The following is a 115,343-nucleotide window of genomic DNA, read 5'->3' on the forward strand; positions in this document are numbered from 1 at the left end:
AGTATTGGTTATTCTATCATTCTAGATAAAGGCTCATTGTTTGATCTTATTTTTGATTGTTTAGCTTTTCAATTATCAATTATTTAACTACTAATATTTTAATTATCAAATTTCTTTAACACATAGGCTTTTGTTGGTGCTGTATGGTGTTGACTAAAATAGAGCCGATTTTCTTCAGTTCCATTAATAATTTTATCAATATCCATCACCAAATCATTTTGTTCATCCACTTTATAATAGAACTGGATCCCTTCAATTCGGTTAATCACGATTTCATGATTTAGCTCATCATAGATCCAAGTATTTTTTTGATAAGCACGATTCGATTTTATATCATTATTTTCGTATGTTATTTTCCCCATATAAACAAAGGTGCGATGTGCAGTGCCGTCTGGAAGTAAGTTAATAATAAACTCTGCACTGCCTTTATCACATTTGGCGAATGGATCTTCACAGCTCATTTGTACATGATAACGCCCCACAAATGCCTCAGCTTTTGTAGGAAGTTCCCCACTTTGCTGATCTTGACTCTGCATATCTACTACAGCAGGTAGAGTTGCTTGACCCGCAAGGTCTGTTAGTTTTTTTCCTTCGCTTGAATGAGCATGTTGCGGTGTTTCTTGTAACGCAAGCTCACTCGATGAATTTTGTGTGTCAGATGTACCTTGTTGTTTATCATTTGATTTTGAGGAATCACAAGCACTCAGTACTGTACAAATACTGATACCTAGAATTCGAAAAAAATTTACTTTATGAAAAGTTAAATACATAAATCCAAATAACCCAATTGCACAGCACCAGCAACATCAAATATTAACCTACGTATATATTATTGTGTTACACCAGTTCTCGAAATCTTAATGATGTATTTTTTACAAAAGTATAAAAAACGTATTTGTCTCAACCACCCACTACAGAGGTTTGGACACTTTTTACATTATTTTTAATGATTTAAGTGGCCCTGTTACACAGTCTTAACAATTTTAATCGGTGATTCACTTGAAGAATCAAACAGAAACGCCACTATTTAATAATATAAATTCATTTTTAAATTTTTAATCATGAATGATGATGAATTATTTTAAGGAGATTTAAATGGCCAATTCTGGTTTATATCGTTCAAGCCGTCACAATATGATCGCCGGTGTAATGGGCGGTATTGCTGAACGTTTTGGTTGGAATGTAACATTGCTGCGAATTATTTTCGTGATCGTTTCATGTTTGAGCGCAGCTTTTCCAGGTATTCTGGTGTATTTGGTGCTTTGGTTAATTATGCCCAAACAAAAATTGCAGCTAAATGAACCGCAAAGCTATGAGCGCCCTGTACGAACTATTTATGAAGAGAAGACCCATTAATTGAATTTGATTTAAAGGTATTACCCTTTTCAGCTACAACAGTTCCCCCAAACTGCTGTAGCTTTTTTTATATCGCATCTTTTTATAGTATCATTGTGCATTATTTAGTTGTTGCTGCAATGCTGCGATCATATCTGCGCGACTAATGATCCCGACCATTTTTTGATGATCAACTACAGGGATATAATTAAAAGAGCGTTCAACGAAATAAGGCACCAAGTCTTGAATTGGTTGCATCGGCTGTACAGTGACCACTTGTCGATTCATAATTTGTTTGACCAAATTTTCCCAAGGGGCACGAGCATCAGCAGCGCGTTTAAACCATTCTACAATTTCATACAATGCCAATGTACCAACCAACTCCCGATCAGTATTGATCACTGGCAAACTCATCAAATTCACACGTTTAAACTTATCTAAAGCTTGATGAATATCATCTTGCTCATCTAGGCTCATGACATCTTTGCTCATAATATCTTGGCAAAGGTATTGATGTACTGCCCTTGCATTGGCCTTTTCTTGTGCTTCTAAAATGATTTTTTGTAAGTCATACTCACTAATATCTAAAAGCTGTGTCTGTTGTTCTAACACATCTTGAATATCTTGCGGTTGAATGGTGACTTTCTGTGTCGGCGTTGGATCCTTAGAACGTGTATTGAGCTGTGCAACTTGTGGATATTGCTTTCCCAACATACGATTAAAAATGATCGCAATCACCAGCAGCAAGACTGAATTGAGTAATACTGGGTAAAAGATAAATTGATAACCCAACTGATGAATAGAAGCGCCACCCAACACGGCAGTAATCGCCACCGCACCACTTGGCGGATGCAATGAATCTGTACTCATCATCAAGAAGATCGACAATGCAACAGCAACACTAAATGCCTCGGTTGGATTGGAAATAAAGATGGTACAAGTCACGCCGACTAAACCTGCGATGGTATTCCCCACCACCATATTCCAGGGTTGTGATAAAGGGCTTGCGGGTACAGCAAAGAGCAATACCGAGGACGCGCCCATCGGTGCGATATACCATGCATTAAATCCACCGAGTACATACCAACTGACCAATGATGACACTGCTAATCCAAGCAGTGCACCAACACCACAGACTAAACGATCTTTTAGCGGTAAAACTTTAAAATTGGGTTTTAAGGTATTTAACCATTCAAGTTGCGTATGAAACACGACAGTCCTGCGCTTTAACACGTTTTAAAGTGTGAATTATACGATGTTGTGATTATAAGATATATTTATTATCTATCTTAAATGGATAAATTTTCCAAGGATATTTCTCATCCACTGATTTTTCACTGAGCATATTCAGTCAATTGATCAAGTCTTTTCCCATATTCTTGCATTGGACAAAACTCATACATGGGTGAACCAATATAGCTTCCAGCATTTTGGCACTCCTGATCAACATAAGCTTTCCATAAGCGTTGTGATTTCATGATATCGTTATAACGTTCTTGCTGATGGTCTATCTGGCTCTGTTTTTTGATCTGATCGAGAACTTTGACAATTTCCTTTTCATAATATGCCCTACTCTGATTACTACACGATTCAACCACAGCATTGTTGATGTTTCCTAAAGCCAGTTTTTCGATAGTTTGTTCAACACATTGGTTATATACATCGGGTGAAGCAACACTCTGTTCTGCATAAGCCGATATTGAACAAATAGTTGTAGATAAAATCATCATGATTATGCATGCTTTTATCATATTTATTCCTTTATTGTTTTGATCATGACTCAATATAGCAATAAATCGATTTTAAAGGCTTTGTTTTTAGCACCCAGTCTGAGCTTAATCCTATTGGTCGCGTTTTTCCTTTTTATGAATCATCAATATGATATACAGTCTCTACTCACAATATTTGGTATTAGCTTAATCGTTTATCTGATTTATTGCGTTATAGTCATTCCAGTTGCTTATGTCATTTCACTTTGGCTTGCACATCAGTATTGGCTTAATTTTTTCAGTATTTTCGTCGGTTCACTATTGATGTGGTTAATTGTCAACATCATTGGCTATCTTGTTTTTACTGGATCATTGCCTACACCACTATGGAAACTATTGAGCGATTGGTTTTTTTATGCAATTTCTGTATTTGCAGGGTGCTGTTATTGGGGTTTATTAAAAGTATTTTCCAGACCATCATTCACGACTCACGATAATGTAGATAGAACTGATTACTAAAAATCTCCTCTGGATCATATTTTTTCTTCAAACTAAAAAAAGCATCCGTTTGCGGATAGGCTAAACGCATCTTGTCGCGACTCACATGTAAGCGATAAGGCAAATAAAATGTGCCTTGATTTTTAAGTGTAATATCAACCAATTGCTGAGTCAGTTGTTGCATATCCTGCTCTTGTTGTGCAGTCTTCTTTTGATTAAACAGAAACACCAAGCCAAAAACATCCTCTCGGGCATAATTCATAAATGCATCATGATCATGTTCAACTTCACGAATCGTGATATTGAGTAGATCCACTTTTTTAGTTTTTAAAACGGGCTTGAGATCTTGAATAAACTGAGCCAAGTGCTGCTTTGGAATAAAATATTCATGCAATAGATCGGTTGAATGGATATCTTTATTTTCAATCAAGGCGGCATCTTCACTGAGAATTTCATTACGACTAAATGTCGCATAAGGCGATACTGAATTCAGACTACTTTCTAGATCCCAACGTAGCCGTTTGCCGTATTCACTATCAACAGAACCACGAAACACAATTCGCTTGGTTTCAGCATTTTTACTTTGTTGTTGTGATAATGCCAAAGGTTTTTTATCAATTTTTTCAAAATAGTTTAAGGTTGCCTGCTGTAAAAAATGTTTATCTGAAATACGTAAACGACCATAAGCAAATTGTACATTTGGATTATTACTGACAATCTTTTGGTACGCCTTTACATAGTCTTCAGGTAAAACTGAAATTGATTGAAATGTTAAAGCAACATTATCAACAACTTTTAATTTTACATCGAGAATAATGCCAAATAATCCATAGCCACCAATCACCAATTTAAATAGTTCAGGATGTTTTGTACGACTACATTTTACAATATCTCCCTCTGCATTCATCAAGGTAAATGATTCAACACTGGATGAAATCGGGGGTGAATTCTTTTGCCATCCATGCCCATTGACACTGATTGAACCGCCAATCGAGAAATTACTAAAAGATTGCATCACTGCGATTGATTTGCCATAGCGGTCTAGATACCGAAGGGCCTCTTCCCATGTTGCACCCGAGCCAATCGTGAGAATATTAGTTTTCTCATCAAAGCTCATATGGTTATAGGGCAACATATTCAGTGCTATACCATCAGGGTAAATCGTATGCCCGCCCATACTGTGCTTAGCCCCTGCAATCGAGACTTTTAGATGATGTTCAGCTGCATATTTAAGCAAAGTTTTAAGCTGTCGTTGAATCACTTCGGGTGTACTTTCAACATCCACAATTTTATGCACTTTTGTCAAATTAAGATGACTGGCATCATCCCGATAGCCTTTAGTAATATGCTCAATTCCTTGTTGCTCATTGATTTTTGTTTTAAAAAGGTGAATTGCAGGAATAGAAATAACTGCCAATACAATAAGGAGAAGGCTTAGCCAAAGTTTGTTTTTCTGTACTTTTTGCATAATCAATGATTTAAAAATGTTTTAAATTTATTCAATAATTTATAAGCTATAAATATTAAAAAAGCAAAATACCGATAAAGTTTGTCAGCGATTAAAATCATCATTTATAATGACTTCCAGCATAAAAACAATATCTTAAAATAAGGAAAATATATGGCTTATATTAAGGTGGACATCGAAGCAGATGGTCCAATTCCCGGTGATTACTCAATGATTGCGCTAGGTGCAGTGTTGGTCGAAGATCACTTACATCAACAATTCTACGGTTTACTTAAACCAATTTCCGAGAATTATATTCCTCAAGCTCTCGCAGTTTCAGGCTTTAGTCGTGAAGATACCCTAAGCTTTAACAATCCTGAGCATGTTATGAAAGACTTTGCCAAGTGGGTGAGCAAAGTCAGTAAAGATCGCCCTATTTTTATTAGCGATAATAATGGTTTTGACTGGATGTTTGTCTGTTGGTACTTTCATCATTTTACTGGCAGTAATCCGTTTGGATTTAGTTCACAAAATTTAGGCTGTTTGTATAAAGGACTGGTCAAAGATAGCTTTCAAAGTTTTAAGCATTTACGCAAAACAGCACATACCCATAACCCTGTTGACGATGCCAAAGGCAATGCTGAGGCTTTATTGGCATTGAAAAAGGATTATGGATTGAACATTAAGTTTTAGATATAGCTCAGATTAGTGAGCCATGACTCAAGACTAATCTTTGCTAAAGAAAGTTTTTAATACATTCGCTGCATTAATCGCAAATCTTCAGGTTTTGGAATCTCACCTGTTTGTCCTAAAGCATGATATTTTTTAGTTAAATCTTCACGAACTAACTTCGCTTTTTCAGGATTTTTACCAATGCCTTTGATTCCATTTTCCAAACGATCTAAAAAGTAGATACCCACTAATATATTGTCGTGTTCATAATATTTTTGATACAACTCCATCGCTCTTTTTGGATCTGCCTTGATCAAATTCCCTTGCTCATAATAGAGTGGTAGGTTCAACTGTGCGCGTTCATGCCCTGCTTCAGCTGCTTTTGCCAACCACTCCATTGAAAGTTGAGGATTGTAAATTTTCCACTGCTCCTGAGCATATAATTCTGACAAAGTAAAATAAGCAGATTTTGGGTCTTGATCATGCTTTGCGTTTTCAGTTTCTTCAAATAACTCTATTTCATAAGTCAGATCTTCAAACTTTTTATCCGTTTTTAATAATCTTACAATTGCCTGTTGTGCTGGAATGTTATTTTCATCTGCTCGGGTCGCAATTTTGTAATAATTCATAGCTTCACCCAAATGTGCTTTTAAATAAGGCTTTTGTTCTGCCATTTGTCCCATCATAAAACCGACAAAACCACCTGCATCAAATTGTAACGAATAGATACGCCAAGCTTTTTTCCAATATTTTAAAGCCTTTGCTTCATTCACCTCTGTGCCTATACCATACGCATAGGCATAACTTAAATATGCCCATATTGGAGTTGGATAATCATCATTATCCCCCATGTGTTTTTCGATGGTATGAAATATACGAACTGCTGTTTCTTTTCTATCTGGATCAGCACAATGCTGATTAAGTACAGGGTAGAAAATATAGGCTTCTGAATTTCTCTTTCCAACTGCATCAAGCAGCAACTCAAAAGCCTGTTGTTGATCAATAGCAACTTTATCGCCGTAATATAATTTTTGTGCTTTAACCATTAGGTTATAGGCTTCTAATTCTTCAGGCTCTACTTCAGATACATCTTTTTGGGTCGGTTTCATCTGCTTTTTCTGTTCTTCTGAGAGCCCCAATTGACCAAATAAAGTCTCTAAAGTTTGATTAATCATTTTTGCATTTGGATAACCTTCTATGGGTGATTGAACATACAACTCCCACAATACTTTTTGATCAAATCCTTTATTTATTTGATAAAACTCTTTAAAAATAGGCGCTGTTTGTGGGGCGAAACAAGGGGCTTCTTCTATATTTACTGCATAACTTGATGTTGTAGATATAAAACCTAAAGTCGCTATGCACATAAAATAATTGAATTTTTTCATATTAAGATTGCTCATTTTGATATAAAAATTAAATTTATAAATTTCTAAAAAAGTATTTTTCAAATTATATATAAAATAATTCAATTAGTTAATTTTATTTTAAAACAAATTATTCAATATTTTGACAGGAACCGCTAGCATTGAAAAACCCTGCAGTTTGAAAATTAAGTTTTAATTAGCCCTTTCTAATTTTGTTACAGCCCAATAATGATCTTGTGCATTTTATCATCCTCTAAATTCGCCCCTATGATTTCTAAATAATTCATTTACTTAACATTGAATGAAGCATTGTGACATCGTCATGATGAACTTCCGACATTCAGCTTTTGAAGCGCTCTCTACCTTTACAAAGTTCATGAATATAAATTTTTTATGTTAATATCAAATATATAATTTAACTTATTTAATTTTACCAATGAACAAAATAACCCATTTCATCATTTTAACTTCTTCGTTTTTCCTTGCTGCATGTAGTACATCAAATGAACCCGTAATTTTAGAAACAAAGCAAATTACAATGACGGGCGAACCATCAAGCACACTTGAACTTACCCTAATTAAAAAAGATAAAATCTGTATCTTAAAAGCAAAAACCACTTCTAAAAAAACACCCACAATAGAAAAAGATTGGGCTTTTTTTAGGGAAGATCTCATTTTAATATCTGAAAATTCAAGCTCGGAACCCGTAATCAATAGCGATGCTTCAGATGCAAAAATTGAAGAACACATTGAGGAAATGAAAATAAGAAAAGAGGCCAAAGAAATGAAAAGTTTTATCTCAAAAGAAAATCTGAAAAAATGCACATAAGTTGATCTGCGATAAGAATCAATATTTATAGACTAACCTTTGCCACACCTCCCCAAAATCCTTATACTTAGAACCAATTTTTTCTAATACTTATAGTGGATGCTGCATGAGTCGCGCCATATCGCATATTGATACATTCCAAGGCTTAATTCTTGCCTTACAAAACTACTGGGCTGAACAAGGTTGTGTGGTGTTACAACCTTACGATATGGAAATGGGCGCAGGGACATTCCACACTGCAACATTCTTACGTGCGCTTGGGCCAGAAACATGGAACGCAGCATACGTTCAACCCTCACGTCGTCCTAAAGACGGCCGTTATGGCGAAAACCCAAACCGTTTACAACACTACTATCAATTCCAAGTGGTGCTTAAACCGAATCCTGACAATATCCAACAACTGTATCTAGACTCTTTAGAAGCGATTGGTATTGACACGCTTACACATGACATTCGTTTTGTAGAAGACAACTGGGAATCTCCAACATTGGGCGCTTGGGGCTTAGGTTGGGAAGTGTGGTTAAACGGTATGGAAGTGACTCAGTTTACTTACTTCCAACAAGTTGGTGGGGTTGAATGCTACCCAGTCACAGGTGAAATTACTTACGGCCTTGAACGTCTAGCAATGTACTTACAAGGCGTCGATTCAGTTTATGATTTAGTTTGGACCAAAGGCCAATTTGGTACAGTCACCTACGGTGATGTATTCCATCAAAACGAAGTAGAGCAATCAACTTATAACTTTGAATATGCCAACGTTGAAAAAATGTTTGAGCTCTTCGATTTTTATGAAGCTGAAGCAACCCGTTTAATGGAAGCGGAACTTCCACTTCCAGCATATGAGCAAGTCATCAAAGCATCACACAGCTTTAACTTACTCGATGCACGTGGTGCTATTTCTGTCACTGAACGTCAACGTTATATTTTACGTGTGCGTACTTTGGCACGCTCTATTGCACAAAGCTATGTGGCTGCTCGTGCCAAACTCGGTTTCCCAATGGCTGAACCGCATTTACGTGACGAAGTGCTTGCACAGTTAAAGGCACAAGTTGAAGCAGAAGCAAAAGCTGAGGAGAATAAATAATGTCTAAACATACCGTTTTATTCGAACTTGGCTGTGAAGAATTACCACCTAAAAGCTTAAAGACCTTACGTGATGCATTACAAGCTGAAACGGTTAAAGGTTTAAAAGACGCTGGTTTGGCATTTGATTCAATTGAAGCTTATGCAGCACCACGTCGTTTGGCATTAAAAATTGTCAATGTCGATGGTGCACAAGCAGACACTCAAAAGCGTTTTGATGGTCCTGCCCTACAAGCGGCTTATGATGCAGAAGGCAAACCAACCAAAGCCTTAGAAGGCTTTATGCGTGGTCAAGGCATTACTGCGGATCAAGTATCAACTTTCCAAGCGGGTAAAGTTGAAAAAGTTTGTTATTTAAAAGATGTGAAAGGTCAAAGTCTTGACGCTTTACTTCCACAAATTTTACAAACCGCACTGGATAACTTACCCATCGCAAAACGTATGCGTTCTGCGGCAAGCCGGACTGAATTTGTTCGCCCAGTGAAATGGGTGGTCTTGTTAAAAGACAATGATGTGATTGATGCAACGATTCAGGATCATAAAGCGGGCAATCTGACCTATGGTCACCGTTTCCATGCCCCTGAAGCGATTTCATTAACCAACTCAGATGATTATTTGCCGAAATTAAAAGCAGCACATGTCGTGGCTTCTTTTGAAGAGCGTCAAGCGATCATTGACCAACAAGTTAAAGCTTTGGCTGATGAAGTTAATGCGATTGCCATCGTTCCTGCGGACCTGCGTGATGAAGTCACTGCATTGGTTGAATGGCCTGTTGCGTTACGTGCAAGCTTTGAAGAACGTTTCCTTGCCGTACCTCAAGAAGCTTTGATTACCACGATGCAAGACAACCAGAAGTATTTCTGCTTGGTCAATGCAGCGCATAAATTACAGCCTTATTTCATTACTGTTTCCAATATTGAGTCTAAAGATCCGACTCAAATCATTGAGGGTAATGAAAAAGTGGTACGCCCTCGTTTGTCTGATGCAGAGTTTTTCTTCTTACAAGACCAAAAGCAACCACTTGCTTCTCGCAAAGAAAAATTAGCCAATATGGTCTTCCAAGCACAATTGGGCACACTTTGGAACAAGTCTGAACGTATTGCAAAATTGGCTGTGGCGTTATCTGCAATCACCAGTGCAAATCCTACTGATGCTGAAAAAGCTGCACTGCTTGCAAAATGCGACTTAACTTCAGAGTTAGTCGGTGAATTCCCTGAACTTCAAGGAATCGCGGGAACTTATTACGCACGTATTGAAGGCGAAAATGATGAAGTTGCTGAAGCTTTAGGTGAGCAATATTTACCTAAGTTTGCTGGCGATGTTCTACCAAAAACGAAAACAGGTACAACCATTGCCCTTGCTGATCGTTTAGATACCCTCACAGGTATTTTCGGGATTGGTCAAGCACCGACGGGTTCGAAAGATCCATTTGCTTTACGTCGCTCTGCGATTGGTATCTTACGTTTGGTGATTGAAAATAATCTTGATGTTTCGATTGAAAAACTGATCAAGCTTGCTTTGGCTGCTTATGGTGATGTATTGAAAGATCATACGAAGACTTTAGCCGATGCTGTCGCATTCCTTGAAGGTCGTTACCGTGCTAAGTACGAAGACCAAGGTGTTGCTGTTGATGTGATTCAGGCTGTTCAAGCACTTTCGCCAAAATCTCCACTTGATTTTGACAAGCGTGTGACGGCGGTAAATCATTTCCGTGACTTGCCAGAAGCTGCTGCTTTGGCTGCTGCCAATAAGCGTGTTGCCAATATCTTGGCAAAAGAAGCTGCACCTACAGGTGAGATTGTTGAAGCTAAATTAGTTGAAGATGCTGAAAAGGCGCTTTATACCGAGATTCAAAATATCAAACCTGCAGTTCAACCACTTTTGGACGCGAAAGACTACACCACTGCGCTTTCTAAGTTGGCTGCGCTTCGTGCACCGATTGATGCATTCTTTGAGAATGTGATGGTGATGGCAGATGATGCAGAACTCAAAGCAAACCGTTTACGTTTACTTGCACAGTTACGTGACTTGTTTACAAGCGTTGCAGATATTTCGGTGTTACAGCACTAAGTAGAAATATAAATTATAACCCGCTTCCGAGCGGGTTTATTTTTAGTTTTCGCTTTCCAAAACGCATAAATAAATGAAAACATAACAATAAAAATTAACAATCTAAAACTAAATATTCCCAATACATTGTATAGACTCAATTGATCAAGTTAAGTTTAAGATCAAAAGCATATGAATTCTAAAATATTATTATCTATACCTTTAATAGTGATCACTCTCACCGCCTGCTCAACCACACTCACCAATCCAAACGCTCCAACTGTTTTAGAACAACATAAAAATATCTCTGCTGAACCAAGCACAAAACATAACCTTGCCAAACTCATCAAACAAACAGACAACTGTGTCATCGAATTTACTGGCAACTTTGAAACGGGTAAAGCCACAGAACATTGGATTTTTAAAGGTGATCAGCTCATCTCTGCATTTTCAAATGTAGATGCTGAAGTCGAAAATAAACAAACTGTTTTTGACCCAAAAGATGCTGAAAAGCAAAAAAACTTCAACTCACTTAAAAATAACTTTAAAATATCAAATCTTGAAAAATGTAATTAATCTCAGTACTTCGCTTTAATACTTCGTTGAAGCTAAAAGGGCTAAATACAAAGTTATTTCGCTCTTTTAGCCACATAATTCACAGGATATATCCAAATGAGAACGCCAATCAATCCAATCACAGCAAAAATGAAACTATTTGGAAGGTAATTAGCAAACCAATAATAAATTGGATTTAATCCCAATTTAAACGAATTCATCATTGTGTATAGCATTGCAATTATTAGCACATGGGGCAAAATCAAATGCCCAATAAATAGCTGATATTTCTTAAAATATTTTGCAAAATAAAAGCTTGGAATCAAGTAAATTAAAAATACCGCGCCCATAATGCCCCAACCCATTATTTGATGGCTGGAAGACAGTTCATCGCCACAACCACAGGCAAAACTCGGTTTTAAACTCAATATAAAGGTGAGAAATATCAGGATTATTATATTTTTCATTATGATGATTAAATCAACAATTTAACCCAAAGCTTATGTCGTTTTTGTTTTAATAACAAGCTGGAAATTATTACAGAAAATTCTTTTATCATCATTCTCACATTCTTATAAGCATCAGAATTTAAAAAATAAAAATTGCAAAGACTCCCAAACACGTTTAGTCGTAACATTCATTCACAATTCTTACACTATTGTTAAAACTCTGTAGATAAGCTGTTGCTGTTTTATCTCAAAGACTATTTTTATACATATTTCACATTATTATAGGCAACACTCAAACTTGAACTCATTCAGGTACAGGATAAAACTAATTATGAAAATGCTTAAAACAACAGTGATCGCCACAGCACTTCTTGCCAGCTCTCCTCTTTTTGCCAATACAGATGTAAGTGCAAATGCTTCTGCTGAAGTCGGAACCAATGGAGGCATTCTAAGCAACATTGGTCAAGGTATCCATAACACTGCAGATAAAGTTGGTAATGGAATTGAAAAAGGTGTTGATAAAACCCGTGATGTGTCTAAAGACGCTTGGGATGGCACTAAGAATACTGCTGCTAAAGTAGGTACAGGAATTGAAAAAGGTGTCGATAAGACCCGTGATGTTTCTAAAGAGGCATGGGATGGCACTAAAAATGTTGCTGATAAAGTCGGGACAGGTGTAGAAAAAGGTGTCGATAAGACCCGTGATGTTTCTAAAGATGCATGGGACGGCACTAAACATGCTGCTGATAAAGTTGGAACGGGTGTGGAAACAGGCATAGACAAAGGTAAAGTTGCAACGAAAGGTGCGTGGGAGAATACCAAAAAACTAAGTTCTGAAGCTGGGCATAACACCAAAGAAGCAGCGGTTAAAGTAAAAGACAAAACCAAATCAGCAACAAGTAAAACTTGGCAGAAAACCAAAGATCTAGTTAAACCTAAACCAGCAAATACAGGTGCAAAAGTAAATTCACAAACCCATGTAAAAACACCAGTAGGTAGCGCTAAAGTCGCCGTATCTACAGACGCTAAGGTTGCTACAAAATAATTTAAACTTAATGCCCATTTAGAAAAGCTCACTCAGGTGAGCTTTTCTTATACATCAGCCAGTAATATGCTATGCAATGTATACATATGTTTTCTTGCTGTAGGATTCTTCTTTCAATTTTACTTTTTATCTAAATAAAACAGTATGATAACCCCAATCTACACTGAGCGAATCGCTACAATCATCATAAAGGGATCAAAACATCATGAAGATGATCAAAAGTCTATGTGTGATCACTGCAATACTTGCAACACCATCACTCTATGCGCAAACCAATACTCAAAATCAAACCCAGCCATATGGTGATAATCCAAATATTTTTAAAGTATTGGCACATAAGACCGGTGAAGCTGTACAGAATACCGCTGAAAAAGTAGGTGATGCGACCGAAAAAGGAATTCAAAAAATTAAACCGTCTTTGGATGAAACCATTGAAAATACCAAAAAATATACCACTGAAAAAACCACCGAGGCTCGTGATAGTACCCGCCAAGGCATCGATACTGCGGTAAAAAAGGTTGAGCAAACCAAAGATCGAGTAATGGGTAAAACCAGTTTAAATGTACCGATTGAACAAGGCAGTTTAAGTCAGTCTTCGACCACACCCAATACGACGAATACTGTAACTGCTGCAACTACAGCAAACGTTCAAAATACGCCGATCACCACACAACCTGTTCAACCCGCAGTTCAAAATCAATTACCCAACAATGGGCAAGAAGAACCTGAAATTAAAAAACAGTCATTACCAATCGAGAAGCAAAAGCGTGATGTCAACACCAATACCACAGGTTTAAAAGATACCAAATCAACCAATACGCAAAGTTCAACAGATGATGAGGTTGGTGTACCAAGATAATCAGTTAAACACACTTAATTCTTAGCACGCCACACCTTGCGCTACCTATGCTCAAGGTGATAGCAGTAAAACGAATATCGCTATTTAATAATGTTTTTAACTCTACCTTTTAATCGCACCTTTTTTTAATTGTGCTTTTAAATTAGGGCCTTTATTCATTCACTTGACGAATCACTTTACCCTGCTTAAATGCTTCAACATTTTCAAGCATTTGATTCACAATACGTTGACGTGCATCTACACTGCCCCACGCACTATGCGGTGTGATAATCAGGTTTGGAATATCTTCTGCTAGTAATACATTTCCGTGTGTCGGCGGTTCGACAGAAAGTACATCAGTTGCCGCACCTGCAATTTTGCCTTGTCTTAATGCATCGGCCAAAGCCTGTTCATTAACGATACCACCGCGGGCACAATTGATTAAAAATGCAGATTTTTTCATTTTATCAAATGCTTGGCTATCAATTAAATCACGTGTTTCATCTGTTAGAGGACAATGCAGAGAAAGAAAATCGACTTGCGCAAGCAATTCGGCAAAAGGTATTCGATCCTTATGCGTTGGTCGATTGGGTAATGATGCGACCAAAATTTTCATCCCAAAAGCTTCTGCCAACTTGGCAACCGCTTGACCCAGCTCACCATAACCAATGATGCCAAGAGTTTTCCCAGATAATTCAACAATTGGAAAATCCAGTAAGCAGAAAATTGGCGATTTGTTCCATTCGCCTTGTTTAACTGCATGCTCATATTTGAGTAAAGATGTCGCTAATGCCAACATTAACGTCAGTGTATGCTGTGCAACTGCAGATGTGCCATAGCCCTGACAATTACACACGACAATACCTTTTGATCGTGCAAAATCTAAATCAATATTGTTGGTCCCCGTGGCCGAAATCAAAATTAATTTTAAATTTTTACATTGCTCCATCGCATCAGCATTCACAATCACTTTGTTGCTGATCACCACGTCTACATGTTGAATGCGTGCTAGAACTTGCTCTGCTGTGGTCGATGGATAAAGTATTAAGTCATCAAAAGCTGCTTTTAGCTGACTAAAATCCAAATCCTGTTTATCTAAAGATTCATAATCTAAAAATACAGCTTTCATTGCTTTTCCTTAATGATAGAGAGCCAGTTTTACGCTTATGAAGCAGATGCTTCTGGAAAACCAAAAGAATTATTCTTTAAAGCCAGTAAGTATGCATTGGTCATACGGTAGGCCTCTTGAATAATGGCTTCAGAAATATAGCTTTCGTTGTAATAACCATGCTTCATACAAGTAAAAACCAATTCCATTAAAATCGTCAATGTATCTGGCTCTTGAGGTACATATTCATCCACTTTAATCATTTCCAGTGCTTTTCGTACGCCATGACTGACTTTTTTTAATTCTATTTGGTATTCCAGATAAGCTTGGCGGGTAAAAGGTCCACTTAAAATCAACAAGCTTGCTGTTTCAGATTCATTAAAATATTTGGCTGTGGTACGAATCATACTTTCTGAGAGTAACTGCCCGTATACTTCTATCGGTGCATTTGGATTTTCCGTCAACACTCGAACAGCCGCCTGTCCGAGTTGTTTAACTAAATCGTTTAAATGCGTCAGTGCAATGTGACGAAAAATATCGTATTTCGTCGGAAAGAATTGATAAATACTGGTCCGTGGAACGCCAGATGCATTGGCAATCTCGGGAATCGAAATCTTTTCAATTCCAATGGATAACAGTAACTCTTGCGTGGTTGCCAGCATCTTATCCATTCTTTTTTGGGAACGTTCTTGTTTTGGTTGACTCACCTTTTTCGTCATTTTTTTTAAAACTGACGTTGACGTTATTTTAATCATCAGATAATCTCTCATAAAAACCAACAAATGTTGGTTTTAAAAACTTCCTTGTAGTACTACAAAAATATAGAGGAAACCGGAGATGAATTTACCCCTTTCCGATGTACAAATGTCCATACAAAGCAAAACTAAACTTTTTGCTGATCCAGAAGATGAACAACGTAGCCACCGAATTCGCAAAGCAATTTTGGAAGCTGGAAATCAATTACGCGAACGTCATCCTTGGCTGGTTCAGCACCAAGACCAAATTGGCCTAGCCATCCTTGCAACAGCTGTAACAGGGATTATTTTCAATATAACACAATACACTCGTGGGAAAATGCCTTGGTACGTGGCAATTCCGCTTTCTGCATTTTGGATGTCGCTCTTACATGAACTAGAGCATGATCTTATTCACCAAATGTATTACCGTAAAAACAAAAAAATCAATGATGCCATGTTGGCAGCCGTTTACGCCTTTCGCCCTAGTACCGTGAACCCGTGGATACGTCGCGAGGTACATTTACATCACCACAAATCATCGGGTACTAAAACAGATTTAGAAGAACGCGGTATTAACAATGGTGATCAATGGGGCTTAAAACGTTTGCTGATGACTGGTGACAATATGTTGGCGATCTATTTACGCCCCATCACCATGATGAAAACCACCAAGCGTTTTATTCATGCGCAAAAGCATTTATCCCAAGCCGCTAAACTCAAATTAAAAGCAAAACTTTCTGCGAGTTATGCACCCTTTGGACATATTCATTATGCCTTATGGCATGGTTTCTTATTGATCAATGCTGCCAAATTGGCAATGAAAGCCGCGGGCATAGCGCAACCTAAAAATAGCGTATGGAGACTTGCAGACAAAACCACAAAGTTTTATGCCGTTAGCATTGCAGCACCAAATTTCTTACGCACCTTAAGTCTGCATTTTACCAGTTCCAATATGCATTATTATGGCGATGTTGAAGATGGCAATATCGTTCAGCAGTGTCAGGTCTGGACAGATTGGCGGATGAAACCTTTACAGGCCTTTTGTTTTAACTTTGCTGGTACACATGCGATTCACCATTTTGTTGTACGTGATCCATTTTATATTCGTCAAGCCATTGCCCAAGACTGCTATCCAGTGATGCAAGCAAATGGGGTCCGTTTTAATGACTTTGGGACGTTTAAACGAGCGAATCGTAGGTTCTAAACTTGATAACTGATATCTTCGTCTTATTCGTTGATAAAAACCTTTGGCATGGATCTTTTATATTTTAAAACACCTGATTACGCCTTATAGTGAATTAAACAATCAAAAAAAAGATCTTACAATGAATTGGACAGCTTATCTGTCACTTATGCTCGCTCTGCTTTGTTTTGGCTTATATTCACCAGTCTATGCAAAAGCATATGTTTTACAGTCGATGAATAATGTGGACGAAGCTGGGTTTAGAAGTTCTGAGGGAAATGAATTTAAACTGATTAAATTAAATCGGGGTTGTCGTATTCAAGCTCGATATTATTTGGAAATGGAAAATCGTGTGTTTAATTATACCTTCCTTCATCAACCATCCATGAAGCAAAAACTGCTCCATGCCACGCAAAAAACCTTCCGTTATCATTATAAAAACGGTGAAGAAGGTTCTCTGGCAGCAGTGACTGATATTTATCAACATTCCAGCGAAGTCTATAAAGTCAGTGACTTAGAGGTTCAAAATGAATTTAAAAAATATAGTGCGTTATTTCCAACCACCTATTTAAGGCAATGTAACTAAAGCTGTATCTGTCTATTTAATTGGCTCAAATGTGAAATCGTTAGACACCAAATGGTGTTCCATCTCAACCGCTGACTTTAAGCAACCTTAAAGTGGCAAAACTCATTTAAGCTTTCATCATCAAAACTCACCAAACCTTGAATATCGCAACTCATATAAAAGTTTTTATAGGTCAACACATAAAAGTCAGTGGTTTTTTTAATCACAATGGGATTCATATCCAAAGACAAAGCTTCATCTTGCTTAAATAATTTGGTCACACGGCGATCATTCATACAAATCAAATAGGTCTGCTTTTTGATTTCTACCTGTGCCAAACCATTGTTTTCAACATGTAATGGAATGATATATTTCCCATTCACATCAATTACTTGTTGATCATAGCTTTCTAGCTTTTGTGTGATCACGTTAAATACTAAAATATTGCCAAAACTGTCTTGTAGCTGAGTTTTATCTTCAAAAGCAAAATTGACTTGAATACCCAGTTTCTGCAAATCTTGCTCATCCACTCGCTTATTGGTCAATAAAATACGCGTAATGGTCTGCTTTAAACTGGCATCAAAGAAAGTACTATCCAGTTGAATATCTGTACCTTTTAGAATTTTACCCAAAGCTTCGTTATGTGTCCCCAATAAGTGAGCAATCACACTTCGATAATAAAATTTGCTGTTTTTCTTTACTTCACGAATCTGCTTATAAAAATAAGTTTGATCGTATTCACGTTCAATAAAATCATGCAGTAACGCAGAGTTGGCTAAAACTGCAATCGCATCATGACCAGTATACGGTAAATGTAACGTATGCAATTGAGGGATCAATGGCTTAATTTTTAAATAATGTTCTTTATCATTTTCAAAATAAGGGTCATAAACAATGATGTATTCACAGTCGGCAACGATATCTTGTGCCTGAATACGCATATCCGCATTTAATTCAGCATCATAGAAATCTGTATAACGCTTGTCCTCAACCTCTAAAGGGTCGATAGAATATTGCGGAACCATGGCAACAACACGATTCATTTTTAAAGCTTTGGCATATTTGATTGGCGCATAGCCACCCATCGAACCGCCATAACCCACGATATTTTTAAATTGTTTTAAAATGGGATCTAGGTGCTCTAACAATGCCACCATGCTTGAAGCAGGAAACCAAGACTTCTGTTTTGGCATAATCCCGACCACAGCATAGTTATATTTCATCAAAGACTTTTCAGCATTGATGGAAAGTCCTTTGGCTCTAGAAATCAAGTCACCAAATGACAGAACTAAAGTGTCAGAATCGCCTTGTAAATAGATTGCTCTAATATGATCATCTTCAAAAATTATTTGCTTATCCATTCGCACACCGAGCATTAGCTCTATCATTGGCTGAAATTAAATAAATAGGCACTTGCCTATTGATTGCATCAAGTGTCATATTTTATAGAGTCTAGTCAGATAAAAAAGCGCAAAATATGACACATTCCTTACATCCTGCTGCTCAAAAAGGCTTCAGTACTGCTGCAGAACTTTATCAACAAGTCAGACCCAATTACCCACAAGATGTGGTCAAATGGTTAAAAGAAGATTTAGCCCTTGGCTCAGATTCAAGTGTTGTTGACTTAGGCGCAGGTACTGGAAAATTTCTCCCTTACCTCAAACAAGCAACGACCAATATTATTGCTGTCGAGCCCGTCACAGAAATGTTGGAACAATTGAAAATAGTACATCCTGATGTGCAAACGCTTCAAGCAAAGAGTGATCAAATTCCGTTAAAATCTGAAAGTATTGATGCTGTTTTGTGCGCGCAGTCATTTCACTGGTTTGCCAATATTGAAACTTTGAATGAAATTCACCATATTTTAAAACAGAATGGTCATCTTGGTTTGGTCTGGAACCAGCGTGATGAGACGATAGACTGGGTTAAAGCATTGGCAGATTTGCTCGCAACAATCGAAGATGACACGCCACGTTACCATAGTGGCCAGTGGAAATTGGTGTTTGAAAATCAATTTTTATTCCAACTTGAAACAGCCAAAGTCTTTTCACAAGTACAAACTGGAACCGTAGAAAATGTAGTGAGCAAGCGATTATTATCCACCAGTTTTATTGCTGCGATGTCTAAACAAGAACAACTCAAGCTAAAACACAAATTCGAACATATTGTCTTGGAATATACGGGTAAACATGCGCAAGATGAAATAGACTTCCCTTACGTTACCTATGTTTATAACTTTAGGAAACTGCGCTAATCGAAACGCTTTAATGAGGAATGTTTATCATGAATTTAATACTTCGCCCTTTACTCCTTTCAGGTTTACTCACATCAGTCGTTTTCATGGCAGCATGTTCTCCTAAAGATAGCCCACAGCAGAATAATTCATCTGAACCCAAAGATGCCTCTCAAGAGATCATGGATCAATTGAAAACCAAACCGATTAAAACCTTTCCAAGTACACCAGACGATGCTCACGATATTGCATTGCTTGAAGAATATGATCAAAAATTTACTGAAAATAATAATGCTTTAGAAGCTGATCTTAAAAAACGTGCTTCTGATGGAAGCCTTACTGAAGAAATAGATCGTCAGCTTAAACGTGATGGTATTGAATCTGCACTGAATATGCTCAAAGAGCTGGATCTAAAAACCGAACAAGGACGCTATATTCAAGGGTTACGCTATCAATATTGGGAAAATCAAGCCAAAGTCTATGATGAGAAAAAGCAATCTGCAGATGGGGAACTGAAAAATCCAAGTGATGCAGTCAAAGGTATGGGAGAAATGTTAAGTGCTGATGAGCAACTTGATCATTGGAAACAATTGACCGATAAAAGATAAAAAAACAAATGCTTTAATCTGCTCTTGTGCGCTAACAGATCGCACAAAAGCAGAAACGCTGATCAAGATTAAAACTCAATGCTAAGAAACTCGAATGCGACAACGCCATTGTTGATCAGGTTGTTTTGAAGACTCCCATGAACGAATATGCACCAATTCAATATAGTCTTGTCCTGGTTTTTCAGCTTTAAACCGGAAAGTTTTTGTTCCACCTACACCCACTGCCCCCTCTTCACTGTCATTTTGCAAATAGGTTTCTTCTGTTTTAAAAATTTTAAGTGGTTGTAATAACTGCCATTGATAACCTGTGCTAGGATTTTCAGGTGCATTGAAAACAAGTACCTCACCTACTTTCATATCCATCAAAGTTGGGCACTTTTGTTTCAATGTATACTCATGTGTTTTACCTTCCACTGTAGGACTTGAACTTTGACAAGCGACTAAGCCCAAACTGCAAAACAACAAAGTAAAACCCACTAAACCTTTCATTTATCACACTCTTTATGATCAAATTGGCTAAAATTATAGCAAACCTTATCATCTTCTCTGATGTGGCTCAATTTGAATTTAGATATTTTGCTTTTCCAACCACTGAATAGAATTTACACGAATCAGTTTACACGCCCCATCCCCCACACCATTCCAATCTAAAGCAGATTTCCACACCAAATCTTTATCATTCACTTGGACCAAATCGCCTGTTAAGCGAACGAGATCCCCGCGCTTTACCTGTTTGATTTGCTGAGCAATTTTAGGATTAGCCGGGATAATATGCATGTTACTGACCAATTGAGTTGCTAATTGAGCTGGAATGGGTGGTCGAGCCATTTTCCAATTTAAGAAACGGTCATATTGATTGATTGAAATCTGGCGGGCAATTTCAGGTTCAGTAAATAAACCACGAGTTACCGCATAATCAATTGGAGAAAATTTTGCTTGCTCATCATCTTTATATTCTTTTGAACCGAGAATCCGAAACTCCCCATGAAAGGGTTCTAAAACAGAAATTTTCTGATGTTGATCTATTGGCGCCAAACCATTGGCAATATTAAATGCTGGGTTACTTGTTGAAACTTTAGAGGAATCAGTAGATTGAAAAGCATATACCTGAAAAGTACTCAGTGCCATCAACGCTGCACAGATTAACTTTTTACTCATAATATGCTCCTCAAACCACAGTTAAAATTGTACAAAATCTATAATCCTAGTATTAATATAAAAACTTAAAATAAAAATCGAGTTTCGGTAACAAAATACAGAGATTTCGTCCTATTTTTGTCTTATATTCAAAGTATGCTTTGGTTAGAATTTAGCTTATCCCCATCTAATTGCATAAAATTATGATTTATAGATTTTACCAACAACGTATCTTCCCGCATTTACTCAATCAAGTGATGCAAACACCCAGCATGATGGATGGACGTGCAGAATTACTTGGAAAAGTTCGAGGTGAAGTCTTAGAAATCGGTTTTGGCACAGGTTTAAACCTGCCATTTTACCAAGAGGTTGATCAAGTTTATGCACTTGAACCAAACCGCGATGTATACCAACTTGCTCAGAAACGGGTATTTGATGCACCCTTTCATGTACAACATATTCAAGCCAGTGCCGAAAAGTTACCTTTTGCAGATAATTCAGTCGAGAATATCGTCAGTACATGGACTATGTGCAGTATTGCCAATTTAGATAAAGCCATTCAAGAAATTCATCGGGTTTTAAAACCTCAAGGTACACTACATCTAATTGAACATGTTCAATATCATGACAATAGCACCCTAAAAAAATTGCAAGATATTTTAACCCCTATACAAAAGATTATTGCCGATGGTTGCCACTTAAACCGTAATATTGAACTTGAACTTTTAAATGCCAATTTTAAGTTTTCTGAAAAATATTATTTTGATGCTGAAGATCTGCCAAAAATTGGACGGCGTATGTTTATGGCCAGAGCACACAAGCTCTAAGCTTTCGTGGTTTAATAGAATAGATAAATTTAATAGAAAATTTGAGATAGTCAAACCACCTCATTATTCAGATAAGTGATTTTCATCAAGTTATTGATCATCAATGAAGCTTATGTTTTTGTATGAACTTTTAAAGGTTTTTAGCAATGAATAAGTTTTTGTATTTTTGAATCCTAGATAGTTATCCTACCTCCCCTACTGGGACGACAGAGATGTCACCGTTGAGCGGGGTTACAGGACATACACCTCGCCCATTGAACAAAAACAAAGCACGGTTTTTTAGCGCAAGGTTTGGTATCCCTTACGAAAAGTGAGGCATCACCTACGCCAAGATACTTTAACTTTGATTGTAAAGTATGGCATTGCAAGCCTTTTTATAATCAAATAATTTATTTTTTCCATACAATTGCTTTAATCCAAAAGCTGCACACTCAATTACACTTTTATCCTCTAATCTTGAAAATCAATCCGAATCGTTTCAAAGCGTACTCGCCCATCATGAATTGCTTGAGCAATCGCTTGCTGTCCTTTAGTCAAACGTGCCCCACCACTCTTAATATCAATCAACACCACTTCAATATCCTCTGCCAAACCTTCACCATCTCGAAAATCGGTATAACCATCAAACACGACATAATCAATAGGATCACCTAAGAACTTGGCATCACTGGGTAAATAACGAAACTCAGGCATGATTGGTGCAAGTTGTTCCGCCATTTTGCCTTTCAGCACAGCACGACTGGTATTTACACTACGCTTTTGCGCGCTTGCTAAAGCCTGCTGATGCTCTAACTCCAACTCAGCAATATACTGTTCGTACTCTGCTTTTATTTTGCCATTACGCGTACTTGATAACACGATTGTGGTTAAAACGATGCCAATACACGCACCAATTAACATCGCCATCCAGATGGACATGCTTTTTCCTTTAACTCGATATCTTGCACAATGTAAACAACTACTAAAGTTTTGTCATGTATAACCTATATGCTAAAAATTAATGCTAAAGTAAGGTGAAGGTTAGCTTACAGACTTAATTGATCAATCATGAAAACAATACTTGTTGCAAATTTAAAAGGCGGTTGTGGGAAAACAATTACAGCAATAACATTAGCGACAGCGCTTGCACAAAAAGGCTATAAAGTGGCCTTGGCTGATGCAGATGGACAAAAATCTGCACTGCAATGGTTAAAGCAACGCCCTAACACTGCAGCAACAATTCAAAGTCTGGATTGGCGTCATGAAAAATCAATTGGTGATGCACCTAAAAACCTAGATTATTTAGTGATTGATGCACCAGGTGCCTTAACTGGTGAACATGCAGAACAACTGATTAGTGAGTGCCATGCTGTAGTCACTCCGCTACAACCTTCTTTTTTTGATATCGACAGTACTCGACGTTTCCTTAAACACATCCAAGACATTAAAAAAATTCGTAAAGGCAAAGTTTCTGTATATCTGGTTGCCAACCGAATGAAAGCCAACAGCTCTAGCTCGAAAGATATTCAGCAATTCTTTGATAAAATCGAACAAAAACCTGTTGCATGGATATCCGAACGTACTGCCTATAGCCAATTGGCGATGCAAGGTTTAAACGTTTTTGATAAAACCCAAAAGAACTTTTTAACCATTCAAGAACAATGGCAACCCTTACTTGATGCTTTAATAGACGATCCAAGCGATTGGTTCTAAAACCAATTCAATAAAGATCAGATAAAGTAGGGTTAAAATTTGCCACACTTTATTTTTCAGTTAATATTGAGTCAATCACTCACAATTTTTAGAGTAATTCGTGCAAGATTTCACTTCGAACTTACAACGTATCTTATTGTTTGGATTATTGTTTATCCTTATTTTTCTAGGTTACGATATTCTCAAATACTTCATTGTACCTGTGTTATGGGCCTGTATTATTGCCTATATGACTTGGCCAATGTACAAACGCATCTTAAGAATGTTTGGTTCGAATCGACCTACCCTCAGTGCATCACTCATGATTACGCTGGTGGTTTTGGTGGTTGGAATTCCACTGACTTTTGCCATTTTTATTTTACAACATGAAGGACGAAATCTTTATTTCGACCTCCAACGCCAATTATCTTCAGGTCATTTGACTGTTCCAGACTTTATCCGTGAACTCCCCATCATCGGCAAAGAAGTTAGCCGTACTGTACGTGAAATTAATGCTGATCCTACCAGCCTTTCACAAACCATTGGTCTTTGGATTCAAGGCCATATGAACTATGGTAAATTCGTCTTGAACGAAATTACCAAAAATCTGGTTAAGCTAGGTTTTGCAATCATGTCTTTATTCTTCTTCTACCGAGATGGTCAAACCATTTTGGAGCAAGTCAGTAAAGCCTTACAAATGTTAATTGGTCCACGTATTCACCATTATCTTGATACCATTTCTGAGACGACTCGGGCTGTGGTTTATGGTGTTGGTTTAACTGCCGTTGCTCAAGCATTTCTTGCTGGTGTGAGTTATTTTGTTGCAGGTGTACCCAATCCAATGGTCCTTACCATTGTGACGTTCTTGATGGCACTGATTCCATTCGGCCCTCCTGTTGCTTATGGTGCAGTTTCATTATGGCTTTTCTCACAAGGTCAAACCATGGAAGCAATTGGTGTAATGGCTTGGGGTGTTTGTATTGTCAGTACTGCTGATAATGTGATTCGACCTTTGGTTATTTCAGGTGCAACCAAGATTCCGTTCTTGTTGATCATGTTTGGTGTACTTGGTGGATTAGCAAGTTTTGGACTGGTTGGACTGTTTATTGGCCCTGTCATTCTTGCAATTCTCTTGGCAATTTGGCGTGAGTGGTTACATGAAACTACTGAATCAGAGAGCCTCATGCCTGATGCAACAATGGCTTATGACATTGATGAGGATAAACCCACCAAATCCTAAGCTGAATGCCAGCAAGTAAACGTTAAAATGCAATAGTTATAACCACTATATTCGCCAATAAGCATGAGTTGGCGAATATATCTTGTATAGCTATCTTTAATATCGCAGATATACTACGTAATGATTTTCTTCATTTATTTTAATCAACATAATCAATACCAATCAAAATCTCTGTTAAATAAATTCATACAATCAGACATTTAATTCACATTGTTTATCCTGTTGGGCTTTGCTTGAATAGTTACTAATCATAATCAAATACTTTGGATGCGTTCAATGACATCTACTTTTTTTAAAACTTCTATACTTTGTACATGTATCACCCTATTTACAGCAGCATGTAGTACAACAACGGTTAACCCTAAGCTTAAAACACCATTACAAACAGTAGATATTCATGCTGTATCTGCACAAGGCATTGGTTCAAAAATTGGTACAGTGAGCTTGCAAGACTCTCCAAATGGTTTAACAATCAACACTCAACTTAGCCACTTACCTTCGGGTTATCATGGTTTTCATATTCATGAAAAAGGTTCATGTGCACCTGCTGAAAAGGATGGAAAAATGGGCGCTGCTTTAGCTGCGGGTGGGCATTTCAATCCTCAAAAAACTGGTCATGGCACCCCGAATGATGGACATATGGGGGATTTACCTGTACTGAATGTAGATTCCAATGGAAATGCAAAAACAACCTTAATTGCGCCACGTTTAAAATTGGCAGATATTCAAGGCTTAGCCATCATGATTCATGCAGGCGGGGATAACTATTCAGATCATCCAAAACCCCTTGGTGGTGGTGGAGATCGTATAGCATGTGGTGTGATTCAATAATTTGATCATAAATTGTGGATAAGTCTGCTCTTATCCACATCTTTTTTATTTCAGATGTGAAAGCGCATAACGACGGCAATGTTCCAAATAACCAGCCTCATGTACACTCATCAATTCAACAATACTCCGCCATAGCCAAAATGGTGCCTCGATGGTTTTTGATTGATTGCGTTTTAACTCTTTTATCCAAGCATTGCGTACTGGATCATCCATCTGTCGAGCATGTGCACGACCAACCACAAAAGCCAAATAGAAAGCCAAGTCTTTGGCTTCAACTTCATTGACCCCTTCTATTTCGAGTTTTAAATCTTGTGGCAATAACTCTCGAATAAAAATCGAAGTATCTAAAAACTTACTTGCTCGCATCCGCTCCCCTAAAAATGGTGATAAGTGTCTTGCACCTTCAACAATTCTTGCTGCATTGTCTTTTGGCATCGGTGTATTTGAATAACGTGGTGCAAGTGCTGTTGTGGCTTCTTTCAGATCCATTAAACATAGGCCTTTCCCATCTCTGACAATATGATTGGATGAATCCATCAGTACTATATAGCGCAATAGGCCTAAAGAACTGCACCCTTTAACCCAATATGCTGAATCGATGACTTTCAATTGAGCGGATTGATCACGCTGGCCAATCATTGTGACCAAGTCCTGAATATCAGGCTGATTAAAAACACTGTGGATTTCGAGATGTTCTTTTTTCAATAGGGGCCAAAATCGTTTCCCCAAGATGATTTCTGGCTTTAAAGCTTCTAAACGCTCTCTTGCTAAATTTTTCCAGGTTCGCTTCAGTGCTTTCTGCATTGCACTATGCACAAGGACAGGTCGCTGTAATTTACCAATCCCCTGACCATTGTGTGCTAAGGCATAAACATAACCCGCGTAAAGCGCTTCAATCATCTGTGCGGTAACGACCCCAGGTAAATCAGAGCTACGTACAGCCGTCGCTAAGGATAGTCCTAAGCGGATAACATCATTGGCTGGATTACCAATCACGGTTTGATCTAAATCACGAATCTCAATATCAATTTTACCCTCTGCATTGGCTACAGGACCCAAATTACCGGTATGGCAGTCCCCACAAATCCAAATCGCTGGTCCTTGTGGTATCGAACTTATTTCCGCTTGCTTTAACCAATCATAATATTTGGCAGTATTGCCTCGTACATAGGCATGGATGGAACCTGCCATTTTTAAATTACGACGTTCTGTTAATTCAGCATTGCGGTAACGCGGTTGTTTTATTTCAGTGTTTTGCTTTCTTGGCATTTTTACTATTTTAAGTACTTGATCACTTATTCTGAGTTTTTTTAAGCGTTTAAGTAAGGGCTCAACTGTATATAAAATGTTGAATATTACCGTTTCTTTTTTACATTTCTACATGCAATAAATCATATCGCCTTATCAGAAACGAGTAAAATATTGAAACGTCCAAGCCACTGAATAGACACTGTGAATAGCTATCAGCAAATCTTTCAAAATATAAAATCAAATTCGACTTTGATTTATTGCATACAGATTTTGATTGTTTTAACTGGAACAACGCTTGGCCTGTATTTTCTAGGTTATGATCAACTTATTGTACCGATTACACTTGGCGCAATTGCAACAGCACTCACTGATTTTGATGACCGACTCAGTATTCGGTTAAGAAATCTAGGCTTGGTCTGTGTGCTGTTTTTTACTGTCAGCAGTATTTTAGATTTTTTACATTCCTATAAGCTTTTATTTTTAATTTACTTGCCGCTTTCCAGTGGGGCTTTTATCTTAATGGGTGCCTTAGGGCAACGCTATGCCACCATTTCATTTGGTACTGTGCTCTTGTCAATTTATACCATGTTTGGCTTAGGTGAATATTCTGAGTGGTATCAACAACCCAGTTATTTTGTCATGGGTACATTATGGTATGGCTTGACCTCTATTATTTTCTACTTGCTAAAACCGACACAGGCTGTACAAGACAACCTCTCTAATAGTTTCAATCTTCTTTCCGAGCTTTTGACATCAAAAGCAAAACTATTTGATCCTGATAATGTCGACAATATTGAACAGCTTTTATTTGACCTATCTTTGCAAAACAGCCAGTTGGTGCAAAACTTAAATTTAACCAAAGCCTCATTACTCACCCGATTAAAAGCCTCTCGTGCAAATAAAAACACCATCTACTGGCTCAACTTATATTTTTTGGCCCAAGATATTCATGAGCAAGTTACTTCCAATTATTTGCACTATGAAAAGATCCAACAGAACTTTAGCCGCACAGATTTAATTTATCGCATTCAAAAAAATGTCCGCTTACAAGCGCGCAATTGCCAACAACTTGCTGAGGCAATTTTAAAGCGTCAAATCTTTCAAACGCATCCTGACAATAGTATTGCTTTAGCACATTTAGAAAACTCAATGCTGGAATGGATTCAACAAAATCCACATAATTTAGAAGTAAAAAACTTACTGTTGGTGTTAAAAAATCTCAAAAATGTGCAAGATCAATTTATTAATCTGAGTATTGAACAAAGTAATTATCAGCAAAGTTATAGCCACCATCGAGATAATCTAAATTTATTGGATGATGATATCCATGATCTACCAGACCTTTGGCTCAAGATTAAACAACATTTAACCCCAAATTCTGCATTGTTTCGCCATGCGGTGCGAATCTCATTTGTGTTTGCTGTCGGGTACACAATTTCCTTACTACCCTTTGCAAAAAATGGCTATTGGATTCTACTCACGAGTTTATTTGTCTGCCAGATCAGTTATTTTGCCACCAAAAGTCGTTTAAAACTGCGCACTTTAGGAACTGTATTAGGCGTACTTTTAGGTATTCCCATTTTATATTTTATACCTAGTATAGAAGGACAGTTACTTCTCACTATTATTTTTGGGGTATCCTTTTTCTACTTACGTTCAAAAAAATATGCCATGGCGACTTTAATGGCAACCCTAATGGTTTTGTTGATCTTTAATTTAAAAGGTGCAGGCTATACCATTATTTTACCACGTATTATCGATACTATTTTGGGATGTGTAATCGCATGGTTTGCGGTCAGTTTTATTTGGCCAGACTGGAACTTCCGTGATATTTCCAACAATATTCGTAAAAGCAGCAAAGCAACATTAGACTATTTCGATGCGGTTGTTGAGCAATATCAACAAGGCCGAACCAATAGTATTGATTATCGTAAAGCACGCCGAGCTGCACATAATGCACAGATTGAATTATCCACGATGATTTCCAGTTTAAGTGCTGAACCCAATCCAAATCAGGATTTAATTCACAATGCATTTAGATATTTGGTCTATAGCCATAGCCAGCTCAGTTATGTTTCTGCTTTAGGCAGTCATCGTGAACATGTGCATGATCAGCAGATTTTAGATTTGATGTTGTGGTGTAAAGACACGTTAAATGATGTTTTGCTTAACCAATCCGCTGTAAATGAAGCATTAATTGAAACAAAGCTCACTGAGATTCAGAACATCAATGATCAAGAAAATTTATCAGATAATTTACTTTTGGTGCTTAAACAAATCAGTTTATTATTGGAAACCTTACCTGAGTTGTTAAAACTAAAAACAACTTTACTTCGATTAGAAATTAAATAGCAAGAATCACAAAATATTTTGAGACATCACATGAAATTTAAAATTTTCCTAACGTTTTTATTCTCTGGATTAGCTATCGGTGCTATGCCCAATGCTTTTGCAGATTCTCAATTTAATCAAGACTTACAGCAATTTTTAGAGTGTAAAAAGACACTGAAAAATTATTATGACATAGGTTTTGACTTTGAGGATGATTTGAAAAAGAATGGCTGGATCAAACAAGGTGAAGAATATAGCTATGTCAGTAAAGTCCCCATTACGGTATTCGGTCAATCTACAGATCAAATTAGCTTAGTTTCTGGTGGGATGCTGGCTGTTTTAAAAAATGCGAACACCCAAGTTCTCGCGAAAAAGTTTCAAATTTCTCAAAACCCTTTCTTTAAAGATATGCCTTATTTCTCAGGAGAGAAAATTGTAAAAACAGATCTTGAGACCAAAGAAATGGAAAAATCTTTGCGTAAACTGACTATAGCTGAATCTAATCCAGTTGTAGATGAAGGTGAACATAAGACCTATATCGGTTGTGTTTATATCACTGAATTTGAACAGCAACGGCAGGATGTAGCAATCAAAGCATTACAATAATTTATCCTGAATATCGGAGCAAACTTTAGGGTCTGGAGACTAAAATATTATTCTCCAGAATGATCATCAATTCATTTAAATGAATCAATTTTATTTACTCATTTTTTAAAATAGTTTAGATAATTCGGTTAGACTCAAGCTTCATTCTCATTTGATTAAGTGACCATGAATATCAAATCTTTACGTATTGTTGGTTTTCTCGAAGGCATCTCCTTTCTCCTTCTTCTCTTTATTGCTATGCCTTTAAAATATATTTGGGATACACCAATCTATGTAAAATATATTGGCATGGGGCATGGTGTGCTATTTCTTGCTTTTTTGGCAGTTTTATTGATGGTCTGTGGAAAACAGAAGTGGTCTATTAAGATATTTATTTTAGGTTTGATTGCTTCAATTTTACCTTTTGGACCTTTTGTTTTTGATCATAAATTAAAAGCATTACAACAGCCTTAGCCTGTTTTATTTATGAAGCAAAGCTCCCTCTCCTTTTATAGGAGAGGGAAACTCAAGTGAGCTTAAAATTCACCATTTGCTTTACGTTGCAGCATAATTTTTTTCACTATTCTACGTGGAATAGTGAACCACAAAGTAATTAAAGCAAAGCATGACAACGCATAAGCCCAGAGATGGAACTGTTCATACAGAATTCGAATCAGTTCAATTACAAAAAAGAAAGTGAACATCATCAACACTGAAACAGCAGCAGCGACAGTCCCTTTAGAAACTTCGGATGACATTAACGCAAAACGATAAAGCACTGAAAAACTAATTCCTTCACCAAAACTGACTAAGGTCATCCCTAAAATAACGCAATAAAGAAAATATTCGCGCCAAATTATTCCTGCCACAACAATTAAGGTACCTAACAGCATCAAAGGTAAGCCAATCAAAACTGTTTTACCTAGCGGCAAACGATCAATCACTTTAATCAGTGCAATATTGCCAAGAATCAATCCACCCAATACAGGAAATTGTGCCAGTCCATATTGCATACTACTGAGTCCCAGTTCTTCAACCAACATCACAGGAGATAACGCAATCCATAGCATTAAAGGCATCGCCACCATCGGCAAACCGAGGGTCAGGCCCATGAAAGTCTTGTTTTTTAGGACTTGCATATAATCATCCCAAATATAACTCAAAGGCTTTTTGGGATTACTGGTAGTACGTGATGGCATTTTGGCTTTTAGACCAAACCAACTGAGAAAAGCTAAAAAAGCAATCGCAATAAATCCCCAATGCCATGACACATGATCAATCAGGAAAGCACCAATGACTGGGCCAATCAAAGGGGCAAGCAAAGAAATATTTGCCATCAGTGCCATGACTTTAATGGCATCACGCTCTTCAAAAGTTTCTTGAATCGCAGCATAACCTACCGCTGCGATCACAGATAAACCAAAACCTTGCAAGAATCTTAAAACAAGAAAACTTTCAATATTGTGGGTAAACAGAATTAATAAACAGGTGATAACAAAAAATGCAACACCTGACAATAAAACTTTCTTACGTCCTAAACGGTCAGACAAAGGTCCGAGTATCCCTGCGACGCATGCCCCGCCGAGGAGATAAAATGACATAGATGATGGTGCCCATGCACTACTCACACCAAATTCCTTGGTAATTGCGAGCATCGCAGGTTGGACCAAATCATTACCGATATAAACTGAAAATTCAAATAACACCAACGCCAATGGAAACATAAGCGTAGCGCGACTCAAACTTGCAGTTTGTTGTTTTTGCACTAAATTTTGCATTGTTTTCTACATATCATTATCGGCTTGCATCGCTCACACTACTTTTTTTAAAGATAAGTGTACGCCCAATGACAAGCACTGAAATATAAATATTAAATTGTGGAATTTACGTTGAATAAAGGCAGTTCAACACCGTATTCACAAGGTGTCTAATTCAATAGGTAAAGTAATTGCTGAAACTATATTTGTGAGATTTTTTAACTTGACCCGATCTATAAGAAAGCTCATAGAAGTACACACAGGGTAAAGTTTGGGTAGTCTAACACAGACAAATTTTCAGGGGAAGTTGAACATTTATTATTCTTCAGCTACTCTAAATACTGGTTAAGCTGATATAAATAATTTAAATGAAAAATAAAAATCCTGTATCACTGATCATTATTGGTCTGATTTTATTGTTGATTAGTGGAGGACTTTATTTTATAAGTTCTGCACCAAATATTAGCGCTGAAGATCAGGCTCGATGTGAACAATTGGTTCAAAAGAAATATGCGGAAGATTCGAGCTCAGTGATTGAAAGCTGTAAAACAGATACAGGCTTTGTGGCCTTGATGGATGTTCAGGCCAATGGTACTGGGTCGGCTGAAGATACGGCAAAGGCAATTAGTTCAGCCAACCATAAAGAATTGGGTTTTGGTATATTTGGCAAGTTCTTGATGGGATTATGCGTAGGTGTCGGGATTGCGATGCTAATCAAAGGCTTGATTGCGCTCAAAAACAAACAACAATCGATAAATTAGCTATCAAAGCAAATTATAATTCACATAGTTTGCTTTATTCATCATGTAGCACTTTTGATTTGATAAATGTGCCACGTTTAATATCATCATATGCTTCAAGAATTTCAGCGTAGCTATTCATCACAAAAGGGCCATGACCGTTGATGGGTTCTTGAAGTGGTTTGCCTGTCAGCAGCAGCAATTTACACTGTTGCAATGCCGTAATTTCTAAGTCTTGTTCTAAGCTCGACATGACGGCAAGCCCTTGCTCTTCAAAAATCTCATCTTCAGCTTGAAACAATGCCTTGCCGGTTCGTAAATAAACCAGTGTGGTTTCCCCTGCGCCAGCAGGCAATCTCACCTTATGCCCTGCTTGGATTTCAATATCTAAAACATGAAGTGGCGAATGCGTTTTTGCTGGCCCTTGTTGTCCTTGATAATGCCCAGCAATCACCCGTACTGTTCCAGCACTATTCGGAAGTTCAATCACTGGAATATTTGCTTTTCGTAAACTCTGATAACGTGGTGGGTTCATTTTATCTTTAGCTGGTAAATTCACCCACAGTTGCACCATTTCAAAATAGCCACCCGTTTTTGAAAATACCTCACTAAAGACCTCTTTGTGTTCTACACCGGAAGCTGCGGTCATCCATTGCACATCACCCGTTGAAACAATACCACCACCACCCGATGAATCACGGTGTTCTAATTCACCAGCAAAAATCAGGGTAACCGTTTCAAAACCACGATGAGGATGCTCACTCACCCCTTTGCGTAAATTGGTCGGTTTTAAAACACCAGGTCCTAAATGATCCAGTAACAGAAAGGGAGAAACCGTATTGCCTAATTCATAGTGCGAAAATACAGAAAGTACAGGATAAAAATCTCCTATCGCAAATCGGGTGTCATTACGATGAATAAAGGCAAGGGTTTTCATAGTGTCACTATTCTCTGATTGAGTAAAAGCATTAGCCATAAAAATGTTGTTTTAAATTAAAGCTATATTCGGTGAGATATTGCTTTAATTTTTCAATATCATTAGTAGGTTCAATCGTTCTTAGATTAAGGGCTTCAATTTTATCTTCTAACAGTTTTAAGATCTGTGCTTGTTCAGCGACAGGTAATTGTGCTTTTTCTTTTTGCTGTTTTTTGATTTCTAAATAATCTTCTGCCCAATGACGTAATGGATCATGGGAGTCGATTTGATCAAACAATTGCGTAATCTGGAGTTCAGGCATAATTTGCTGTGTTGCCAACTCTGCTGACATCAGACCACGAATAGAATAAAACACTTTTTTATAGGTAAAGTTATCTGCAGTTTGCATGACATGCATACCACCTTTAGCCAGCGACAAGTAATGATAATACAGAGCTTTATAGTCTATTCGTTCAAGTAAGCCATCTCTAAAAATTTCCCATTCAGGAAATTGATTGAAATAGACAATATGTGCACGTACCCACTCTAAAACAGTCGGATTACTTTTTGCCAAAAGTCCAAACATTTTATTTAAGTCGAATGAAACGAAATCAAAGTCGCCATCCATGATCTCGATTAAATCACGGTGTTGGCGATAATCGTAATATTGTGCCTTGGAGGGTAGATGAAAACCACGCACATCGTAATCACTGTCTGGACTTGCCATGCCCCATAAACGACTACCGCTTTCGATATAAAACAGTGGATGTTCATCTCGGTTTTGGAATAAGTTTTGAATTTCTTGTTGGATGTTCATTGTGTTCACATTTTGGGTAAATCTATAGGTTTTATAACATCAATTTCAGTGCTTTTTAAATTTTCTTTGAATTCAAGATCGACTCCCCTTTATTTTTAATTTAAAAGTTTTATCAATAATCGCTTTAATTCATCATGATACTTACCAGCATAATTTGCTTTATGTTGGATATATAGCCAAGCCTCCTAATTATTCATACAAGTGATTTACATCAAGCCATTGATCATAAATAAAGCTTATTTTTTGTATGAACTTTTAGAAACTGTTGGTTATCAATTCATTTTTTGTACTTTTAAACCCTAGATGATTGTCCTACCGTGGGGCGACATGGATGTCGCCGTTGGGCGGGGGTAACTGGACGTACCCCTCGCCCAACATGAGCAAAAACAAAGCAGGGCTTTGTTTGCAGCGCAAGGTTTGGTATCACCTACGAAAAGTGAGGCATCGCCTATGCAATGGTATTTAAACTTTGAATATAGGGTGTGGCATTGCAAGCTTTTTTATAATCAAACAATTGATTTTTACATGTGATTGATTTAATTAAAAATATCAATCAAGAGAAGTTATATTCTTGTGTATGAGTTTTTTGACAGATTGACTATCATTCAACTTCTTGTATCAGTCAAAAATGCGAAGGATCAAAACCATTACCTACAATTAAAATATTCATTTATTGTGATTTGCCAAATAAAAAACGTACCAAATCTGATACGTTTTTATCCAGCATTTCTATCTATTTTCAATAAGAAATATAAAATAGCCAAAGATAATTATCCTTTAGCTACAAATTTTGAATTTCTTAATACATTTTCATGACGCTCTAATGCTAATTCTATGAGTTGAGTAATTAATTCAGAATAAGTGATTCCACTTACCTCCCAAAGCTTTGGATACATACTGTTATTAGTAAAGCCAGGTAAAGTATTTACTTCATTTAGTAAAACATCGCCATGCTCAGTCAAGAAAAAATCGACACGTGCAAGTCCCAAACAACCTAAAACTTTAAAAGCTTTAATCGAAATCTCACGAATCTTATTACTTTCCTCTTCTGAAATTGAAGCAGGAATCACCACTTCAGAAGATTGATTATCTATATATTTTGCTTCATAAGAATAAAAACTAGACTTTACAACCACTTCACCACAAACACTGGCTTTGGGATTGTAATTACCCAAAACACCGCATTCAATTTCACGACCTTTAATAAACTTTTCAATCAATACTTTGCTGTCATATTGAAATGCGATTTCTAAAGCAACAATAAACTCTTGTTCGTTTTCAACTTTACTGACACCCACTGAAGAACCTTGATTCGCAGGTTTCACAAAGACTGGAAGTCCTAAAGTATTTTGAACCTCATGGAAACTCACTGCGTCTGGCTGGTAAGCATGAACAGTTAAAAATGGTGCAACCGCAATCCCAGATCCTTGTAACAAACGCTTGGTGACATCTTTATCCATACAAATTGCAGAACTTAAAACATCTGAACCAACAAAAGGTAGATCTAAAATTTTAAGCATGCCTTGTAATGCACCATCCTCGCCTAAAGTCCCATGAATGATAGGAAAAATAACATCTATGGGTGGTAATCCTTGCGCATTTTCAATTTCAAAGATTTGAGATTGTTTTGACTGCAAATAATCTTCATGTTCACGAGGGGCTAGAGAAATTAATTTAGGATCGTGGCCATATTCTAAATAATGAGTAACATCCAAAATACGCCAAGCACCATCTTGGTCTATTCCAATCAAACTAAGATCAAACTTTTGCAGATCTATTGCATCCACGATATTTTGTGCTGATTGTAGTGACACACGATGTTCTGATGATTTTCCACCAAAAATTATTCCAACTCTAGTTTTTGCCATTTTTGTTTGTACCCTGATTTTAATCTTCCAAATCTTTAAATCCCGATAAATAATTGATCAAGGACATTTTGCCTTTTGGAAGGTCTTGGTGTTCTTACCACGATAACACTGATATTCCTTCTGCATATCTATACGTTTCCACTGACCATCAATATTTTTAAAGCTATATACGCTACGAATAGAACGTACTGAATCATCCATCAAACCCGTTTCAGTCAACTTCACTTCTGCAACAGTAGGTGATTCCACACTATTAAAATATTGGCGCAACTCAACAGTCGCGAGATCCTTACGTAAATCAGGACGTTCATTTAAAACCTGACTTAATGGGGTCTCTGAACCACCCACTTTATTCATTAAATTTTGTGTTGTTGCACAGCCAGATAAAGTCACTAAACAAAATACTGAAATTAAACTCAAACGATTCATTCTGATCACCCTAAAACTAAAAGCATAGCCTAATGATGCTATGCTTTTTAAACGTACACTATTTAAAAACTGTGTCTTTATGACTCAGCTGCAATATGGCTAACATCGAGCACTATGATTTGTTGATCATTTTCATCAAACATCAAGGCTTGATTACCTAGATCCAGCATATAAAAATGCCCTACATTGGTTAGAAAATGCCAAGCAACAATCTCTTGCCCATTATACTCATGTGATGGATCACCAATGGTAATACGATCTAGTTCCTGACCTGCTTGCTGGCATAAGGCTTGAATAATTTTAAAATAACGGGGGCTGTTTTCAGCTGCCTGCTGTTTACGTTGTTCTAAATTTGGAATTTTAGCTGTAACTTGCTCGATAATCGCCAAGATTTGATCTTCATCGACAACCTGTAGCTTTGGATGCTGTTTTAACCATCGACTATTGATTTCAATCAAATCTTCACTATCATTCAATGCATAAAATTGGTCATCAAAAGCATTGAGAATATCTCGCTGCTCATTTTCTCCAAAGTATTCACCCTCTAAGAACTGTTCTAATTGCTCATCCGTAAATTGATCAATTAAATCCGCACTTTGCTCAAAGAGAGCCGAATGCCCAGTCGCATTCATGGCTTTTAATCCTTCACGAACATGTTTCACCATGAACGCATCCCAACCTGTGTTATAAACAAATTGTGAAAAACCACCATTATTCACTTGAGCAAGATAGTAATCGACAAAATAACTATATAAAGCCTCTGCGGATACTTCATCATATTCAACATAATGTTCAAATAAGCCATTTAAGGTATCAATATTGGACATAATCACATCATAGTGATCATCACTATCTAAACTTTGTTTAGAAATTAAAATCTTATCAATGAGCATAGTTTTCAGTTTCTTATCAATATTTAAGCGCAATCAACATAACAAATTTTCGGCAACAAATGGCGACAAGCATGTAACTTTATTTTATCTTTTGTTTGGCAATAAAAAAGCGCTTCTCTCGAAGCGCTTGTACAAGCGAGCTATTTAAATCATTACAGATCAAATAACTTACCTGGGTTCATGATGCCATTTGGATCAAACACTTTCTTCAAGGCTTTCATATATTCAATTTCTTCAGCAGTCCGCGTGTAATCCAGATAAGGCTTTTTGGTCATGCCTACGCCATGCTCTGCAGAAATTGAACCGTCATATTTCTTCACAGTTTCAAATACATACTTATTTACTACCTGACATTTGGCAAAGAATTCATCTTTAGATAAATTCACAGGTTTTAGAATATTTAAGTGCAGATTTCCATCCCCAATATGGCCGAACCAGCAGATTTCGAAATCAGGATAATTTTCAGCGACAATCGTATCAATTTCCTTAATAAAAGCAGGAACATGTGTAATCAATACTGAAATATCATTTTTATATGGGGTAAATGGTGCAATCGTTTCAGAAATATCTTCACGTAAACGCCATAAGCTTTGAACTTGTTCAAGATTTTGGCTCATCACCCCATCAAGCACCCAACCTTGTTCCATACAATGCTCGAAAATTTCCATCGCAGCATCCATAATCGGCTCATATGGTGCTTCGAATTCAAGTAAAACGTAGAATGGACATTCTGTTTCAAATGGACGTTGCACATGACCACGATCCAAAACTTTTTTCATCGCAAGTTCACCAAAGAACTCAAAAGCAGTTAAATCAATTTTGCTTTGAAATGCGTGCAATACTGGCATGATTGCATCAAAATCAGGAACTCCCAATACCATCACTTGTAGATCATGTGGTTGACGTTCAAGTTTAATTTCAGCTTCGGTCACTAAACCTAAAGTCCCTTCACTACCAATAAATAAATGTTGCATTGCATAACCTGTAGCATTTTTAATCATGCCTTTGTTTAAACGCAATACATCACCTTTACCCGTCACCACAGTCAGACCAAGTATCCAATTACGAGTCATGCCATATTTGATGACTTTAATCCCGCCGGCATTGGTTCCAATGTTACCACCCAATTGTGATGAGCCCGCAGAAGCGAAATCAACGGGATAATACATCCCTTGTTCTTCTGCATAGTTCTGCAACTGTTCCGTCACCACACCCGCCTGAATACGCACCATACGATCAGCTGGATAAAATTCTAAAATTTGGTTCATTTTGTCGAAACTCACGACAATTTCACCATTGGCAGCAACAGCACCTGCCGATAAACCTGTACGTCCACCCGATGGAGTAATCGCAACATTAAATTGATTAGCCAATTGAACAATAGCTTGCACTTGTTCTGTGCTCGATGGAAAAACGATGACCGATGGCTGAGGATCAAAATGCTTAGTATGGTCTTTGCCCCAATTTTCTAAGCTGTCAGCATCGGTTTTAATCCGGTTTTCACCGACGATTTGCGTCAATTGGGTCAATAATTCAGGTGCTATCGTTACTGGAGCATTCATCGTTTTGCGGACCTAGCAAGAAGTAAATAAGTGGTTGTCGTACTATAACATTCGAGATTTTAAATCAGTCTGTGAAAATTTTTCAGCATTTTTTTACAGCTGAAATCGTCAATTTTACTGATTTTAGCAGTATTTTACCTAGATGACTGCTGAGGATAAAGCACAGATTTGATTCACATTATCCACACTTTGTGTATAAAGTGGCTGCAAGCACTATAAAAATCAATGCATTAGCATTTCATTTAATTTTTGAATAATGCTTATCAGAAATCGTAGATAAAATATCCACTGTCCTGTCACAATCAAAATATCTATAGAACAAGGTCTATGGTATCATATTGCGACTAAATTTGGCCTTTGTAGCGGAGCCGTAATGAGCCAACATCTTTCACTACCTAAAGATAAAATTCGTTTCTTGTTGTTAGAAGGCGTTCATCAAAACGCAATCGACACGTTAAATGCTGCCGGATATACCAATATCGATTCCCGTAAAACTGCGCTTGAGGGTGAAGCGTTGCAAGAAGCGGTTAAAGATGCACACTTCATTGGTATTCGTTCCCGTACACAATTAACTGAAGAAGTCTTTGCAGCTGCGAATAAATTGATCGCAGTGGGTTGTTTCTGTATTGGAACAAACCAAGTGAATTTAAATGCAGCCATGATTCGTGGTATTCCTGTATTTAACGCACCATACTCAAACACTCGTTCAGTTGCTGAATTGGTTCTTGCAGAATCTATTCTTTTACTTCGTGGTGTGCCTGCTAAATCTGCTTCAACTCACCGTGGTGGTTGGAACAAGTCTGCTGTAGGTTCATTTGAAACGCGTGGTAAAACTTTAGGTATCGTGGGTTATGGCTCTATTGGCTCTCAACTTTCAGTTTTAGCTGAAAGCATGGGTATGCACGTCATTTATTATGATGCAGTGACTAAGCTTCCTATGGGTAATGCACGTCAAGTCGGTTCTTTAGATGAACTCCTTGCAAATGCAGATGTTGTTACACTGCATGTACCCGATGTTCCTTCAACACGTAACTTCTTTGCAAAAGCTCAATTTGCGAAAATGAAAGAAGGTTCAATCTTCATCAATGCTGCACGTGGTACATGTGTAGTTATTGAAGATTTAGCAGATGCAATTAAATCTGGCCATATTGCTGGTGCGGCTGTTGATGTGTTCCCGAAAGAGCCTAAAGCCAATGGTGAAGAGTTTGTTTCTCCACTTCGTGGTCTAGACAATGTGATTTTAACACCTCACGTTGGTGGTTCAACCATGGAAGCGCAAGCTAACATCGGTCTAGAAGTTGCTGAAAAATTTGTTGCTTATTCAGATAAAGGTATGACTTTATCTGCAGTAAACTTCCCTGAAATCGCACTTCCATTAACTGAAGGTAAACACCGTTTACTGCACATTCATAAAAACGTGCCAGGCGTGTTATCTAAAATTAACAACCTGTTTGCTGAACACGGCATCAACATTTCTGGTCAGTCATTAATGACTAAAGGTGATGTGGGTTACTTGGTGATGGATGTAGACGCAACTGCATCTCAAGAAGCGCTTGATACACTTCAGGAAGTTGAAGGCACAATCCGCGTTCGCGTATTGTTCTAAGACGACGAAAGCTAGAAAACCACAGGTATTTGCCTGTGGTTTTTTTATTGGGCTTATAAATCTGGTTGAGGTCGTTCTCTTTCAAATGACTTCTTTCGTTAGTTAAATGATTTGATCAATAAACTATTTAGCATCTTCTCTCCCTCTACTCTACAAAGACAGTGTACTATCTAGAACTCAATAGGCTTTCAAATTACATTACTTTTTCATATAAATTGTTTTAAATAAGAAGTCTATTGCAGATATTTTCCGCCAAGTCCTGAGTCTAAATTCTAGAAAGAATGCCAAATTTTAAAAATGCACCACACCTTCAAGCTATAGTTTTATTGTTCATTGCCATGATCAGTATGCAAAGTAGTGGTGCATTAGCAAAAACATTATTTGATCAATTTCCAGTAATAACCATTTCCGCTATGCGTTTATTACTCGGCTCATTGATTTTAGCCGTGATTTTTAAAATTTGGCAGGTCAATTTTAAACAGGTGAAATGGTCATCCATCATCAGTTATGGTATTGCCCTTGCAGGAATGAATGCTTTATTTTACTTATCGATTCATCGTATTCCGCTCGGAATCGCCGTAGCGTTTGAATTTATTGGCCCGCTCAGTGTGGCTCTATTTCATGCACGGCAAAAATTCGATTTTATTTGGGTCGGACTTGCGATACTTGGACTAGTTTTACTGTTTCCATTTGATCAGGCAAAGCAAACTCTCGATCCTATTGGCATTGCCTTTGCCTTAGCTGCTGGCGCTTGCTGGGCGCTGTATATTATTGCAGGTCAACGACCTTCAGGAGTTTCTGGAAACCATACCGTATGCTTGGGGATGTTTGTAGGTATGTTGTGTTTAATGCCAATTGCCTTATTTTCAGGGATGCCTTTAAAAGTTTTTGAACCTTCAAATTTAATTTATTTTATTGCGTTGGCGATCTTAGCAAGTGCATTGCCGTTTTCATTGGAAATGATTGCATTAAGAAATTTATCTGCTTTAAGCTTTGGCACGTTAATGAGCCTAGAACCTGCAATTGCAGCATTTTCAGGATTTATTTTCTTAAATGAACAATTATTATGGACACAATGGTTAGCCTTAGCCACTATCATTAGTGCATCGATTGGTTGCACCGTAACCGCACAAAAAGCACGGGGTATAGAATAAACTATGCCGAAAATTGAAATAAATGATGGATGAGTGTTAACTCATGATTTGAGCACAAAGACTTGGTTTTCTATTGGCACATTTTGATCTATTTCAACAAGCGTTAATTCACTTCCAAAACAAGCACCTGTATCTAAAAAATAGCAATTATGCTTCTTGGTGACAAAATCAACTACTGTATGCCCTAGAAAAACCTGTTCCACACCAACAACAGTTGAATAACGCATAAAGCGTTTATTTTTAATTCGCCCTCTGCCCCATAAAGCCAACTCTCTACTTTTAGACCGTGTTGCAACTTTAAATGCATCCCAATCATTTACATCAATATCCGCATGCACAAAACCATATTTCTTATTTTGATAAATGACTTCTAACAGTATGGGTAAAGTGTTTAATTGATCTATGACTTGTTGTTGCTGTTCTGAACTTAATGCATAAAACCATTTTCCACCATGATGCGTATGCATATCTTTCATCATTGGATCGATCTGCGACAGTAAGCACATTTCTTCATGATTACCTAAAATGGCTTTAAACCAAGGCTCAGTAATCAGTTGCAGACATTGCAAACTGTCAGGACCTCGATCAACAAGATCCCCCACAGCAATCAATAGATCTTTTTGAAAATCAAATTGAATTCGTTCAAGCTGTTGCATCAACATATCATAACAACCATGTAGGTCTCCCACCACAAACAAGCGCCCTGTGTGATGGGTATAGGTTTCAACATGAGATAGGTTGTGTTGCGATAACTCAGACATAGATTGATCTTTGATTAAAACTCAATTGAAGCTGCTTCAATATGCTGGTTTTTTTTGGCTAAATCCAAATATTTGCTGGCAGTTTTTTTATCTTTACGCACCCCGATCCCATCTTTATAAATTTTAAATAATTCAAAATAAGAGTCGATATCGCCATGATCAGCCGCTTGTTTAAACAAATCTGCACTTTGGCTTAGATCCACCTCGACACACTTGCCTTCCTGATACATTTGCGCCAGCAGAAAGAATGCACGTGGAACTTTTAGTTCTTTGGCTTTATTTAACCAAAGTAGTGCACCATCCGCATTGTTTTGACGTTGTTCAAAAATCGCCATACACAGCATAGCCTGCACATGCCCTTTCTCTGCAGCTGAATTTAATAATGGGAGATGATGTTCATGTTCTAACGGTAATAACATCGACAATTCAAACTGTGCGTCTGGATGGTTTTGCATTGCAGCACGTTCTAACCAAGAAATACCTTGATCAAGATTTTTCTCAGTTCCCATCCCATAACGTAAACACTGCGCTAAAGAGTATTGAGCTGGAACATTGCCTGAAACCGCAGCATGTAATAATAAATCAAAAGCCAGCGTTGCATATTCTTTTTGCTTTTGCTCAGTTTTGGCATTTTCCGAGTTTTTTAACAGCGTCACGGCGGCTAAATAGGCGGATTCAATATGTCCATTTTTTGCCGCTTTAAGTAAATGTTCTTGTACAACTGTGGCATCCACTTTAGCACTTTGCTGTTCGATAAGTGCACAAACATAGCAACCAAATGGATCATTGTTTTCTTGTGCGAAATTGGCATATTTAAAAGCGACATCAGGGTTGTTTTGTTTTAAATAACTAAATGCCAATAAAGCACAGGCAAAATAATCTTTTTCTGCAATTTTCAATAATTCATTTTGAACTTTGATTGGATCAAAGCCTGAAAATTCGACCAAAAACTTCAAACTATTTTGATGCTGATTTTTTAAATAATTATCTAAAAGTAGTTGATAAGCTAACTGTAAATCTTGTGACAATTGCTGTTGGGCATAAACAAAAATCGCTTCTGGGTGATTCAGTTGAACCGCCCGTTGTAAATGAATTAATGCTTGTGCTTTTGTCAGATGATCGGTGGCATTATTCAACCCTAGATAAGCAAGTTCTAAATGGGCAAGTGCATGATTAAGCTTTGCTGCATGTTGAAAAAAAAGAATGGCAGACTGAACACTTTGATTCAGATAACGGCCTAAAACATGCCACTGCCCTAACAAGGTACTTGCAGGTGCAAAATTCTGATTGGATGCATTGACCAACAAATCAACACGTGCTTGGGCATCTTGCTCATTTTGAGCAACCCCTTGTTGTTCTAGTTTAAGTACGTCGATATACCAAGCTTCTGCTTGTGAATGTTCTGTTCCATTTAAGTCTAAATTTTCAGTTTTATTCGTATTTCCTGACATCTTTTATTCCTAACACATGTGCCATTGCAAGTATAATCATCCCCATCTTACAGATGAGTTAGCTGAATCTCAAAGGGAAATGTTGAATCAACATTCATCTATTCTCGAAATACTTAAATAAAACCTAGAAAGTGTTAAAATCTGCGCAATATTTTTCTTCACCTTAGATATGCCAAACTCTCAACTCACTGCTGTGCTTTTCATGGTCTTATCTATGGTGGCTTATCAGATCAGTGCCTCATTTGCAAAACAGTTATTTGAGGTTTTAGATCCGATTACTGTGGTTACCTTAAGATTATGTTTTGCTTCTATTTTAATTATTCTAATGTTCCGTTCTTGGAAAATTATAAAACGTTTACCTTATCTCAGATGGAATGAACTGCTCTACTATAGTGGTTCAGTCTGTTTGATGAATGTGCTGTTCTATGCCTCTTTAGGGAAATTACCTCAAGGCATTGCAGTTGGTTTAGAGTTTTTAGGTCCATTAACTTTGGCACTACTTTCGATTAAGCGAAAAGGTGACTATATTTGGGTGTTTCTTGCCATCATCGGTATTACACTGATGGTGCCTTGGCAAGATGCGACACAACATAATTTTTCCTATCTTGGTGCTGCTTTTGCTTTGGGTGCGGGCATATGCTGGGCGAGTTATATCTATTTCGGGCAAAAAGTTGTACGACAAAATATTGGTATGCATGCGCTTAGTATTGCAATCGTCTTGTCTGCCTTGGTTATGCTGCCAATCAGTGCCGTTCACAACCCAGATGCCTTACTACAAACACAGTACTGGGGCAAAGCCTTGCTGATTGCACTTTTAGCAACCGCCATTCCTTATGCCTTAGATCTGCTTGCTTTAAAACAATTAAGCAAAATGAGCTATGGTACTTTATCGAGTCTATCTCCAGCTCTTGCCGCAATTTCAGGTATGGTATTACTGAATGAACATATTACTGCTTGGCAAACCGTTGCTTTAGTCTGCATTATGATTGCATCGGTAGGAGTAACATTTAGAGCGGCGAAAAGCTCAAATGCTCATTAAAACATTATCAATGCTAACACACTGCCAGTAATACATAATCCCGACCATATTTACGCGGTTTTTAGGAAGAAAAGAAGATCAGCGTAAATAAATGATATAGCCAACCTGTCAATAAACTCAGACACAAGAGCATAATTCTTATTACTTAATATTCCAAATTAAATCAATGATATGTAGAAATAAATTATTTAATTATAAAAATTTGGAATGCCACACTTTTCGTAGGGGGATACCAAATCTTGCGCTGCAAACAAAGCCCTGCTTTGTTTTTGCTCATGTTGGGCGAGAGATACATCATGTACCCCCGTCCCACGGCAACATCCATGTCGCTCCACGGTAGGATAATCATCTATGATTTAAACGTACAAAAATGAATTGATAACCAACAGGTTTAGCCCACCAAGCGGATAAGGTCTTTTGCTTTATACTTTTTATATTCGGATAAATACTTCTTCGCTAAGATTAATTTTTGATTTTCATCTAAAATTTTTACGGCTTTTTGAAAAAAAGAATGTTCTTCTTGTTGAATATGATGCGCGATGATTTCAGATAATCGTTTCGCTAAAACCAACCAACGTGAGTGGCTAAAATCAGTTTGTTCTAGCGACTGTAATATTTCATCCATCTCATGATGTTCAGCAAGTGCCAAACGGGTAATATTTAAACCTGAATCCGTCATCATTAACGGCATATAAAAATAGCGATCTTTCGCAACCGCATGGGCAAATAGTTCATTTTTTAATAAATTAAAAATTTTCCTTCGTTCAGGGCTATCGCCTGAGGTATGCGCTAACTGTTCTGACAAATCCTTCTGAATGATATGGCTTTCTCTCAAAGCCTCAAATATATTCATCTAAATCCCTCTTTTTATGATATTTGCCTTCCATTGCTTCGGTTTGTAATTTTCGATCAAGAAACCAACAATATTAGAAGACTAATCAAAAAAAATCCTGACAAAATTTAAGCTTTTTTGTATCAAAAAAATTAACGAGAGAATCTGCGAAATTACGCAATAAACATTTGATAGGCCAAGCGACAAATCAAAATGCTGACCAAAATCAAAAATAAAATTCGAATAAAACCACTGCCATATTTCAGCGCCATTCTCACACCAACCAATGAACCACATACATTGGCAACAGCCATCAGTAGACCCAATTGAAATAACACATGTCCAGTGGGAATAAAGAAACTCAGTGCGGCAAAGTTAGTCATGAAATTACCAATTTTTGAAAGCGCCGACGCATGTAAAAAGTCAACTTTCAGATAACGAATAAAATAGAAGATGAAAAAACTACCTGTGCCCGGTCCAAATATCCCATCATAAAAGCCAATTAATAAGCCACCCACACCCGCGATTAATAACATTTTATGGGTGATTTCTTGTTGAAAATGGACTTGTCCAAATTGCTTTTTAAAAAATGTATAGATTGCGATCACAATCAGCATAAACAATACAAATGGTCGCAAAATTTCTTGGGGGATAAGTGAGACACAAGCAGCGCCAGCAAATGAGCTAATAAATGCCGTGATTCCAATCACCGCCAACAGTTTCCACTGAATTTTGACTTGTTTTAAATATGAAAAAGCAGCCGATGCTGTTCCACAAATCGAAGCCAGTTTATTGGTTCCAAAAACTGTAGCAGTAGGATAATGCGGTAAAGCCCCCATTAATGCAGGAATTTGAATCAGCCCTCCACCTCCAACGGCAGCATCAATTGCCCCTGCACAAAAGGCAAAGAACACCAAACTGAGGATGATATCAAATTCCATAACATTCACTTATCTTTTAAAGGCGTCTATTAACGCTGGGAGACTTAACCGTACTTTGGCTTAATCAGGCTTAAATTTAAACTGAGTAATTTTCTAACGATGAAACGGAATTAAAGATTTAAAACACGTTTAGGCACTAAACGTTTTGTATCTGTAATTTCTGCCAATCCTAAACATTTATCAGCATCAAAAACCAAGACTTCGGTTGAGGCAACATGTTCAATATTGCTTTCCATACCGCGGCAAAAATATTCCGCACGTCCTTCAGGTACTTGAACTTTAGGGAAATGATCGATTGGTGCATATACAGGTAGCAACAAAGCTTCACGCGCTTGTTCAGTCAGGCTTTCCAGATATTCAATGGTATATTCCGGAATCAAATCAAAATGACCAGTTTGAGTTCGATTTAAATATGTTAAATGACCAAATGTCCCCAGTGCTTTGGCAATGTCTTCGCCCAAAACACGAATATAAGTTCCTTTAGAACAGGTAATATCCAGGGTCAGGCTGTGTGGGGTAAACTCAAGCAACTCAATGGCAAAAATATGAATCGGCCGTGCATCACGTTCAATTTCAATTCCCTGACGAGCCAACTCATATAAAGGACGACCCTGTTTTTTTAAGGCTGAATACATCGGAGGAACTTGTTGAATATCCCCAGTAAATTGAGCCAGAACCTGTTGAATACTTTCTTGGCTTAATTCAGGGACATCTTTTTCAAGTAAAACTTCGCCTTCTACATCACCAGTTGTCGTGCTATGGCCTAACTGAATGGTTGTTTGGTAGCGCTTGGTAGAATCTAACAAATAATGTGAAAATTTAGTCGCTTCACCTAAGCAGATTGGTAACAGTCCTGATGCCAAAGGATCAAGCGCTCCTGTATGCCCTGCCTTTTGAGCTCGATATAACCAACGTACTTTTTGTAACGCGGCATTTGAACTAATGCCCAAAGGCTTATTCAATAAAAAAACACCACTGATATGGCGACGCGGTATTTTCTGAGCTTTTGAAGACATATTGGTCTGAATACGGAGAATAATGCGCTATTTTAGCAAAAACCATTCGTCTATTTTTACAAATTTTCTGTTTGAAATTTAGAATTCTATGGCAAATTTTATTTTCAATAAAAAGACTAAAAATTGTAGGAATATTAGATGGATCTATCTAAAAAAATGATTGGGATAATCATTGGTAGTCTCTTGATCATTCTTTTAGCCGTGATTTTTTGGCTAAAACCAAATACAGAGTCTACTGAAACAACATCAACATCTGAAAAAGCACTTCAGCAGCAGACTGGACCATTGACTTCAACTCAGCTCGCTGCATCTGAAGCACAGAACTTTGCCAGTAAAAGCCAACAAGATACGCAAATCAATTGTCAAATCCGCGCTGATGCTTCCAATCGTTTAATTGTTAATGAGCAGACCAAAGATTGTTTTGAATATTTCATTACACAATATGGTGAAAAAACCATTGAGCAAATCAAAGCAGATTTTCTCAGTTATACCAAAATCAGCTATAAAGAGCCTGTGTTATCGCAATTAAATAATCTATGGACACGTTATATCGATTACAGAAGTAAATTAGGCGATTTACCAGCACCCACTGCAGATAAAGAAAGTGCAAAGTACTATCAGCAGATCTTGGTCAACACTCAAAACTTAAGAAAAAAATTCTTCTCAAATTATGAAATTCAAGGCTTATTCGGTATACAGGACACCTATGACCAATATACCGTAGACCGTCTAGAAATTATGGATAATCAAAAATTATCTACGGCTGAAAAAGCGCAAAAACTCAAAGAACTTTTCGAGCAACTTCCAGAAGACTGGAAAGAAAACTTAAAACAACTGAATCAACTTGAAGACTTAAGAAAATTGACAGCGGAGATTAAGGCACGTGGTGGTTCTGCGGAAGAGCTTCGTCAAATGCGCACCAATCTAGTGGGACCAGAAGCGACACAACGCTTAGAAACACTTGATGTACAAAGAAGTGATTGGAAAGGCAAAGTCAATCAATACCTTGCTGAGCGTGACAACATCCTCAAAAGTAATCTGAGTGACTCAGCCAAACAGCGTGCTGTAGAACAATTAAAAGCACAACAATTTGCAAATCAGCAAGAACAACTCAGATTACAAACTTTCGAAACAGTGCATGATCAAGGAGGCAAACTACCTTTTGCGAATTAGTCTATAAATATTTAAAGCAGCCATAAAATGATAAAAAGGCAGAAACAAAAAATATTTAATTCTGAGTTTATGCCACATTCTACGTCTTTGATTTTAAATCTAAGCGTAAGAATTTTATGGAATTTCACATATCAAAGATGCTGTTAAATTTGAAAATAATATTTATGACAATCTCATAGGAGGGTTAACAAAGACTAGAAATTTGTTAGGGATTAACAAAGCTTTAATGCAATTCGCACTTTTGGTTTCAGGTAATAATGAAAATGATGACATACCCATCGCTTGAAATCATAAGGGTTGTAAGCAAATTTTAGCTTGCAACATAGACTACTTGTTGATCAATAATTCACTTAAAACAAAAAGAGTATTTTAAAATGAAATTTAACATCAATATTCTCGCCCTAAGTTTAATCATTGGACTCAGTTCGATGACTGCATCTGCGTCTGGATTACAAACGGTAAACCCACGTTATGTTAGTTCAGACTATGCAAAAACTAAATACCCCATTGTCTTTAATCATGGAATGTTCGGTTTTACCCGTCTAGGAACCTCATCCTTTGGCTTAGATTATTTCTATCAGATCCTCCCTGATTTAGCCCGTAATGGCGCAAAAGTTTATGCGACTCAAGTTTCCCCATTGGAATCGACACAAGTTCGGGGTGAACAGCTCTTACAGCAAGTCGATGAAGTGATCGCACTGACTGGCTCGCCCAAGGTCAATCTTATTGGGCATAGTCATGGTGGACCAACAATTCGCTATATAGAAATCGTTGCACCAACAAAAGTCGCCTCTTTAACTGCTGTTGCTGGAACAATTAAAGGCTCTAAGGTCGCTGACGATATTGTAAATAATCGAGGTGTAAATGCGCTTCTCACAATTCTCGGTCAATATATCTTAGCACCTGTGATTACACTGCTTGAAGGTAATCCTTCCCTTTCTATAAGCCTTAATAACTCTTTACAAAGTATCAGTGAGAAAGGCTCTGCTGAGTTCAATGCAAAATATCCAAGTGCTGCAATTCCAAAAGACTGTGGCGATGGTCAAAAAGTGACAGCCAATGGTATTTATCATTATTCTTGGACGGGTACGGCTCAATTCACCAACATTTTGGATGTTGTTGATGGTGTAATCTCTACGCTGGCACCGTTGTCTTATAAAAATTTAGATAATGATGGTTTAGTTAGTCGTTGTAATAGCCATTATGGGCAAGTAATCCGAGACAATTACCGACAAACTCACTTGGATGAAGTCAATCAAATTTTAGGACTACATGGCCTATTTTTTGCGCCAAACCCGCTTGATCAATACCGTCAACATGCCAATCGTCTGAAATTACAAGGCTTGTAAATATTGCCGATGAGAGGCGATAAAATGTACTGTTCATTCAGTCTATTTTATAGTTGAATAGTTAATGATTCTGGAACCATTTTTGATACTCAACATCGTATTGAATTTCGAATTCCAGAATCTGATTTGAACTTAGATTTAAAAACCGAAGAAACCAAAGTTACAATCCAAAAAAACATGATCAAAATTAATATATTACACTCAATAAATTTAAGATTGAGGTATTAAAACCCCCAAATAATAAAATAGATGGAGCTTTAAAATGAAATATGGACGTATTATCGCCAGTCTACTTCTGACGAGTACATTAACAACTGCACATGCATCTAATGCGCAACAAGTGACTGTTAGCAAAGTAAATTCTGAGTATGCAAAAACCAAATATCCTGTGGTATTTGTGCATGGTATGGCTGGGTTTATTCGTGTTGGCGATGTTTTAGGATTAGACTACTGGTATCAAATTTTACCAGATTTGGCTCGTAACGGCGCCAATACGTGGGCCACACGAGTATCTCCTTTTAATTCTACCGAAGTGCGCGGTGAGCAATTGGCACAACAAGTGGAAGAGATTCTAGCAATTACTGGCAGTCAAAAAGTCAATCTGATCGGACATTCTCATGGCGGTCCAACCAGCCGCTATGTCGCAGGTATTATGCCTAATCAAATTGCTTCTGTCACAGCTGTTGGCTCTCCACAGAAAGGCAGTCCTGTTGCAAACCTAGTCTTAAGCGTAGAAGGCACACCGATCCAAGGCCCATTGGTAAGTATCGTAAACTTATTTTCAAAAGCAATTGTCTGGGCACAAGGTCTTAATCCCAATGAACTCCCTCATGATGCCTTGGCGGGTGGGAAAAGCTTAACTATTGAAGGTTCTGCACTCTTTAACAGTAAATTTCCCATGGGTGTCGGTAACACAACTTGTGGTGAAGGGGCGTATCAAGAAAAAGGAATTCAATTTTACTCATTTACCGGCAATACGGCTGTTACAAATCTTCTAGACTTGGATTCTGCTCTACTTGGTACAAGTCTCTTGATTAACGCTGGTCGTGATAATGATGGTTTAGTCTCACGATGTAGTGCTAAATTTGGTAAAACTATTCGGGATGATTACCGCTGGAACCACTTAGATGAGGTCAATCAAGTTTTAGGATTACGTGCAATTTTTTCACCAGACCCAGTGCAGGTCTACCGTGAACATACCAATCGTCTAAAATTACAAGGGCTTTAACAGAAGCAAGAAATAAAAAAATGCGCCATTTGGCGCATTTTTTAGCTGTAAAGCAAAGTTAAAATTAACCTTGTTTACGTGCTGGTAATTTTTCACGAATACGAGCAGCTTTACCAGACAATTCACGTAGGTAATAAAGCTTAGCACGACGAACGTCACCACGACGTTTCACTTCGATTTTAGCAACAATTGGAGAGTGAGTTTGGAATACACGCTCAACACCAACACCGCTAGAAATTTTACGTACAGTGAACGCAGAGTTCAAGCCACGGTTTTTCTTCGCAATTACTACGCCTTCAAAAGCCTGAAGACGCTCACGCTCACCTTCTTTTACTTTTACTTGAACGATAACTGTGTCACCAGGAGCAAAAGCTGGGATATCAGTTTTTAACTGTTGGTTTTCAATTGCTTGAACTAAAGGATGTTTACCACTCATTGTGGGAATCTCCGTTTTGCGGGACAGAAGAGGTCTGCACAACCGCTGGGGATAGAGGCTAAATCGCGTATCAACCCGTTTATCTTTCCCTTTACTTCTGATGTTACTCAGATCAATAAAGAGCCTAATATAAGTACTTAAAAATAAGTATTTTCTCGAAGCCGACTTCTTATGGAACTTAAATTCCTCAGGGCAATAATCATGAATTATTGCTATTTCCTGACTTAGAAGTACAGCTTCTGACTCGCGTTCAAACAAACATAATCAATGCTTGCCTACCCTCGCTCATCTTTTAGCCATTTTTTTTGCTGCTTGGTCAACTCAACTTGTTCCACCAACTCAGGTCGGCGTTCTAAAGTGCGTTGATAGCGTTGCAAAAACCGCCATTTTTCAATATTGGCATGGTGCCCTGACTTAAGTACTTCAGGAACATCCAAACCTTCAAAATGATCTGGCTTGGTATATTGTGGGCAATCTAAAAGACCATCCACAAAAGAGTCCTGCACTGCAGATTGTTCATCTGACATGGTATTCGGCAAACGTCGAATAATACTGTCTAATAAAACCATCGCAGGGAGTTCGCCACCTGATAATACGTAATCACCTATTGACCATTCCTGATCAACATATTTTTGGATCAAACGCTCATCAACACCCTCATAACGTCCACACAGTACAATTAATCCATCATATTCAACAAATTGCTGTACTGCTGGTTCATTTAAGGTCTGTCCTTGCGGTGACATATACACCACAGGAACCTGAACTGCACCTGCTTGCTTTGCAAGTTCTTTCGCATGGTGGATGGCTTTTGCCAATGGCTCAGCCATCATCACCATACCAGGACCACCACCAAATGGACGTTCATCCACTCGTTTGTAGTTACCTTCAGCAAATTCTCGCGGATTGATACAATGAACTTGTACAATGTCACGCTTTGCTGCTCGCCCGCTAATTCCGTACGCTGTAATCGCTTCAAACATTTCAGGAAAAAGCGTAATGACTGCAAAAAACATCGCAGACTCCTCTATTTTCCTGCTGCGCCAATCCTTATCGGATTAGAAATCTACGCCCCAATTGACATAGATACGACCAGCTTCGAGATCAACGCGTTGTACCACATCTTTATGCCATGGAATCATTCGCTCTTCGCCATCGATGCTATCTGCTGTTGCACGAACAACCATGACATCATTGGCGCCTGTTTCAAACAATTCATGGATTTGACCAAGATTTACTTCCTGCTCTTCATCATTCAGACCTAATACAATTAGACCCTTTAAATCAGACCAGTAATACTCGTCCACGCCTGCTTGAGGCAGTTGCGATTTTGAAATCCAAACATTAGCACCAACTAAGTTATCTGCTGCAGTGCGATCACTCACACTTTTCAACGAAACAACCAAGCCTTTGCCATGTGGTTTCCAACGTTTTACGTCTACAATTTGCCAACCTTCTTTGGTCTCAATGTACCAAGGGAGGTAGTCAAATATGTTGCTCATAGGTTCTGTATTGGAATAGACCCAGAGCCACCCATTTAATCCATATGCTGAACGTAGCTGTCCAATCTGAATACGATCTTCGGGCACATTCTGTGCTGGTGTCATGGGCTTACTGCCTAATTAAAGGTTTAATTATGCAGTAGCTGCAGCTTTCTTAGCTTGAGCAGCTAAAGAAGCAACACGTTCAGACGGTTGAGCGCCTTGAGCAACCCAATGAGCAAAACGATCAGCATCTAAACGAAGTTTTTCTGCTTTACCTTGAGCTGTAGGGTTAAAGAAACCAATACGTTCGATGAAACGACCGTCACGCGCATTGCGGCTATCAGTTACAATTACTTGATAGAACGGACGTTTTTTAGCACCACCGCGTGCTAGACGAATTACAACCATGATAGAACCTTATAGTTTTTACGGATTATCCTTGTACCGACCATCGACACATTTCAAACCCCTTTCATAGAGGGCGATATTTTACGTTATCTTTGGCTTGAAAGAAAGATCAAATTTTATTTATCCACAATTTTGAATTTGATTTTTATCTGCCATCCCAATTTGTGGTTGCTGATGGGGTGCAGGTTGAGCCTTTGGTCCAACATTTCTGCCCTTGGCTATTTAATCCGATATCCCCATTCCCATCTTGTTGTGAACCAGAAATTGGGGTAGCCATTAAAGACCATGTTAAATTATCTGTAGGAATTTCTAACTTAACTTTGTATTTTGTCGCTCCTGTACTCGGATAATCTTCTTCAAATGCTCCGTTTTCCAATTTCGCATCTTTATATGTGCCTTTCGCCATTTTATAATTGGATAAATTTCGAGCAATCTGAAGCATTTCACTTTGTGCATCAACTCGATTTGTTCGAACAATATATTCTTGATATGACGGATAAGCGATTGCAGCTAAAATTCCTATAATTGCAACAACAATTAATAGCTCAACTAATGTAAAACCTTTTGATTTCATAATTTTCACCATGATGTAACATCACTACCTGTACACGCTATAAAAGTGACACTATCTTTGGTTTTACAACGAAGCCCTTCACTCGTCATAAGTAAATTATAGTTTTTAACGTCTGTACTTTCTGCTTTTATTGCCCAACCAAATCCAGATACACTTGAATTCATCAGCGATAAGTTCTGACTAGATAAATCGTTAAGTGTAATTTTGTATTTAATATTATCTCCAGTTGATCCAACAGGAACTGAAATCACTTCGGACGAGTTTGAACTATATAAATTTTTTAAATCAAAATTTTGATAAGTGAGATTCTTAGATTTAAATATCTCTAACTGATTTGCAATTTTCTGCATTTCCTGTTGAGCTTGCGCCGCTGCCGCCCGCCGAACATGATCTTGATAGTTTGGATAAATAATAGCTGCTAAAATTGTAATGATAACAATGACAACCATTAGTTCTATTAATGTAAAACCATAAGTATTCCTGTGACAAGCTTGGCTTGTCACAGTTCCATATCGATTAATTCTTCTTAGCTTCAACATATTTTTCATACCATCGGATTGGGTTTAAAATCTTATTACACTCCCATCTTCCTTTTCCTTGTTGTAAACCCAGCAAAGTTAAGGCACCACAATTATTACCAGTATTATTTCCACCACCAGTATCATCTGGACCAAAAGTAATGCCTTGAATACCAGGCCCTAAGATGTTTTGGTTCTTGCCATCTACAATTTGAAAACCAGTACTTTTTTCAAGGTTCCAATCGACGACTCCTTTTGAATCTAAACAAGCCCCATACGGCAAACAGAACTGCTGAGTATTACTTTCACCAATAATTCGAGGCTGACAAGGGTTTTGTTTATCAACAATACCTGTCCCCTCTGGGTCATAAACTGGAACAATAAGCCTACCTGTCATTGCAACAGGTTCTTCTTCAAATGCTTTTACCCCACCAGCTGTTCGACCAGATACCGGATTTCCATTCTGATCACTAGAGAGTGAACGATACCATCCTTGCATCCCTGTTTTAGCGTATGGGAAAAAAGTCGAAGAAATGATACCTGTTATGTTTTGTGGATTTTCTTTTAAATATTTTAAAGTAATATCAATAGATTTTAGATCAATGTCTTTATAAACACCTGTCTGAGGATCTTTGATACCTGTAATCAACCCACTATCAGCAATATCGCGATCAATGAGTCCATAAACTTTATTTGATGGACGTCCAGTTAACTCATTCAGAGGTAACATAAGTTCACGACCTTTATTCGGTGAAACATCCAAGGGTGTACTACGATCACCAGATGCAATACCAACCATAACAAAAGTTGAGGCCGCTTCATCATGTACAGTTAACGTTGGTGGTTGATAGAAACGAGGTTGATCTCCATTTGTAATACTTGTTCCATCCGCTTTTGTTGCAAGATTTCCTAAACGAACAACTCTTTTCCCAAAGGATGCTACTGGAGTATTTTTGGCATTATTTAAATCAACACGAAATACTTGCCCGCCTAAATCACCGAAATAGAGGTTATCAACTAAGCCATCTCCATCACGATCCAGAGTACTGATTCTACTCACCACACTATGGGTCATATTTGCATTGTTGGTATTCGCATTAGTATTACTCGCCCACCAAATTCTCTCACCCGTTTTAGCATTGATGATATAAACAGCATTACCATCTGCCTGTGCTTTATTGTTACATGAGGTAGATGGATAATCTGTATTGGAATTTGATGAATTCAGTTTAAATCTTGGATTCTCATAGCACATATCATAACCACCACCCACAATCATCACTCGAGTAATTTGGTTGTTATATCGAATATTGGCTAGTACAGGTTTAGACCAAGTTTGCCCCATACGAGTGTAGTCGCCTGTCCCACCAAGAATACGGAAAAGTAATTTAGGTGCGCTTGGATTAAGGACATCTAAGCCATAATAGCTTTTCCCCCCCATACGCATACCACCATATACATTCATTTTATTTGCAACGACTGAGGTTTCTGTATCATTTCCGCCAGTCACCTTATAATCTGAATCTGCAACCCAAGCGCCATTGATCCCTTGTGTAACTCCATTAACATCTGACTCACCTTTCCTTAGCGCTTTTGATAAAGTACTGTCCTGCAAAATTTCAGTAGGAACAAATACCATCTGCTCTTCACCAGTCAATGAATTGACGATACGCAAAGCACCTTCCATACTGCCATAAAGCACTGACTGATCACGGGTAGACTTTAAATTGCCATCTGCATCTAATGTTCCCTTATAAGTCATTTGTACTGGAAAAGAATGAATACTTGCCCCCATAGATGTGAAAGCATCTTTAGGTGTATCTAGGCTATTTGGAAGCTGCGTAGAGCTTAGACTTAAGTTATAACCTAAGTAATTTAATAACTTTAATTGAATATCTAATGCTAAATTTTTTAACCTGCTGTCTGTCTTAAACTTGTCCAGTAAATTTGTTGCAGTGGTGGCGGATTGAGTGACTAAAAATAAATCTGAATTTTTATCTGTGGAAGTAATTACTCCCCCTGATGCAACACTTTTAATATCTGAAAAAAGTGGTCTATAGCCATTAGGACTTACTACTGTCGGTAATTTAATTTTTGAATAGACGCCACCCGCAGTAACACCATCACCATCAGTTAAAGAGCTACTGTTCCAAATATCTTGAGAACTTGGATTGAGTAATCCATTGGTTTGGAAAACAAAGTTGCTTCCTGATTTTAAAGCGCCACCTTGAATACTGTATTTTTTCAAGTTCCCCGTCCAAGTGATATTCTGAGTCCCTGGTTTTGGCTCCAAGGCTCTCAAATATCCATAAGGTTGGAAGGATTGTGGACTTAAAGCATCTACAGGAACAGAAATCGCCCCGGTTGATAATGGGCTTATTGGATTTTTTCCTAAATTATCAATAAATTGAATAACGCTATTGGTAATTTCATCAGATTCTTTTGCAATAAAAAATCCACCGTTACCATACCCTGGTTTATTTGTTTTATAACTTGGTGCTGTAGGAGAACACTGGTCATCTGAAGTACGATCATCCTGTGTTCGGGAACTGAGTCTGCAAGCATTTTCTACATATTGATTGTTTAAGTTATCCATAGTGCTACCAAACCCCACAAATGCAGTTTGGATAGAGACACCTGTTGGATTTTTGGTTTTATCAAATAGTTTTTTGGCAAATTCTCCCATACAACGCCAACCACCATCAGAGTTATCTGAAAGCCCCCCAGCACAACTAAAATCACTACCTAATGTATCTAGGGCAGAAGACATTAAGTTACTTGATCTAGTGTCATCTGTTGTATTAGCAGCGCCATCGGAAAGAATATACACCCCTTGCCCATCACAGCTTTGGCGATCAGCAACAGCAGGAAGTGGAGAGTCATAGGTTGTATTATCAGCGACTTTTGTATCATCAGCAGATTTTGTAAATCCACTATCGCTATTGGAGAATAAAACAGTTCCTGTTTTATTATAACATGTACCACTATTACCATTTATAGTACATGATTGAGCTATTAAACCACTTGTATTGATAGAATTCACTGTACTCCAAGAGGTGCAATTTGTTCCTGAAGCATTCCACTGATTACACTGATAATTATAAGTTGTTGGCCACCAACCGCCAGTTGAATATGAAAAAAACATCGGGGCATTATTTAAAGTTACTGATTGTAATGTTTTAGTACCCATTAAATATGCTGCTGCTTCTGCATATCCATGTGCTGTAGGTGTACCATTGTAAGCTGTTAAATCTTTAAGTGCATTTTTTAATGCTATTCTTTGCGTAGAACTCACCGCTCCTAGCTCTTTTGCTGGAACTAAGATTTGACCACTACGACCATCCCCATTCGTAGAATAATTCCCTAAACCAACACGAACTTGTCTTAATGAAGCATCTTCACTATTTAAGAAAGTAAACATTCCATCTTTTAAACGAGTCAAACGGTCTAAGCATTGATACCCAGTTATTGTTCCACTTGAGTTTTTAATTTGCTCACACCCAGTGACTTCATTTTTAACGGCGGCTGTTGCAGCAGAAGGAGAGACATAACAAAAGTTACGCTCATAACTAGGAGTGGTTCCTGAATTAATTCGATATGCTTTATTATTAGTAAGATTCGATAAACTTGTGGTTAAGGTTGCTAAAGCCGTTTGTGTATAACTTATTCCACAGTTTAAACCATAATCATCTCTATAACTGAATCCACTGCCATTCGCAGGTCCCATACTACCCGATGTATCCAACATCATCACCAGCGTCTTTTTCCCTGCTGTAGGTGCAGCATAAATCTGTAAATCATTTGCTTGAGTGACAGAAGATACAATCAGAAATGTACCGACAAATGTTGTAAATCCAACCATGCCTAAATTTATTTTTTTTTGCTTGGCTACATAATTCAATGAGGCCGTAAGCTTTTTAGATATCATTTTACATTCCCCTAAATTTATACTGGCGCCTTAACCATTTTTATAAATGTTTGTAAATTAAACTCTTGGACTTGACTGTTAACTGGAATACCAAGATTTACGAGACATTGTGCTGTTGTTTGCAGAGCACTAGTTTCCGCATCTGAATTATCATTCACATTTTCTTTTAAACATGCTTGAGCAGCGGACAAGTTTTTAGCATAAATGGGCATTACTGCTACTGTCGTCATCCGAATACGTTTTTGCTCAGTTACCCCTTGTGGAATTGTTTGTCCACCACTTACATTAATATTTCTTGCAAGTAATGCCAAAGGCGGCAAATCGGATGTATCTGTTGGAATTTTAATAGAAACCTGAGTCACTACACCTCGTCTTGCACTACCAAAGTCAGTGGTTAAATTACAAAAATTATCTGTACTTCCCTCAACCAACTCCACATCAGAACTCACATTTCTAAGTACAGCCATAGATGTAACTGAACCAAAACGAGTACTCACTCTAGGTTTATAGCAAAATACATATTCTTTACCAGGTTCTGTATCTGCATCTTTCAAAGCCTTACCTATAACACTTGAAAGATTCACTTGCTTATTTAAATCCTCTAAAAAAACTTGGTTAATTGGTGTATCAGCCGTTTGACTTGAAAGCTGACTAATTTGCGCATTTGTCGCAATATTCAATGTCGTCATAGAGGTCCGAATCGCCATTACTCCAACTATTGTTAAAAATAACAACATCATCATAACAACGATAATCGTTGACCCTTTCTGCTTGCTTAGGTTAGTTCGATGTTTCATAAATCTTCTCTCCTAAGCCATTTCTTAAAGCAATATTTGTTGTATATAAACGTCGTAAATATTTGGTGCTTTTATCCGTTAAAGTCACTTCACCATCAGGGAAATTAAAGCTTTCTTTAGAGGGGTCTATATTTTTATTTGTTATTGGATCTTTAGAGCGAACCAAAACCATCATTCTAATCGAGACAACTCTAGGTATATTGGGAGAGGACGCCCCTTTTACTGCAGTCTTAAATTGCTCAATTGTGTAATAGCTAAAATTGTTTCCAGCTTTTGCTCCGATGTAAAATCTAACAAGATCCACTCTCGGCATAATCACTTCACCATTGTTTGAATCATTTAATCCAGCAATAGAAGGGACACTACTTCCTGGAGTGTTTGCATCACAAGCCAATGCCAAGTTACCATTATCTGTCCTTAAAAAATAACGTTGAATAACATACTCACTAGCCTGTACTTCTCTACCTTCACAATTCATCATTTTATTGGGTGCTTGAAACATAATTGTTAGTTGATCACTACTCGAACTCGTCCCAGTAGAACCTCCTGATTTTGTTAACAATCCCGCACTTACATCTTTTAACTGGAGATTTGCCTTGCCTAAAGCTGGATCAGCACTGGTAAAAATAATTCCGCCATTGGGTGTTGTTGTATCTAACACTGGATTATTTACATTTCCAAAATTCGCTAGACGAATATCTCTAGCAATATAATCAACACCGAACACACCACTATCTTGTAACTCTGCACTTGCTTCTTGCATTTTTGCCGTAATTAAACCACCTGTGAATAATTGCAAAGCTGCAGCGCTAATAATAAGACCAATGGCAAGAGCAACGATCAACTCAATTAGTGTGAAACCCTTCTGAGGTCCCATTATTTCTTGCTTCGTCATGAATCTCATTTAATATGCCTCCATCATTAGGCATTTTGCAGTAAACACATACGTTCCTGTGCTACTCATACAAGCACTATAATCACTTGCTTTTAATTTCGATGCAGTTTCATCCCAAGCAGCGAATAAGCATTGCCTTTTAATTGTACTGCCTACCCCTGGACAATCAGTCATTGTAATACTAATACCGATTCTTGATGCTGCATCAGCAGCCAAATATGAATCATAATCCGCCATTTCTGCTGGCGTACATGTGGCATTAAAACATTTTTTTTTCGGAGACTTTTCTCCCACTCCAATATAGTTTTTTACTGCTGCAGGATAACTAGATTGACCATTAGGATTAGCTCGAATACTTTCTGTTAAGCCTCTCAAAATTAGGGTTGCTTGAGATCTTGTAAGCGCTTCACCAGTCGCGTCCACCGCCCTTAACTGTAAAGCAGTAAATCCCAAAACCCCGATCGCAAGTAAAACCAGAGCAACTAAAACTTCAACCAATCCCACACCCAATTGATTCTTCTTATTCTTCATGAGCATGCTCCATTCTTTTCAGAGGATACAATTCCAATAACTGATACTGTTATTTCGGTAATTTCCTTATTACCACATATTGTTATTTTCCTTGCCTTTAAGTTGGTACTCGGCACATTATCAAGTGATGACCCAATAGCACTAAAAACAACATTTAAGTCACCACCAACACTAACAGCCTTATCAATATTGGCTAAAATGACACGTTTTGCATCAATGAAATTTGAAGCATTGGCGCTACTAACACCTGCTTTGGTTAAACAAAGTGTCTTTGTTATTTCCTGATTCGAGCCATCTTTATTTGGACAAACGATCACAGACATTTTCATTGATGATGCACGGCTCTTCGCTTCTTTTAGTGCTTTCATTAACTCTTCATTGCTTTTATTTGCCTGATAGGTTGCTAAGAGCTTTGAAAAAGAGGGTGCTGCAATCGATGCAACAATTGCCAGAACAGCAATCGTCACCATTAACTCAATTAAGGTGAATCCCCGATTATTTTGCATTGCTACTCCCCATTGCAACAAAACTTTACCCTATTAAAAATCATAGCTTAAATACTTACAAAACCAATACAAGTTGGACGAAAGGCATAAAAAAGCAGATAACTGAAATCTCAGCTATCTGCTTAAAAAATAAAGTTTAAATTTAAGCTTGAGTTACATGAATCCGTAGCTCTTTTGGCAAACTAAATGTGATGTTTTCCTCACGACCATTTAATTCTTGTGGCGGGGTCGCACCCCAGTCCTGTAAACGTTGAATTACTTGCTTAATTAAAATCTCAGGTGCAGATGCTCCTGCTGTCACACCAACCTTATGATTTGAGTTAAACCATTCTTGCTGTAACTCATCTGCATTATCAATAAGATAAGCATGCTTGCCCATACGTTCAGCCAACTCACGTAAACGATTCGAATTTGATGAGTTTGGAGAGCCAACAACCAACACCACATCACATTGTGTGGCTAAATCTCGCACAGCATCTTGGCGATTTTGTGTGGCATAGCAAATATCATCTTTACGAGGCCCTTGAATTTGAGGGAATTTATTGCGTAAAGCATCAATCACTTTGGCCGTATCATCTATAGATAAGGTTGTTTGGGTCACAAAGGCTATTTTTTCAGGATGATGTACTGTTAATGAAGCAACATCATCTTCATCTTCAACCAAGTAAATTTCACCACCATTTTTTTTGTCATATTGACCCATGGTACCTTCAACCTCAGGGTGACCTTCATGACCAATTAAAATCGCTTCAGTTCCTTCACGGGCATATTTCGTGACTTCAATATGTACTTTGGTGACCAATGGACAGGTTGCATCAAAGACTTTTAATCCACGGCGCTCTGCTTCTTGTTGAACAGCCTTAGATACGCCATGTGCACTAAAAATAACAATATTATCGTCAGGCACTTCATCCAACTCATCCACAAAAATTGCACCACGCTGACGTAGATCGTCAACCACAAATTTGTTGTGAACCACTTCATGACGTACATAAATAGGTGGATTAAAACATTCAAGCGCACGATTGACGATGGCAATTGCACGATCTACACCTGCACAAAATCCACGCGGATTAGCCAATACAATTTCCATAAAACCCTCAATGCTCACTTCAATGGTTGGATATATTTTATCGATTAAACACAAACAATGTGTAAAAACAGTTTTGTTTGTGTTCGCTCTACTCTAAAATAGAGAAGATATTTTATCATATCAGGAAAAATATCATGTCGGGTCTATTGTTTGTCGTTTCTGCGGCATCAGGAACAGGCAAAACATCTCTCGTTAAAGCGCTGCTTGAGCGTGTGAGCAATTTACACGTTTCTGTTTCACATACGACTCGTGGTCAGCGACCTGGCGAACTCGACGGTGTTCATTATCACTTTACCTCTAAAGAAAACTTTCTTGACCAAGTGAATCAAGGTGGTTTTATTGAATATGCAGAAGTTTTTGGTAATTATTATGGTACTGCGCAAACAACGGTAAGAGACCAATTGGCGAAAGGCCATGATGTGCTACTTGAGATCGATTGGCAAGGTGCAGAACAGGTTCGTAAACTTTTTCCTGAATCTAAACAAATTTTCATCCTCCCTCCTACTCAATTTGATTTACGTCAGCGTCTTTCAAATCGTGGTACAGACTCGGTTGAAGTCATTGAGCATCGTTTAAGTTGCGCGGTGGAAGACATGCAACAATATGTCAATTTTGAGTACATCATTATCAATGATGATTTCAATAAAGCGTTACATGATTTGGAATCTGTGATCAATGCCAACCGCTTAAAAATAGATCAACAGGCAAATCGTCATCAAGCTTTAATTACCAAACTGATTACACCCCAGTCTTAATCGTATTTCAATGCTTTCTAAATAAGCTTCGATTAAAACTTGAGTCTATAGTGAAAGCATTTTATACTGCACAGTCTATTTAAAAAATTTGTATTCAAACGAGAACTCTTATGGCACGCGTAACCGTTGAAGATTGTTTAGACCATGTGGACAACCGCTTTGAGCTTGTACTAGTGGCAAGCAAACGCGCGCGTCAATTGGCACGTCAAGGCATTGAACCGACTGTTGAGTGGGACAATGACAAGCCGACTGTTGTTGCATTACGTGAAATTGCGATTGGTCATGTGACTAAAGATATCTTGAAGCAACGTGATCAAGATTACCAAACGTCTAGTCTTGACCTTGCTTTATCAGCAAACAATCTTAATCTTGAAGGTTTTTCTTTCCAATAAGCTAAGCCTTTATAAAAAGCCTAGTTTTTCAACTAGGCTTTTTTATTTCAGTTATTTTGCAAAAAGTTTTGCCAATCAATCGACAAAATTCAAATTATTTGTTAAAAAAAATAGATATATTTGATGTCTAGAAATTGACAAGCGGCTCAATATGCTTTTCATTAAAGCATTAGGAAAAATATTTCAAATTTGTAATTTAAGATAGGTGTTCTATGCCAGGCCAACAGGTCAGCCAATCCAAGCAACAGCTGAATGTAATTATCGACGCTTACTTAAAACCAAGCGATGTCGAGCGAGTACTTGTGGCTTGTGATTATGCTGATATTGCGCATGATGGTATTACACGTAAAAGTGGTGAACCCTATATTTTACATCCGATTGCGGTGAGTTGTATTTTGGCACATATGCGTATGGATGCTGAAACACTCATGGCAGCACTATTACACGATGTGATTGAAGATACTGATTTCACCAAAGAAGATATCTCTGAAAAATTTGGTAAAACCGTGGCCGAATTGGTCGATGGTGTTACCAAACTCAGCCATTCCAGTGATAAAGAATATAATAAAGCAGCATCTTTTCGTAAGATTCTACAAGCCACCTTACAAGACCCACGTGTCATTATTATCAAACTCGCTGATCGTTATCATAATATGACAACACTGGGTGCTTTACGCCCAGATAAACGAGCACGAATTGCGCAAGAAACCTTTGATATTTTTGTTCCCATGGCACGCCTTGTCGGTATGAATGAGATGGCGGATAACTTAGAACATTTGTGTTATCAAAATCTCGATCTCGATATGTACAATGATGTACAAGAAAATTTACTCAAAACCAAACCAGAGCGCTGTAAATATCAATCGGTTTGGGAACAAAACTTAGCTGAACTGCTCAATAATTATAATATTCAAGGGCGCATCAAAAAGAAAAATAACAATATCGAACTATTACGCCACTTTGTAAAAAACGAAATTGACTTACAGGAACTCACCCACAGCCACGCTTTCGAAATTATTTTACAAAGCATTGCCGATTGTGACCGATTGGTTGATGCCTTACGAGAAAATTTCCAAGTCATCGATTATGAAGATCATATCCGTCGGCCATTACCAGGCGGAAACCAATCTTTGATGATCAAACTCAAAGGTGAGCGGACAACACTGTCTTTAACCATTCAAACCGAGCTGATGCGCAAAGCAGCGCGCTTTGGGGTGGTTCTTGGTGAAAACGCTCCACAGGCATGTCGTTCAGCGATTCAAGCGTCGATGAAGAATTTAGATATTCTTGTCGGGGGAGAGTGTGCAAAGACTACATTTAGTGACCTCCTTGATTATCTACATCAAGAAAAAATCTGGGTCTATACACCACACGGACAGCTACATGAATTGCCTCAAGGTGCTACAGCAGTTGATTTTGCATATTCAGCAAGTCTGTTTTTAGGTAACCATGCTGTTGGTGCTAAAATTAATGGTGAAATTAAACCCCTTTCAACACCTTTAGTCAGTGGTCAGGTGGTTGAAATTATTACCGATGTATTGGCAACACCAAATCCAGACTGGTTAAGCTTTATTAATACCCAAAAAGCACGTCGTGCGATTCAGAACATCTTGCGTGACCAAGATCCCGATGAACAACGTTTAGTGGGGCAACAAGCGCTTAACCGTGCTTTAAAATTATTTAGTCGCTCAACTAAAGACTTGTCTGAAGCAGATTGGAAGGATTTATTAGAGTGGCGCCATGTATCTAATAAAGACACCTTATTTGAACAAATTGCAGTCGGTGACCTACTACCGCAACTAGTCGCCAATCATTTATTTGCTCAATCCAAAGCCACTGAGGAACACGCTTCTAAGCGCTTGATTCAAGGTACCGATGGTGTCGATGTTAAGTATGCGCACTGTTGTAACCCTGTATTGGGAGATCCAATTCAAGGACATTTATCTCGTCGTGGTTTAATTGTACATCGTGCACGATGTCATAATTTATTGCATGAGCAACATTTACATCCAGAAAACATCATGTCTTTGCACTGGACGTCGGAAGAAGAAGACGATGTTAACTTCAATGCTTATTTGAGTATTGACCTTGTTTTAACTGATGAACAAATTTCAGAATTGATTTACTTATGTCGTAAAGCAAAAACTGGGGTTGAATCAGTCCGTTCTCATGAAGATAAAACTTATGTGAATATCGTGGTCAATAATCGTAAACAAATTGCGCAAATCATTCGTGAATTACGTATGCAATTTGGTTTTCCTCGAATTAGTCGGATGTCCATGCCCGTTTCAATTAACGAGGCGCTAAAAGCAAAAGCGTGCTAAATTAAGATCTGTAATGTTTATCGAGAGTCTTCGATGCACTTTGCATGCTATTCATCCTTTATGATGAAATGATTTGAAATCAAGGAGAAATCAATGTCCCGCCAAGTGATCCATACTGAAAATGCCCCTGCTGCAATTGGTACTTATTCACAAGCTATTTTAGTAGACAATACATTATATCTATCAGGGCAAATTGGCTTAGATCCGTATAGCATGGAGTTGGTTGAAGGCATTGAAGCGCAAATTCGACGTGTTTTTGATAATTTAAAAGCAGTGTGTGAAGCCGCAGGTGGTTCTTTAGCAGATATTGCAAAGCTCAATATTTTTCTGACTGATTTATCAAACTTTCAATTGGTTAACCAAATCATGGGCGAATATTTTGCTCAACCTTACCCTGCTCGTGCAGCATTAGGTGTTGCATCATTACCTAAAAATGCGTTGGTTGAAATGGATGGCATTGTCATTATTCCTCAATAATAGCAGTCAAATATTAAACATTTGATTTTAAATAATTTAAAAAATAAAACTAAATACTACCGATCAGGTAGTATTTTTTTATTCAAAAAGCCAATAAAGATTAATGATATTTCAAATTAATTCCATTGACAAATGATAACAATTATCAATAATATTAGATATCGCATTTAACCTTAGGGTTGAGTTTCATGTACGTTTGTTTATGTCGTGGTATTACAGATCAAGATATCAAAGATGCAATGGCAAATGGTGCAGAGAGCTACCGTGAAGTACGTGAATTATTAGACTTAGGCACGTGCTGTGGTCGCTGTGCTCCTGAAGCAAAAAGCATTATCAATGAAGAGCTATCACTTATTGCAGCACGTATTTCTGTTGCCGCATAGTTTTAAATCCAAAGATTCAAGCATAAAAAGTTTATATAAATAACGACAATAAATAAGTTTTTTAATGATCCCCAGATCATTCTCCTCCCCCGCTTCGACTCAAGGCGGGTTCGTTTTTTAATCAATCTCTTTTAGCCAAAACGACATCCCTACTGTTTTTGATTGCGATTTTCATTTGCCGTTCCATAAACTACTCGTAACCCTCTAGAAAGTTGATTAATATAGAGCCATATCGAATTACCTTAATCATTAAATTTCAATGACTCAGTTTAAATTCACATTAAGGTACACAATTAGAATGGAGTTTTAGCCATATGCAAGGCAATCGAGATGTAATTAATCAACTCAATCAAGTGCTTTACCATCACTTGACTGCGATTAACCAATACTTTCTACACTCGCGTATGTTTAATGATTGGGGAATCGAAAAACTTGGTTCGGCTGAATACAAAGAATCTATTCGCCAAATGAAGCATGCGGATAAGATCATTGAACGTATTCTTTTTTTAGAAGGTTTGCCTAATCTTCAACATTTAGGAAAGTTGTATATTGGTCAACATACGGTTGAAGTTTTAAACTGTGATGTACGTAAAGTAAAAGAAAACATAGATGCATTGAAAACAGCTGTTGAGCTGGCTGAAAGCAACTTAGATTATGTGACTCGTGATCTTGTTCAAGAAATTCTTGAGAAAGAAGAAGAATTTTGGGATTGGACAACGACCCAACTAGATCTAAGTGAAAGTGTTGGTATCGAAAATTATATTCAAAGCCAACTCTAATTAATTTTTAAATATCACAAAAAAATCCCCCAATTGATTGGGGGATTTTTTATTTTATTTCAAAATGTAGCGATGCAAACACTACAGTCATCACAATTCACTTTTATGAAAGGGTATTATTTTCCTGCAACAGATACAGGTAATAGATCCTGATATGATGTCTCTTGCCCATGCAGTGTCTTTAGAATCCATAACTGATGTTCAGCTTCAGCTTTTTTACCATTAAAAGCCAAGACCTGTGCATATTTCTGAATATCATATGCCGAAGCTAAGTTTGCCACCATACGCCCCATATATTGCAACTGCTGATCCGACATTTTGCTATATGGATTTAGACCAATCCACCAGACACGTTCTTTAAATTGCGTCAGCAACAAAATATCTTGATTCATCACTGCTTGCTGTGAAGCACTTAACGGTGTTTTCTTATTTACGAATACACTTTGTTGGCGGTATAAAATATAGTCTCGATAAATCACTCCCACCAAGACCAAACCAATCACAATAATACTCACTGTAACCGAAGACTTTAAGTTCTCTGTAGGCAAACGAGGATACTGAGCTTGGATGATCCCCAATAAAAAACCTAAAGGGAGTAAGAAATATGCATAGTGAATTGGGTATTCCAATAAAGCATGAATCAAAATGGCACAGACCATCAAACCCGCTGCAATTGAAACCGCATCTTTAATGCCTTTATTTAACCAATACAACCAACATGCCATATAAACAATAATCAATCCACCAATCGGGATACCATTCCAAATCAGTAAATCCAAAATCACATTATGTGCCGTTTTATACCATTCATGTGATGGATATAAATCAAAAGCAGCGATTTGCGCCATCCCTGTTTGATTCCAACCGTACCCAAACCACGGCTTTTCTGAAATTGCGACTAAGGCTTGATTCCACATATCTAAACGGAGATAACCTGAAGATGCTCGCTCGACTACTGAAGCTGTCTCTGTTACTTCTTGGGTTGATACAGATATAATCCACTGATTCAGCATGGGTAAGCAAGTAATCAACGCAATAAATACACCAGACCATGCGAGTAATTTGATAAACCCAAAGCGTTTAGTTTGACCGAATTGCTTAATGGTCAAATAAATCAATGTGAACAAACACACCACCCAAGCAGTTCGTGATTGAGTCAGCGCAATGGTGAATAGAAAAATAAAAGTGGATGGCCCGAGTATGTAATTTGGCAGTATCTTCTTTTCATAAAAATATAAACATGCAAATACCCCCATACACATAAACGTCGCCAGATTATTCGGCTGGGCAAAGTTTGCATAGGGACGATTACCATTGAGCAAATTGACCAATGGTCTAAAATATTCGTTTACGCCTAACCATTGGGTCATTGCAATAAAACTTGAAAGTATCGCACCCGTAAAAACCACAAGACTAAATACTTTAAAGACTTGTTCTCTTTGACCTTTTTCACCTATTGCCAAGTTATAACCGACAACCAGCATCAACCAAAACATTGCAATATAGGCTGTGCAAAGCAACGCATTACTTAAATACAAAATCTCGCCAAAGCCCCATTGAATCAATGGAATCGCCAATACAGGCAATATAAGCAGTTGCGGTTTTGGAATTTTTAAGTCTTTATTTAGAAAAGCACTGAGCAACACCAAAGCAGATAGAAAAGTCAGTTCTTCACTACCAAAGGTTGTCCAAGGCATTTTATGGATCGGTAAAAGCCAAGCAAGTAAAAGCAAGACGGCTGAAAGAAGATAAGGTATAGCTTTCATAGGAAAAGTGAAAAGAAAAACTGAGTTTATTATAGCGTTTCTAGCACTTTTTGTTTAAGGAATGATTGTACAGTTTGCACCTTTACTCAAGTCACAACGGATATCTACTGTTGATGAATTTTTACTTTTTGCTTCAATAATCAGATTTGTGGTTGACTCGTTCCATGAAGAAGCGTCTGTGATAAAACTACAAGATGAAGTTGAAGGCTGACCAGGATGTGTATTGTTATTTTGGTCAAATATATCTACAAAAACATTATTGCTATAGCTCTTTGTTTCATGCAAACACGCAGCAACTTGTGTTTTCTTTTGATATAAAAGATAGCTAGGTATAGCAATTGCCATAAGAATACCAATCACAGCTATAACTAGCATAATTTCGACAAGAGTAAAGCCTTTATTAAATTTCATAATAATTTCTCTAACAATTATTTTTTACTTTATTATAAAAAAAAGTTTTTAACTATTTTTTTATTATTTTTGAATTTTTATGTACAAAAACGACAAATCTTGTCAAAAATTGATGCTTTGAGAAGTTGATCAAATTTAATTTCAACATTATAAAAGTTATTAATGATATTAAGAACATCCGCAGCTTCTTCTTTTTTATTATTATAAGTTAAAAGTACAGCCAATTTAATTAACCCTTGTTGCGTAGCGGTAGCCAGAACTTTTGTTTTTAGCCCCTCTATCTCTCTATCACTCAATAATTGGTAAGGATTAAATTGAATCCAAAAGATAATAAAATCACTTCTATCATAAATGAAATTCTCAAGGAGAAAATTTGATTCATGCGGTAAATAACTTGGTAAAATTTCATTCTTATATCCTTCCATCAAAGCAATATTTAACCTTTTTTTGTACATATATTCATAACCAATATTTATAATCAAGAGCAATATGACTAAAAGAAATAGAGAAAACATATTTACTTTGTTTGTTGATTTAACATAATCCAGATCAAATTGTATGAGCGCACCACCTATAACAAAACCTAAAGGAAATAAAAAATAAGAGTAAAACAAAGGATATTCCAAAAAGGCATGGGTAACAATAATTATAATTGTTATTGAAAAAAATAGATTTTCCAATGTTAATGATTTAATTAAAATCCTAACTAATAAGAAAAGAAATAAAACAACTATCATCATGCCTAGTGGAATCCCACACCAAACTAATAAATCTAAAATAATGTTGTGTGAACTATCTATTACTTGTGGTTCTACACTTTTTTCAATTAATGAAATATTTGCTAATTGTGTCTGATACCATCCATATCCTTCCAATGGTTTTTCCAATAAAATTTTAAAAAAATGCTTCCAAACACCTATTCTTAAATAGCCTGTTGTACTTCTAGTTAATACATCTGCTGTCTGTATAACGCCAATATTAAAAAATTTAAATAAATAATTATAAAGAGGCAATAAAATAATATTAGAGACAAAAAAAACACCTAAAAAAAATATTTTTCTCATTGTTATTTTAAGATAACATTTTTTTCTTTTAAATAAATAATAAAAAAACAATAAAAAAATTATAAGCCAAGATGTTCTTGATTGTGTTAAAATGACCGAGAATAGAATCAGTAATGCCATAACAACCAAAATAAATGAATTTTCATTTTTTTTCTCATATACATACCATACGGATGCTATTCCCATTAAAAGAATTGTTGCCATTTGATTTGGTTGCGCTAAATTCCCATATGGTCTATTCGTCATTATTTTCAAAATATATGGTTGTAAATTATAAAAATTTAACCATTGAAAAATAATGATTAAGGATGAAATTAATGAGATAAAAATTAAAGTGTAACTAAACAAACTGATTGCATCGAATATATTTTTACCCTTAGATACTTTCAATAAATTATAGCCAAATATTATTGAAATGAAAAAACAAAATAAATAAACCATTCCTAATAAAGCAGTTTCAAAAAAAACTATCAAGCCTATACAGTATTGTATAAGAGGAATAAGTGTAATAAAAAAAACAGGAATAATTACATAAGGTATTTTTAGTTTCTCATTAACCAAAAAAAAAGCTATAAAAATAAATGATATAAAACTATACTTTTCTGAATAAAAACTTACCCATGGTAGGGTATGGTATGGATTTAATATTGAAAAAATAAAAAAAAGACAAGAAAGTAAGATAAAACCTTTCTTTAAAAAATTATAAAAAAAATTGATTTAAATATACTCATAATTACATATTTTAAAATGTAAAAAGCTCAATTTAAATGAGCTTTTTACAGCTTCTCAAATTAAGAACAAACCGTTCTTGTTAAATCACAAGTAACCTTAGGTTGACTACCATTAGTCACTGTCACATCAAAAGATGTAGCATTTGGTGCTGGTTCAGTAATTGAGCAATTATTTGTTGAAAATGTTGTTGTTAAAGGTTTTGAAGTTTTCCCTTCAGGGTCTGATACATAAAGATTCCACATACCAGCATAGTTTTTACCAGAAGCAATACATTGCGCTGTAACAGAACGTTTCGTATAGTTTTGATACGCAGGAATCGCGATCGCAGCAAGAATACCGATAATTGCAACAACGATCATTAATTCAATCAGGGTAAAACCTTTTTGAGCATTCATAACATTTCTCCAATGTTTTAAAAATTTTTATAGCTTTTGAGCAATTTATATGGCTGTTCTTTTTGTGGAAAAAATCAACAACCAGTCGAGACTCTTTGATTTTAGAGAGAATGTAATGCTTTACAAGTTTTTTTTTACTGCTTATATTTTTACGTAATTATACGTAAAAAAGTGACATTTATTGTCACCGAGAATAAAATTAATTCACAATGATTGGATTGTTTGATAATTCATTTACATTATCAATTTGACTATATTTATCCCCATAAAATAAATTTAAAATTTGACCAATTTCTAAAACACCATTGCTCACTGCAATTCGATAATTTTTGTTTTTTAGTTCAGCAATCATCACATCACAAATCTGTTGCCACGTTTGCTGTGTAGTAGCTTGATAAATACCACGATCTATCACAATTTCAACCGTCTTTTCACATAAGTTTAAATACAGCAATACGCCACTATTATACTCAGTATCCCACACGCCCAATTCAGCAAACAATTGTTGTGCCCTTAACCGTGTATTTTGATGATATGCCTGATGACTTGGAATATGCCCCTCGATCACCACTTGTATTTCACCGACATGGCCTTCTTCTGCTTGCTTCACCGTTTGTGCAATTGCATGCTGATCTTGCTTTGAAAAATAGCGTTTCGAGGCAGGCATATATAAAACGTGCTTTAACCAACGTTTAAAGCTGGGTTGTACCTGTTCCTGTAACTTCGGTTCAGTCACAATTGTTGTTGTATCTGTTTTTGTTACCATGAGCCTGATGCTCCTCCACCGCCGAAACCACCACCGCCGCCACTATAGCCCCCACCACCGCCAAAACCACCACCGCCACTGCCCCCACCACGGCCACCACCAGATAAAAACATTTGGAAAATCAGTTGTGCCAGTGATGTAATCAACAAAAAGAATATACCAAAACCCAAAACTAAGCTCATCACAATCCCTGAGCCATAAATAAGTCCTGCAGCGGTTGCTGTCACACCCGCAACTGCTGCACTTAAACGATTGCCCACAATAAATGATGCAAAGATACCAATCACCAAAATCACCATAGCAGTGGTCAAGGTTCGATCCTTAGCTTCTTGTTCTTGCAATGCTTGGTTTTGACGCTCTTTTAGCTCATCTGCGGCTTGTTTGGCAATTTCAGGGTCAAGGTTTAAAATACGCTCAATTTCATTGACACCCGCCAGTAAACCTTGAGCATATTGTCCTTGCTTAAAATCTGGTGTGATCTGATTGCGTATAATCCGACTGGCCACAATGTCAGGGAGTACACCCTCCAAACCATAGCCCGTTGCAATATGGATTTTATGATCATTGACTGCAACTGCGATCAATAAACCATTGTCTTGTTTTGCTGAACCTAACTTCCATTGCTCAGCAACACGCATTGCAAAATCAAAAATACCTTCTTGCCCTGTGGTTGGAACAATGATAATCCCAATTTGTGCTTTACCTTGGCGATAAATATCACGAATTTGTTGTTCTAAATTTTGCTTTTCAGCTGCAGATAAAACATTGGCTTGATCAACGACAGGCTGGTTTAATGTGGGAATATTTCGAGCACTTTCACCCTCTGCCATATCATTGGCAACTTGTGGTAAGTCTTTTGAGGAAGTTTGAGGTGCTTGCTGTGTGGTAGGTGTTTGTTTTTGAGCATCTGTGGGTTTTGAGCCGATCACATTGGGCAAATTGGCATTGGGTACAACTTTACCCAAAACAATTGCGTCTTGTACCTCTTGCTCATCTGTGGCTGTCGCTGTTTCAGCCCAAACACTAGATTGAACAGAAAGCATCAGTCCAAAAAATACAAATAATATTGTACTCATGTTTTTCATTACTGATTTTTCTCGCCATTCAATCATAGTTCACCTTTTATTGAATAATGAAAAATATTCCCACTATCTTTTATCTCAAGCGTTAAAGACAGAGAAATAAAATCACATCATTAATTAAAATTAACTGTTGGCACTTTCGATGCACCTGCTTCAGCACTAAAGTTCGGTTTAGCTTTCATACCAATCACTTTAGCAGTCATTGCCTGAGGGAATTGACGCACATAGGTATTGTAATCTTGAACAGATGCAACATAACGTGTCCGTGCAGTACTAATACGGTTTTCAGTCCCTTCCAATTGAACCTGTAAATCACGGAATTGTTCATTGGCTTTTAAATCTGGATAATTTTCTGTCACCGCTAAAAGACGTGATAATGCACCTGTCATTTGTGATTGTGCTTCTTGATATTTTTTAAACAATTCAGGATCGTTCAATACTTCTTTGTCTACTTTTAAACCTGCGACATTGGCACGTGCCTCAGTCACCTCAGTTAAAACTTTTTCTTCGTGGGTTGCATAACCTTTAACCACATTCACCAAGTTAGGGACTAGATCTGCACGACGTTGATATTGGTTTTCAACTTCAGACCATGCCGCATTTACAGACTCATCTTTAGCTTGCAAAGTATTATAGCCACAACCTGAAAAAGCTAAGGTGCTTGCCAGTGTAAGTGCAACTAAACCTTTTTTCATTGAATTCATTGCCAATTCCTCAAAGATATTTATTTGTATTTGTTGATATCTCTGCATTCTATACAGTTTAAGGCAAAGTTTTGTTTAATTTCTGCTACCTAGCCAAAGACAAGACAATTAAATTTTTGCATGTTTGATAGAAATTGCTGAAGAATGCCTTAAACCAAAACCTTTTTAAATGTTTAAAATTATCTAGACCTGACTAAATTAACTTTGCATTGCTATCGCCCAAAAACTCTGCGCGTTGATCAAGCTGATCTAGTGTTTTACTCATGAGAGTATAATCTGATCATCAGCAGATAAATTTTTAGCTTCATCTTTTTATTTTTATTATTCACTTAGAATTTAAACATCTTTTAAAGATACAAAAAAGCCACCCTCAGGTGGCTTATTGTTTAAGTTTACTTTTCTTCTTCGTCTTGTTGCTCAGGCAAATCTTTCACTGCTTCTGCAATTAAACCAAACATATAGTTACCATAGGCATTGGTTTTATCATAATGAAAGCGCAAACGTGGCGTTATACGAGTTTTGATACGACGACCTAATTCGTGGCGTAAGAAACCAGATGCTTTATTTAAGACATCTAACGTTTCTTTATTTGCCACTTCACTTTGCTCATCGCCAAGTTCACGCCCCATCACGGTAACGTAAACTTCTGCATAACCCAGATCTGGACTCACTTTCACCGCAGAGATGGTCACAAGACCACCTAAGCGAGGATCTTTAAGCTCTTGGCGAATCAGTTCTGACAACTCACGTTGTACCGTATCTGCCATACGCTTAAGACGTTGACTACCCGCCATTAAAGACTCCGTTTAATCAACTGAACATCATACACTTCGATTTTATCAAGTGCTTTGATGTCTTTATAACCTTTTACTGCAAGACCACATTCCATACCAGCACGAACTTCTTCAACCACTTCTTTATAGCGACGAAGAGATTCAAGCTCGCCTTGGAATACCACAACATCATCACGTAGTACACGGATTGGTTTATTACGATGCAATACACCTTCGAGCACCATACAACCTGCGGCAGCACCAAACTTACTTGAGTGGAATACTTCACGAACTTCTGCAACCCCCAAAATTGTTTCACGGTGTTCAGGTGCAAGTTTTCCGCTCATTGCTGCTTTCACATCATCAATAAGTTGATAGATGATTGAGTAGTAACGAATGTCGATACCATCTGCATCTGCTTTTTGACGCGCGGTATTGTCTGCACGTACGTTAAAGCCAAGAAGTACTGCTTCTGAAGATTCAGCAAGGGTCACATCAGACTCAGTGATTGCACCCACGCCCGAACCGATTACACGTACTTTAACTTCGTCAGTTGCAAGATCAGCAAGTGCAACATGTAGCGCTTCCAAGGTACCACGTACATCAGTTTTAAGAACAACATTTACAATCGGCACATCTTTCTTGCCCATTGATGCCATAATGTTCTCAAGACGCATTGCACTTTGACGTTCAAGACGTTTTTGACGCTCACGGTCCATACGCGCATCGGCAACTTCACGTGCTTTTTTCTCGTCATTAACAACAAGAACTTCATCACCCGCCATTGGCGCTTCTGGAAGACCTAAAATTTCAACTGGAATTGAAGGACCTGCAGATTGAATACGTTGACCATTCTCATCGGTCATCGCACGAACACGGCCGTAAGATGCGCCTGCAAGAACCAAGTCACCTACTTTCAGTGTACCGTTTTGAACAAGAATAGACGTTACCGCACCACGGCTATTGTCTACACGTGCTTCAATTACAACACCTTGTGCAGCACCTTCTTCAGACGCTTTCAACTCTAACATTTCAGCTTGAATTGAAATCAAATCTAGAAGTTCGTCGATACCTTGACCTGAGTGTGCTGAAACCATTGCAACTGGTACATCACCACCCCATTGTTCAGGCACGATTTCTTTGGTTGTCAATTCATTCAATACGCGATCTGGATCAGCTGATTCTTTATCCATTTTATTGATTGCAACAATAATTGGAGTACCCGCAGCACGTGCATGGTCAATTGCTTCCGCAGTTTGTGGCATTACACCGTCATCCGCTGCAACAACAAGTACCACGATATCAGTCGCTTTGGCACCACGTGAACGCATTGCAGTAAATGCAGCATGTCCAGGCGTATCCAGGAAAGTAATAATTCCTTTATCCGTTTTAACGTGATAAGCACCAATATGCTGTGTAATCCCGCCCGCTTCGCCTTGCGCAACTTTGGCACGACGAATACGATCCAGTAACGATGTCTTACCATGGTCAACGTGACCCATGATTGTCACAACTGGCGCACGTGTTGTTTGCGCACCACGTGCTTCTTCAGCTGCTTCAAGTAAGTTATCTTCAGCTTGTGTATCAGATACACGTACTGGGTTGTGACCCATTTCTTCAACAATTAATGCCGCAACTTCTTGCTCAATGGCTTGGTTCTGAGTAACAAGCTCACCCATTTTCATCAGTGATTTAATTACTTCACGAACTTTAACTGCCATTTTTGCTGCAAGGTCTGCAACAACAATAGTTTCTCCAATTTCAACGTCATAAACTTGCTTTTTAACTGGTTTCTCAAAACCATGTTTATTCGCTTGACTGGTTTTTAAACCACGTTTATGCGGGTTATGGCTGAAAGATTGCTCTTCCTGACCACGACGACCACCTTTCTTAGGAGAACGTGTATTTGCAGTATTGGTACCACGTTTGATTTCACGGTCTTCTTTTGCAAATGAGTCTTCATATGCTTGACCAACCAAACCTGCAGCCAACGGTGAATCGTCAACTACACGAATCGTTGTTGCAGTTTCATCAGAAGAATACTTAGACGCCATTTGACGCATTTGCTCAAGCGTACGCTGTTGAGCTTCTTCTGCCGACTTACGACGAGCTGCTTCTTCAGTCGCTTTCAGTTGTGCTGCTTGAGCTTCACGTGCACGTTTCTGCTCAGGGGTTTCAATTGTTTTTACTGTTGCTTTAGTAATCGGCTTATTGGTCGATTTACGTTTTACAACAACAGCTGCTTTTGGTGTTTCTTTTGCAGCAGTTTGTTGTTTTGCAGCAGCACGCATTTTTTCTAAATTCGCTTTCGCTGAGCTTTCAGTCTTTTCAACTCCAGCTACAACAGTATTTTGCTGTACTTTTTGAGTTGACGTCGCTTGAGCATTTGCTTGAGCTTTAGCCAAAGCTTCCGCTTTGATTTGTTCAGGATCTGGCTTAGTAAACGTATGCTTCTTACGAACTTCTACGTTAATTGTCTTCGCTTTACCTGAAGTACTCGCAACTTTAGCCGTACTTGTCGTTTTACGTTTCAACGTGATTTGTCCTGCTTGTCCCGTATCTTGACCATGTGCTTTTTTCAAATGGTTCACGAGAACATCTTGCTGTTCAGTAGAAATTTTATCTTCAGCCTGTTTTTGTGGCAATCCAGCTTCACGCACCTGATCAAGGAGCTTTGCAACAGGAAGTCCTACGCTGACCGCTAACTCTTGAATTGACTTATCCGTCATGTATTACCTCCTAGTTAAACCATGATTCACGTGCTTTCATAATCAATTGACCTGCTTTCTCAGCGCCTAAACCGTCGATATCAGAAATATCATCCGTTGCTTGGTCAGCTAAGTCATCGATTGTTACCACACCACGTGCTGCTAAAGCATGCGCAATTTCAGAAGTCATTCCTTCCATCGCAACAAGTTCTGGACTTGGGTCCTGAATATCTTCTTGTTGCTTTAATGCATCAGCCAAAGCTGCTTCTTTTGCACGACTTTGTAGCAATTCAACTGTATCCGCATCTAATTCGATTTCATCGAAAGTTTCCGCAGGCACATAAGCAATTTCCTCAAGTGAGGTAAAGCCCATTTCTACTAAAGCCATTGCAAGATCTTCTTCAATATCAAGACGTGTTACAAACATGTCTAAATACTGTTGAGCTTCACTTTGTTGACGAGCACGGTACTCATCTTCAAGCATCATATCTAATTTATAACCCGTAAGCTCTGATGCTAAACGGACGTTTTGACCTTGTGATCCAATTGCTCGCGCAAGTTGATCACTGGTTGCAAAAATAATGTCTGCTGTACGTGCATCTTCATCAATCACAATCCCAGATACATCCGCAGGCTCTAAAGCACTTGCGATATATTGAGCCGGATCATCAGACCACACGACGACATCTATACGTTCACCATTTAATTCAGACTGAACCGCTTGGATACGTGTACCACGCATACCAATACACGCACCGACTGGATCAATACGATGATCGTTGGTCTTAACCGCAATTTTTGCACGTACACCTGGTTGACGTGCTGCTGCTTTAATCTCAATGATTTCTTCAGAAATTTCAGGAATTTCTTTTTTCATTAATGCAATCAGCATTTCAGGTTTAGCACGTGACAACAATAATTGCGCACCACGACCTTCACGGTTCACATTATAAAGAATTGCATTCATACGCTGTTTAGGGCGAAGAATTTCTTTAGGAATCATTTCTTCACGTGCTAAATAGGCTTCTGCGTTATCACCTAAGTCTATAATAAAGCCATCTTTGGTTTGTTTTTTCACTTCACCGTAGATCAGTTCACCCACTTTAGCTTCATAAGCATCCGCCACTAAAGCTCGTTCAGCTTCACGAATTTTTTGCACAATTACTTGTTTGGCAATCTGTGCTGCAATACGACCAAAATCAATTGATGGTACTTCTAACTCACGGATATCACCAATTGACCATTGAGCAGGATCAACATCAGAAATCGCATCTTGACATGCTGGCATTTCATGATCTTCATCAGCAACAACTTCCCATTGACGGAAAGTGCTGTAATCACCTGTCTTACGATCAATTTCTACACGTAACTGAGCTTCTTCCGAATTCGTTCCTTCGTAGAATTTCTTTTTTGTCGCTGCAACCAAAGCCTGTTCAAGCGCTTCAAAAATTGCTTCACGACTTACACCTTTCTCATTACTTACCGTTTCAACGACGGTGAGAATTTCACGTGCCATAAGTCACCTATTTATTCAGATTTCTATTTCTGGATTAATCCTGAAAGATCAAATTCGCTTTGTCTATATTGTTGCTATCGATCTCAAGTACGTGCTGTTGTTCAACTTCAACTTGAATGAATTCATTTTCTAAATCTACAGCAATTAATTTTGCTTGGAATTTACGGCGATTTTCAACTGCAGCAATCAAACGCAATGCAACTTGTTGTCCGATGTATTTTTCTAACTGTGCCAACTGGAAGAATGGTCGATCCCAACCTGGAGATGATACTTCTAAAGCATATTCGCCTGAAATTGGATCATGTACATCTAATATTGCACCAACTTGCTGAGTCACACGTACACAATCTTGTACGCCAATACCACGACCCAATTCTGCTTCACCATCTTCATTAATCGTTGGTTCAGCATTTTCCACCACATCTTTATCGATATAAATACGCAATAAAGAACGCTTACCTTGAGGAATAAATTCGATCCCCCAAAGTTCTACATCACAAGCTTGCACTGCAGGAGTGATTAAGTCTTGAAGTGCTTGAGTTTTATTTGATAGCTTCATTTACTCTCGTCATATTTGTGCGATTCAATCGCTCATCGGACTAATTCAAACTTACTATAGTGAAGCATGTCTTTTTGACCAATTGATGTCCACACCACACGATAGCCAATAAAAAAGGGCGTAATCGCCCCTATTATCGCACAGTAAACCGAAGTTCACTATGCAAAAAAGACCCACCTATCTGTGAGCCCTTTTAGAAACTTGGTAGCGGGAGCTGGATTTGAACCAACGACCTTCGGGTTATGAGCCCGACGAGCTACCAGACTGCTCCATCCCGCATCAGCGTTGCAAAATTATACACAAGAAATTTAATTTTTTCAATCCATCATTGACAGATACATTGAATTTCTTGCTTGATTAAGTTGCACCTTAATCAAAATGGTAGCGGGAGCTGGATTTGAACCAACGACCTTCGGGTTATGAGCCCGACGAGCTACCAGACTGCTCCATCCCGCAACAACATTGCAAATTCACACATAATATAAATTTTTCAACTTACATTATCATTAACTAAGTTGCATCTTAATTAAATTGGTAGCGGGAGCTGGATTTGAACCAACGACCTTCGGGTTATGAGCCCGACGAGCTACCAGACTGCTCCATCCCGCATCAATGTTTTTTTCAGCTGCTAACACCAACAATCTGGTTCATTGTTGGTGCGGAAGGGGGGACTTGAACCCCCACGCCCGAAAGCACTACCACCTCAAGGTAGCGTGTCTACCAATTCCACCACCACCGCAGCTGTGACGCATTCTAGTCGCATCATTCAGAAAAAGAAAGAACTAAATGGCATTATTCGCCAGTTTTTGGTGCAGTTGGTGAAGTTTCACCCGTATTGGCGGGTGCAGGTGCTGTGGTTTGAGAACTGCTCTGTACAGATTTTAAACCATAGGCATCCGATGTTTGTTTTTTAGCAAACACCGCTAAACTTAAACTGGTGATAAAAAACAAAGCCGTGAGAATTGCAGTTAAACGGGTTAAAAAGCTTGCAGAACCCGAGGCACCAAATACAGTTGCAGCACCACCGCCACCAAATGATGCACCTGCATCTGCACCTTTACCGTGCTGAACGAGGATCAGCCCGATCATCAAAACGGCCAAGATGATATGTACAACCAGCACAAATGTATGCATGCTGAACTCCTATTCTTCTGTTTGAGCAAATGCTTGAGCAATTTTATAAAATGACTCAGCATTAAGTGATGCACCACCAACCAGTGCACCGTTGATATCTGGACATGCAGCTAACTCTACTGCATTTTCAGGCTTGACACTACCACCATACAAAATCGCAGTATGTTGAGCTTGAGCCGTAATTTGAGTTAAACCTTCACGAATTTTTGCATGCATTGTCTGTGCATCTTGCGGAGAAGCAGTCTTACCTGTTCCGATTGCCCAAATCGGTTCATAGGCAATCACAATATTGTGCCATTGTTCTACTTTTACAACTGCTGCGAGATCGCAAATTTGTTGTAAAACCACTTGCTCTGCCTGCCCTGCTTCACGTTGTTCTAAGCTTTCACCCACGCAATAAATCACGCGAAGCCCTGCATTTAAAGCATTGGCTAATTTAGCTTTAATTTTTTGAACATCATCGCCAAAAAGTTCTCGGCGCTCTGAATGCCCAATCAACACATAATCAATATGGCTGTCTTTAAGTAACTCAGCACTGACTTCACCGGTATAAGCACCTGTGCCTGCCATTTGAGAAAGATCTTGTGCGACAACTTTGATGGGTGAATCTGCATCGTTAATTAATTTTTGTACAGACAATAAAGCAATAGAAATAGGTGCAACACCAATATGACATTGTTTTTCTGTAATCGGTGTTTGTTGTAAATACTGATTTAAATCTTGAATGAGCTGTTGCGAATTCGCTTGCATTGGGTTCATTTTCCAATTGCCGACAACCCAAGGAGTAATAGTCGAACTCGACATACATCTAACCTTTTATCGAAAATGTGCACATTCTACACGGAATTTATATTTTTAAAGTATTTTTTCTTTATCAATTCAGTCATCTTATTTAAAGTCATGTTTTAATAACAACGCAAGAAACATAAAACATTTCAAAGATAATGCTAAAAAGCCTCATTGGCTCAAATTATTGTTAAATATGTTTCTATAAAAATACGTTTAATTCTAGATATTTCTAAGGATCATCGTATAATTTTCGTATTCCAATTATAAAATGAAATTTAATGTGTTTTGGGGATGTCTATGCAAAATGGTTCACCTAAGTTTTCGGGGTATATCCGTCGCTTAGTCGACGAAGGTTTTTTATCTGCCCAGCAAATGAAAGATGCGTTCAGTAACGCTCAAAAAAATAAAGTGAGTATCGTTGCCTATCTCAGTGAAAAATTAAATATACCACCACTGATCATTGCCGAAATGATCTCCGTTGAGTTTGGAGAGCCTATTTTTGATCTGGACAGCTTTAATCCTGAAATGCTGCTCAAAGAGATTGTTGATCCAAATTTAGTCACCAAACATAAAGTGATCCCTTTGATACAACGCGGTAATATTTTATATGTCGCCACCAGTGATCCGACCAATATAGAAGCATTGGATGCCATTCGTTTTAACTGTGGTCTGAATATTGAACCGATTATTGTTGAGCACCATAAATTAGAAAAACTATTAGAAAAACACTTTACGGTAGAAGAAAGTTTTAACTTTGGCGATGAAGATTTTGATGTTGATGTCATTGCTACCGATGACCAACCTCCATCTGAAGATGATGATGAAGCATCTGAAGAAGAAGCACCTATTGTTAAATATATCAATAAACTCTTGGTCGATGCGATTCGCATGGGAGCATCAGATTTACACTTTGAGCCTTATGAAAAAAGTTATCGGGTACGTTATCGAGTAGATGGTGTGCTTAGAACCATTACCAATCCGCCCTTACAACTGGCAAGTCGTTTGGCATCACGCTTAAAAGTCATGTCCAGAATGGATATTTCAGAAAAGCGTGTCCCGCAAGATGGTCGGATCAAATTAAAACTCTCAAAAACCAAAGCGATTGATTTTCGTGTAAATTCATTACCTACCTTGTTTGGTGAAAAATTGGTACTGCGTATTCTTGATCCATCAAGTGCCATGCTGGGTATTGATGCGCTCGGATATGAGGAAAAGCAAAAAGCTTTATTTATGGAGGCTTTAGAGAAACCTCAAGGTATGTTACTGATTACAGGGCCAACAGGTTCTGGTAAAACTGTTTCCCTCTATACTGGCTTAAATATCCTGAATACAGAAAGTTCAAATATCTCCACGGCTGAAGATCCAGTTGAAATTAACTTGGAAGGCATCAATCAAGTCAATGTTAACCTCAAGGCCGGTCTCACTTTCTCAGTCGCACTAAAATCGTTCTTACGTCAAGACCCTGACATTATCATGGTCGGAGAAATTCGTGACCTTGAAACTGCTGAAATTGCGATTAAGGCTGCTCAAACGGGTCATATGGTGATGTCTACGCTACATACCAACAGTGCGCCAGAAACGTTGACCCGTTTACGCAATATGGGAGTACCCTCATTTAACATTGCCACTTCGGTGAATCTTGTGATTGCACAACGATTGGCAAGACGCTTATGTAATCATTGTAAAGCACCTGTTGAAATTCCTAGACAGAGTTTGTTAGAAATGGGCTTTACTGAACAAGACTTAAATAATCCTGAGTTACAAATTTTTCAACCTGTAGGCTGTAATGAATGTCGTGAAGGCTATAAAGGGCGAGTCGGGATCTATGAAGTCATGAAAGTAACACCTGAGATTTCAAAAATTATCATGGAAGATGGCAATGCACTTCAAATTGCAGCGGCATCGGAGAAATTGGGGTTTGATAATCTAAGACGTTCAGGTTTAATTAAAGTCATCAATGGCTTAACTTCTTTACAAGAAATTAACCGTGTGACCAGCGAATAAATATAATCAATATTCAAGGAAATTATGATGGCAGCTAAAAAAGCTCAAATGATGCCTACATTTGCTTATGACGGGGTTGATCGCAAAGGGATCAAGGTTAAAGGAGAATTACCTTCACGTAATATGGCACTTGCTAAAGTCACCCTGCGCAAACAAGGCATTACCATTAAAACCATTCGAGAAAAAAGGAATAATATTTTTGAAGGTTTAATGAAAAAAGGCATTTCCACTTTAGATATTACTATTTTCACTCGCCAACTCGCCACAATGATGAAAGCAGGTGTGCCTTTAGTACAAAGTTTTGAAATCGTTGCAGAAGGCTTAGAAAACCCCTCTATGCGTGAAATTGTCTTGGGAATAAAAAGTGAGGTTGAAGGCGGTAATACTTTTGCAGGAGCCTTAAGAAAATATCCACGCTACTTTGACAACTTGTTCTGTTCATTAGTCGAATCCGGAGAGCAATCCGGTGCCTTAGAAACCATGCTTGATCGAGTGGCGATCTATAAAGAAAAAAGTGAATTACTCAAGCAAAAAATTAAAAAAGCCATGAAATATCCAATTTCAGTGATTGTGGTTGCTATTATTGTGACCATTATTTTAATGGTCAAAGTGGTACCCGTCTTTCAGGATTTATTTAGCTCCTTTGGTGCAGACCTCCCCGCATTTACGCAGATGGTGGTGAATATGTCCAATTGGATGCAAAAATATTGGTTTCTTCTAATTCTATTCATTGGTGTTGTAATTACAGCTTTTTTAGAAGCAAAAAAACGCAGTCAGAAATTCCAAAATTTTCTAGATCGGACAGCACTAAAACTGCCTATTTTTGGCGATCTGGTCTATAAAGCGATTATTGCACGTTATAGCCGAACTCTTGCCACAACATTTGCTGCTGGGGTACCACTTATCGAAGCATTAGAATCAACCGCAGGAGCGACCAATAATGTGGTTTATGAACAAGCGGTAATGAAAATCCGTGAGGATGTCGCCACTGGACAGCAACTGAACTTTGCCATGCGCGCAACAAATAAGTTCCCTTCTATGGCTATCCAAATGGTGGCGATTGGTGAAGAGTCAGGTGCATTGGATGCAATGTTAGACAAAGTTGCAACGCATTTTGAAAATGAAGTCGACAATGCTGTGGATGGATTAACCTCAATGATGGAACCGTTAATTATGGCGATATTAGGGGTATTGGTTGGTGGCTTAGTCATTGCGATGTATCTGCCTATTTTCCAAATGGGCTCAGTGGTTGGTTGATAATGATGAATATGCTCCCTAATTTGTTAAATTTTCTGATTCAATCACCAACAGCGCTCTATTTGACTGTTGGTATCTTAGGGCTTTGTATTGGTAGTTTTTTAAATGTGGTGATTTACCGCACACCCAAGATAATGGAAAAAGAATGGCGACAGGATTGGCATGCTGAGTGCCAATTACTGGCGGGTTCACAACAGATTGTGATTGATGAAGAAAAACTCAGTCTCAGCCAACCAGCCTCTACCTGTCCCAAATGCAAAACCTCGATTCGCTGGTACCAAAATATACCCGTCATCAGTTGGTTAGCTTTAAGAGGGAAATGTGCTTCATGCCAAAATCCAATTGGCATGCGTTATCCATTTGTTGAGCTTTTAACTGCGGTGTGTTCATTAACAGTAGTTGCTGTTTACGGCCCAACACTACAAATGGTTTTTGGTGTACTGCTGACTTGGGTGCTGATCACGCTAACATTTATTGATTTTGACACTCAATTACTTCCAGACCGCTTTACTTTAACCTTGGCCGCCATAGGTTTAGGTATTAACTCATTTCATCTTTATACAACAGCAAGTGCTGCAATTTGGGGATATATTATTGGTTTCCTCTGTCTCTGGATTGTCTACTATCTATTTAAAATAGTCACAGGTAAAGAAGGCATGGGTTATGGTGACTTTAAGCTACTTGCTGCACTTGGCGCTTGGATGGGGCCATTGATGTTACCGTTAATTATCCTACTTTCTTCTGTGGTGGGTGCGATCATTGGTATTATTTTACTTAAGATTCGTAAAGAAAATGTCCCTTTTGCTTTCGGTCCTTATATTGCCATCGCAGGATGGATTGCATTTCTATGGGGTGAGCAAATTATGAAAGTATATTTGGGTCAATAATTTCAACACAGTATTAGGAATGCGCAATGACGTTTATCTTGGGTTTAACAGGTGGAATTGGTAGTGGTAAATCCGCAGCAAGTCAGTGGTTTGAAACCCAAGGGATTACAGTGGTTGATGCAGATATTGTAGCAAGAGAAATTGTTGAAAAAGGACAACCCGCGCTTCAAAAAATTAAACATATTTTTGGGGATTGGGTGTTATTAAGCAATGGTGAACTTGATCGTCGTGCATTGAGAGAACATATTTTTAAAGATCCACAGGCACGACAACAGCTTGAATCGATTACTCATCCAGCAATTCGCACTGAGATTATTCAACAATTACAAGCAGCAACCAGCCCTTATGTGATTTTGGTTTCTCCCCTGCTTTTTGAGACCAACCAACATGAACTCACTCAACGCACGCTATTGATTGATGCCAGTGAAGACATGCAAATCTTACGTGCTTCACAACGAGATGGACAATCCATCGAACAAATTCAGAAAATTATTGCAGCCCAAATGCCACGTCATGAAAAGCAAAAATTAGCAGATGATATTGTGCTAAATGATGGGCATATTGATCATCTATACGCAAAATTAGAGTCTTTACATCAACAGTATCTCAAACTCACAACAGCTTAGTAAATAATTGAAGCTTTCTGAATCAGTAGACTACTTGCATCAGTCAAAATGAGTATTCAATACTTTTAAATATTGATGAAACATAGATGGGGTATCTATCGTGAGGCGAAATTTATGTCGCCATACTGGCTGGACGTACAGGGCGTATAGAACGCTCCCCTTACCCAACATGAGTAAAAACAAAGCACGGCTTTGTTTTTAGTGCAAGGTTTGGCATCGCCCACACAAAGCGATTTAAGCTTTAAATGTTAAGCGTGGCAATGCCAATTTGATATTCACGCAATTAATTTCAATGTAAGGGTAAAAGTTTCATGGTTGATAAAGCTTAATCACATTTAAAAATCATCCCAAAGCTTATTTTCGTAAGCTCTAATGATGATTAATTAAAAATTGCTTATTGATTTGGTTTATTCTCATCCAACTGCTGCTGCAAACTGTCTTTATGGGTAAACCAACGCCACGGTTGTAAAGCACCAATCCCCATACCAATCAAACCACACATCATTGCGAGGCTTATAGGTTCATTTAATAAAGGTACGGCGATAATTGCGGCAATAAAAGGCGCAAGTGTGACAATACTGCCTGTTTTAAAAGCACCTAATCTTTTAATTGCTTCGACATACGCCAAAGTCGCAATGATCACCACAAAAATACCATGAAAAAGCATTTGCATGACCAAATGTGGTGTGGACACTTGATCTAAGTGTTTAGGTAAAAACAACAAATAAATCGGGACATAAACGATCGCCGACCATATCGCAACACCTGCCATGGCGTGCCATGCGGAAAGTTGCCATTGACGCAGCAATACGGTAAAAGTCCCCCACCAAATTGCACTGATAAAAAACAATAAATCCCCAAGACCAAAAGCAACACCTGTTTCGGTATACATCAGAAAACTCATTGCAGAAATGGCAGCCAGCATGATGCTTAAACTGATCCATATATGTTTATCAAACGGCTGGCGATAAAGTAAAAAACCAGCTAAAGCCGTGCACAATGGAATGCAGCCATTTAAAAAAATGGCTGCATGTGCCGCGGGCACAAAGTGAAATGCGCTATATGAAGTTAAACAATAAGCAACACCACCAATCATCGCCAAAATGAAGGGTTGTTTGTTCAATAAAAAAGCTGTGTCTTTTTTATAGATTAAAATCGGCATCAGTATACAAAATGCCAATGAAAAGCGTAATGCCGTAATATCCCATGGGCTGATATGCCAGATTGCATTCAGTCTTGAAGTAATCGTAAAACCTCCCCAAATACACATTGTGATGGCTACATAAATGTAGCCTTGAGTACGGGAGGTCATCATGATACTTCTCTAATTTTACCGATACAATTTAAACTAAATCATTCACTTTGTTGACGTTGACGGCATGCCTCATACAACGCCATACCAGTAGCCACACTTACATTTAAACTTTGTAAATTTCCAGCCATCGGGATAAATACGGTTTGATCACATTGTGATTGAGTAATTGGACGTAACCCTGTGTCCTCTGCGCCCATCACGATACATACTGGTGTTCCGGTAAAATCAAACTTCTGGATAGGGAGGGCTTTTTCATCAAGCATGGTCCCCACCACACGAACATTATAATTATCTTTGATTTGTCCAAGTGTACGCGCCAAATTGGTCACTTGAATAAACTTCACCTTTTCAGCACCACCTGCTGCAACTTTGCGTGCAGTTGGAGTTAATGTTGCAGCACGGTCACGCGGCACAATCACCGCCTCTACACCCATAGCTGCTGCTGTACGGATACATGCACCTAGATTATGTGGATCTGTAATATGATCCAAAGCCAATATCAAAGGTTGCTGGGTTGACTCTAAAAGCTGATCTAAATCTTTTTCATTCAATACAGGATGCGGGCGAACAGCTGCGACCACACCTTGGTGAAAAGGTTGACCTGCCAACTTTTCCAAGCTATCTCGGCTTGCTTTTTGCACACTGATACCAAAAGGCTCTGCAAGCTGAAGAATACGTTGTAACCGTTGATCATCACGACCTTTTAAAGTAAATAAGGTTAAAACACGTTCAGGTTCTAACTCCAATAATGACTCCACTGAATGAACGCCATAATAATATTCGGACTTCGCCATGAACAACCTCATTAACAACAGGATGATAGAAATGAAAAATCCTGCAAAGCCAACTTTACAGGATTTTATGTGATGCTCTAGTTTAACCGATTTAGCGCAAAAATTCTTTGCCTAATTTAAAAACAAAAGCATAGCTTTACTTTAAGCAAAGCTTTTTAATTAACCTTCTAAATGGCAAACGTAGTCTAAAACATCATCCGTTTCAATTTTAAAACGACTATTACCAGGCACATAAAATGACTGACCTGCACGGAACAACTCACTTTCTTCACTGTCTGCGATTTTAACGCGACATTCACCAGAAATAATTTCCATGCGTTCAGGCACATGTGTTTCAAATGTTAAAGCTTCTTCTGTTGGAAGAATGACCCCTAAAGTCTTTTTGGTTCCGTCTTCAAACTGCACAGTGTGGCTAATACATAAACCGCCAAAATATACATTAGATTTTTTAACTACTGATACATGATCGTACTGAGCTGACATGCGTATTCTCCAGATAATGCGCATTTATAAAAATTATGTTCGATGTAGTTTAATGTTGCTCTGCAAACTAATCAATCTATGTTTTTACTGTTGAGCTGTTTCTATTTTTGTCAGCTTTATCAGTCCGCTTAGATCAAAGCTTAAGCTTCCTTAACAATAAAGACCAAAACCACAATACTTGTCAGCAAAAATGCCACCCTATGTATGCTCAATTTATTTCCTACTTAGAGTGAAGAAAAGTCTTGTTTCAAGATTGGCCCATCTCTATAAATTAAAATTACGTCTTGCTTTGGAGGAAAACGAGGATGAGCATATGCTGATTTATGTATTAGTCAAAATGAGCATTCAATACTTTTAAATATTGATGAAACATAGATGGTCTTTCTATCGTGAGGCGAGATGGATGTCGCCATGTTGGGTGGAATTACAGGACGTGCCTTTCACCCAACATGCACAAAAACAAAGCATGGCTTTGTTTGCAGCACAAGGTTTGGAACCTCCTACAAAGAGTGAGGCATCGCCTACGCAAAGCGATTTAAACTTTAAATGTAAAGCGGGGCATTGCAAACTTGATCGTCATACACTTCATTTCTATGCAATGGTAAAAGTTTCATGATTCATAAAGCTTAACCACGTTGAATAAAACATCCAAAAGATTATTATCAGAAGCTCTAATGTATATGTCTAAAATTCAAGATGCATTCAAATATAAGCTCAATGCAGGATAGACTGTGACGTTGATAAAAAATGTAGATATTTGCATCATTTTTTTATTTTATACAATAACCTTTATCTATTTTGATGTTTTTACTGGCATATTCAGCAAAGGAAATTACATTTTCATATTAAAATTATTTAGAATGCTTAAAATTACTTCGTATTAGAATACGTTCTGACTTGTGACCACAACAAAACTTCACTATCTTAGAACTTCACCGTTCGCAGCTTGGATGCGTTTATGCTGACACACTTAAATCTGATCAATTTTGCTTTAGCCGATAACCTTGCTATTGATATCGAGCAAGGGTTCAACGTGCTTACAGGTGAAACAGGTGCGGGTAAATCATTATTATTAGATGCGTTGTCAGCCTGTTTAGGGGAACGTACTGATACCAATTATGTGCGTTATGGTGCCGAAAAAGCAGATATTACCGCTGTTTTTAGCTATCAAGCACAGAGTCCAGAAGCAAATTGGCTCAACACCCATGAATTAGATGATGAATCTGGTGAAATTCATTTAAGACGGGTGATCTTTGCAACAGGTCGCAGTAAGGCATGGATCAATGGTCGTCCCAGCAGCCTCGCTGAATTGAAAGAACTTGGACGTCTCTTGGTACAGCTATACAGTCAGCATAGCCAACAACAACTGCTTGAGCCACCCTACCCGAAGCATTGGTTAGATCGTTATAGTAATTTTTATCAACCTGCTCAAGATGTGCGGGATGCATATAGCACTTGGCAAAAAAATATTCGTACACATCAAGCGGCGATTGACGCACAAGCCAATCGCCTACAACGCATTGACACTTTAAAATTACAACTTGAAGAACTCGAAGATGTCATTCGTATTGATTATAAAGAAATCGAACAAGAGTTTGATCGCTTAAGTCACCATGAACACATTATGCAAGACTGCGGCTATAGCTTAAATGTTCTTGATGAATCTGAACAAAATATTACCCAAGAAATTTCTTCGATTATTCGACGTTTAGAATCCCATGCTGGACGTAGTGAACTTCTGTCTGAAATTTACAATTCATTGATCAATGCACAAAGTGAAATTGATGATGCGACGGCAAATTTACGTCAGTTTATAGACCGTCAAAGTTTTGACCCTGAACGTATGGATGAGTTAAATACGCAACTTGAAGTCTTTCATCGCTTGGCACGTAAATACCGTATTCAACCCGATGAACTCAAACAGCAATATGAAACATGGCAAAATGAATTAGAGCAACTACACCAACTTGAAGATCCTGAAACCCTCGCTGAGCAAGTTGAACAATCTCATCAAGTGTTTCTCGAGAAAGCACAACATCTAGATCAGATTCGTCGTGATGCCGCTGAACCTTTAGCCAAGCAACTGACTGAGCAAGTCAAACAACTGGCGCTACCAGAAGCACATTTTGAATTTAAATTTGAACCGCTGGAACAAGTTTCTGCTGAAGGTCTAAGCTTTATTCAATTACTCTTTACTGCCAATAAAGGTATTCCACCTCAACCACTGGCACGTGTTGCTTCTGGTGGAGAGCTGTCACGTATTGCACTGGTCATGCAAGTGATGAATGCTGAAAAAACTGAAGCAGAAGTCTTAGTGTTTGATGAAATTGATGTCGGGATCAGTGGCGGTACCGCTGAAATAGTCGGACGTTTATTGGCAGGCTTAGGACAACATGTTCAAATTTTATGTATTACCCACCAAGCTCAGGTTGCGGCCCAGTCCGATCAACACCTATTGGTTAAAAAATTACAAACAGATCCTGCTAGTAGTACCATCGTTGCACTAGAGGAAGAGCAACTTATTTTAGAATTGGCACGAATGACAGGTGGCATTGAAATCGGTGAAACCACCTTGCAACATGCTAAACAATTAAGACAGTTGAAATTTCAACATTCTTAAGACATTTCATAAGAAAGAACACTCAGTTAAAAGCCCTATTCGCTGGCACAGTTGTCAGCGCTTTTATTAGGGTTTAGAGGCACATTTTTATTTGGATACCATTTTGTTCATATTTTATACATATTGATTGAAAACTTAGGCTGTTTTTGCAGGCTTTTGAAATATTCACAACCTATTGATATTAATTGTGCTATTTATATAGATATAGATTTTATTTGAACAATTAAAATTATTTAAGCGGATTGAAAAGGAGTTGCATATCGGTGCCAAAACAATATCTTTCTCATCGCTGCTTGATTGCACCACCTGATCTTGCTGATGATTTCTTTGCCAATACAGTAATCTATCTTGCCCGTCATGATGAAGATGGTGCGCAAGGTATTATTATCAATCGACCTTCAGGTATTCAAGTCAAAGAACTTTTGAATGACTTAGAAATTGAAGCAGATAATGTGCATCCGCATGAAGTCCTACAAGGTGGCCCATTACGCCCTGAAGCGGGTTTTGTGATTCATACAGGACAACCAACCTGGCATTCATCGATTGCCGTAGGTGAAAATCTGTGTATTACCACCAGCAAAGATATTTTAGATGCGATTGCACACAACGAAGGTGTCGGTCGTTATCAAATTGCATTGGGCTATGCCAGTTGGAGCAAGAATCAACTTGAAGACGAAATTACCCGTGGTGATTGGCTGATTTGTGATTCAGATATGGATTTGGTCTTTAATTTGCCTTATACCGACCGTTGGGATGCGGCTTATCGTAAAATAGGGATTGATCGTACTTGGTTATCTTCTGAGATTGGACATGCCTGATTTAAATTCCCCACAACTGATTATTGCATTTGATTTTGGTACACAAAAAACGGGGATGGCTGTAGGTTCTTCCATTATTGAAAGTGCAACACCACTTGCACTTTTTCCAATGAAAGATGGCATCCCCAATTGGGATGAACTGCTGAAGATCATCAAACAGCATCAACCGAACTTATTTCTAGTCGGCTTACCATTAAATATGGATGATTCTGAGTCAGAATTATCCACACGCGCACGTAAATTTGCACGACGTTTACGTCATCAAACCAATATTGAAACATTCATGGTCGATGAACGCTTAACCACACGTGAAGCACGAGATGAACTGGATCATTACCAAGCTCAAGGACGAGCAAAAAAATTAGCAGCGGATAGTATTGCAGCTGCTTTATTTATTGAAAGTTGGTATCGAAATCCTGAAGGAATTACCCCTTAAACTGAGCATTAAAATGTCTAAAACCTATGTCATCTACGGTGTAAGCAAAGGCTTGGGGCAAGCCATTCTACGCGCAGTACCTCAAACACAAGATCAGATTTTTGGTATTTCACGTTCTCAACCTAAGTGTGACCTTGCTCATTTTAAATGGATTTCTGCTGATTTATCAAAACCTGAGCACGCTCGGGATTTAGTTAAAAATCAAATTCAAAATCAGCGTATAGATTTTCTGATTTACAATGTCGGGATCTGGGAGACAAAAGCCTTTCAAGCAGATTATGACTTTGAACAATGCACTGACCTTGAAATATCAAATTTGATTCATACCAATATTCAGTCCTGTATTTTGGCAATTCAATCCTTGATTGAGAATCTTAGACTGTCCCCAAATGCAAAAATTATCTTGATTGGTTCAACGTGGGGACTAGAAAATCATAGTGGCAAAGAAGTGGTTTTTTCAGCCAGCAAATTTGCCCTCAGAGGCATTGTCCACGCTCTCCGAGAAAGTTTACGCAAAGACCAGATTGGGGTGAGTATATTAAATTTAGGCTACTTAGCGACTGAGTTTGATCTGGATACATCTGTAGATGAAGTTTTACAACAGAGTGGTCATGAGTTAATTCCCTTACAAGATGTTATTCTTGCGATTAAATTTATATTATCGACCAGTCAAGCCAGCTGTGTTAAGGAAATTCATATGCCCGCTATGGCAGACCTAAACTTATAAAAAACCCATTTTTCAATGGGCTTCAAGATCAAAGTTTAACGATGGATGCTAGTTATTTTTTTACTTGTTCTAAAATATGTACCGTCACGGTACGCCCTGCGACAAAGGCTAATGAATCATGGGGCACTTCATCTAAAATAATCTTCACAGGTACCCGTTGGGCCAAACGTACCCAGCTGAATGTTGGATTTACATTGGCCAATAGACCCGATGAAGTGGTACGTTCACGATCTTCAATCCCTGAAGCAATCCCTTGAACATGGCCTTTATATTTCAAAGAATCGCCCATAAGTTGCACTGTTGCAGGATCACCTAGATGTATTTTATTGAGTTTGGTTTCTTCAAAATATCCCACAACGTAGAGCTGTTTACGATCAAGTAAAGCGGCAACAGCCTGCCCAACTTTGACATAATTCCCTGCACGCAAATCAAAATTTGATAATGTTCCATCTGCAGGTGCAATCACTTCTGAACGTTGCATATTCAATTGAGCCAAATGCACACTACTGGTTGCTGCCTCAATCAAGGCTTTTTGTTGTTTGATATTGGCTTCTGCTTGTTGTACTGCAGCTTGCAATTGCTGATGCTCTGCATGAGACTGATCTCGTGTAGCAAACATTTGATCTTGTTCTTGTCTAGAGATCGCACCATTCATCAGGTCTGCATATCGATGTGCATTTTTCTCCGCAAGGTTAATATTGGCTTTTGACTTCACAATATTGGCTTTTGCCTCAGCAAGCCCCGCTTCTGCCTCTGCCAGTCCTGATTGAGCCTTTGCAAGATCTGATTTTGCTTGTTCCACATCTAAAGCTTGACGTGCTAAATCTATTTTAAAAAGTACCTGTCCTTTTTTTACCGTTTGGTTATCTTGAACCATCACCTCTGTGACTAAGCCTGCAATATCAGAAGACACTTGAATGACATCACCACGTACACGTCCATCACGTGTCCAAGGTTCTGCGTTGTAGTAATTCCAAATATGAAGCGCACAAAATATCGCAATAATCACCACGATAGCCAATGATATAGGCCGTATTGCCTTACGTATATCAAACGTATTCATTTCAATTTTCCAATCATTAAACTTAAAAGTAAATCAGCTATACTCAATGGCTAAGTGGTCACCTGAATAAACACCCAATGAATCGACCATAATAAAATCAAATAGATACAGATATTAAAAATTCCAGGTAATGCAATCCATTCTTTTTCAACCAAACGATCTGTGCCAATACAGACCACTTTCCAAATCATGAATGCCAAAATTGCTTGAATTAAAAATATTGGGACATATACGCCATAAATGTTGAGCTCACCCATTTTTATGCTCCCAATAGAACAGTTGAAGGTTGGGCATCAACCAGATGAATATGACAGATGCTATTGCGAATATTATTTACAGAAATCTCTATGCGCTGTCGAATATCTTGGTCGCCTACCGCTTGAGCTTCCTCTAGGACATGAGCAAATTGCTGAATCAGTGCTTGTCGTAAGTTGTTATCAGGCTGAGCTAGTGCTTTTTCAATTAACCACTGATTGAGTAAGCGCTGTAATTCAAAAATTGCACTGGTTGTTGCAGATTCAGGAGACAATTTTTTGACCAACTCCTGCAAACGGGTTAAATCAATAGCAGCACTTGATTCAATCAAAGCATTATTAATTTCAATTTTGAGTTGTTCTGACTGAATCAATTTGGTATTTAACACGCCAATACGATCAAGCATACTGCGTAAATGAATTCTAAAGCCTGTTCCATAAGACATCGCAATACTTTCACGCAAAGCTTTATAGTGTAAAGCCAACATCCGCTTTACTGTCATTTCTGGTGACATTGAACGTACCATTTGCATGATACAAACCGTGATAATCGGACCAATCACGGTCGCAATTGAAGCATCAAAAAATGTGATCTGGTCCATTAAATAGCGATTTTGTAGATTTAATCCCATGATGGTACTCATAATCAGAGGCAAACCCAGTACATGTAAAGGCGGATGCAAATACAACATCACGCAAAACATAATAAACGGTGCTAATACAACGGCCAATTCCCAAAATGCTGTGATATGGGGGAAAATCCCATAAGCATAAATAAAAACCAAAATAGCGGCATAAATACTGGAGCGGATAAATATTTTTAATGCAGGTACTGGGTCATCTAAAAAGGTCAAAATACATGCTGTAATTGCGGCCATTTCTGCCACCATAAACCCCATTTTCCAACCACTTAAAATCCAAAATGCACAAGCAATATTGGTTGTTAAAAATGCCGATACTCCGCCACGCACGGCTATTCCATAGTCACGATGCAAACTTGGATAGGTCGTGGTTAACGGTACTATTGACTCAGGTAAGCTATGATTGCCTTGTTGCATACATTGCCAAATAAACTCCACTGCACGAACATTTTGAATAAAATGGCGAATATCCATTTTTAAACTGCCCAACATTACCTGTTGTTCAGCTGTTGCATGCTCAGTGATCGTTTGAAATTCTTGGTCAAAATATTCAGGCAGATGCTTAAGCTCATTCTCAAGAATGGCATGTTTATTTGCTAAAAAGTCATCAACTTTTTGGTGAAACTCAAGCAGATACGGACGATAATTTACATCAATTTGATCCAGTTGCTTTATTCGTTCTGACATTGCGACCAAGTTAGCCACTAACATGGTCACTTGATGTAGCAACTCTTGTAGTGGTTTGGTCATGCCTTTAAATTTTGAAGTTTCATAACTTAAATGCACAGCCATACTATGAATATCTGTCGTATCACGAGTGATATTGGTCAATAGTTGAGTGTAATTATCCGAATGTGCAGGATCAGACAAGATTGAGTCAAAAGCCTGTTTGGTATCTTGCATAGTTTTAGTGACACGTAGCTCCACCACAGGCCCGATATGCATAGGAAATATGGTGGCAGATACCACTGCACTACACACAACACCCAATGAAATTTCTAAGAACCGCCCAACTGCCATGTCAAAAATGGACACTGTCTCAATATAAAAAATTGAGTTAAAACAGATAATCACTGCGGTATAACCCGCTAACATCACCACATAACTGCGTGGTGATCGATCAATTAAAGATAAATAAAGACAGCCCCCCACCCAAGTTGCCAGTACAAAAGTAAATAACCAAGGTGTATTGACCAAGTGGGGCATCACTGCGATGGCAAAAATTGCTCCGATCAAGGTTCCTAAAATTCGATAGATACTTTTAGACGCCATCATCCCTGAGTAAGGATTGGCTATCACAAAGACAGTACCAATCGCCCAAATCGGATAGCTCAAATTAAGTTCAAATGCAATATAGAGTGCCAGCATTCCTGCAATGAAAGTTTTGCTCGCAAAAATCCAATCGAGTTTATTGGGTCTAAAAGCCAATAAGGGTTTGATCAGTAACATGCAAGCAACTCACTATAAATTCAATTTCATTGATTTTCTCTTTCATATCTAGCTCTGTAAGATCTAGAAAGCTAATATTCACCACTTTTATGAGGGTTTGTTGTGTACATCACATTTCTTTTCTTAGCGACCAAAAAACCGCACTGCTTAGTCAAATAAACAGTGTGGTTTAAAAAAGGATGTGAATAGAAGAACAAATTTAGGCATTTGTTCAAATACAACGATTGAGTAGAGAAGGACTCAATTTATGATAAAAATTTACACTTTTAAAAAAGTATAGATTCATCATTGGATATTCATATGAGCAATAATCTCAAAAAAAATGCAATTAATCAATAAAAATATCTCATATTGATAATTTATTAGAATAAAATTTATTTTAATGTTTAAATATAATGCTTTTTCTCAAAATAGCTACTAAAGTTAAAAATGTAGAATCATTTGCATTTACAATGCAAATTCCGCTGTTTTTTCTTGAACAATTTGTTATAAAGTAACATTCATTATTTATTTTTTTTGATTCTCACTAATTGAGTAGGTCATCAATGGCACTTTCCAGTTTTGGCAAAATTCTCACCGTATTGGATTTATTTTCGGTGTCTCGCCCAGTAATTAATGTCGATGTGATTTGTGAAGAGCTTGGTTTATCAAAACCAACTAGTTACCGCTATCTGAAAGAGTTAGTTTCGGCTGATATTTTGCAACGCTTAAATGGGACTTCAGGTGATTACACCCTTGGACCTAAAATTGCTGTGATGGACTATATTTCTAGAACCACAGATCCACTGGTTCAAATCAGCAAACCGTTTATGCAAGAAATTTCAGAGCGCACAGAACTTTGCTGTTTACTAACACATTTAAATGATGACTATTGTATTGATGTTCATCATGAAGTGTATCGTGATGAAACTTTACTATCTTATGGTCGTGGTTGCCCTCGTCCCGTATTCATGGGCTCTTCACCTAAAGTGATCATGGCGCATTTATCTAAGCAGAAAATTCATGAGTATTACCTTCGCTTTGCAACTCAATTAACTGAAGTTGGTTTTGCTGAAAATGAAGAAACCTTTGTCAATAAAATGAAAAAAATAAAAAAACAAGGATATTATTTTTCACAAGGCGAACTTGATCCAAATGTTTCTGGCTTATCTATCCCAGTGAAGTTTTCAAGTAAAGAAGCTCCTTTAGCGCTGACCGTGCTTGCTTCAAAAAATCGTTTTGAATACGTCAACACTCCAAAATTGATTGAAACACTGCAAGAGTCTGCTGCGCAGATTGAAAAACGCTATCAGGCACTCTCTGCAAATGACCAATTATCTGAATTTCACCCATAAATGAAATAGGGTTGATAATTTAACATTTTGTAATGTTTTTATATCTTGATAATGTTTTTATATTCTCATAATATGATTATGTTCTTCAGTAACCCATGATTTTTGGATATTGTTTTTACGGAAACAATTCCTCCTCAGAGTAAAAAAGCCTATGTGTTCATACATAGGCTTTTTTATTTGCACATCTTTTATCCATCAAGTTTACTTTTGAGCCACTAAAAAAATAATTAGAGTAATTGGCGAATCATTTTCATTCGGGAATAATCTAAAGCATCCAATAACAATGATGCATAATTTTAATTAAGGAATGCTATGAATATTCTCATCGTGCATGCACATCCCGAACCACTTTCGTTTACTACGGCCATGAAAGATCATGCTGTTGAGGTCTTGGAAAAATTAGGACACCATGTTGATGTTTCAGACTTATATGCCATGAACTTTAATCCAATCGCATCAGGTGATGATTTTTTAGAATTGAGTAATCCAGAATATATGAATTATGCTTTGGAACAACGTCATGCTTGTAAAAATAAGCAGATCTCTGAAGATATTCAAATTGAAATTGAAAAAGTACAAAGAGCAGATTTAGTCATTTTGAGTTTTCCCATGTACTGGACATCTGTACCTGCAATTTTAAAAGGCTGGATTGATCGTGTATTCGTTTCAGGTATTTTCTATGGTGGCAAACGTTTTTATAACCACGGCGGCATGGTCGGGAAAAAAGCCTTATTAAGCTTTACCTTAGGTGGTCGTGAACATATGTTTGGTGATCATGCGATTCATGGTTCAATTGAAGACTTATTACTGCCGATTCAACGTGGAACTTTAGCTTATGCAGGCTTTGACGTACTGCCTCCATTTACGGCTTACCATGTCCCATATATTTCTAACGAAGCACGCCAACAAATCCTGCTAGATTATCAGCAATATTTAGAGAATTTAGAAAATTTACCTGCTTTAGTGTTCCCTAAACTTGAACAATTTGATGACAAACTTTACCCACTTGGATAAAAATAACGAAAGGTCAAATTTACACGAGGCGCTAAAATTCGCGTGGATTTAGCGAGGGTATGTTTCCAATAACGTTGGGTCTGCCCTTGCATCACAATCAACTGACCACTATGTAAAAGTAAATCTACTTTTTTAGCTTTCCACTTGTGCTTAAAACTGAATTTTCGAGTAGCACCTAAACTCAATGAAGCAATCACCACATTGTGGTTGGGCGCTTCCAGTGATGGCTCATCATCACTATGCCAACCCACGCCTTGTGAGCCATTTTCATATAAATTTGCCAGACAGGAATTATAAGTGTGCCCTGTGAGTTGCTCGATATGCTGTTTGAGTCGATATAAAGCAGGATTCCAGATATGGGCTTGTTTTGCCATACCTGAATAATGATATTGGTAATCCTCATCGCCATACCACACCACTTTGCGCTCAGTTTTATAATATTGACCATGCAAATAAACTTCATCATGTTGCCAAGCCAAATGCTGTAGAAAATAATTTAAATATTTTTGACTTTGTTCATGATCCAAAACTAAGCCAAAGTCTTTTACTACCCCATCATAAGGCAGTAAATTATCTTGTGCTTCAGGTTCAAATAAATCTAAATTCATTGTGTAAAATGAGCTACTGGTTCATCCAACAATGAATCAATATTGAACATGAAACAAGTCATTTTTAATCAAAATTGAACAACTTTAATATGAAGAATAGCAGTTCATATCATGGATAAATATTCAAATGAACAGGGGGATATAGAAGGCGTCTAAGCCTATTTAGCCAAATATGGCGAAGTCCCACCTCCATGGAATTTGCACTAAAATACCATCCTTATTCAATAGGATGGAGAATGGGAAAAGGAGAATCACATATGATGTATTTAGATGAATTGATGAGTCAGCAAAAATGAGCTTTGCTGAAAAAGTCAACTATTTGTATGGTTATCCAGTAGCACCAGTTTGGTATCAATGGCTTTCACTTTTTATGGGATGATCATCCATATGATATGGAAGATGAAGACTATCTCAAGTATTTTGAAAAGCTTAATCAACTCGGATTTAAATTAGCAGATCAATTTCAAGAGGATTTTAATCGTGAAGATTTGGACTAGTATAAGACTAGCATTAGAATCTTTCACAATTCAAAACATAGCAATCACTTGTAGCAAAGTTTATTCAGCTTTAGACTAAAACCAAGCTGATAAAAAGCAAAAACCTATGAATTTATGGCAATTATTTCAAAAATTACGCCCCTTTGTACGTCCCTACCGCTGGCTTGTCATCGTCACCTTAGTGTTAACGTTGATTGGTTCACTCACCGCTCAGGTCAATGCGCTCACACTTAAATATGCTGTAGACAGCATTAACCAACTGATCCAAGCAGGACAAGGCCTAGCGGATGGATGGCACATTATCATTACCATTACCGTGGTTTTATTGGCCAAAGAAGTCATCAATGCAATTGTTCAATTTGGGCAAAAATCATTCGGTGAAAAACTCAGAATTTTAATTTCACAGGACCTATCTCAAGGCATTATCGAAAAATTTATTACCTATCGATTGGCCTTTTTTGATCAGAAAAATAACCAAGCAGGAAAATTACAAACTCGTATCGACCGTGGAGTTAGCTCACTCACTCGACTGGTGCAAATATTTTTTATTGATATTTTACCGTTATTTACCAGTGCAATTATTGCTTTAGCCCTAATGTATTATGCCAATTTTTGGGTAGGTGTGGTTGCGACAATCATTGTACCAATTTACTTTTGGCTGACCTTTAAACAATCACAAAAACTTTCTGGCAAACGTCGAGCCTTGCGCGATAACATGGAAAAGAAGAATCAAGGTATTTTGAGTATCATTAACTCAATTACAGTGATTAAATCTTTTAATAAAGAGGCTGTTGAATCCACTAAGCAACTGAATTTACAAAAGTCACTGACTGAAAATCAGATGCAAACTCGACAAACCAGCTATATTTTTGATGGTCTAAAAACCTTTATCGAACAAGTTGGTGTAGTCCTGATCATTATTTTAACTGCTTATTTTGTTTTAGATGGACAAATGAGTATAGGGATGATCATGTACCATGTATTGCTGTTCAATAACGTGTCTGCACCGATCCGTTCTTTGCATCGTATTTATGATGAAATTAACTCGGCAATGATCTACTCAGAAAGCTTCTTTGGCATCTTAGAAGCAGATCATGAAATCGAAGCCAGTGGTTTAATGAAACCTCAAATTCATGGCAAATTTGAATTGGAAAATGTTGATTTTATCTATCCCAATGGTCATCAAGCCTTACATCGGATTAACATGACTATTCAACCCAATAAAATCACGGCCTTAGTCGGCTTATCAGGTGCAGGGAAATCAACCTTAATCAGTCTACTGGATAAATTTTATGCCCCGAATTCAGGCTGTATCAGACTCGATGGAATTGATCTAGGGCAACTCGATACACACTATCTAAGAGAACATATTGGCTTGGTATTGCAAAAGAATCATATTTTCCAAGGCTCAATTTTAGAAAATATTCGTTATGGTAAGCCCCATGCAAGCAATGAAGAAGTCATCGCAGCTGCAAAAAAAGCCTCGATTCATGAGCAGATTTTGAAACTCCCACATGCCTATGAAGCAGATGCCTTGCTGTTGTCTGGCGGACAACAACAGCGTATCGCACTTGCTCGAATGTTCCTCAAAAACCCGCCAATTATCTTTTTAGATGAGCCCACAGCGAGTTTAGATGCCATCGCTTCAGAGCAAATCAAACAAAGTTTAGATGAGATTAAGCAAGGCCGAACTGTGATTATGATCTCGCATAGCCTTTCACAAATTATTGATGCCGATTACACCTATGTGATGAAAGAAGGACAAATCGTTGAGCATGGTGAACATCATGATCTTTATCATCAAGATGGTGCTTATAAGGAAATTTTTGATGCGATGGCTAAAAGCTTAAATATCGAAAAAATTGCACGAACTTTTGAAGATGATAGTGAGGAAGAAACCCATAGCTAGGGATTGTTGACATTATTTTATACCAGCTCACACATTAATGTTAACCTAATTTCGATGTAAATTTTTTGATCAAATATGATACTCGGAAACGTCTTTCGCAACTGTCTGAGGCAGGACTTCATCCTTAAAGTGTTGTTTCTGCGATTCATTGAATGCATTGCGGGTTGTCTTCGAGTTTTGCGGTGAGCAGCGATGTAGCTACGCAAGATAGTTGCCCTTGTGGAGCTTAGCTCCTCATGTTAAAACCAAAGTGGGGCGAGCCTAAGGCTGATCCTGAAATTGAATGAGCACTTAACAAGACTCCGCCAAGAGCATTGCTTTTCAATAAGTTAAAGACAGAGTTAGGTCGAACCCATGTTAAGGTTATACTCTTTCAATCACTTGCACTTTTGGTATCGCTAATCATTCAACATAAGTCTATCAGATAGCGATATACATTATCTTTTATGGACTGTTATTCTCTCATACAAATAAAAAGCCATTCTATGTTCTAGAATGGCTTTTTTCTTTTTAAAGTAATGTGTTTAGAGGCAAATCATTTCCATTTTACTGCTTGGACTTCAACCTTTTTAGGATTATCCGTTTCAGCACTACTACAACCACAACCGCCACCACATCCACTCACCATCGCAGGCTGAATCCATTTGGCTAAACGAGTCCAACCTTGCGACTGACAAAATTGAGCCAGCTTAGAAAACACCGAATACGCTGACTTTGGGAAGACTTTCTTAAATACAAAAATTGCACTCCAAATCACCAATACCGCAATAATCAATAATTCAATCATCTCTAGCTCCTTTGCTTCAAGATTTTGGCTTATAGACCAAAATAACGTGATGCAATTTGATAAGTGAGAAAAGCCATTAAATAAGCCAAACCAAATAAATAAACCGTCATACCCGCAACAGTTTTCCAAGAACCTGTTTCACGTTTCACTGTTGCCAATGTTGCTAAACAATGTGGTGCATAAATAAACCACACCAACAAGGATAAACCTGTTGCAACTGACCAACTTAAATCACCCTGACTGATCAGATGCGATAAACCCTGCGCCACTGCATCATCATCAGTTGCAGATAAAGCATAGACAGTCCCCAATGCCGCAACCACAACCTCACGTGCTGCCATCGCTGGGATTAAAGCAATACAAATTTGCCAATTAAACCCAAGTGGTTCAAAGATTGGGTGCATCACATGCCCCAACATCCCGGCAAATGAATAGTCAATTGCGGGTAATGTTGCACCTTCTGGCGGTTGAGGGAATGTACATAAAAACCATAACAAAATAGATAAAGCGAAGATAATTCCACCAACACGCTTTAAGAAAATTTTGGCACGGTCCAGTAAACCAATCCACACACTTTTTATATCTGGGATGCGGTAACTTGGTAATTCCATCAGTAAAGCATGTTGTGATTTATCTTTCTGGAAAAATTTCAGCACAGTCGCAACAATGAGCGCACTCACAATTCCCGCCATATATAAACCAAAGAGCACTAAACCTTGTAGATTGAGAAATCCCCAAACCATTTTTGATGGAATAAATGCTGCAATCAGTAAGGCATAGACAGGCAAACGCGCTGAACACGTCATCAATGGCGCAACAAGTATGGTCACCAAACGATCCCGTGGATCACTAATACTTCGAGTCGCCATAATTCCAGGCACAGCACAGGCAAAGCTGGATAATAAAGGAATAAAAGCACGACCACTTAAACCAGCTTTAAACATTAATTTATCAAGTAAAAAAGCTGCACGCGGTAGATAGCCAGATTCTTCTAAAACCAAAATAAAGAAGAAAAGAATTAAAATTTGTGGCAAGAATACCAGCACACTTCCTGCGCCTGCAATGATCCCGTCAACCACTAAACTATTGAGCAAAGGTTGGGAGATAAATTGCCCAATCCATCCACCAAACCAGCCAAAAAACTCTTCAATACCGTCCATAAAGGGCGCAGCCCAAGCGAATACTGCTTGGAAAACAATAAACATCATCAGCGCAAGACTGAGAAGTCCTAAAACAGGGTGTAAAAAAATCTTATCGAGAAAATCAGTCCGTTTATCTTCATGATCTAAAAAAATCACCACATCTTTTAAAATTTGGTCAATTTTTTCATGATTAGAACCTGAAAGTTTAACATCACTCAATTCTGTGCTTGGGGTATGGAATTTTTCATTTTCCAAAGCACTCATCAAATTTTCAATACCAGTATTTCGTACAGCAACCGTTTCCACTACGGGAACACCTAAACGCTGTGATAATTTTTGTGTATTGATCTGCATACCACGACGACGTGCTTCATCCATCATGTTTAATACAAGCAGAATCGGTTTGCCTTGTTCAATGATTTCAAGGACAAGCCCCAAATGTAGTTTTAAGTTGGTAGCATCTACGACACATAAAATCGCCTGCTGATCTTTCTCTTCAGCAATTTTACCCAAAACTACATCACGGGTAATTGCTTCGTCAGGACTGGCTGCATTGAGGCTATACGTCCCTGGCAAATCTAGAACACGAACTGCACGACCAGAAGGTAAGTTAAATGTACCCACTTTACGTTCAACAGTTACCCCGGCATAGTTAGCAACTTTTTGACGTGTGCCTGTTAAATGATTGAAAAGTGATGTTTTACCGCAGTTAGGATTTCCCACTAAAGCAATACGTAAAGTTTCGCTCATGCGGGAGCTCCTTCTAATGCCTGATGTATCTCAATTTTCTCGGCTTCAATCTTGCGTAAAGCAAATCGAGTAAAACCGACTTGAATTAGAATCGGATCACCACCAAAAATACCTTTTGTGATCACTTGTACACGTGTGCCAGGCACAAAACCTAGTGTTTCTAAACGACTCGCCACTAAATCTGGCTGATTGACATTATCTTCTGAGGTACGATTGACCTTTGCGATAATGGCAGTTTGCTTTACTTTCAAGTCTGACAAACGCACTGCAATTAACCCTAAAATTTACACGATAGACAGATTATTATACATACAAATGAGAATAATTACCAAGTAAGGTTCGATTACAATTCTCATTCAAACAAAGTATTCGACTTATGTTTTCTTTTAATCTACATTCCATCAACAAATAAGTTTTAAACTTCGCTTAAGGCCATGCTAAATAAGAAACCGCGTATTCCTACTGCTGTTACTATTCCTGAAAATTTAGGCTTTTTACAGGGATTCCGTGATTATTTAATTGCGCAAACGGTCAGTCCCCATACAAGAAATGCCTATTTATCCGACTTAATTCAATGTAGTGAATGTGTAAATTCTTACTTACCTGATTGGTCGCATGAAGACATTTCTGATGTTCTTATTGAACTCACCAAACAAGGTAAAAGTCCTCGGTCAATTGCACGTTCGCTTTCGGCATTACGTTCATTTTTTAAGTTTTTACGGGAACAAAAAATTCGCTTAGATAATCCTGTGGCGATACATAAAACCCCAAAAATCGGTCGAGCCTTACCTAAAGATTTATCTGAACAAGACGTTGAAGCCCTGATTCAAGCACCCGATGTTACTACGGCGCTTGGTTTACGTGATCGCGCTATGTTTGAAGTGCTTTATGCTTGTGGTTTACGTGTTTCAGAGCTACTTAATTTAAGATTAGATCTGATTAATTTAAAACAAGGCTATTTAAGAATTACAGGTAAAGGGAACAAAGAGCGCCTAGTTCCTTTAGGCGGGATAGCTTGTGAATGGGTGGAAAAGTATTTAACTGAATCTCGTCCACAACTATATAAATCATCTACCGATTATCTATTTCTAACTCAACATGGCGGTATTATGAGTCGTCAAAACTTTTGGTATGCCATCAAGCGTTATGCCTTACAAGCCGGGATCCAAGCAGAACTATCACCGCATACTTTACGTCATGCTTTTGCAACGCATCTTTTAAATCATGGCGCTGACTTACGGGTTGTACAAATGCTTTTGGGTCATAGTGATTTATCAACTACCCAAATTTATACCCATGTTGCACAAATCCGTATGCAACAATTACATGAAAAATATCATCCTCGTGCTTGAAGACTTAGAATGAAACGTATATCGGCAATTTACATCCCTTAATCAAGTTTTAAAGTACAGTATTCAAAATTTTGTTATGCTAATTCCCTCAAATCATGCTGAAGAAACATAAAGAGTTATTTATGCAATTGAATCGTTCAAAATTGATGTTGGCTTGTCTTATTGCAAGCACGATGGCAGTGAGTGCTTGTTCAAAAAACTCAGACTCAAAAAAAGATGACACTTTAACTGCGACAGCACCTGCAACAGGTGAAGCATCGAATTTAACTGAGCGTGATGCAAAACAACGTTTAATCCAAACATTACAAGCCAATTTCAAAAAAGCAGGCGTAAAAGCCAAAATTTTAGATGCTAAATCAACAGAGATGCCAAATCTTTATTGGATCAGCATGGAAGGAATGAGCTCCGTCTATGCAACATCTGATGGTAAATTTCTGATCCAAGGCGATGTGATCCGTTTAGGTGGTGATAAACTCACTAGCATTGGTGACAAAATACAAGCTGCAGAAAACAAGAAATATCTGGCTGACTTAAATATTAAAGATCTCTTGGTCTACCCTGCTCAAGGCAAAGTTAAACATGTGATTTATGTATTTACCGATGCAAGTTGTCCTTATTGTCATAAACTTCATGAACATATCAGTGAAATCACCGCTAAAGGTATTGAAATACGTTATATCGCATGGCCACGTGGTGAACAATTTATACCGACTATGGAAAGTATTTGGTGTAGTGCAGACCGTAGTGCTGCATTTAATCAAGCCATTGCAGGTACTGCGCTTCCACCAGCTAGCTGTAAAAATCCAGTTCGTGATCTCTATGCTTTAGGTCTAAAAATGGGTGTGAATGGTACACCTGCAATCTACAATGTAGAGGGTGAATATTTAGGTGGTTACATGACTGCTGATGAAATTGAAAGCCGTTTAAATAAATAATTTTTATCAGTAAATTTACTATTATTTATAGCTCAATATAAAGATGCGCCAGACTCTAGAGTCTGGCGCATTTTTTAGCTATGATCTAAGCTTAATATAATTTATATACATAATTGGAGTGTGACGTGAAACCAGTTCGTCTGGCAATACTCGGTCTTGGAACCGTAGGCGGTGGTGCCCTTAAACTACTACAAGAAAACGCTGCTGAAATTAGACGTCGCACCGGTCGAGAAATTGAAATTACCCACGTAGGCACTCGTCGTCCACGGCCAGATCTAAATTTACCAGCTAGCATTAAACAAAGTGCCGATCTCTTAGACATTGTCCGCCAGCCTGATGTTGATGTTGTTGTTGAAGTCATGGGCGGTATTCATCCTGCTTATGAAGTCATGATGGAAGCCATTAAACATGGCAAACAAGTCGTAACAGCAAACAAAGCATTACTTGCAGAACATGGAAATGAGCTATTTAAAGCAGCCGATGACCACCATGTCCAAGTCGCATTTGAAGCAGCAGTTGCCGGTGGCATTCCAATTATCAAGGTCATTCGTGAAGGTCTAGCAGCCAATAAAATTGAATGGCTTGCGGGTATTATCAATGGTACAGGCAATTTCATTCTGACTGAAATGAGTGAAAAAGGCCGTGCCTTTGCGGATGTACTGAAAGAAGCACAAGAGCTTGGTTATGCCGAAGCAGACCCAACTTTTGATGTTGAAGGTATTGATGCTGCACACAAGCTGACCATTCTTGCATCATGTGCATTTGGTATTCCTTTACAGTTTGACAAAGTTTATACCGAAGGTATTACCAAGATTACTGCACAAGATGTGAAATACGCTGAAGAGCTTGGCTATAAGATCAAACATTTAGGTATTGCACGTCGTTCTAGCAAAGGTATCGAACTTCGTGTACACCCAACCCTGATTCCTGAAGAAGAGCTTCTTGCCAATGTAAATGGTGTGAAGAATGCAGTTTTGGTTCAGGCCAATGCGGTTGGTCCTACATTGTATTATGGTGCGGGCGCAGGTGCAGGTCCTACTGCTTCTGCAGTCGTGGCAGATGTGGTCGATATTGTCCGTGATATCATTTACACAGAAGATGGTTCAGGCACAATTCCTCAGCTTGCCTTTGAAGCACTTTCCGACTTACATATCTTGTCGAGTGATGAGATGACTACAGGCTATTATTTGCGTTTAAATGCTGAAGACCAAACTGGCGTACTCGCAGATGTAACAACAATTTTAAGTCGCACGGGTATCAGTATTGATGCCATCATGCAGCAGCCCCGTTTAAAAGATCTGATTCCTATCGTGATTTTGACTGATCCGATCGTAGAATCGAAGATGAATGAAGCGATTGCACAAATTCAGGCCTTACCTGCTATACATGGCGAAATCGTACGAATTCGTTTAGAATTGCTCGATAACTAATCGGGTTTTTAAACTCCTCTAAATTTGCAGCAACTGCATGCAAAGCGTCATTCAATGAATGGCTCAGCCTCTCAGAATAGAGGCTTAGAGGTTAAAAGAATATCTTATTTGCTCTACACTACACACAATTGGAACACCATCATGTCTAATGCCAATCGCTATACAGGACTTGTTGATCGCTATCGTGACCGCTTACCAGTATCGAAAACTACACGTGCTATTTCTTTAAATGAAGGCAATACACCTCTCATTAAATTAGACAATATTCCTGGTATTATTGGTAAGAATGTTGAAATTTATGTGAAGTATGAAGGTTTAAACCCGACAGGTTCGTTTAAAGACCGTGGTATGACCATGGCAGTGACCAAAGCGGTAGAAGAAGGCTCTAAGGCGATTATCTGTGCATCTACAGGTAATACCTCTGCTGCTGCTGCTGCATATGCTGCTCGTGCTGGCATCAAAGCATTTGTGTTAATTCCAGAAGGCAAAATTGCCATGGGTAAAATGGCACAAGCGATGATGTACGGTGCAATCACCATGCAAATTCGCGGTAACTTCGATGACGGTATGCGCTTGGTCAAAGAAGTTGCTGACCAAGCGCCTGTAACGATTGTTAACTCAATCAACCCATACCGTTTACAAGGTCAAAAGACCATTGCTTATGAAATCGTAGAAGCTTTGGGTCGTGCACCTGACTACCACTGCTTACCTGTAGGTAATGCAGGCAATATTACTGCGCATTGGATGGGTTATACCGAAGCAGTTGCTAACCAACCAGTTGAAGCATTTGAACAAGTGGTTTATGACCCTGAAACGGATAAGTTTACAGGTCCAAATCCTGAAGGTCGTCCGATCATGGTTGGTTATCAAGCTTCTGGTGCTGCACCATTTTTACGTGGTGGCCCAGTTGAAAACCCTGAAACCGTTGCAACAGCAATCCGTATTGGTAATCCTCAAAGCTTTAATCATGCTAAGGCGGTCGTTCGTGATTCAAATGGCTGGTTTGATGAATTAACAGATGCTGAAATTTTAGAAGCGCAACGTTTGCTTTCTATGTATGAAGGTGTATTTGTTGAACCTGCTTCTGCGGCATCTATTGGTGGTGCAATCCGTGACATCAAAGCCGGTAAAATTGCGGAAGGCTCTGTGATTGTATGTACAGTGACAGGTAATGGTCTAAAAGATCCTGATACTGCAATCAAACAATGTAAAGATGCCATTATGTTGTCTATTGATGCGACAATGAATCAAGTGAAAGACTCTATTCTTTCAAATATGTAAAACAGACTTCAAAATAAAAACCAGTTGTTCGCAGCTGGTTTTTATTTGCGCAATTTAAAAATTATTATTCTTCTTCATATGAGTCATAGTTCAGATCTGATCCGCTCGCACTATAATCAAGCTGTCAAAAAACTCAGACGCAAGAATATAATTTCTCTTAATTAATATTATCAATTAAATCATTTATATAGAAAAATAAACTATTTGATTATAAAAAGACTTGCAATGCCACACCTTACATTCAAAGTTTAACCATCTTTGCGTAGGCGATGACCCACTTTTCATAAGAGAGGCCAAACCCTGCGCTGCAAACAAAGCTGTACTTTGTTTTTGCTTATATTGGGCGAGGGTACGACCTATACTCCCGCCCAACGGCGACATCTATGTCGCTACACAGTAGGATAACCATCTATGATTCAAAAATACAAAATATGAGCTTTTTTTATGATCAATAACTTGACAGAAATCACTTATATGGATAATTAGGTGGTTTGACTACTTCTGTCTTTAATATCAATTGCTTTGTCTGCAGGATTTGTAAAGCGCCACCCAAACTCTGGCATTGCAAATTTACACATTTCATAATCTATTTTTTATGCTTAATTTAAGCAAAAAAAGCGCTCCATATTTTGAAGCGCTTTTTTAATTTGGATGGATAACTTCAGTGACAAACTGATTAGATACGTTTCGGTAAATTACTCACCCAGTTCAATAAATTGGTTGCATCATTGGTACGTGCCTGAGAAGAGCTTGCACCTAATAATACCACCACAGCCGGACGACTATTTACAGTGGTATGCATGACCACACAGCGCCCTGCTTCATTGATATAACCCGTTTTGGAAATATTAATATTCCACCCACCATTACGTACTAGAGCATTGGTGTTGTTTGATTTCAGCACGCGATAACCCAAATTAAAGTCATAATGCGCTGTTGTTGAAAATTGGCGGATCAAACCATATTGTGATGCAGCACTGACTAAAATCCCTAAATCTCGAGCAGAAGAAACATTACGTGGATCCAAACCAGTAGATTCAACATAATGGGTTGAATTCATGCCCAATTGACGTGCTTTTGAATTCATTGCAGCAAAGAACGCTTGGCGACCACCTGGATAAGTACGCGCTAAAGCTGCTGCAGCTGGATTTTCAGATTTCATCAATGCCACAAGTAACATTTCAGCACGATTCATGGTATCGCCAACTTTTAAAGTTGAACTTGAATTCTTACCACCAGCACCCGCAAAATCGATTTGTTGCAAGGTAATGTCTTCAGACATATTTAAACGGGCATCTGCGGTAATCACTGCTGTCATCAATTTGGTAATTGATGCGATAGGTAACGCCATATTGGTATTTTTACTAAACAGAACTTCACCTGTTTTTGCATCCATTACCAATGCGGCACGCGCATTTACCGATGGTTGGCTATTATAGGTATTGGTGTCATAAATCTGTACAGACTTATTGGTCAATGTTGTCGGTGCAGCATTTGATGCACGAATTGTTGTGGTTAACGTGGTTGAGCCTTTTGGAGAAATATCTTCGCCATCATCATCCAGAGAATCACCATTGAGTAACTGGCTGGCATCTGAAGAAGACCAATTTACAGTTGCTTGTCCGCTCCCCCCCGATGAGTTCATAATGATTTCAGCAAAACCAGTCGAACTCAAACTGAGTAGTACTGACAAACTCAGCACATGCATTAACGTTTTTTTTGGTTTTTTCACGATAACTTACTCACCTCAAGGAGGTATTCACAAACTTGCTAATTACCTCAAATATGACTTACATTTACACTCAAACGTGACTATATTAAAACAAATATTTCAATCACGCCGTATTATGCGTAAATATTGAATGGATATTAGGAATAGGATTGCCAATTTTGTTATGTCTTTGCAAGTCTTTTTTGCTTTATGTAACAAAAATGTCGATATTGAGAAATTTAAGGAGGTGTAAGTGATTACTGTTTTAGTGGTAGATGACCATGAATTAGTAAGAACCGGCATCTGCAGAATGTTAGAAGATCAGACCGATATTCAAGTCATTGGACAAGCAGAATCTGGTGAAGAAGCAATTACGATTGTAAGGCAACACCATCCCAATGTAGTTTTATTGGATGTCAACATGCCTGGAATTGGTGGTGTAGAAACTACCCGTCGTTTGTTACAAACCGCACCTGAGACCAAAGTACTCGCTGTGAGTGGTTTGGCTGAAGAACCCTATCCGTCGCTGTTATTGAAAGCTGGTGCTCGTGGTTATATTACCAAGGGCGCACCAATCACTGAAATGGTTCGTGCAATCAAAAAAGTCATGCAAGGCGGTAAGTATTTTAGTGCAGATATTGCTGAACAACTTGCAAGCTCTTATTTATCCGATACACAAACCTCACCTTTTGACGCACTGTCAGAACGTGAAATGCAAGTTGCCATGATGGTGGTAAATTGTGTAAGCGCACAAGAAATTTCTGACAAACTTTTTGTCAGTGTAAAAACGGTCAATACTTATCGTTATCGTATCTTTGAAAAATTAGGACTTGATAGTGATGTAAAACTCACTCACCTTGCGATACGTTATGGTTTAATTAAGCCATAAATTGATTAAAACAATAATTTATCTTGAGTACGATTATGTCGCCTACGGTAACGGTTCCTATTTATCAAACAATTTACCGTCTAGGCACACTGTATTCAGGTTATAGATTGGTTATTGCTTTTTGCTTAGTCATTATTTTTCTGATTACTCTTGAAAACCAACCCGTACATTACGAATATCCCAGTTTATATTTTTATTCTCTAACCGCGTTTACTGTAATCGCAGCATTACAAATGATGCTGCTCAAATTCTATCCGCATGGTGTGGGGCAGCAATTTATTGGTTTTTTTATTGTTGATATTCCATTTCTAAGTACCTTGGTATTTGCCCTCAATGGGCCAAATTTAGCCATCAGCATTTTGTTTGTCATTGCCGTTTTTACCGCGAATTTTCTGCTTAGTAAAAATAAAGCGCTATTCGTAACACTGGTTTCTGTGATTGCAATTATTTACCAACAGTTTTTAGGCAGCTTCTTCGATTTTTCAAATTTAAATAATATTAGTAACAGTGCCTTATTGGCTTTTTTATTTTTTATGGTTTATGGCATTGGGCAGATTGCAATTAATCGCTTCCAAGTTTTAGAGTCGTTAAATACCTATCAATCTCTTGAATTATTTAAGTTACAGAACATTAACCGCTATATTTTAGAACAGATTGAAGTCGGTTATTTGGTGCTCGATGAAAAATGCAAAATTATCGTCAGTAACCCTGCAGCCTGTTTACTTTTGGGCATTTCACCACTTTACGCACATGAGCAATATCATTTATCCAGCTTTCAACCGGACTTATATGAAATTTTAAAAGATGCCATGTTACGTGATGGCGAACGCTTTCAATTTGAATCCCATCAATCCTCGTATACAGTCGATATTCGCGTACAAAAATTGATTGTTCCGCATCAAGCACTCACGCTTTTAGTCCTCGAAGATGCACAAAAAATTAATCAAAAGGTACAACAACTCAAACTTGCCGCACTGGGTCAATTATCGGCCAGTATTGCCCATGAAATTCGCAATCCGCTTGCCGCCATTGCCCAGGCCAACGACCTGTTTATCAGCAGTGACCCAGAACAGCAAACCATTTTAAATCAAATGATTACCAAACAGACCATCCGTATCAATAATATTATTAAAGATACCTTAGATATGGCAAAAAATAAAAAGATCCATACCTCAAAAATTAATTTTCAAGAATTTGTTGATGACTTATTACGCCATGATTTAGGGGATGCTCAGGAAAAAATCAAATTAGAAATTCAAGCTGATGTTTGGATCTATTTTGATGATTCTCATCTTCGACAAGTTCTAATCAATTTAGTGCGTAATGCATTACGTCATAATGATCAAAATGCTGAACACATTTTAGTACAAACGTTTAAAAATGAATCACACGTATATATCGATGTGATTGATTATGGGAAAGGCGTCACAAAACAAGATCTTTCGCAATTATTTCAGCCATTTTTTAGTACCGAAATCAATGGAACTGGTTTAGGATTGTACCTATCGCAGACGATATGCGAAGCGAATCAAGCGAAACTAATTTACGTAGAGCAAAAACAACAAGGGGCATGCTTCCGTATCGAATGCCCACTCATGGATTAGATTAGGTTTTTGGGGATATGACTACACGACAACCATTGGTTTTACTTGTAGATGATGAACAAGATTTATGTATGTTAATGCAAATGAGCCTTTCTCGAATGGGCATCAAAACGCATATGGCACACCATTTACAACAAGCCAAATATTTTTTTAGTGAATATAAATATGATGCCTGTATTACCGATTTAAACCTCCCTGATGGCAGTGGTTTAGATTTGGTTAAACATGTATCGCAGCATTATCCTAAAACGCCTATTGCAGTCTTAACTGCATATGGAAATATGGAAATTGCGATTGCCTCTCTCAAAGCAGGTGCTTTTGATTTTGTCAGC

The 115,343-nt window shown here is 38.0% G+C and carries 112 protein-coding genes and 4 tRNA genes (1 of these 116 running past the window's edge); 51 read left to right on the forward strand and 65 right to left on the reverse strand.

Annotated elements, in window-relative coordinates; translation table 11 throughout:
- Positions 1–98: 98 nt before the first annotated feature.
- Positions 99–770, reverse strand: coding sequence for a hypothetical protein (locus tag AC2G3J_RS17905; RefSeq protein ID WP_336952229.1), 672 nt, complete (start codon positions 768–770; stop codon positions 99–101).
- Positions 771–1,095: 325 nt separating this feature from the next.
- On the opposite strand from AC2G3J_RS17905, the gene AC2G3J_RS17910 reads away from it, so the two are divergent.
- Complete coding sequence (locus tag AC2G3J_RS17910) at positions 1,096–1,356, forward strand: PspC domain-containing protein (RefSeq protein ID WP_004718168.1); 261 nt, start codon at positions 1,096–1,098, stop codon at positions 1,354–1,356.
- 90 nt (positions 1,357–1,446) lie between these two features.
- Here AC2G3J_RS17910 and AC2G3J_RS17915 read toward each other — a convergent pair whose 3' ends face one another.
- The 3 genes from AC2G3J_RS17915 to AC2G3J_RS17925 form a co-directional block, all read right to left on the reverse strand.
- Positions 1,447–2,547: an HPP family protein gene (locus AC2G3J_RS17915; protein WP_336952230.1), complete on the reverse strand. Its 1,101-nt coding sequence runs from the start codon at positions 2,545–2,547 to the stop codon at positions 1,447–1,449.
- A gap of 122 nt (positions 2,548–2,669) precedes the next feature.
- Complete coding sequence (locus AC2G3J_RS17920; protein WP_419327036.1) at positions 2,670–3,086, reverse strand: lysozyme inhibitor LprI family protein; 417 nt, start codon at positions 3,084–3,086, stop codon at positions 2,670–2,672.
- A 439-nt stretch (positions 3,087–3,525) separates the two neighbouring features.
- Positions 3,526–5,010, reverse strand: a complete 1,485-nt coding sequence (locus tag AC2G3J_RS17925) for an FAD-binding oxidoreductase (RefSeq protein ID WP_483770390.1) — start codon at positions 5,008–5,010, stop codon at positions 3,526–3,528.
- A gap of 153 nt (positions 5,011–5,163) precedes the next feature.
- Between AC2G3J_RS17925 and AC2G3J_RS17930 the strand changes: the two genes are divergently transcribed.
- Positions 5,164–5,682, forward strand: a complete 519-nt coding sequence (locus AC2G3J_RS17930) for an exonuclease (protein ID WP_336952233.1) — start codon at positions 5,164–5,166, stop codon at positions 5,680–5,682.
- 56 nt (positions 5,683–5,738) lie between these two features.
- Here AC2G3J_RS17930 and AC2G3J_RS17935 read toward each other — a convergent pair whose 3' ends face one another.
- Positions 5,739–7,049 carry a tetratricopeptide repeat protein gene (locus tag AC2G3J_RS17935; RefSeq protein ID WP_483770391.1) on the reverse strand — a complete coding sequence of 437 codons (1,311 nt, stop codon included), beginning with the start codon at positions 7,047–7,049 and terminating at the stop codon, positions 5,739–5,741.
- Between the two features lie 517 nt (positions 7,050–7,566).
- Here AC2G3J_RS17935 and AC2G3J_RS17940 point away from each other — a divergent pair.
- From AC2G3J_RS17940 to AC2G3J_RS17955, 4 genes are all read left to right on the forward strand, one after another.
- The gene (locus tag AC2G3J_RS17940; RefSeq protein ID WP_419327032.1) at positions 7,567–7,857 is read left to right on the forward strand and encodes a hypothetical protein; all 291 of its coding nucleotides are present in this window, start codon (positions 7,567–7,569) and stop codon (positions 7,855–7,857) included.
- Positions 7,858–7,963: 106 nt separating this feature from the next.
- The gene (gene glyQ, locus AC2G3J_RS17945) at positions 7,964–8,941 is read left to right on the forward strand and encodes a glycine--tRNA ligase subunit alpha (protein WP_004718182.1); all 978 of its coding nucleotides are present in this window, start codon (positions 7,964–7,966) and stop codon (positions 8,939–8,941) included.
- Entirely contained in the window at positions 8,941–11,010 is a 2,070-nt protein-coding gene (glyS, locus tag AC2G3J_RS17950) for a glycine--tRNA ligase subunit beta (RefSeq protein WP_483770392.1), read from the forward strand. The genes glyQ and glyS overlap by 1 nt, the downstream gene beginning before the upstream one ends.
- Positions 11,011–11,181: 171 nt before the next feature.
- Positions 11,182–11,565: a hypothetical protein gene (locus tag AC2G3J_RS17955; RefSeq protein ID WP_419819669.1), complete on the forward strand. Its 384-nt coding sequence runs from the start codon at positions 11,182–11,184 to the stop codon at positions 11,563–11,565.
- A 53-nt stretch (positions 11,566–11,618) separates the two neighbouring features.
- Here AC2G3J_RS17955 and AC2G3J_RS17960 read toward each other — a convergent pair whose 3' ends face one another.
- The gene (locus tag AC2G3J_RS17960) at positions 11,619–12,011 is read right to left on the reverse strand and encodes a hypothetical protein (RefSeq protein WP_336952238.1); all 393 of its coding nucleotides are present in this window, start codon (positions 12,009–12,011) and stop codon (positions 11,619–11,621) included.
- 313 nt (positions 12,012–12,324) lie between these two features.
- On the opposite strand from AC2G3J_RS17960, the gene AC2G3J_RS17965 reads away from it, so the two are divergent.
- Complete coding sequence (locus AC2G3J_RS17965; RefSeq protein WP_336952239.1) at positions 12,325–13,038, forward strand: hypothetical protein; 714 nt, start codon at positions 12,325–12,327, stop codon at positions 13,036–13,038.
- A 205-nt stretch (positions 13,039–13,243) separates the two neighbouring features.
- Positions 13,244–13,897 carry a hypothetical protein gene (locus tag AC2G3J_RS17970; protein WP_483770393.1) on the forward strand — a complete coding sequence of 218 codons (654 nt, stop codon included), beginning with the start codon at positions 13,244–13,246 and terminating at the stop codon, positions 13,895–13,897.
- Positions 13,898–14,048: 151 nt separating this feature from the next.
- Here the strand turns inward: AC2G3J_RS17970 and AC2G3J_RS17975 are convergent, their stop codons facing one another.
- On the reverse strand, positions 14,049–15,005 hold the full coding sequence (locus AC2G3J_RS17975; protein ID WP_483770394.1) for a 2-hydroxyacid dehydrogenase: 957 nt from the start codon (positions 15,003–15,005) through the stop codon (positions 14,049–14,051).
- A gap of 35 nt (positions 15,006–15,040) precedes the next feature.
- The gene (locus AC2G3J_RS17980; protein ID WP_056516975.1) at positions 15,041–15,739 is read right to left on the reverse strand and encodes a TetR/AcrR family transcriptional regulator; all 699 of its coding nucleotides are present in this window, start codon (positions 15,737–15,739) and stop codon (positions 15,041–15,043) included.
- Between the two features lie 82 nt (positions 15,740–15,821).
- Between AC2G3J_RS17980 and AC2G3J_RS17985 the strand changes: the two genes are divergently transcribed.
- Both AC2G3J_RS17985 and AC2G3J_RS17990 read left to right on the forward strand, forming a co-directional pair.
- Entirely contained in the window at positions 15,822–16,925 is a 1,104-nt protein-coding gene (locus AC2G3J_RS17985) for a fatty acid desaturase (protein ID WP_336952242.1), read from the forward strand.
- Positions 16,926–17,046: 121 nt separating this feature from the next.
- Positions 17,047–17,490 carry a hypothetical protein gene (locus tag AC2G3J_RS17990; RefSeq protein ID WP_336952243.1) on the forward strand — a complete coding sequence of 148 codons (444 nt, stop codon included), beginning with the start codon at positions 17,047–17,049 and terminating at the stop codon, positions 17,488–17,490.
- Between the two features lie 77 nt (positions 17,491–17,567).
- Here the strand turns inward: AC2G3J_RS17990 and AC2G3J_RS17995 are convergent, their stop codons facing one another.
- Positions 17,568–18,857: a hypothetical protein gene (locus AC2G3J_RS17995; protein WP_483770395.1), complete on the reverse strand. Its 1,290-nt coding sequence runs from the start codon at positions 18,855–18,857 to the stop codon at positions 17,568–17,570.
- 89 nt (positions 18,858–18,946) lie between these two features.
- Between AC2G3J_RS17995 and AC2G3J_RS18000 the strand changes: the two genes are divergently transcribed.
- A complete protein-coding gene (locus tag AC2G3J_RS18000; protein WP_336952246.1) occupies positions 18,947–19,723 on the forward strand; it encodes a class I SAM-dependent methyltransferase in 777 nt (258 codons plus the stop codon).
- 29 nt (positions 19,724–19,752) lie between these two features.
- Positions 19,753–20,310, forward strand: coding sequence for a hypothetical protein (locus AC2G3J_RS18005; RefSeq protein WP_336952248.1), 558 nt, complete (start codon positions 19,753–19,755; stop codon positions 20,308–20,310).
- Between the two features lie 81 nt (positions 20,311–20,391).
- Here the strand turns inward: AC2G3J_RS18005 and AC2G3J_RS18010 are convergent, their stop codons facing one another.
- Both AC2G3J_RS18010 and AC2G3J_RS18015 read right to left on the reverse strand, forming a co-directional pair.
- Positions 20,392–20,799 carry a protease inhibitor I42 family protein gene (locus tag AC2G3J_RS18010; RefSeq protein WP_336952249.1) on the reverse strand — a complete coding sequence of 136 codons (408 nt, stop codon included), beginning with the start codon at positions 20,797–20,799 and terminating at the stop codon, positions 20,392–20,394.
- 78 nt (positions 20,800–20,877) lie between these two features.
- Positions 20,878–21,468, reverse strand: coding sequence for a hypothetical protein (locus AC2G3J_RS18015; protein WP_336952250.1), 591 nt, complete (start codon positions 21,466–21,468; stop codon positions 20,878–20,880).
- Positions 21,469–21,650: 182 nt separating this feature from the next.
- Between AC2G3J_RS18015 and AC2G3J_RS18020 the strand changes: the two genes are divergently transcribed.
- Complete coding sequence (locus AC2G3J_RS18020) at positions 21,651–22,274, forward strand: class I SAM-dependent methyltransferase (protein WP_336952251.1); 624 nt, start codon at positions 21,651–21,653, stop codon at positions 22,272–22,274.
- A gap of 450 nt (positions 22,275–22,724) precedes the next feature.
- Here AC2G3J_RS18020 and AC2G3J_RS18025 read toward each other — a convergent pair whose 3' ends face one another.
- Positions 22,725–23,192, reverse strand: a complete 468-nt coding sequence (locus tag AC2G3J_RS18025; RefSeq protein WP_336952252.1) for a Holliday junction resolvase-like protein — start codon at positions 23,190–23,192, stop codon at positions 22,725–22,727.
- A gap of 129 nt (positions 23,193–23,321) precedes the next feature.
- Here AC2G3J_RS18025 and AC2G3J_RS18030 point away from each other — a divergent pair, with 129 nt between their 5' ends.
- The 3 genes from AC2G3J_RS18030 (at position 23,322) to sodC (ending at position 26,016) form a co-directional block, all read left to right on the forward strand.
- Positions 23,322–23,966, forward strand: a complete 645-nt coding sequence (locus tag AC2G3J_RS18030) for a ParA family protein (RefSeq protein ID WP_336952253.1) — start codon at positions 23,322–23,324, stop codon at positions 23,964–23,966.
- 100 nt (positions 23,967–24,066) lie between these two features.
- Positions 24,067–25,185: an AI-2E family transporter gene (locus AC2G3J_RS18035; RefSeq protein WP_336952254.1), complete on the forward strand. Its 1,119-nt coding sequence runs from the start codon at positions 24,067–24,069 to the stop codon at positions 25,183–25,185.
- A 276-nt stretch (positions 25,186–25,461) separates the two neighbouring features.
- The gene (gene sodC / locus AC2G3J_RS18040; RefSeq protein ID WP_336952255.1) at positions 25,462–26,016 is read left to right on the forward strand and encodes a superoxide dismutase [Cu-Zn] SodC; all 555 of its coding nucleotides are present in this window, start codon (positions 25,462–25,464) and stop codon (positions 26,014–26,016) included.
- A 45-nt stretch (positions 26,017–26,061) separates the two neighbouring features.
- On the opposite strand, the gene AC2G3J_RS18045 is transcribed toward sodC, so the two are convergent.
- Positions 26,062–27,285 (reverse strand): DUF2252 family protein, encoded by a 1,224-nt coding sequence (locus AC2G3J_RS18045; protein ID WP_336952256.1) that lies wholly within the window; start codon positions 27,283–27,285, stop codon positions 26,062–26,064.
- A gap of 183 nt (positions 27,286–27,468) precedes the next feature.
- Between AC2G3J_RS18045 and yccS the strand changes: the two genes are divergently transcribed.
- The 3 genes from yccS (at position 27,469) to AC2G3J_RS18060 (ending at position 30,657) form a co-directional block, all read left to right on the forward strand.
- The gene (yccS, locus tag AC2G3J_RS18050; RefSeq protein ID WP_483770396.1) at positions 27,469–29,619 is read left to right on the forward strand and encodes a YccS family putative transporter; all 2,151 of its coding nucleotides are present in this window, start codon (positions 27,469–27,471) and stop codon (positions 29,617–29,619) included.
- 30 nt (positions 29,620–29,649) lie between these two features.
- The gene (locus tag AC2G3J_RS18055) at positions 29,650–30,204 is read left to right on the forward strand and encodes a hypothetical protein (RefSeq protein WP_483770397.1); all 555 of its coding nucleotides are present in this window, start codon (positions 29,650–29,652) and stop codon (positions 30,202–30,204) included.
- A gap of 165 nt (positions 30,205–30,369) precedes the next feature.
- Positions 30,370–30,657: a DUF3817 domain-containing protein gene (locus tag AC2G3J_RS18060; RefSeq protein ID WP_336952259.1), complete on the forward strand. Its 288-nt coding sequence runs from the start codon at positions 30,370–30,372 to the stop codon at positions 30,655–30,657.
- Between the two features lie 62 nt (positions 30,658–30,719).
- Here the strand turns inward: AC2G3J_RS18060 and craA are convergent, their stop codons facing one another.
- Entirely contained in the window at positions 30,720–31,961 is a 1,242-nt protein-coding gene (craA, locus tag AC2G3J_RS18065; RefSeq protein ID WP_483770398.1) for a chloramphenicol efflux MFS transporter CraA, read from the reverse strand.
- Between the two features lie 347 nt (positions 31,962–32,308).
- Between craA and AC2G3J_RS18070 the strand changes: the two genes are divergently transcribed.
- Positions 32,309–32,701, forward strand: a complete 393-nt coding sequence (locus AC2G3J_RS18070) for a hypothetical protein (protein WP_336952262.1) — start codon at positions 32,309–32,311, stop codon at positions 32,699–32,701.
- A 34-nt stretch (positions 32,702–32,735) separates the two neighbouring features.
- Here the strand turns inward: AC2G3J_RS18070 and AC2G3J_RS18075 are convergent, their stop codons facing one another.
- The 6 genes from AC2G3J_RS18075 to AC2G3J_RS18100 form a co-directional block, all read right to left on the reverse strand.
- Complete coding sequence (locus AC2G3J_RS18075) at positions 32,736–33,617, reverse strand: pirin family protein (protein ID WP_336952584.1); 882 nt, start codon at positions 33,615–33,617, stop codon at positions 32,736–32,738.
- Between the two features lie 31 nt (positions 33,618–33,648).
- Positions 33,649–34,413, reverse strand: a complete 765-nt coding sequence (locus tag AC2G3J_RS18080) for a nucleotidyltransferase domain-containing protein (RefSeq protein ID WP_419819678.1) — start codon at positions 34,411–34,413, stop codon at positions 33,649–33,651.
- A 770-nt stretch (positions 34,414–35,183) separates the two neighbouring features.
- Positions 35,184–36,281 (reverse strand): D-alanine--D-alanine ligase, encoded by a 1,098-nt coding sequence (ddlA, locus tag AC2G3J_RS18085; protein WP_483770399.1) that lies wholly within the window; start codon positions 36,279–36,281, stop codon positions 35,184–35,186.
- Between the two features lie 57 nt (positions 36,282–36,338).
- Positions 36,339–36,710: a hypothetical protein gene (locus tag AC2G3J_RS18090; RefSeq protein ID WP_004818679.1), complete on the reverse strand. Its 372-nt coding sequence runs from the start codon at positions 36,708–36,710 to the stop codon at positions 36,339–36,341.
- Between the two features lie 77 nt (positions 36,711–36,787).
- On the reverse strand, positions 36,788–37,603 hold the full coding sequence (locus AC2G3J_RS18095; RefSeq protein WP_419358974.1) for a DMP19 family protein: 816 nt from the start codon (positions 37,601–37,603) through the stop codon (positions 36,788–36,790).
- Positions 37,604–37,755: 152 nt separating this feature from the next.
- Positions 37,756–39,165, reverse strand: coding sequence for a D-2-hydroxyglutarate dehydrogenase (locus AC2G3J_RS18100; protein WP_336952266.1), 1,410 nt, complete (start codon positions 39,163–39,165; stop codon positions 37,756–37,758).
- Positions 39,166–39,538: 373 nt separating this feature from the next.
- On the opposite strand from AC2G3J_RS18100, the gene serA reads away from it, so the two are divergent.
- A complete protein-coding gene (serA, locus tag AC2G3J_RS18105; protein ID WP_336952267.1) occupies positions 39,539–40,771 on the forward strand; it encodes a phosphoglycerate dehydrogenase in 1,233 nt (410 codons plus the stop codon).
- Between the two features lie 281 nt (positions 40,772–41,052).
- A complete protein-coding gene (locus AC2G3J_RS18110; protein ID WP_483770400.1) occupies positions 41,053–41,925 on the forward strand; it encodes an EamA family transporter in 873 nt (290 codons plus the stop codon).
- Between the two features lie 41 nt (positions 41,926–41,966).
- Here the strand turns inward: AC2G3J_RS18110 and AC2G3J_RS18115 are convergent, their stop codons facing one another.
- Both AC2G3J_RS18115 and AC2G3J_RS18120 read right to left on the reverse strand, forming a co-directional pair.
- Entirely contained in the window at positions 41,967–42,686 is a 720-nt protein-coding gene (locus AC2G3J_RS18115; RefSeq protein WP_336952269.1) for a metallophosphoesterase, read from the reverse strand.
- Positions 42,687–42,700: 14 nt separating this feature from the next.
- The gene (locus tag AC2G3J_RS18120) at positions 42,701–44,137 is read right to left on the reverse strand and encodes a tetratricopeptide repeat protein (protein ID WP_336952270.1); all 1,437 of its coding nucleotides are present in this window, start codon (positions 44,135–44,137) and stop codon (positions 42,701–42,703) included.
- Between the two features lie 169 nt (positions 44,138–44,306).
- Between AC2G3J_RS18120 and AC2G3J_RS18125 the strand changes: the two genes are divergently transcribed.
- Positions 44,307–45,176 (forward strand): EamA family transporter, encoded by an 870-nt coding sequence (locus AC2G3J_RS18125; RefSeq protein WP_336952271.1) that lies wholly within the window; start codon positions 44,307–44,309, stop codon positions 45,174–45,176.
- A 391-nt stretch (positions 45,177–45,567) separates the two neighbouring features.
- Here AC2G3J_RS18125 and AC2G3J_RS18130 read toward each other — a convergent pair whose 3' ends face one another.
- The 3 genes from AC2G3J_RS18130 to truB form a co-directional block, all read right to left on the reverse strand.
- On the reverse strand, positions 45,568–46,029 hold the full coding sequence (locus AC2G3J_RS18130; protein ID WP_336952273.1) for a hemerythrin domain-containing protein: 462 nt from the start codon (positions 46,027–46,029) through the stop codon (positions 45,568–45,570).
- A gap of 152 nt (positions 46,030–46,181) precedes the next feature.
- Positions 46,182–46,949: a sulfite exporter TauE/SafE family protein gene (locus AC2G3J_RS18135; protein WP_483770401.1), complete on the reverse strand. Its 768-nt coding sequence runs from the start codon at positions 46,947–46,949 to the stop codon at positions 46,182–46,184.
- A gap of 110 nt (positions 46,950–47,059) precedes the next feature.
- Positions 47,060–47,965 (reverse strand): tRNA pseudouridine(55) synthase TruB, encoded by a 906-nt coding sequence (gene truB, locus AC2G3J_RS18140; protein ID WP_336952276.1) that lies wholly within the window; start codon positions 47,963–47,965, stop codon positions 47,060–47,062.
- A gap of 138 nt (positions 47,966–48,103) precedes the next feature.
- Between truB and AC2G3J_RS18145 the strand changes: the two genes are divergently transcribed.
- The 3 genes from AC2G3J_RS18145 (at position 48,104) to AC2G3J_RS18155 (ending at position 51,715) form a co-directional block, all read left to right on the forward strand.
- On the forward strand, positions 48,104–49,138 hold the full coding sequence (locus AC2G3J_RS18145; RefSeq protein WP_483770402.1) for a lipase secretion chaperone: 1,035 nt from the start codon (positions 48,104–48,106) through the stop codon (positions 49,136–49,138).
- 374 nt (positions 49,139–49,512) lie between these two features.
- Positions 49,513–50,487, forward strand: a complete 975-nt coding sequence (locus tag AC2G3J_RS18150; protein WP_336952278.1) for an esterase/lipase family protein — start codon at positions 49,513–49,515, stop codon at positions 50,485–50,487.
- Positions 50,488–50,749: 262 nt separating this feature from the next.
- Positions 50,750–51,715: a lipase family alpha/beta hydrolase gene (locus AC2G3J_RS18155; protein WP_336952279.1), complete on the forward strand. Its 966-nt coding sequence runs from the start codon at positions 50,750–50,752 to the stop codon at positions 51,713–51,715.
- Positions 51,716–51,779: 64 nt separating this feature from the next.
- Here the strand turns inward: AC2G3J_RS18155 and rplS are convergent, their stop codons facing one another.
- From rplS to ispH, 12 genes are all read right to left on the reverse strand, one after another.
- Complete coding sequence (rplS, locus tag AC2G3J_RS18160) at positions 51,780–52,151, reverse strand: 50S ribosomal protein L19 (protein ID WP_234623337.1); 372 nt, start codon at positions 52,149–52,151, stop codon at positions 51,780–51,782.
- A gap of 275 nt (positions 52,152–52,426) precedes the next feature.
- Positions 52,427–53,167, reverse strand: a complete 741-nt coding sequence (gene trmD / locus AC2G3J_RS18165; protein ID WP_419327023.1) for a tRNA (guanosine(37)-N1)-methyltransferase TrmD — start codon at positions 53,165–53,167, stop codon at positions 52,427–52,429.
- 42 nt (positions 53,168–53,209) lie between these two features.
- Positions 53,210–53,758: a ribosome maturation factor RimM gene (gene rimM, locus AC2G3J_RS18170; RefSeq protein ID WP_336952281.1), complete on the reverse strand. Its 549-nt coding sequence runs from the start codon at positions 53,756–53,758 to the stop codon at positions 53,210–53,212.
- Positions 53,759–53,785: 27 nt separating this feature from the next.
- A complete protein-coding gene (gene rpsP / locus AC2G3J_RS18175) occupies positions 53,786–54,043 on the reverse strand; it encodes a 30S ribosomal protein S16 (protein ID WP_004718284.1) in 258 nt (85 codons plus the stop codon).
- 145 nt (positions 54,044–54,188) lie between these two features.
- Positions 54,189–54,620 (reverse strand): type IV pilin protein, encoded by a 432-nt coding sequence (locus AC2G3J_RS18180; RefSeq protein WP_483771089.1) that lies wholly within the window; start codon positions 54,618–54,620, stop codon positions 54,189–54,191.
- A gap of 2 nt (positions 54,621–54,622) precedes the next feature.
- Positions 54,623–55,156, reverse strand: coding sequence for a type IV pilin protein (locus AC2G3J_RS18185; RefSeq protein WP_336952283.1), 534 nt, complete (start codon positions 55,154–55,156; stop codon positions 54,623–54,625).
- Positions 55,134–58,997, reverse strand: a complete 3,864-nt coding sequence (locus tag AC2G3J_RS18190; RefSeq protein WP_483771090.1) for a pilus assembly protein — start codon at positions 58,995–58,997, stop codon at positions 55,134–55,136. Before AC2G3J_RS18190 ends, AC2G3J_RS18185 begins: the two co-directional genes overlap by 23 nt.
- An 83-nt stretch (positions 58,998–59,080) precedes the next feature.
- Entirely contained in the window at positions 59,081–59,860 is a 780-nt protein-coding gene (locus AC2G3J_RS18195) for a pilus assembly PilX family protein (RefSeq protein ID WP_336952285.1), read from the reverse strand.
- Positions 59,844–60,755, reverse strand: a complete 912-nt coding sequence (locus AC2G3J_RS18200; protein WP_336952286.1) for a PilW family protein — start codon at positions 60,753–60,755, stop codon at positions 59,844–59,846. Before AC2G3J_RS18200 ends, AC2G3J_RS18195 begins: the two co-directional genes overlap by 17 nt.
- A 9-nt stretch (positions 60,756–60,764) precedes the next feature.
- Entirely contained in the window at positions 60,765–61,286 is a 522-nt protein-coding gene (pilV, locus tag AC2G3J_RS18205; RefSeq protein WP_336952287.1) for a type IV pilus modification protein PilV, read from the reverse strand.
- Positions 61,283–61,792 (reverse strand): pilus assembly FimT family protein, encoded by a 510-nt coding sequence (locus AC2G3J_RS18210; RefSeq protein ID WP_336952288.1) that lies wholly within the window; start codon positions 61,790–61,792, stop codon positions 61,283–61,285. Before AC2G3J_RS18210 ends, pilV begins: the two co-directional genes overlap by 4 nt.
- Before the next feature lie 142 nt (positions 61,793–61,934).
- Positions 61,935–62,885: a 4-hydroxy-3-methylbut-2-enyl diphosphate reductase gene (ispH, locus tag AC2G3J_RS18215; protein WP_483770403.1), complete on the reverse strand. Its 951-nt coding sequence runs from the start codon at positions 62,883–62,885 to the stop codon at positions 61,935–61,937.
- 134 nt (positions 62,886–63,019) lie between these two features.
- Between ispH and gmk the strand changes: the two genes are divergently transcribed.
- The 6 genes from gmk (at position 63,020) to bfr (ending at position 67,995) form a co-directional block, all read left to right on the forward strand.
- A complete protein-coding gene (gene gmk / locus AC2G3J_RS18220; RefSeq protein ID WP_336952290.1) occupies positions 63,020–63,640 on the forward strand; it encodes a guanylate kinase in 621 nt (206 codons plus the stop codon).
- Positions 63,641–63,750: 110 nt separating this feature from the next.
- Positions 63,751–64,032 carry a DNA-directed RNA polymerase subunit omega gene (gene rpoZ / locus AC2G3J_RS18225; RefSeq protein ID WP_004718302.1) on the forward strand — a complete coding sequence of 94 codons (282 nt, stop codon included), beginning with the start codon at positions 63,751–63,753 and terminating at the stop codon, positions 64,030–64,032.
- 212 nt (positions 64,033–64,244) lie between these two features.
- A complete protein-coding gene (locus AC2G3J_RS18230; RefSeq protein ID WP_483770404.1) occupies positions 64,245–66,356 on the forward strand; it encodes a RelA/SpoT family protein in 2,112 nt (703 codons plus the stop codon).
- 93 nt (positions 66,357–66,449) lie between these two features.
- A complete protein-coding gene (locus AC2G3J_RS18235; protein WP_004718306.1) occupies positions 66,450–66,833 on the forward strand; it encodes a deaminase RidA in 384 nt (127 codons plus the stop codon).
- 188 nt (positions 66,834–67,021) lie between these two features.
- Positions 67,022–67,216 (forward strand): bacterioferritin-associated ferredoxin, encoded by a 195-nt coding sequence (locus AC2G3J_RS18240; RefSeq protein ID WP_004718308.1) that lies wholly within the window; start codon positions 67,022–67,024, stop codon positions 67,214–67,216.
- A 314-nt stretch (positions 67,217–67,530) separates the two neighbouring features.
- On the forward strand, positions 67,531–67,995 hold the full coding sequence (gene bfr / locus AC2G3J_RS18245; RefSeq protein WP_336952292.1) for a heteropolymeric bacterioferritin subunit Bfr: 465 nt from the start codon (positions 67,531–67,533) through the stop codon (positions 67,993–67,995).
- A gap of 116 nt (positions 67,996–68,111) precedes the next feature.
- Here the strand turns inward: bfr and AC2G3J_RS18250 are convergent, their stop codons facing one another.
- The 17 genes from AC2G3J_RS18250 to tpiA form a co-directional block, all read right to left on the reverse strand.
- Positions 68,112–69,761 carry an O-antigen ligase family protein gene (locus AC2G3J_RS18250; protein ID WP_483770405.1) on the reverse strand — a complete coding sequence of 550 codons (1,650 nt, stop codon included), beginning with the start codon at positions 69,759–69,761 and terminating at the stop codon, positions 68,112–68,114.
- A gap of 54 nt (positions 69,762–69,815) precedes the next feature.
- Positions 69,816–70,172, reverse strand: coding sequence for a pilin (locus tag AC2G3J_RS18255; RefSeq protein ID WP_483770406.1), 357 nt, complete (start codon positions 70,170–70,172; stop codon positions 69,816–69,818).
- 77 nt (positions 70,173–70,249) lie between these two features.
- On the reverse strand, positions 70,250–71,797 hold the full coding sequence (locus AC2G3J_RS18260) for an O-antigen ligase family protein (RefSeq protein ID WP_483770407.1): 1,548 nt from the start codon (positions 71,795–71,797) through the stop codon (positions 70,250–70,252).
- Positions 71,798–72,027: 230 nt separating this feature from the next.
- Positions 72,028–72,363, reverse strand: coding sequence for a prepilin-type N-terminal cleavage/methylation domain-containing protein (locus AC2G3J_RS18265; protein ID WP_483770408.1), 336 nt, complete (start codon positions 72,361–72,363; stop codon positions 72,028–72,030).
- A gap of 199 nt (positions 72,364–72,562) precedes the next feature.
- Positions 72,563–73,129, reverse strand: coding sequence for a TPM domain-containing protein (locus AC2G3J_RS18270; protein ID WP_483770409.1), 567 nt, complete (start codon positions 73,127–73,129; stop codon positions 72,563–72,565).
- Positions 73,123–74,205, reverse strand: a complete 1,083-nt coding sequence (locus tag AC2G3J_RS18275) for a TPM domain-containing protein (protein ID WP_483770410.1) — start codon at positions 74,203–74,205, stop codon at positions 73,123–73,125. The genes AC2G3J_RS18270 and AC2G3J_RS18275 overlap by 7 nt, the downstream gene beginning before the upstream one ends.
- 119 nt (positions 74,206–74,324) lie before the next feature.
- Positions 74,325–74,915 (reverse strand): LemA family protein, encoded by a 591-nt coding sequence (locus AC2G3J_RS18280; RefSeq protein WP_483770411.1) that lies wholly within the window; start codon positions 74,913–74,915, stop codon positions 74,325–74,327.
- Between the two features lie 392 nt (positions 74,916–75,307).
- The gene (locus AC2G3J_RS18285; RefSeq protein WP_336952301.1) at positions 75,308–75,709 is read right to left on the reverse strand and encodes a ribosome-binding factor A; all 402 of its coding nucleotides are present in this window, start codon (positions 75,707–75,709) and stop codon (positions 75,308–75,310) included.
- Entirely contained in the window at positions 75,709–78,417 is a 2,709-nt protein-coding gene (gene infB / locus AC2G3J_RS18290) for a translation initiation factor IF-2 (protein ID WP_336952302.1), read from the reverse strand. The genes AC2G3J_RS18285 and infB overlap by 1 nt, the downstream gene beginning before the upstream one ends.
- A gap of 10 nt (positions 78,418–78,427) precedes the next feature.
- Positions 78,428–79,912: a transcription termination factor NusA gene (nusA, locus tag AC2G3J_RS18295; RefSeq protein ID WP_336952303.1), complete on the reverse strand. Its 1,485-nt coding sequence runs from the start codon at positions 79,910–79,912 to the stop codon at positions 78,428–78,430.
- 34 nt (positions 79,913–79,946) lie between these two features.
- Positions 79,947–80,471 (reverse strand): ribosome maturation factor RimP, encoded by a 525-nt coding sequence (gene rimP / locus AC2G3J_RS18300; protein WP_419327014.1) that lies wholly within the window; start codon positions 80,469–80,471, stop codon positions 79,947–79,949.
- A 202-nt stretch (positions 80,472–80,673) separates the two neighbouring features.
- A tRNA-Met gene (locus AC2G3J_RS18305) sits at positions 80,674–80,750 on the reverse strand.
- A 100-nt stretch (positions 80,751–80,850) separates the two neighbouring features.
- Positions 80,851–80,927, reverse strand: a tRNA-Met gene (locus AC2G3J_RS18310).
- A gap of 76 nt (positions 80,928–81,003) precedes the next feature.
- Positions 81,004–81,080: transfer RNA gene (locus AC2G3J_RS18315), tRNA-Met, on the reverse strand.
- A gap of 45 nt (positions 81,081–81,125) precedes the next feature.
- Positions 81,126–81,210 (reverse strand) — tRNA-Leu (locus tag AC2G3J_RS18320).
- 53 nt (positions 81,211–81,263) lie between these two features.
- On the reverse strand, positions 81,264–81,605 hold the full coding sequence (gene secG / locus AC2G3J_RS18325; protein ID WP_336952305.1) for a preprotein translocase subunit SecG: 342 nt from the start codon (positions 81,603–81,605) through the stop codon (positions 81,264–81,266).
- A 9-nt stretch (positions 81,606–81,614) separates the two neighbouring features.
- Positions 81,615–82,409, reverse strand: coding sequence for a triose-phosphate isomerase (gene tpiA, locus AC2G3J_RS18330; protein WP_419359012.1), 795 nt, complete (start codon positions 82,407–82,409; stop codon positions 81,615–81,617).
- Between the two features lie 276 nt (positions 82,410–82,685).
- Between tpiA and pilB the strand changes: the two genes are divergently transcribed.
- The 4 genes from pilB to coaE are packed head-to-tail and all read left to right on the forward strand — an operon-like array spanning position 82,686 to position 87,168.
- A complete protein-coding gene (gene pilB / locus AC2G3J_RS18335) occupies positions 82,686–84,398 on the forward strand; it encodes a type IV-A pilus assembly ATPase PilB (RefSeq protein ID WP_483770412.1) in 1,713 nt (570 codons plus the stop codon).
- 27 nt (positions 84,399–84,425) lie between these two features.
- Positions 84,426–85,655, forward strand: a complete 1,230-nt coding sequence (locus AC2G3J_RS18340) for a type II secretion system F family protein (RefSeq protein WP_483770413.1) — start codon at positions 84,426–84,428, stop codon at positions 85,653–85,655.
- Positions 85,656–85,660: 5 nt separating this feature from the next.
- Positions 85,661–86,542 (forward strand): prepilin peptidase, encoded by an 882-nt coding sequence (locus AC2G3J_RS18345; RefSeq protein ID WP_483771091.1) that lies wholly within the window; start codon positions 85,661–85,663, stop codon positions 86,540–86,542.
- Between the two features lie 26 nt (positions 86,543–86,568).
- Complete coding sequence (gene coaE, locus AC2G3J_RS18350; RefSeq protein WP_483770414.1) at positions 86,569–87,168, forward strand: dephospho-CoA kinase; 600 nt, start codon at positions 86,569–86,571, stop codon at positions 87,166–87,168.
- 394 nt (positions 87,169–87,562) lie between these two features.
- Here coaE and AC2G3J_RS18355 read toward each other — a convergent pair whose 3' ends face one another.
- The 3 genes from AC2G3J_RS18355 to ppnP all read right to left on the reverse strand — a co-directional run bounded on the left by AC2G3J_RS18355 (position 87,563) and on the right by ppnP (position 89,760).
- Positions 87,563–88,483 carry a DMT family transporter gene (locus AC2G3J_RS18355; protein WP_483770415.1) on the reverse strand — a complete coding sequence of 307 codons (921 nt, stop codon included), beginning with the start codon at positions 88,481–88,483 and terminating at the stop codon, positions 87,563–87,565.
- 38 nt (positions 88,484–88,521) lie between these two features.
- Positions 88,522–89,277 carry a 23S rRNA (guanosine(2251)-2'-O)-methyltransferase RlmB gene (rlmB, locus tag AC2G3J_RS18360; RefSeq protein ID WP_483770416.1) on the reverse strand — a complete coding sequence of 252 codons (756 nt, stop codon included), beginning with the start codon at positions 89,275–89,277 and terminating at the stop codon, positions 88,522–88,524.
- A 159-nt stretch (positions 89,278–89,436) separates the two neighbouring features.
- The gene (gene ppnP, locus AC2G3J_RS18365) at positions 89,437–89,760 is read right to left on the reverse strand and encodes a pyrimidine/purine nucleoside phosphorylase (protein WP_004718357.1); all 324 of its coding nucleotides are present in this window, start codon (positions 89,758–89,760) and stop codon (positions 89,437–89,439) included.
- 403 nt (positions 89,761–90,163) lie between these two features.
- On the opposite strand from ppnP, the gene AC2G3J_RS18370 reads away from it, so the two are divergent.
- The 5 genes from AC2G3J_RS18370 (at position 90,164) to AC2G3J_RS18390 (ending at position 94,361) form a co-directional block, all read left to right on the forward strand.
- Positions 90,164–90,376, forward strand: coding sequence for a hypothetical protein (locus AC2G3J_RS18370; RefSeq protein ID WP_419327006.1), 213 nt, complete (start codon positions 90,164–90,166; stop codon positions 90,374–90,376).
- 342 nt (positions 90,377–90,718) lie between these two features.
- Positions 90,719–92,380: a DNA repair protein RecN gene (gene recN / locus AC2G3J_RS18375; protein ID WP_419819694.1), complete on the forward strand. Its 1,662-nt coding sequence runs from the start codon at positions 90,719–90,721 to the stop codon at positions 92,378–92,380.
- Between the two features lie 263 nt (positions 92,381–92,643).
- The gene (locus tag AC2G3J_RS18380; protein WP_105714632.1) at positions 92,644–93,198 is read left to right on the forward strand and encodes a YqgE/AlgH family protein; all 555 of its coding nucleotides are present in this window, start codon (positions 92,644–92,646) and stop codon (positions 93,196–93,198) included.
- Complete coding sequence (gene ruvX / locus AC2G3J_RS18385; protein WP_336952317.1) at positions 93,191–93,634, forward strand: Holliday junction resolvase RuvX; 444 nt, start codon at positions 93,191–93,193, stop codon at positions 93,632–93,634. The genes AC2G3J_RS18380 and ruvX overlap by 8 nt, the downstream gene beginning before the upstream one ends.
- 13 nt (positions 93,635–93,647) lie before the next feature.
- Positions 93,648–94,361, forward strand: coding sequence for an SDR family NAD(P)-dependent oxidoreductase (locus AC2G3J_RS18390; RefSeq protein ID WP_483770417.1), 714 nt, complete (start codon positions 93,648–93,650; stop codon positions 94,359–94,361).
- A gap of 52 nt (positions 94,362–94,413) precedes the next feature.
- Here the strand turns inward: AC2G3J_RS18390 and AC2G3J_RS18395 are convergent, their stop codons facing one another.
- From AC2G3J_RS18395 to AC2G3J_RS18405, 3 genes are read right to left on the reverse strand one after another with little or no spacing between them, the layout of a single operon-like run.
- Complete coding sequence (locus AC2G3J_RS18395; RefSeq protein ID WP_336952319.1) at positions 94,414–95,424, reverse strand: HlyD family secretion protein; 1,011 nt, start codon at positions 95,422–95,424, stop codon at positions 94,414–94,416.
- Positions 95,425–95,474: 50 nt separating this feature from the next.
- A complete protein-coding gene (locus AC2G3J_RS18400; RefSeq protein ID WP_336952320.1) occupies positions 95,475–95,681 on the reverse strand; it encodes a DUF1656 domain-containing protein in 207 nt (68 codons plus the stop codon).
- 2 nt (positions 95,682–95,683) lie between these two features.
- Positions 95,684–97,768, reverse strand: coding sequence for an FUSC family protein (locus AC2G3J_RS18405; protein ID WP_336952321.1), 2,085 nt, complete (start codon positions 97,766–97,768; stop codon positions 95,684–95,686).
- Positions 97,769–98,313: 545 nt separating this feature from the next.
- On the opposite strand from AC2G3J_RS18405, the gene AC2G3J_RS18410 reads away from it, so the two are divergent.
- Together AC2G3J_RS18410 and AC2G3J_RS18415 are read left to right on the forward strand one after the other, a co-directional pair.
- A complete protein-coding gene (locus AC2G3J_RS18410) occupies positions 98,314–99,102 on the forward strand; it encodes an IclR family transcriptional regulator (RefSeq protein ID WP_004818582.1) in 789 nt (262 codons plus the stop codon).
- Between the two features lie 312 nt (positions 99,103–99,414).
- On the forward strand, positions 99,415–100,116 hold the full coding sequence (locus AC2G3J_RS18415) for an NAD(P)H-dependent oxidoreductase (RefSeq protein ID WP_483770418.1): 702 nt from the start codon (positions 99,415–99,417) through the stop codon (positions 100,114–100,116).
- Here AC2G3J_RS18415 and AC2G3J_RS18420 read toward each other — a convergent pair.
- Complete coding sequence (locus AC2G3J_RS18420) at positions 100,101–100,724, reverse strand: alpha-ketoglutarate-dependent dioxygenase AlkB family protein (protein ID WP_336952324.1); 624 nt, start codon at positions 100,722–100,724, stop codon at positions 100,101–100,103. The two genes, AC2G3J_RS18415 and AC2G3J_RS18420, sit on opposite strands and share 16 nt — an antisense overlap.
- Before the next feature lie 603 nt (positions 100,725–101,327).
- Here AC2G3J_RS18420 and AC2G3J_RS18425 point away from each other — a divergent pair.
- Complete coding sequence (locus AC2G3J_RS18425; RefSeq protein WP_336952325.1) at positions 101,328–103,130, forward strand: ABC transporter ATP-binding protein; 1,803 nt, start codon at positions 101,328–101,330, stop codon at positions 103,128–103,130.
- 535 nt (positions 103,131–103,665) lie between these two features.
- Here the strand turns inward: AC2G3J_RS18425 and AC2G3J_RS18430 are convergent.
- From AC2G3J_RS18430 to AC2G3J_RS18440, 3 genes are read right to left on the reverse strand one after another with little or no spacing between them, the layout of a single operon-like run.
- Positions 103,666–103,917, reverse strand: a complete 252-nt coding sequence (locus AC2G3J_RS18430; RefSeq protein ID WP_105714628.1) for a DUF6587 family protein — start codon at positions 103,915–103,917, stop codon at positions 103,666–103,668.
- Positions 103,918–103,946: 29 nt separating this feature from the next.
- A complete protein-coding gene (gene feoB / locus AC2G3J_RS18435; protein ID WP_336952328.1) occupies positions 103,947–105,809 on the reverse strand; it encodes a ferrous iron transport protein B in 1,863 nt (620 codons plus the stop codon).
- A complete protein-coding gene (locus AC2G3J_RS18440) occupies positions 105,806–106,075 on the reverse strand; it encodes a FeoA family protein (RefSeq protein ID WP_336952329.1) in 270 nt (89 codons plus the stop codon). The genes feoB and AC2G3J_RS18440 overlap by 4 nt, the downstream gene beginning before the upstream one ends.
- Before the next feature lie 168 nt (positions 106,076–106,243).
- Between AC2G3J_RS18440 and xerD the strand changes: the two genes are divergently transcribed.
- From xerD to thrC, 4 genes are all read left to right on the forward strand, one after another.
- Entirely contained in the window at positions 106,244–107,161 is a 918-nt protein-coding gene (gene xerD, locus AC2G3J_RS18445) for a site-specific tyrosine recombinase XerD (protein ID WP_336952330.1), read from the forward strand.
- 122 nt (positions 107,162–107,283) lie between these two features.
- Positions 107,284–108,096 carry a thioredoxin fold domain-containing protein gene (locus AC2G3J_RS18450; protein WP_483770419.1) on the forward strand — a complete coding sequence of 271 codons (813 nt, stop codon included), beginning with the start codon at positions 107,284–107,286 and terminating at the stop codon, positions 108,094–108,096.
- Positions 108,097–108,221: 125 nt separating this feature from the next.
- Entirely contained in the window at positions 108,222–109,526 is a 1,305-nt protein-coding gene (locus AC2G3J_RS18455) for a homoserine dehydrogenase (RefSeq protein ID WP_004718385.1), read from the forward strand.
- A 141-nt stretch (positions 109,527–109,667) separates the two neighbouring features.
- Positions 109,668–110,807 carry a threonine synthase gene (gene thrC, locus AC2G3J_RS18460; RefSeq protein ID WP_336952333.1) on the forward strand — a complete coding sequence of 380 codons (1,140 nt, stop codon included), beginning with the start codon at positions 109,668–109,670 and terminating at the stop codon, positions 110,805–110,807.
- Between the two features lie 676 nt (positions 110,808–111,483).
- Here thrC and pbpG read toward each other — a convergent pair.
- The gene (gene pbpG, locus AC2G3J_RS18465) at positions 111,484–112,539 is read right to left on the reverse strand and encodes a D-alanyl-D-alanine endopeptidase PBP7/8 (RefSeq protein ID WP_004718389.1); all 1,056 of its coding nucleotides are present in this window, start codon (positions 112,537–112,539) and stop codon (positions 111,484–111,486) included.
- A 232-nt stretch (positions 112,540–112,771) separates the two neighbouring features.
- On the opposite strand from pbpG, the gene gacA reads away from it, so the two are divergent.
- The 3 genes in view from gacA to AC2G3J_RS18480 are tightly spaced (at most 35 nt apart) and all read left to right on the forward strand, a layout consistent with a single transcriptional unit that may run on beyond the window.
- Positions 112,772–113,407 carry a response regulator transcription factor GacA gene (gacA, locus tag AC2G3J_RS18470; protein WP_336952334.1) on the forward strand — a complete coding sequence of 212 codons (636 nt, stop codon included), beginning with the start codon at positions 112,772–112,774 and terminating at the stop codon, positions 113,405–113,407.
- Positions 113,408–113,442: 35 nt separating this feature from the next.
- Positions 113,443–115,011, forward strand: coding sequence for a sensor histidine kinase (locus AC2G3J_RS18475; RefSeq protein WP_336952335.1), 1,569 nt, complete (start codon positions 113,443–113,445; stop codon positions 115,009–115,011).
- A 17-nt stretch (positions 115,012–115,028) separates the two neighbouring features.
- Positions 115,029–115,343, forward strand: the 5' end (the start) of a protein-coding gene (locus tag AC2G3J_RS18480; protein ID WP_336952336.1) for a sigma-54-dependent transcriptional regulator. Its footprint extends 1,101 nt past the window's final position; the window shows 315 of its 1,416 coding nt (coding positions 1–315); the start codon lies at positions 115,029–115,031; its stop codon lies beyond the right edge, outside the window.

The organism is Acinetobacter legionensis, assembly GCF_057165765.1.

Coding starts and splice junctions, on each gene's coding strand:
- AC2G3J_RS17930 (WP_336952233.1), top strand. CDS start 5,164: ATGGCTTATATTAAGGTGGACATCGAAGCAGATGGTCCAATTCCCGGT.
- AC2G3J_RS18240 (WP_004718308.1), top strand. CDS start 67,022: ATGTACGTTTGTTTATGTCGTGGTATTACAGATCAAGATATCAAAGAT.
- AC2G3J_RS18145 (WP_483770402.1), top strand. CDS start 48,104: ATGGATCTATCTAAAAAAATGATTGGGATAATCATTGGTAGTCTCTTG.
- AC2G3J_RS18015 (WP_336952250.1), bottom strand. CDS start 21,468: ATGAGTAAAAAGTTAATCTGTGCAGCGTTGATGGCACTGAGTACTTTT.
- AC2G3J_RS18270 (WP_483770409.1), bottom strand. CDS start 73,129: ATGGTAACAAAAACAGATACAACAACAATTGTGACTGAACCGAAGTTA.
- ddlA (WP_483770399.1), bottom strand. CDS start 36,281: ATGGCAAAAACTAGAGTTGGAATAATTTTTGGTGGAAAATCATCAGAA.
- bfr (WP_336952292.1), top strand. CDS start 67,531: ATGCAAGGCAATCGAGATGTAATTAATCAACTCAATCAAGTGCTTTAC.
- AC2G3J_RS18100 (WP_336952266.1), bottom strand. CDS start 39,165: ATGAATGCTCCAGTAACGATAGCACCTGAATTATTGACCCAATTGACG.
- AC2G3J_RS18030 (WP_336952253.1), top strand. CDS start 23,322: ATGAAAACAATACTTGTTGCAAATTTAAAAGGCGGTTGTGGGAAAACA.
- AC2G3J_RS17980 (WP_056516975.1), bottom strand. CDS start 15,739: ATGATTAAAATAACGTCAACGTCAGTTTTAAAAAAAATGACGAAAAAG.
- tpiA (WP_419359012.1), bottom strand. CDS start 82,409: ATGTCGAGTTCGACTATTACTCCTTGGGTTGTCGGCAATTGGAAAATG.
- recN (WP_419819694.1), top strand. CDS start 90,719: ATGCTGACACACTTAAATCTGATCAATTTTGCTTTAGCCGATAACCTT.
- ruvX (WP_336952317.1), top strand. CDS start 93,191: ATGCCTGATTTAAATTCCCCACAACTGATTATTGCATTTGATTTTGGT.
- AC2G3J_RS17910 (WP_004718168.1), top strand. CDS start 1,096: ATGGCCAATTCTGGTTTATATCGTTCAAGCCGTCACAATATGATCGCC.
- AC2G3J_RS18090 (WP_004818679.1), bottom strand. CDS start 36,710: ATGAATCGTTTGAGTTTAATTTCAGTATTTTGTTTAGTGACTTTATCT.
- craA (WP_483770398.1), bottom strand. CDS start 31,961: ATGCAAAATTTAGTGCAAAAACAACAAACTGCAAGTTTGAGTCGCGCT.
- rpsP (WP_004718284.1), bottom strand. CDS start 54,043: ATGGTTGTAATTCGTCTAGCACGCGGTGGTGCTAAAAAACGTCCGTTC.
- AC2G3J_RS18475 (WP_336952335.1), top strand. CDS start 113,443: ATGTCGCCTACGGTAACGGTTCCTATTTATCAAACAATTTACCGTCTA.
- AC2G3J_RS18025 (WP_336952252.1), bottom strand. CDS start 23,192: ATGTCCATCTGGATGGCGATGTTAATTGGTGCGTGTATTGGCATCGTT.
- AC2G3J_RS18070 (WP_336952262.1), top strand. CDS start 32,309: ATGAAAAATAAAAATCCTGTATCACTGATCATTATTGGTCTGATTTTA.
- AC2G3J_RS18355 (WP_483770415.1), bottom strand. CDS start 88,483: ATGATGACCTCCCGTACTCAAGGCTACATTTATGTAGCCATCACAATG.
- xerD (WP_336952330.1), top strand. CDS start 106,244: ATGCTAAATAAGAAACCGCGTATTCCTACTGCTGTTACTATTCCTGAA.
- AC2G3J_RS18150 (WP_336952278.1), top strand. CDS start 49,513: ATGAAATTTAACATCAATATTCTCGCCCTAAGTTTAATCATTGGACTC.
- nusA (WP_336952303.1), bottom strand. CDS start 79,912: ATGGCACGTGAAATTCTCACCGTCGTTGAAACGGTAAGTAATGAGAAA.
- AC2G3J_RS17960 (WP_336952238.1), bottom strand. CDS start 12,011: ATGAAAAATATAATAATCCTGATATTTCTCACCTTTATATTGAGTTTA.
- ispH (WP_483770403.1), bottom strand. CDS start 62,885: ATGGAAATTGTATTGGCTAATCCGCGTGGATTTTGTGCAGGTGTAGAT.
- glyS (WP_483770392.1), top strand. CDS start 8,941: ATGTCTAAACATACCGTTTTATTCGAACTTGGCTGTGAAGAATTACCA.
- AC2G3J_RS18120 (WP_336952270.1), bottom strand. CDS start 44,137: ATGTCAGGAAATACGAATAAAACTGAAAATTTAGACTTAAATGGAACA.
- AC2G3J_RS17935 (WP_483770391.1), bottom strand. CDS start 7,049: ATGAAAAAATTCAATTATTTTATGTGCATAGCGACTTTAGGTTTTATA.
- AC2G3J_RS17995 (WP_483770395.1), bottom strand. CDS start 18,857: ATGATAGAGCTAATGCTCGGTGTGCGAATGGATAAGCAAATAATTTTT.
- AC2G3J_RS18135 (WP_483770401.1), bottom strand. CDS start 46,949: ATGGAATTTGATATCATCCTCAGTTTGGTGTTCTTTGCCTTTTGTGCA.
- AC2G3J_RS18425 (WP_336952325.1), top strand. CDS start 101,328: ATGAATTTATGGCAATTATTTCAAAAATTACGCCCCTTTGTACGTCCC.
- AC2G3J_RS18010 (WP_336952249.1), bottom strand. CDS start 20,799: ATGAAAGGTTTAGTGGGTTTTACTTTGTTGTTTTGCAGTTTGGGCTTA.
- pilB (WP_483770412.1), top strand. CDS start 82,686: ATGTCTATGCAAAATGGTTCACCTAAGTTTTCGGGGTATATCCGTCGC.
- AC2G3J_RS18340 (WP_483770413.1), top strand. CDS start 84,426: ATGGCAGCTAAAAAAGCTCAAATGATGCCTACATTTGCTTATGACGGG.
- AC2G3J_RS18390 (WP_483770417.1), top strand. CDS start 93,648: ATGTCTAAAACCTATGTCATCTACGGTGTAAGCAAAGGCTTGGGGCAA.
- AC2G3J_RS18110 (WP_483770400.1), top strand. CDS start 41,053: ATGCCAAATTTTAAAAATGCACCACACCTTCAAGCTATAGTTTTATTG.
- feoB (WP_336952328.1), bottom strand. CDS start 105,809: ATGAGCGAAACTTTACGTATTGCTTTAGTGGGAAATCCTAACTGCGGT.
- AC2G3J_RS17920 (WP_419327036.1), bottom strand. CDS start 3,086: ATGATAAAAGCATGCATAATCATGATGATTTTATCTACAACTATTTGT.
- AC2G3J_RS18045 (WP_336952256.1), bottom strand. CDS start 27,285: ATGCCAAGAAAGCAAAACACTGAAATAAAACAACCGCGTTACCGCAAT.
- AC2G3J_RS18370 (WP_419327006.1), top strand. CDS start 90,164: ATGTCGCCATGTTGGGTGGAATTACAGGACGTGCCTTTCACCCAACAT.
- AC2G3J_RS18285 (WP_336952301.1), bottom strand. CDS start 75,709: ATGGCGGGTAGTCAACGTCTTAAGCGTATGGCAGATACGGTACAACGT.
- pilV (WP_336952287.1), bottom strand. CDS start 61,286: ATGAAGAATAAGAAGAATCAATTGGGTGTGGGATTGGTTGAAGTTTTA.
- AC2G3J_RS18020 (WP_336952251.1), top strand. CDS start 21,651: ATGATTTATAGATTTTACCAACAACGTATCTTCCCGCATTTACTCAAT.
- AC2G3J_RS18195 (WP_336952285.1), bottom strand. CDS start 59,860: ATGAAACATCGAACTAACCTAAGCAAGCAGAAAGGGTCAACGATTATC.
- trmD (WP_419327023.1), bottom strand. CDS start 53,167: ATGTTTTTTGCAGTCATTACGCTTTTTCCTGAAATGTTTGAAGCGATT.
- AC2G3J_RS17905 (WP_336952229.1), bottom strand. CDS start 770: ATGTATTTAACTTTTCATAAAGTAAATTTTTTTCGAATTCTAGGTATC.
- AC2G3J_RS18395 (WP_336952319.1), bottom strand. CDS start 95,424: ATGAATACGTTTGATATACGTAAGGCAATACGGCCTATATCATTGGCT.
- AC2G3J_RS17965 (WP_336952239.1), top strand. CDS start 12,325: ATGAAAATGCTTAAAACAACAGTGATCGCCACAGCACTTCTTGCCAGC.
- AC2G3J_RS18055 (WP_483770397.1), top strand. CDS start 29,650: ATGAAATTTAAAATTTTCCTAACGTTTTTATTCTCTGGATTAGCTATC.
- AC2G3J_RS18005 (WP_336952248.1), top strand. CDS start 19,753: ATGAATTTAATACTTCGCCCTTTACTCCTTTCAGGTTTACTCACATCA.
- AC2G3J_RS18125 (WP_336952271.1), top strand. CDS start 44,307: ATGCCAAACTCTCAACTCACTGCTGTGCTTTTCATGGTCTTATCTATG.
- secG (WP_336952305.1), bottom strand. CDS start 81,605: ATGCATACATTTGTGCTGGTTGTACATATCATCTTGGCCGTTTTGATG.
- truB (WP_336952276.1), bottom strand. CDS start 47,965: ATGTCTTCAAAAGCTCAGAAAATACCGCGTCGCCATATCAGTGGTGTT.
- thrC (WP_336952333.1), top strand. CDS start 109,668: ATGTCTAATGCCAATCGCTATACAGGACTTGTTGATCGCTATCGTGAC.
- infB (WP_336952302.1), bottom strand. CDS start 78,417: ATGACGGATAAGTCAATTCAAGAGTTAGCGGTCAGCGTAGGACTTCCT.
- AC2G3J_RS18230 (WP_483770404.1), top strand. CDS start 64,245: ATGCCAGGCCAACAGGTCAGCCAATCCAAGCAACAGCTGAATGTAATT.
- AC2G3J_RS18075 (WP_336952584.1), bottom strand. CDS start 33,617: ATGAAAACCCTTGCCTTTATTCATCGTAATGACACCCGATTTGCGATA.
- rpoZ (WP_004718302.1), top strand. CDS start 63,751: ATGGCACGCGTAACCGTTGAAGATTGTTTAGACCATGTGGACAACCGC.
- AC2G3J_RS18430 (WP_105714628.1), bottom strand. CDS start 103,917: ATGATTGAATTATTGATTATTGCGGTATTGGTGATTTGGAGTGCAATT.
- AC2G3J_RS18080 (WP_419819678.1), bottom strand. CDS start 34,413: ATGAACATCCAACAAGAAATTCAAAACTTATTCCAAAACCGAGATGAA.
- rlmB (WP_483770416.1), bottom strand. CDS start 89,277: ATGGCGAAGTCCGAATATTATTATGGCGTTCATTCAGTGGAGTCATTA.
- AC2G3J_RS18190 (WP_483771090.1), bottom strand. CDS start 58,997: ATGGTTGGATTTACAACATTTGTCGGTACATTTCTGATTGTATCTTCT.
- AC2G3J_RS18115 (WP_336952269.1), bottom strand. CDS start 42,686: ATGTCTGAGTTATCGCAACACAACCTATCTCATGTTGAAACCTATACC.
- AC2G3J_RS18060 (WP_336952259.1), top strand. CDS start 30,370: ATGAATATCAAATCTTTACGTATTGTTGGTTTTCTCGAAGGCATCTCC.
- AC2G3J_RS18265 (WP_483770408.1), bottom strand. CDS start 72,363: ATGAATGCTCAAAAAGGTTTTACCCTGATTGAATTAATGATCGTTGTT.
- rimM (WP_336952281.1), bottom strand. CDS start 53,758: ATGACACCAGCACAGAATGTGCCCGAAGATCGTATTCAGATTGGACAG.
- AC2G3J_RS18255 (WP_483770406.1), bottom strand. CDS start 70,172: ATGAAATTTAATAAAGGCTTTACTCTTGTCGAAATTATGCTAGTTATA.
- AC2G3J_RS18155 (WP_336952279.1), top strand. CDS start 50,750: ATGAAATATGGACGTATTATCGCCAGTCTACTTCTGACGAGTACATTA.
- coaE (WP_483770414.1), top strand. CDS start 86,569: ATGACGTTTATCTTGGGTTTAACAGGTGGAATTGGTAGTGGTAAATCC.
- AC2G3J_RS17985 (WP_336952242.1), top strand. CDS start 15,822: ATGAATTTACCCCTTTCCGATGTACAAATGTCCATACAAAGCAAAACT.
- AC2G3J_RS17970 (WP_483770393.1), top strand. CDS start 13,244: ATGAAGATGATCAAAAGTCTATGTGTGATCACTGCAATACTTGCAACA.
- glyQ (WP_004718182.1), top strand. CDS start 7,964: ATGAGTCGCGCCATATCGCATATTGATACATTCCAAGGCTTAATTCTT.
- AC2G3J_RS18345 (WP_483771091.1), top strand. CDS start 85,661: ATGAATATGCTCCCTAATTTGTTAAATTTTCTGATTCAATCACCAACA.
- AC2G3J_RS18410 (WP_004818582.1), top strand. CDS start 98,314: ATGGCACTTTCCAGTTTTGGCAAAATTCTCACCGTATTGGATTTATTT.
- ppnP (WP_004718357.1), bottom strand. CDS start 89,760: ATGTCAGCTCAGTACGATCATGTATCAGTAGTTAAAAAATCTAATGTA.
- AC2G3J_RS17940 (WP_419327032.1), top strand. CDS start 7,567: ATGACGGGCGAACCATCAAGCACACTTGAACTTACCCTAATTAAAAAA.
- sodC (WP_336952255.1), top strand. CDS start 25,462: ATGACATCTACTTTTTTTAAAACTTCTATACTTTGTACATGTATCACC.
- AC2G3J_RS18000 (WP_336952246.1), top strand. CDS start 18,947: ATGACACATTCCTTACATCCTGCTGCTCAAAAAGGCTTCAGTACTGCT.
- AC2G3J_RS18405 (WP_336952321.1), bottom strand. CDS start 97,768: ATGTTACTGATCAAACCCTTATTGGCTTTTAGACCCAATAAACTCGAT.
- rplS (WP_234623337.1), bottom strand. CDS start 52,151: ATGAGTGGTAAACATCCTTTAGTTCAAGCAATTGAAAACCAACAGTTA.
- AC2G3J_RS17990 (WP_336952243.1), top strand. CDS start 17,047: ATGAATTGGACAGCTTATCTGTCACTTATGCTCGCTCTGCTTTGTTTT.
- serA (WP_336952267.1), top strand. CDS start 39,539: ATGAGCCAACATCTTTCACTACCTAAAGATAAAATTCGTTTCTTGTTG.
- AC2G3J_RS18450 (WP_483770419.1), top strand. CDS start 107,284: ATGCAATTGAATCGTTCAAAATTGATGTTGGCTTGTCTTATTGCAAGC.
- AC2G3J_RS18185 (WP_336952283.1), bottom strand. CDS start 55,156: ATGTTGAAGCTAAGAAGAATTAATCGATATGGAACTGTGACAAGCCAA.
- AC2G3J_RS18235 (WP_004718306.1), top strand. CDS start 66,450: ATGTCCCGCCAAGTGATCCATACTGAAAATGCCCCTGCTGCAATTGGT.
- AC2G3J_RS18415 (WP_483770418.1), top strand. CDS start 99,415: ATGAATATTCTCATCGTGCATGCACATCCCGAACCACTTTCGTTTACT.
- gmk (WP_336952290.1), top strand. CDS start 63,020: ATGTCGGGTCTATTGTTTGTCGTTTCTGCGGCATCAGGAACAGGCAAA.
- AC2G3J_RS18420 (WP_336952324.1), bottom strand. CDS start 100,724: ATGAATTTAGATTTATTTGAACCTGAAGCACAAGATAATTTACTGCCT.
- AC2G3J_RS18130 (WP_336952273.1), bottom strand. CDS start 46,029: ATGAATATATTTGAGGCTTTGAGAGAAAGCCATATCATTCAGAAGGAT.
- AC2G3J_RS18095 (WP_419358974.1), bottom strand. CDS start 37,603: ATGCTCATTGATAAGATTTTAATTTCTAAACAAAGTTTAGATAGTGAT.
- AC2G3J_RS18250 (WP_483770405.1), bottom strand. CDS start 69,761: ATGAAAGCTATACCTTATCTTCTTTCAGCCGTCTTGCTTTTACTTGCT.
- AC2G3J_RS17975 (WP_483770394.1), bottom strand. CDS start 15,005: ATGAAAGCTGTATTTTTAGATTATGAATCTTTAGATAAACAGGATTTG.
- AC2G3J_RS18210 (WP_336952288.1), bottom strand. CDS start 61,792: ATGCAAAATAATCGGGGATTCACCTTAATTGAGTTAATGGTGACGATT.
- AC2G3J_RS18275 (WP_483770410.1), bottom strand. CDS start 74,205: ATGAGTACAATATTATTTGTATTTTTTGGACTGATGCTTTCTGTTCAA.
- AC2G3J_RS17955 (WP_419819669.1), top strand. CDS start 11,182: ATGAATTCTAAAATATTATTATCTATACCTTTAATAGTGATCACTCTC.
- rimP (WP_419327014.1), bottom strand. CDS start 80,471: ATGAAGCTATCAAATAAAACTCAAGCACTTCAAGACTTAATCACTCCT.
- AC2G3J_RS18200 (WP_336952286.1), bottom strand. CDS start 60,755: ATGACGAAGCAAGAAATAATGGGACCTCAGAAGGGTTTCACACTAATT.
- AC2G3J_RS18280 (WP_483770411.1), bottom strand. CDS start 74,915: ATGAATTCAATGAAAAAAGGTTTAGTTGCACTTACACTGGCAAGCACC.
- AC2G3J_RS18400 (WP_336952320.1), bottom strand. CDS start 95,681: ATGGGTGAGCTCAACATTTATGGCGTATATGTCCCAATATTTTTAATT.
- AC2G3J_RS17925 (WP_483770390.1), bottom strand. CDS start 5,010: ATGCAAAAAGTACAGAAAAACAAACTTTGGCTAAGCCTTCTCCTTATT.